The organism is Pseudarthrobacter sp. P1, from assembly GCF_050156935.1.
Classification (GTDB): Bacteria; Actinomycetota; Actinomycetes; order Actinomycetales; family Micrococcaceae; genus Specibacter.
The window spans coordinates 860,802-967,944 of the sequence record NZ_CP189584.1; the positions used below are offsets into that span (position 1 = coordinate 860,802).

The window sequence follows — 107,143 nt, forward strand, 5'->3', positions numbered from 1 at the left end:
GATGCGCGACCTTCCGCCGGAGCTGGCGTACGACGGCGAGGACTAGCCCGGGGTTTTCATCAGGGTTGGGCTGAGGGGTGTGTTTAAGACACGAAAAGGTGCTCTGACAAGGGAAAATAGGGGTGTCTACGCCGTTATTTCCGTGTCTTGAAGGAGCACCTTTTCGATGCATCAGCCTACCAAGGTCTTCCCGTCCCTCCCGGTCACTTTCACCGGCCAGTCGCTGGTCTCCCATGCCGGGGGACGGATCCTGACCTCATTCATCGACGCCCTCGGGTTCCGGGACCTGTGCGAGGACCGGCTCGGGCAGTTCGTCCCCGCGATGGCCTCACACCGGCCCGGGAGGCTGCTCGGGTCGCTGGCGGTGATGCTCGCCGCCGGCGGCGAGCACGCCTCGGACCTGGACATCCTGCGCGCCCAGCCCGGCGTGTTCGGCAACGTGCCCTCGAACGCAACAGTCTCCCGGTTCTTCGAACGCACCGTGAAGAACCCGGACGTCTTCGATTACGGCTTTTCGACCCTGGCCAAGGAACTGCGGACCCGGGCATGGGAAGCCGCAGGAGACCGCAGCCCGGCGGTGAAGGCGACGGCCGCGGACCCGCTGCTCATCGACCTCGACGCCACCTTGGTGACCTCGCACTCGGACAAGGAACAGGCCACCGGAAACTACAAGGGCGGGTTCGGATTCGCCCCGTTCACCGCCAGCCTCGATTACGGTGCCGGCAGCGGCACCGGGGAGGAACTCGCGGTACTGTTGCGTCACGGCGGGGCCACGGCGAACAACGCCGAGGACCACATCCGCATCTTCGAGGCCGCCATCGCCGTCCTGCCCGACTCCCTCTACGGTGGGACCGGGGAACTGGACGGGGAGAAGATCCTGGTCCGCACCGACAGCGCCGGCGCGTCCCGGAAGTTCCTCTGGTACCTGCATTCGCGGGGCGTGCAGTTCTCCGCCTCGTACCCGGTGCCGGTCGGCAAGGCCCACATGATCGACTGGATCAACGACAAGAAATACTGGCAACCGGCCCTGGACCAGGACGGGGTCGAACGCGATGACGCCTGGGTCATCAACGCCACGCAGGTGATCCCGCTCGATGACTACCCGCCGGGGACGAAGATCTTCCTGCGCGCCGAACCGCTGCACCCCGGCGCGACACCGACCCTGCTCGACATCGACGGTCACCGTGTGACAGCGTTTCTGACGAACTCCCCGCGCTGGCACGGACCTTTTCTGGATGCCCGGCACCGGGCCCGCGGCCGGGCCGAGAACCGCATCAAAACCCTAAAGAACACCGGGCTCGGAAAGCTCCCCTTCTTCGATTTCGCTGCCAACCAGGCCTGGGCCAACCTCGCGGTCCTGGCCGCGAACCTGGTCTCCTGGCTCCAGCTCACCGCCCTGCCCGACGGCCACAAAGCACGGGGCTGGGACATCAAACGCTGGCGCTACCGGCTCTTCGCCACCGCCGGGAAAATCATCACCCGCGCCCGCCGGAACCACCTGCTGCTGCCCGCCGCCGCGCCGGAGCAACCCCTGATCAGCGCCCTGCTCGAAGCCATTGAACGGATCGCCGCAGCCGCGAACCGCCCCGCGGTCCTCCTGCGGGCCTGACACCGCAACCCCCCGTCAACCAACGAGCAGGAAAGAAGAACACCAACGGGAACAGTGGAAGCCCGCGCACAGCCCGGCGCCCCCGGGTCCATCAGCCACACCCGAAATCCGATTCAGCCCGCCGGGACGGCAAAACCCGCACCCAACGCCCCGACCGCCGTCCGATGAAAAATCCGGGCTAGTGGTCATTTTCGTTAGTTCGTCGGGGGTCAGGCGGCCTGCCAGATGGTGTCCTGTTCGTGCCTGGCCAGGCGCTTCAGGTAATCGTTGAGGTCGTCGCGGGTGTATTTCCAGTCGAAGGGTTCGGCGGTGGCGTTGTAGCGGTCCTGGAAGGCCAGCAGGCGCTCCTCAAGCTCGTCCAGGGTCGCGAAATCACCGCCGGTGATGGCCTTGCGCCCGACGATGGAAAAGTAGATCTCGACCTGGTTCAGCCACGAGGCATGCACGGGCAGGTGCACCAGGACCGCGGTCGGCCAGGCGGTGCGCATGCGTTCGATCGAGGCCTGGCCGTTGTGGGAGGCGCCGTTGTCGACCACCCAGAACACCCGTTTCGCGGAGGCATAGGGTTCGGTCGTCATGACCTTCCCGGCGAGTTCCGTGAAGGGGGCGATGCCGGTGGTGGGGGCGGTGGTGCCGATGACCCGGGCGCGGTGGACGTCGTAGGCTGCAAAGTAGGCAAGGGTCCCGCCGCGGCGGTATTCGAATTCGACCCGCCGGGTGCGTCCCGGGCCCGGGGCCAGACCGGGGTGGATCCGATGCAGGGCCTGCAGCTGGGATTTCTCGTCGGCGCTGATGGCGTACTCATCCGGGCCCAGAGGTTCCGCCTCCCAGATGCGGGCGTAGAGGTCCAGGACCCGGGCGGCCTTGGGTTCGAACTCCGGGTCGCGGGGGAAGATCCAGGACCGGTGCTGCCAGGGTTTGATCGCGTCCCCGGCTAGCCATCGGGCCACCGTGGCCGGGCTGATCGATCCAACCAGGCGCTCGGCGACGGCCTGGGCGGCCAACTCGGTGGCGGACCAGCGTGTCAGGGGCAGGTCCTTCTTCTCCGGAGGCGTGCAGGCCATGGCCTTGATCTGCGCGGCCTGGACCGGGGTGAACGTTGGCGGGCGCCCCGACCGGTGCAGGTCGGCCAGGGCCTTCAGGCCGCCGGCCGCGTAGCGCCGGCGCCACTTGCGCACCGTGTCCACGTGGATGCGCAGGTCCGCTGCGATCACCGCATTGGGCTCGCCCCGGGCCGCGGCCAGCACGATCCGTGCCCGCACCACGTCCCGGAAGGCCAGCCGTTCCGAGCGGGCCCGGGCAGCCAGAACACTCTCCTCCGCCGGGGTCAGGACCACTGCAAACGGGCTTTGAACTCTCATGCCTTCCGTTGTACTCCTGCCGGGATGCCTGGGGCACAATGGAGCCCATGGCACGGATCCCGGACTCCACGAAGACCTCGCTCCACCAGCACCTGAGCGCTAGGGCCGCCGAACGCTGGCCGCAGATCGAACGGATCGAGGTGCGTTTCCGGGCCGGCTTCGCCTACGTCGACGCGCTCCTGTCCGGCGGGGAGGTCCTGCCCCTGTGCCGGCTGCGCTACGCCGGCTACGCCAACGCCTGGGGCTTCGCCATCTACCGCGCCAGCCACGACGACTACCAGGACAACTATCTGCCCACCGGCCTGGCCGGCGGCTCCGCCGAGGATGCACTGGACACAGCCTGCGGCCTCTACCTCAACGATCCCACCGCCTGGAACCTCGAACCCCCGACGAACTAAAGAAAATGCCCACTAGGTCCGCCGTCCGCGGTGGGCGGTCCGGGAGGGTCCAATAGTGCAGGGAAATTCGTGCTAATTGGTCCCGGCCGCGTGGTGCTAAGTTCGCTGGTATACGAACGATTCGCCTCGGGAGGAACCATGACCAAGCACGTAGCCAACGTCACCGAATGCGCCGTCCACAACTGCTCGTTCAACCACCACGACGAATGCGGCGCCTACGCCATCACGGTGGGCGGCAGCGCCGACCATGCCAGCTGCAGCACATTCATCGACACCTCGGCCTCCGGCGGGCTGACCAAGGTGCTGGCGCATGTGGGTGCCTGCCAGCGCAGCGAGTGCACGCACAACAACCACCTGATGTGCGATGCCCACAATGTGCATGTCGGACCTGGCGCGGAAGCGGCGGACTGCCTCACCTACGAGGCGCGCTAAAGCATTCCGCCACTCCGCTGGGCGGCATCTAGACTGTTCGGATGACCGTCAGCGACGCACAGCTCCAGGACCAGGTGGCCGCCATTGTGGAGGCAGACACGCTTCCATCCATTGTCCAGGCGGGCCACCCGGTCCTGCGTGGGCAGTCCGTTGAATACAGCGGGCAGCTCGGCAGCGCCCAGCTCGACGCCTTGATCGAGGTCATGCGGAAGGTCATGCATGCCGCCCCCGGCGTCGGGTTGGCAGCGCCCCAGCTCGGCATTGGCCTCCAGCTGGCGGTGCTGGAGGACCTGTACGACGTCACCGAGTCCGTCGCGGCCGCCCGCTCGCGGGAGCCGCTGGAGTTCCTTGCCATCCTCAATCCCCGCTACAGCCCCCTGGGCAGCGGCACGGCCTCGTTCTACGAAGGCTGCCTGTCCATGTCCGGCTGGCAGGCAGTGGTGGAGCGCCCGGCCAGCGTGCGGCTGGCCTACACGGATCCGGCCGGCACCGCCGTCGGCGCGGAGTTTTCCGGCTGGCAGGCCCGGATCGTGCAGCATGAAACCGACCATCTGGGCGGCACACTCTACATCGACAAGGCAAATACGCGCTCCCTGGCGGACAACGCGGAATACGCCGCCCGCTGGGCCCAGCCCGGCATCGGACTGGCCCAGGAGGGGCTGCGCTTCTAGTCCCCGGCGGCTCCCGCCGCACGCACGCTCGCGCCGGGGCCCTCGCCACCGTGGGCCCCCGCCGGGGCCGGGTTGGCAGCCGTCGGCAGGTGCCGCGCCCACCAATCCAGGATCGCCTCGAACCGCTGCTTGCGGTGGTGCGGCGTGCCGGTGCGCGAGAGCTCATGGTTTTCGCCCAGGAAAACCAGCATCGCGGTGGGGACCCCCTGCATTTTCAGCGCGGTGTAGTAGCGCTGTGCCTGCTCCAACGGGCAGCGCAGGTCGTTTTCCGAGTGGACCACCAGTGTCGGGGTGCGCACCGAACCAACCTGCGCCATCGGGCTCTGCGCCGCCACCGCGGCGGGATCGGTGCCGGTGTAGCCGGCGGAGAAGAACCAGCCGATGTCGCTCGAGCCCACGAACGAGGCCGGATCCAGGTAGCCACGCTCCACAATGGCAGCAGTAAACCGGTGGTCCTGGGAGATGGTCCACGCCGAAAGGTAGCCGCCGTAGGATCCTCCTTGGATGCCGACCCTGTCGGCATCCAGAGTGGGCGTGGACGCCAGCGCACCCTCCAGGAAGGCCAGCACATCCGCCATGTCCACGGTGCCCATGGCCTCCTTGATGGCCCGTCCATGGTCAAAGCCGTAGCCGGCGGATCCGCGCGGATTGCACATCAGCACCGCATAGCCGGCCGAGGCGTACACCTGCGCCTCGTCAAAGAGTCCCCAGCCGTACTGGCTGAACGGCCCGCCATGGATGGTGAGCAGCACGGGGTGCGGACCCTCCCCTTCAGGCAGCAGCATCCAGCCGTGGACGGGGTGGCCGTCCGCGCCGTCGTACACCGCCTCCATCAGCCCCAGCACACCGGCCTCGGCACGGAACCCGGCCGAAAAATCACTCACGCGGGCCAGCGCGCCGTCCCGGTCCACCACGCCGGCGTCACCGGCGGTGGACGAGTCGACAAAGCTCGCCACGACGGCGTCGCCGGCCACACCCGCACCTGTCACCACCCGCTCGCCGGCCAGCAGCGTTTCCACGCGGCCATCGGCAGCCACACGCACCAGGTGCGCGGCGCCGCGGCTGCGCACCAGGCCAATGACGGCGTCGGGGCCCCAGGGCAGCAGGTTGGCCGGGGTGTCGCCAAAGTCCAGCTCTGCCGCCTCCGTGAGCCGCCGCGCCTCGCCGGCCACTCCATCGAGGCCATACGGGGCCACGTACACGCCCTCATGGGCCGCCACGAAATCGGTGCCGCTCTCCCCCAGCTCAGCCGCCAGGAAGAACAGCCAACGCCCATCGTTGGAGACCACCGCGGCATGGGCGGACAACCGGGACATGCCGGTGGACCGGCTCAGCTGCACCAGATCCTTGCCCGCCAGGTCGATCGAGTAGATGTCCGAACGCAGGTCCCCATCCGCACCGCTGTGCAGGCTGGCGCTGAACACCAGCCGGCCGCCGTCGGGGGTAAACACCGGCCCCACGTGGTCGGCCGGGGCCGACGTCAGGACCCGTGCCTCGGGAACCGTGGCAGGGGCAGGGCCGGCGGCCTTGGCCCGGCCCACGGGGGCAATGGCGGGTTCCGCATCAACGGACGGGACATCGAGCACAAACAACTGCTGCGGCTGGTCGGCCGTGTAGCCAAGGCCGTTGGCGCGGGACTTGAAGGCATCCACCAGCCGGGCATCCTCGGCGCCGGGTCCGACGCCGTCGAGCGTCCCGTAGCGGCCGGGGGCCGGGACCCGCGCAGCTAGCGCAATGCGCAGCGAATCCGGGGACCAGGCAAAGGAGTCCACCCCCAGCGGCTGGTCGGTGATGACGGTGGGCTCTCCCCCGGCGGCATCCACAATGCACAGCTGCGCACGGCCGGCCGGCTCGGACCGCAGGAAGGCCAGCACCCGGCCGTCCGGCGAGAAGCGCGGGGCGGTGTCCCGGAAGCCGCGGGTGATGCGGCGCGGCGGCGCGCTGCCATCGAGGGGAACGGACCACAGTTGGCCCACATAGGCATCGGCGGCAAAGTCGGCGCGGGTGGCGGAGACGACGGCGCGGCTGGCATCGGGGTGCACGGTGGGAGCGGATACGGACGTCAACAGGGGCAAGTGTTCAACCTTCACCCGTGCGAGCCTAATGCCGCACGGCGCCCGGAACGCGAACCGCCGCGGCCCGGCGCGTTCGCGGGCAGTCCCCGGCGCGGCAGGTGCGGGGCGGGTGGCGAACTAGGATGGGGGGATGGATTCCGCCGCGGTTGCCGCCCTCATCTGCCCCGTCTGCGCCGACGAATTTGTGCAGCCAGCCCCGGAAGGCACGGCGCTGGTGTGCGCCGCCGGACACAGCTTCGACCGTGCCAGGCAGGGCTACGTGAACCTGCTCAGCGGGTCCGGCACCCACTTCCTACCGGACACCGCCGACATGGTGGCCGCCCGGGACGCGTTCCTCGGCGCGGGCCACTACGACGTCCTGGCCGCGGAACTGGCGCAGACGGTGCTGGACGGGCTGGCACCGGAACCCGCCGGCCGCGAACCCCTGGTCGTGGACGCGGGCACCGGCACCGGCCACTACCTGCATGGCCTCCACCGCGCTGCCGCCGAGCGCGCGATCCCGCTGCATTCGGTGGGCCTGGACATCTCGAAATTTGCGCTGCGCCGGGCCGCCCGGGCCAATCCCGGGACGGCCAACCTGGTCTGGGACCTCTGGAAACCGCTGCCGTTGGCCGCCGGCTGCGCCGACGCCGTCGTGGTGGTCTTTGCCCCGCGCAACGCCGCCGAGTTTGCCCGCGTGCTGCGCCCGGGCGGGCGGGTGGTGGTGGTAACCCCGGCGCCCGGGCACCTGGCCGAGATCGCCGCCGCGACCGGGATGCTGGGCGTCCAGCCGGACAAGGAGGAAGCGCTCACCGCGGCCCTGTCCGGCTGGTTCGCCCCGGAGGGAACCCGCACTGTCGGCTACACCCTGGGCCTGGCCCGGGCCGAGGTGGCCGCCGTGGCCCTGATGGGCCCCGCCGGGCACCATCTGGACGCCGCGGAACTCCAGGCCCGGGTGGCCGGCCTGCCGGAGACCAGCAATGTCACGGCGGCCTTCCGGATCAGCGAGTTCAGGCTGCTTCCGCGGCAGGAGTGGGCACCGGCATAGGCTCCACGGCATTGGCCCGCTTGCCGTGCAGGTCCACCTTGAGCCAGCGCAGCGTCAGCTGGGTCAGCGGTCCGACGCCGACGGTGAAGACCACCGTGCCCAGTCCCACCTGTCCACCCAGGAGGAAGCCGGCCACCACCACTGTGAGTTCAATGCCGGTGCGGACCATCCAGACCGGGCGGCCGGAGACACGGACCAACCCCGTCATCAGGCCATCGCGTGGGCCCGGTCCCATGCCGGCACCAATGTAGAGGGCCGTGGCGAAGGAGAGCAGCAGGAGGCCCGCGGCGAAGAGCAGGCCTTGGTCCAGCCAGAAATTGGCCTGCGGGATGATGGCCAATCCAAGGTCCGCAAATGGACCTATCAGGAAGGTGTTGGCCAGAGTGCCGAACCCCGGCCGCTGGCGCAGCGGAATCCACAGCAGCAGCACGGCGACGCTGATGACAGTGGTGCACAGGCCAAAGGACAAGCCAGTGGTGTGGGCCACACCCTGGCTGAACACGTCCCAGGGCGAGGCGCCGATGTTGGCGCGGATCATCAATGCGATGGCGATGCCGTAGGCAAAGAGGCCGGTGAGGAGGCGGGTGGTGCGGAGCGCAAGGTTTTGGGAGGTCATGAAATGGGGCATGGATCCAGTTTCACCCAAACTGGACTTCTCAGACAGGTCCAATTCGCCTAAGGTGGCCTTATGACTCCTCTGGTGACAGCCCGGCGCCTGACCCTCGACCTCGGTGAATGGCGGACGTCCGGGCCGGCCTACCGAGCCCTGGCGGACAGGGTGCGGATCCTGCTCATGGACGGGCGCCTGGCCAGCGGCTCCCGCCTTCCGGCCGAGCGCGAGCTCAGCTTGGCCCTGCAGGTCAGCCGGACCACCGTGGCCGCGGCGTATGCCAAACTGCGCGACGACGGCTACCTGCTCAGCATCCGCGGCTCCGGCAGCACGCTGGCACTGCCCGGCGGAGCGCGTGGCAGCCAACCGCTGGAGACCGGGCTACCGCTGGACTTCACCAAGGCCACGGCACCTGCCTACCCCGGGCTGGCGGCCGCCTACCTGCAGGCCGCCGAGGAGCTGCCGCGGTACCTTGGCCACGACGGCTTCGACATGACGGGCCTGCCCGAATTGCGCGAGGCCATTGCCGGGCACTACGAGGCCCGCGGGCTGCGGACGGCACCGGACCAGATCATGGTCACCATCGGTGCGCAGCACGGCCTGAGCCTGCTCACCCAAACGCTCTACTCGGCCGGGGAACGGATCCTGGTGGAGCAGCCCACCTATCCGCATGCGCTGGACACCTTCGCCGCGGCCGGTGCCCGGATGCTGGCACTGCCGGTCAGCGCCGAATCCGGCTGGGACGTGGCGGCCGCACAATTGCAGATCCGCCGATCGGTGCCGAGCATGGCGTACCTGATGCCCGACTTCCACAATCCCACCGGGCTGTCCCTGGACGTGGACGGCCGCGCCCGGCTCAGCGCAGCCGCCCAGCGCGAGGGCACGGTGCTGGTGGCCGACGAGACGACTGCCTGGCTGGACATCGACCGCGGGACGCTCCCGCCGCTGGCCTCCTTTTCCTCCCAGGTGGTGACCCTGGGGTCCCTGGGCAAGCTGGCCTGGGGCGGGCTGCGGATCGGCTGGATCCGGGGCCCGCGCGAGCTGCTGGCCCGGGTCCTGCGGAACCGGCCCGCACTGGACCTCGGCACGCCGATCTTTGAGCAACTGGTGGCGATCAAGTTGATGGCGGACCTGCCGGCACTAACCGCCAGCCGCCGCCGCGGGCTGCGCGAGGGGCGGGACACCCTGGTGGAACTGCTGGCCACGCACATCCCGCAGTGGGATGTCCACGTGCCCGACGGCGGCATGTCGCTGTGGATCAACACCGGCTCGGTCTCCACCTCGGCGCTGGCCCTGGCCGCGCGCGCCGAGGGGCTGGCCATCGTGCCCGGGCCCCGCTTCGGCATGGACGGCGCGTTCGAGCGCTTCCTGCGGATCCCCTTCGCCTACAGTGCCGAGCAATTGTCCCAGGGAGTGCAGATTCTGGCGGAGGCGTCCACCAAGGTCGGCTCCAGTCCGCTGCGCATGCCCCTGCAGGCCGTGATCTGAGGCCGCCGCGGCAATACGTAGTACGCTGAATGTACGTTGAATCACAAGGGGGAAACAATGTACGAATGGTTGGCCACAAACGCCTGGATCCTTTGGCTGGCGGTATTTCTGCTGCTGGCGGTGGTGGAGATGCTCACGCTTGACCTGTACTTCATCCTCATGTCTGCCGGCGCCCTGGCCGCCATCGTCGCCTTCTTCACCGGCGCCCCCTTCTGGCTGCAGATCGTGGTCTTCGCCGTCGTCGCGCTGGCCCTGACCGTCTTTGTCCACCCCATCGCCATCGCCCATCTGCGCAAGGGCCCCCTAGAGCGCCGGACCAACGTTGACCGCCTGATCGGCCACAGCGCCGTCGTCGTCGCCGCGGTGAGCGCCGAGGGCGGACTGATCAAGATCGGCGGGGACACCTGGAGTGCACGCACGCACAGCGGCGGAACGCTCGCCGTGGGCCAGGGCGTTGAAGTGACGGCCATCGATGGTGCGACCGCCATTGTGGTGCTCCCCGGCACCGCGCCTGCCGCCGGTTCCTCCGCCAGCACTGCCGGCCAGTAGCGCCCGGCCCGTCCGGGCCGCTGCAGTCCCACCGGAACGCTGCCTGCGGATCCGGTCCCCACGAATTGACGGGTGGAACGCCACCCGTGCATCCCTTTGACACTAGGAAACGAGGCGAAATATGGGTGACAACGCTGGAGCGGTGGCGCTGACCATCGTGCTGTTGGTCCTGATCATCTTTGTGGTGATTGTGCTGGTGCGGTCCATCCGGATCATCCCGCAGGCGCGGGCCGGAGTGGTGGAACGGCTGGGCAAGTACCAGCGCACGCTCAACCCCGGATTGACGGTGCTGATCCCCTTTGTGGACCGCCTGCTGCCGCTGCTTGACCTGCGCGAACAGGTGGTCTCCTTCCCGCCGCAGCCGGTCATCACCGAGGACAACCTGGTGGTCTCCATCGACACGGTGGTGTACTTCCAGGTCACCGACCCGCGTGCGGCCACCTATGAAATTGCCAACTACATCCAGGCCGTCGAGCAGCTGACCACCACCACACTGCGCAACGTGGTCGGTGGCCTGAACCTGGAGGAGGCACTGACCTCCCGCGACCAGATCAACGGCCAGCTGCGCGGAGTGCTCGATGAGGCCACCGGGCGCTGGGGCATCCGTGTCAGCCGCGTTGAGTTGAAGGCGATCGACCCGCCCCTGTCCATCCAGGACTCGATGGAAAAGCAGATGCGTGCCGAGCGCGACCGCCGTGCGGCGATCCTGACGGCCGAGGGCACCAAGCAGTCCGCGATCCTGACCGCCGAGGGTGAGCGCCAGTCCGCCATCCTCAAGGCCGAGGGTGATGCCAAGGCGGCCATCCTGCGCGCCGACGGCGAGTCCCAGGCCATCCAGAAGGTGTTCGACGCCATCCACAAGGGCAATCCGACGCAAAAGCTGCTGGCCTACCAGTACCTGCAGACGCTGCCCAAGCTGGCCAACGGCACCGCCAACAAGCTGTGGATCATCCCCAGCGAGATTGGCGAGGCGCTGAAGGGCATCGGCTCCGTGCTCGGCGCCGCGTCCCCGGACTCCCCGTTCGGCGGCCTGGATTCCGACGCCGGGACCACCGGCACCCACGCCGGCGCCCCCGCGGCGTCCGCACCCCCAGCACCGGGCGTTCCCCCGGCAATCCCGGGCCTCTGACAAGCGCCGAACCAAGCGTCGAACGGCGGGGCGGCGGACCACCAGGCCCGCCGCCCCGCCGTTGGACGTATAATGGATACTCGCGCCCACGACACGGTTGCCCGGCCCCTTGAGGCCGGACCGGCTGGCCGCGCAAAGAGTTCAGGAACAAGGCGACGCAGACATGCGTTGAACCAATTGACGTTAGAGGGACCGGGGCGGACAAGCGCCGCCGCGGAACCGTCACTGCCGTGCCCGTGCCAACGGGCACCGCATATGAAAGAGGGAGAAGTCATGAGCGATCGCAGCCTTCGGGGCATGCGTCTGGGCGCCCAGAGCATGGAAACCGAATCGGGTGTCGAGCCGGCACCGCGTCAGCGCGTTGAGTACCGTTGCGCAGATGGTGAGCAGGTTTTCGTGACGTTCTCGTCCGAGGCCGACATCCCCCCGGTGTGGGTCTCCAAGACCGGCAAGGAAGCACTGCTGGTCAACGGCGAGAAGCCGGTCGATTCGAACGAGAAGCCGGTGCGCACGCACTGGGACATGCTGCTGGAACGCCGCAGCGTGCCGGAGCTGGAGCAGATCCTGGCCGACCGCCTGACGATCCTGCGCGAACGTCGCGGCCAGGCCGCCAAGGCCTAGTCCCCACCCGCCCTCTGGCCTCGCTTCGCTCGATCAGGGAACCCTGCGGGCGTGGGCCCACCCACCGGAGCACCCATGCGAAAGGGCCCCGGGAACCATCTGGTTCCCGGGGCCCTTTCGTGCGCTGCTACTTCTTCGGGAACTTGGCGCCGAAGAGCTTGTTCCAGCGGGCGGTGAGGCCCCACTTGGTGACGTTGACCATGGCCTCCTGGACGATGTTGCCGCTCATCTTGGAGGCGCCAAACTCGCGCTCCACGAAGGTGATGGGCACCTCGACGATGCGCAGCCCCAGCTGGGCCACCCGCCAGAGCATGTCCACCTGGAAGCCGTAGCCTACGGAGTCCACCTTGGCCAGGTCCAGCGCCTCGAGGGTGCTTCGGCGGAAGGCGCGGTAGCCGCCGGTGATGTCCCTGACGCTCACACCGAGCAGCATGCGGGAGTACACGCTCCCCCCGCGGGAGAGCAGCTTGCGGTGCAGCGGCCAGTTGACCACCTTGCCGCCGGGCACCCAGCGGGAACCCAGGGCAAGGTCGGCGCCCTGTTCGACGGCGTCCAGCAGCATCGGCAGCTGCTCGGGCTGGTGCGACCCATCGGCGTCCATCTCCACCAGGACGTCGTAGCCGGCGTCCAGGCCCCAGGCAAAACCGGCCAGGTAGGCCGCTCCCAGCCCTTCCTTGCCCCTGCGGTGCAGGACGTGGACGTTGGGATCGGAGGCCGCGAATTCATCGGCCAGGGCGCCCGTGCCGTCGGGGCTGTTGTCATCGGCAATGAGCACGTCGGCGTGGGGCACGGCCGCGCGCAGCCGGGCCAGAGTCTTGGGCAGCGACTCGAGCTCGTTGTAAGTGGGAATGATCGTGAGGACACGCACGGATGGGTGCCTTTCATTGCTTGTGACGTGAAAAAGATCAGTTCACGCGCGGAGTTAGAGCACGGGCAGCGGCGCCGCCACGCAGAGGGCGGCGGGCGCCAAGTGTCCAGTATACGGGGGCATAAAGGGGGCAGGTCCACTCGTCTTCGGGCCACCCGGGGCCGCCGCGGGGGCGGCGCCGGCTGTTTTCTACTGACGTATGGACCTGCCCAAGTGCCAGGGCAGGCATCGCGCGGGCTTTTCCAACGCCGCAGGAGTGCATTCCTGCAACTCCCAAAGTGGCGTTGCAGGGCCGCCGCTGCTGTGCTGGCCGGGCCGGAAGACGATGGGCTCTTCCAATCCGTTGAGATACGATCCTCCCGCCCCGGCCTGCGGCTGTCAACATGCCCTTGACCTGCGGCGATGTCCATCGCCGCAGGTCAAGGGCATGCCGGCCGCCAAGGATTTCGGTGCGGATTTTTTGGCCGTTACCCCGCAGCAGCCTCGGCCAGGGCAAACCCGTCGGTGGCGAAGAGCTCGCGGCCGCGGTGCACGGTGGCCAGGGTGCGCGGATCCGAGCCGGTGTCCAAGGCCGGGAGCAGCGGCGTCCGGGCCCGCGGATCCGTGCTCCAGGACTGCACCCGTTCGTCGGCCACCTGCACCATGAGCTCCTCCACCTCCCAGATGGCGTAGCTCGCCGGAGCGCCCGGGACCAGCTGCCCCATCAACGGATTGCCTTCACGGGCGGCCCGCCAGCCGGCCCTGGTGTGGCCGATGAAGGCGGCGCGGGCCGAAATGCGCTGGTCGCTGCGGTGGTGCATCAGGGCCGCCCGCACGCTGGCCCAGGGGTTCAGCGGCGTGACGGGCGAATCGGAGCCCAAGCACACCGGCACACCGGCGGAGAAGTACGCGGCGATGGGGTTCAGCGTGGCGCCCCGGGCGGCACCCAGGCGCCGCTCGTAGAGGCCGTCCGGGCCGCCCCAGAGGGCGTCAAACACCGGCTGGACGGAGACGGTGACCGAATGGGCCGCCAGGGCGGCAATGGCCGCGGCATCGGCCATTTCGGCGTGCTCAAACCGGTGGCCGGCCGCGCGGACCTTGTCCAGGCCAACCCTGGCCGCGGCGCGCTCGAGGCCCTGGACGGCGATGTCCATGGCGCCGTCGCCGATCAGGTGGAAGCCGGCCTGCAGGCCCAGCTCCGAGGCGGCGGCCAGGTGGTCGGCGACGGCGTCCACGTCCAGGTAGCTGGACCCGTGCGTGCCCGGGGCATCGGCATAGGGCTCGCGCAGCAGGGCCGACCGCGAGCCGATCGAGCCGTCAATGTTCAGGTCGCCGGCCAGGCCAAGGACAGGGGTGCCCAGCGCCGCCAGCACCCCGCGCGCCTCCTCGGCGCTGCGGACGGCCTGCCCCCAGTAGGGCAGCACCTCCACCGCCGCGCCGGAGCCGGCGGCGCCGGAGCCGGCGGCGCCGGAGAGGGCGGCCAATGATGCCAGATCCTCCGCGGAGCCCACATGCGGGGCGGCCATCTCGGCCACGGCCACGTAGCCGGCCGCAGCGGCGGCGTCCAAGGCGCGGCGCTGGACGCGGGTGCGCTCGGCCGGCTCCAGCCGGCGCGATTCGGCCCGGGCTCCGTGGTGGGCCTCGCGGACCACCAGTCCCTCCCCCAGCCAGCCATCCAGCTCCGCGAGCCCACAGTGCCCGGCCAGGGCCGCGGAGACCACTGCGGAGTGCACGTCGACACGCGAGAGGTAGACCATCCTTCCGGGAGCGGCGCGCTCGAGCTCGGCCAGGGTGGGCGGGCGCCCCTCGGGCCAGTTGTTTTCATCCCAGCCATGGCCCAGCACGATGCCGGGGGCCGCCGCGGCGGCCGCCGCGACCAGGTCCAGCGCGAGCCCCAATGTCGCGGCCACGCCCAGATCCACCGAGCCTAGGGCCAGGCCGGTCTCGGTGACGTGCACATGGGAGTCGACAAAGCCGGGGGTGACCAGCGCACCGGCCAGGTCCACCACCTGCATGCGGGCATCGGCCAGCGACGTGGCCGCGTGCTCGCCGCCCACCCACGCGACGGTGTCCCCGTCCACCAGCATCGCGGTGGCCAGGGGGTCGGCCGCACTGTAGACGGAGCCGTTGCGGTACAGGGTCAATGGCATGGGGGGTCCTTTCACACAAACAAAAAATTCGTCGGCGCCCGCCAGCGGGCGGTGGCGCTACTCGGCCACGGAGGAGTACGCCACCACGCCGCGGCGGACGGCGTCGATGCTGCGCACGCAGGTCCGGCCAAAGCCGGCGGGCATGCCGGGCACCTTGGCCAGCTGGTCCAGCAGATCGATGACCTGCTTGGCCCAGCGGACAAAGTCGCCGGCGGCCAGGTCCGTGCCGTCCAGCACCTCCTGCAGGGGCTTGCCGCGGGCCCACTTGTACATGGGCCAGACCAGGCCGAGCTCCGGCTCCCCGGTGAGGGGCAGCTTGTGTGCCTCCTCGACGTCCTGGAGCACCGACCATTGGCGCACGACGGTGTCCACCGCGGATTCGAGCGAGATGCTGGGCATCCGGGGGCGCACGCCGCGCTCCTCGCGCTTGGCCTGGTAGACCAGCATGGAGGCAAGGCAGGCCAGCTCGGCTTCATCAAGGTCGTCGAAGGCGCCCTCGCGCAGGCACAGCGAGACCAGCAGGTCCTTTTCGCCGTAGACCCGGCGCAGTCGTTCGCCGTCGGCGCTGGGCTTCGGGTTTCCGCTGGCGTCCGTTTCCACATAGCCGAACGCCGAGAGGACATCGCACACGCGGTCAAAGGTTTTGGCAATGGTGTTGGTGCGGCCCTGGATCTGCCGCAGCAGGACGTCCGTTTCGCGGCGCAGCTTCCACCAGCGCTCGGACCAGCGGGCATGGCTTTCCCGGTCGCTGCAGCCGTGGCACGGGTGCGCGCTGAGCTGGCGGCGGATGGCGGCAATGGCCTCTTCCTGCTCCGCGGCGGTGTGGCGCAGCGCAAAGCCAGTGTTCCGGGCGGTGCCGGCACGCCGGGGGGTCTCCGACTGGAGGGCATTCGCCACCGAAGAGAGCAGGTCCTTGCGGTCCTTGGCCACCTTGACGTTGAACTGTTTGGGGATGCGCACCTGCACCAGCGCGGACAGTGGACCGTTGAGGTCATGGACGCTCAGCCGGCGCACCTCCTTGTCCACGGTGAGGACCGTGGGCCGCGGCTCGTGGGCAAAGGCATCGGCGGCGACGACGACGGCGTGGCCGGGCGCCCGGCCCAGGGGTACATTCACGACGTCGCCCGGCCGCAGGCTGGCCAGCGAGTCCTCGACGGCGGAGCGGCGGCGGCGGGCGTTGGCGCGCGACGCCTCATCCTCCAGCTCGCCCAGCCGGCGGCGCAGCGCCGAGTACTCGGCAAAATCCCCGAGGTGGCAGGTCATCGACTTTTCGTAGCCGGCCAGGGATTCCTCCCTGGAGCGGACCTGGCGGGCCAGGCCCACCACGGACCGGTCCGCCTGGAACTGCGCGAAGGAAGATTCAAGGATCTGGCGGGAGCGCCCGCGGCCAAACTGGGCCATCAGGTTGATGCTCATGTTGTAGGTGGGGCTGAAGCTGGAGTTCAGCGGGTAGGTCCGACGGGACGCGAGGCCGGCCACGGCGGCCGGGTCCGTTCCCGGCTGCCACAGCACCACGGCGTGGCCCTCGATGTCGATGCCGCGCCGGCCCGCACGGCCCGTCAGCTGGGTGTACTCCCCCGCGGTGATGTCCACATGGGCCTCGCCGTTGAACTTCTCCAGCTTTTCCAGCACCACCGACCGGGCGGGCATGTTGACGCCCAGGGCCAGGGTTTCGGTGGCGAAGACCGCCCGGACCAGGCCGTCGGCAAAGAGCTTCTCCACCACTTCCTTGAAGGTCGGCAGCATGCCGGCGTGGTGGGCGGCCAGGCCCCGCAGCAGGCCATCGCGCCAGCCCCAGTAACCAAGGACTTCGCGGTCGTCGTGCGGCAGGTCGGCGCAGGCCTCGTCCACGCGGCGGGCAATCTCGCTCTGCTCGGCGTCGGTGGTCAGCCACAGCCCTGCATCCGAACACTGCTTCACGGCGGCATCGCAGCCGGCCCGGGAAAAGATGAAGGTGATGGCCGGCAAGAGGCTGGCCCGCTCCAGCGCGGTGATGACCTGGGCGCGGGTGGCCTTGCGGACCACCTGGCGGTCCTGCGGGGCCGGCTCCTGGCGGCCGTTGCGCTTGGACTTGTCCCGGCGGACCGGGCGGCCGCCATGGCCGTAGCGGCCGCGGAAGTTGGAGGTGGACTCGCTGCGGGCCAGCCGCGCCAGCTCCGGGTTGACGTCCCATTCCGTGCCCGTGGCCGGCTCGCCGGGAACGGGCAGCTCGTCAAAGGACGTGCCGCTGGCAAAGAGGTCCACCACATCACGGCCCACCAGGACGTGCTGCCACAGAGGCACCGGGCGGTGTTCGGAGACGATGACGTCCGTGTCGCCGCGGACGGTGTCCAGCCAGGCGCCGAATTCCTCGGCGTTGGAGACGGTGGCGCTCAGCGAGGCCAGCTGGACCTCGCTGGGGAGGTGGATGATCACCTCTTCCCAGACGGCACCGCGGAAGCGGTCCGCCAGGTAGTGGACCTCGTCCATGACCACAAAGGCCAGATCGTCCAGTGCCTCGGAACCGGCGTAGAGCATGTTGCGCAGGACCTCGGTGGTCATCACCACCACCGGCGCATCGGCGTTGATGTTGGTGTCCCCGGTCAGCAGGCCCACGTTCTCGTGGCCGTACTTGAGCGCCAGCTCGGAATACTTCTGGTTGCTCAGGGCCTTGATCGGCGTCGTGTAGAACGCCTTGCGGCCCTTGGCCAGGGCCAGGTAGACGGCGAACTCGCCCACGATGGTCTTTCCGGCACCCGTGGGGGCCGCCACCAGCACGCCCCGCCCGGCCTCCAGCGAGGCGCAGGCGCGTTCCTGGAAGTCATCAAGCTCAAACCCAAAGGATTCCTTGAAGGCACCGTAGCGGGTGCGGGCCTGTGCAGAGCGGGCCTTGGCCTGGCGGTACTTGTCAGACGGTGAGAGGTGTGCTGGCTCGGACATGATCCAAGCCTACGGCAGCTAGAGCTGCTCCAGATCCGTCAACGCAGTGGCCGAGTCGGCCGTGGCGTCGGTCTCGTCCAGGCGCTTGGCGTTGCGCCGGTCGCGGCGCTTGTCGTTGAGCATGCACAGCCCGATGGCGCCGAAGTAGAGCACCAGCAGCGGCGCGGCGAGGAAGAACATGGAGAAGGCATCGGCGCCCGGGGCCGCCATGGCGGAGACCACTGTCACGGCCAGGATGGTGATCCGCCAGGCCTTCAGGAAGGTGCGTCCGCGCACCAGCCCGGCGGCGTTGACGCCGAACAGCACCACGGGAACCAGGAAGGCAATGCCCATGAAGAGCATCAGCTGCATGACGAACTGCATGTAGTCCGTGGCGTGGATGATGTTGGAGCCGCCCGTGGGGGTGAAGGAGGTCAGGGCATGCACAATGTTGGGCATGATGAGCCAGCCCACCCAGATGCCGGCGGCAAAGAGCGGAATGGCCGCGAACATGTACCCCAGCGTGTAGCCGCGTTCCTTCTTGGTCAGGCCGGGGGTTATGAAAGCCCAGAGCTGGTAGATCCAGATCGGGGAGGAAAAAATGGCGCCCAGGAACAGCGAGGCCTGGAGCTTGAGGTCGAACGAGGTGGAAACGCCGTCGAAGTTCAGCGTGGCGACAACGCCGCGGTCCCGGCTAATGGCGGAAATGGGCTCGGCGACGTCGGTGAACAGCTGGTCGTACATGATCCAGCCGACGACGGCGCCGAGCACCAAAGCGATTGCACATTTGAAGAGCCTGTTGCGCAGCTCAATCAGGTGGTCCTTCAGGGCCATCCGGCCCTCAGGGTTGGCTTTGCGGCCTTTCAAAGTGCTCACTGTGCCTAGGCGGGGTTGTTGGTGCCGGTGGAGGTGCCGTCACCGGCACCGGTGGTACCGTCCTGCGGCGGGTTGTTGACGATCTTGCCTTCGACGGGGGCCTCTGCGGGCTTCGCGGCCGGGGCCGGCGTTTCCTTGCCGTCGTTCTTCATTTCCTTGACCTCGGACTTGATGATCCGCATGGACTGGCCCAGGCTGCGGGCCATGCCGGGAAGCTTCGGTGCAGCAAAGAGCAATACGACCACAATGATGATGATCAAGAGCACCCACGGGTTCTCAAACAACTTACCCACAATAAGTCCTTTCCTTTTGGTTCATCCTACGTCCTTAACAGCTGTGATGTCACTCAAGGATTGGAGTTGCCCACGCTCGGTTCTGCGCGCGACACGCCGGAGGCGGCGCGCGAGGATGCGTGCTTCTTTGGCGTTTACGTAATCATCCTTCATTTGTTCGGGCGACGCAAAAACCGCCCAACCAGGTGTCGGCGCGCCGCCGAGACTGGCTTCGCCAGCGTCTTCAGCGCGCCGGACTGCCGCTAATTCGCCGGACTTCGCCCGCTGGTAGGCGCCCAGGCGCGCACCGGCGTCCTCAAAGGCATCCAGGGTGCGCATGGCGCTGCGCCAGAGCCAGAAGCCCAGCGCCGCCACATAGACCAGCGAGAGCGCCAACAGCGCAATCCAAATGACGATCCAGGTCCACCAAGGCATTTGGACAGTCTAGCCCGGATTTTTCATCGGACGGCGGTCGGGGCGTTGGGTGCGGGTTTTGCCGTCCCGGCGGGCTGAATCGGATTTCGGGTGTGGCTGATGGACCCGGGGGCGCCGGGCTGTGCGCGGGCTTCCACTGTTCCCGTTGGTGTTCTTCTTTCCTGCTCGTTGGTTGACGGGGGGTTGCGGTGTCAGGCCCGCAGGAGGACCGCGGGGCGGTTCGCGGCTGCGGCGATCCGTTCAATGGCTTCGAGCAGGGCGCTGATCAGGGGTTGCTCCGGCGCGGCGGCGGGCAGCAGCAGGTGGTTCCGGCGGGCGCGGGTGATGATTTTCCCGGCGGTGGCGAAGAGCCGGTAGCGCCAGCGTTTGATGTCCCAGCCCCGTGCTTTGTGGCCGTCGGGCAGGGCGGTGAGCTGGAGCCAGGAGACCAGGTTCGCGGCCAGGACCGCGAGGTTGGCCCAGGCCTGGTTGGCAGCGAAATCGAAGAAGGGGAGCTTTCCGAGCCCGGTGTTCTTTAGGGTTTTGATGCGGTTCTCGGCCCGGCCGCGGGCCCGGTGCCGGGCATCCAGAAAAGGTCCGTGCCAGCGCGGGGAGTTCGTCAGAAACGCTGTCACACGGTGACCGTCGATGTCGAGCAGGGTCGGTGTCGCGCCGGGGTGCAGCGGTTCGGCGCGCAGGAAGATCTTCGTCCCCGGCGGGTAGTCATCGAGCGGGATCACCTGCGTGGCGTTGATGACCCAGGCGTCATCGCGTTCGACCCCGTCCTGGTCCAGGGCCGGTTGCCAGTATTTCTTGTCGTTGATCCAGTCGATCATGTGGGCCTTGCCGACCGGCACCGGGTACGAGGCGGAGAACTGCACGCCCCGCGAATGCAGGTACCAGAGGAACTTCCGGGACGCGCCGGCGCTGTCGGTGCGGACCAGGATCTTCTCCCCGTCCAGTTCCCCGGTCCCACCGTAGAGGGAGTCGGGCAGGACGGCGATGGCGGCCTCGAAGATGCGGATGTGGTCCTCGGCGTTGTTCGCCGTGGCCCCGCCGTGACGCAACAGTACCGCGAGTTCCTCCCCGGTGCCGCTGCCGGCACCGTAATCGAGGCTGGCGGTGAACGGGGCGAATCCGAACCCGCCCTTGTAGTTTCCGGTGGCCTGTTCCTTGTCCGAGTGCGAGGTCACCAAGGTGGCGTCGAGGTCGATGAGCAGCGGGTCCGCGGCCGTCGCCTTCACCGCCGGGCTGCGGTCTCCTGCGGCTTCCCATGCCCGGGTCCGCAGTTCCTTGGCCAGGGTCGAAAAGCCGTAATCGAAGACGTCCGGGTTCTTCACGGTGCGTTCGAAGAACCGGGAGACTGTTGCGTTCGAGGGCACGTTGCCGAACACGCCGGGCTGGGCGCGCAGGATGTCCAGGTCCGAGGCGTGCTCGCCGCCGGCGGCGAGCATCACCGCCAGCGACCCGAGCAGCCTCCCGGGCCGGTGTGAGGCCATCGCGGGGACGAACTGCCCGAGCCGGTCCTCGCACAGGTCCCGGAACCCGAGGGCGTCGATGAATGAGGTCAGGATCCGTCCCCCGGCATGGGAGACCAGCGACTGGCCGGTGAAAGTGACCGGGAGGGACGGGAAGACCTTGGTAGGCTGATGCATCGAAAAGGTGCTCCTTCAAGACACGGAAATAACGGCGTAGACACCCCTATTTTCCCTTGTCAGAGCACCTTTTCGTGTCTTAAACACACCCCTCAGCCCAACCCTGATGAAAACCCCGGGCTAGCGGCCAGTCCGGGAATCCCGGTTCGGTTCCCCGGCATAGTTGGCCAGGGCCTCCCGGAGCCAAGCCGCCACGGCCTCGGCGACATGCGGTGGCGAGGCCACGCGGCCGGCGCCGCCGAGCTTGGCCATCAGGGTGGCCACCACCTGCGGCTTCGCGGTGCGGATGCGCACCGCGGTGCCGCCGCCGGGCAGCGCCGCCACGGCCTCGGCGGCATAGGCGTCCGCCACCCAGCCGGCCGAGGCATCCAGGACGAGGACCACCTCGGCATCCTCGTCCCGTGGGGTGAAGAGCGTGGAGGGCACCGCGGAATCAAAGACCAGTCCGCGGTCCGGCGCCGGCTCCGCCAGGGCCTGGATCGATTTGATGTTGCTGAGCCGGAAGATCCGCTTGCCGTTGGCCCGCTGGCACCAGGCCTGGACATACCAGCGCGAGTCCACGGAGAACACCCGCAGCGGTTCGATCACCCGCTGTGTGGTCTCATCGCGCAGGGGCACCAGATAGGTGATGTCGGCGCAGCCGCGGGTGCGCACCAACTCCTGCAGGGTGGCAATCGTGTCCAGATCAGCATCCGCGGTGATCCGGGCCTCGACGGCGTCGGCCAGCCAGCCCTGGTCCCCGGCGATGGCACGGACATCGGCCAGCACCCGCTCCAGCGCAGCGCCGCCGTCGGCATTGGGCAGGGCCCGCAGTGACTCCAGCCCCACCAGCATCGCGCAGGCCTCCTCCTGCGTCAGGCGCAGCGGCTTGTCCAGCTTCTGCACGTCCCGGATGAAGACCACGTCCTCCTCCCAGCCGACGTCGATCAGGTCGCCATGGTAGCCGCCGGGCAGGCCGCAGACCGAGAGCTGGTCCAGGTCCTTTTGCAGCTCCGCCCGGCTGATGCCGAACTCGCCGGCGGCCTCGTCCTTGTCGATGCCGGGGTTCTGCACCAGGAACGGCACCAGATCCAGCAGCCGGCGAAGCCGGTCCTCCGTGCTGGGCCGGCCGTTCTTGGCGCGGGGCTTGCGGGAAAAGTCCACCTCGGCGGGGCCTTCCAGGGCGGCACCGGCGGCCGCGTGGAGGCGCGAGAGCACGGCGTCGTGCAGGGCCGCAGGCCCGACGACGACGGCCCCGGGACCCAGCGTGGCCAGATCGCCGGCCATCAGTTCGGGCTCGCGGTACGGAATCTCCAGCCGGTCCCAGCCGCCGCGGGCGGCGGGTGCCGAGGTGGTGGCATCCTCGCGCAGCAGCGCGGCGGTGCCGGCCCGCACCTCCACCACGGCCGTGTATTCCTGGCCCGTGCCCAGCGTGTCCAGCACGGTGGCGATGTCGAAGTCCGCGGGGCGCTCGAAGGTGGCGGCGGTGTTGATGGAGACCTCGCTGGTGATCCGGGAGAGCCGGAACAGGCGGGGTTCGCCGGAGGGGACGTCCAATCCGCTGAGGTACCACTGGCCGTATTTGTTGCCCAGGCCCCAGGGCTGGACGCTGCGCACGGTGCTCGTGTCCTGCTGCGAACGGCGGTAGCTGAAGGTGACGGGGTGGCTGTCGCGCAGCGCATCCCAGAGGCCATCGAAGGACGGGTCCTCGGTGCGGATGCGCGACTGGACGGCCCCGCCGTCGTTCATCGACTCGCGGCCGGTGACGTTTTCCAGCTTCCGCAGCGCGCGCATGGCCGCCGAGCCGAGCGTGGCCTGCTCCCAGACCTGGGCGGCCAGGCCCAGGACGGCGAGGGAGGCATCGTCCAGGCGGATTTCCGGCAGCCGGTATTCCTCCGGGGCGATCCGGTAGGTCCAGGTGTTGGGATCGTCGGCCGTGTGGATCTGCCGGGCCTGCATCGGGATGCCCAGTTTCTTGAGGTTGATCTTGTCCCTGTCGAACATGCGCTCGAAGGCCTCGTCGGAGGCCTGGGGATCGTAGCCGCGGATGTTGGCGCGGAGAAAGCCCTTGTCGTGGCCGTCACGGCTGCCCAGCAGCGCAATGACCAGGTTCAGGAGCCGTTCGATGGTGTCGATTTTCTTAGCTGGCACGACGCCAGCGTACTACCGGCACACCGGCAGCCGCGGATCGGCACGGGTAAGACATGAGGCCTTTCGCCACCGGGCGCTTAACGGCGGTGGCCCCGCGCGTTCGCAAACGTACGGGGCCACCGGGCAAGGGAGAGTGCTCCGCTTAGCCGCGCACACCCACGAGGTCGACAACGAAGATCAGGGCCTCGTTGGGGCCAATGGCTCCGCCGGCGCCGCGCGAACCGTAGGCCAGCTCGGAGGGGATCTCCAGGCGGCGGCGGCCGCCGACCTTCATGCCCAGCAGGCCTTGGTCCCAGCCCTGGATGACCTGGCCGACGCCCACGCGGAAGTCCAGCGGTGCGCCGCGGCCCCACGATGAGTCGAACTCCTCGCCGGTGGAGAAGGCCACGCCCACGTAATGCGTGGACACGGTACTGCCGGCGACGGCCTCGGTGCCCGTTCCCTCGATGAGGTCCTCAATCACCAGTTCGGTGGGGACCGCGTGGTCCGGGAAGTCGATTTCCGGCTTCTGGCGGTCGTACTCGCGTGCTCCGAAAGACATGATGCTCCTTATGGAATAGGAAATGGGAGGCGTTAAGAGTCTACTTCTTGGAGACAATATCGACGACGAAAACAAGAGTACCCGTGGGGCCTCCCTTACTCGCATCGTCACCGTAGCCCAACGACGACGGAATAACCATCAAGAGCTTGGAACCCACCTTTTGTCCGGTGAGTCCCTTTGTCCAACCTTCGATGACGCCCGTCAGCTTGAACTCAAGAGGTGTGCCCTTGTCGTAGCTGGAATCAAATTTGGTGCTGTTGGACCACTGCCATCCGGTATAGAGGGCGTTGATGGAATCGCTTTCGGTCAGGACGTCGCCGGATCCTTCACTGAGGACCTTGACTACCAGGTCCTTGGGGGCATCCGTCGAAGGAATCGTGATGCTGGGGATGCCCTTGTCATCAAATGCGACGGCCGGCAACTTGCCGTCCTTGTCTAGCTTGTCGGTCTCATCTTTGGAGAGCAGCTTGGGGGCATCGGTGGCGGACTGGATCAGGAAGACGCTCAGCATGCCCGGCTCGGCCGCCTGGCTGGGGGCAGTGGTGCTGCCAGCGGTGGGGGCGGCCGTGCTGCCGTCCGTCGGGGTGGCGCTCGGCGACGGCGTGGCGGCCGGCGTGGCCGGGGCACCCGGGGTGGCGTAGCCGATGAGGGAGCCCACCTTGGCACCGACGAAGCTGCCGTAGACCAGCGGGTAGGAGGTCTTGAACGTGTCGTCAAAGACCACCGTCTGGCCGGCAGCAGCGGTGAAGTTCTCACCCAGGGTGGTGCCGTCCACGGCGTTGAAGCCGATCTGGCGCAGCACCACCGACTGGCCGGCCTTGACGACGTCGCCCTTGCCCTCGTTGAGCACCTTGATGGACTCGGCCTCGATGGCCAGCGGCTTGTCGAATGTGACGGTCGGAGCCTTGCCCTCGCCCTCATCCTTGACCTTGACGGAGTTGAAGGTTTCGGCGTGGGTGGCGGGCAGGCTGGCAGACGACGACGCGTCCGACGAGGAGCCCGTGCTGCAGGCGGTGAGCAACAGCAGCGCGGGGAGGACGATGGCAAGAATGCGGCGCACAGAGACACTTTCGTTGGCAGGATGGGGCGGCCGGGGCGCAACGAAGGCGCACAGGGGCACTTCCAGTCTATCCATGGATGCTGGACATTCCCTGTCCGCGACCCTCCGCAGCCAACCACTCAGTCGATCGAAGCGATCAGGGCATCCACCCGTTCATCCACATTCGCGAACGGATCCTTGCACAGGATGGTCTGGTGCGAGCGGTCGTTGAGCTTCAGATGCACCCAGTCCACCGTGTAGTCCCGGCCGGCCTCCTGGGCGCGCCGGACAAAGTCGCCACGCAGCTTGGCCCGGGTGGTCTGCGGCGGCGTGTCGACGGCGGCCTTGACGTCCACATCGGTGCTGACGCGCGCCGTCGAGCCGCGCAGCTGCAGCAGGTTGAAGAGGCCGCGGGAGGGCGAAATGTCATGGTAGGTCAGATCCAGCTGGGCAATCCGCGGGCTGGAAATGTCCAGTCCGTTCCGTGCGGCGTAGCCGTCCAGCAGCTTTTTCTTGATGGCCCAATCAATCTCCGTGTCGATGCCGGAGATGTCCTGGGCCTCAATGGCGTCAAGGGTCCGCTCCCACAGGTCCAGGATCCGCGGCACCAAATCATGGTGGGCGCCGTTGGCGGCCACAAACGCCGTGGCCTTGGCCAGGTATTCGCGCTGGATCTCCAGCGCCGTCACCGTGCGGCCGTTGGCCATCTTCACCTGGACGCGCCCAGTGAGGTCGTGGGAGATCTCCCGGATGCTGCGGATGGGGTTTTCCATCCGCATGTCCCGCATGATGGTGCCCGCCTCCACCATCCGCAGGATCAGGTCGACGGTGCCGACTTTGAGCATGGAGGTGGTCTCGGACATGTTCGAGTCGCCCACGATGACATGCAGGCGCCGGTAGTACTCCGCGTCCGCGTGGGGTTCGTCCCGGGTGTTGATGATGGGACGCGAGCGGGTGGTGGCGGAGGAGACGCCCTCCCAGATGTGGTCTGCGCGCTGCGAGAACGCGTAGCCGGCCCCCTGCGCGGCGGGCAGCACCTTGCCCGCACCGGCAATCATCTGCCGGGTGACCAGGAAGGGGATCAGGATCTCCGCCAGGCGGGTGAACTCCCCGCGCCGCGGGATCAGGTAGTTCTCATGGCTGCCGTAGGAGTTGCCGGCGGAATCGGTGTTGTTCTTGAACAGGTACACCCGGCCCTCGTAGCCCTCCTGGTGCAGCCGCGTCTCGGCCTCCTGCACCAGGTCGTTGAGGATCAGCTCGCCGGCCCGGTCGTGGGCAATGAGCTGGGCGATGCCGTCGCATTCGGCCGTGGCATACTCCGGGTGCGATCCGACGTCGAGGTAGAGCCGCGAGCCGTTGGTGAGGAAGACATTGGAGGACCGGCCCCAGCTGACCACCTTGCGGAAGAGGTAGCGGGCCACCTCTTCCGGGGAGAGCGGGCGCGAGCCGGGGCTGGAGTAGGCGATGCCGAACTCCGTCTCGATGCCAAAGATTCTGCGGTCCATGGTCAGGCCTCGTTCCCGGCGGCCAAAATGGCGTCCACCTCGGTGTCGGTGATCCGGCGGAAGGCGCGGGCAATCCCCCGGTTGGTTTCCGAATTGCGTTCCAGCAGGGCCACCTCCAGCTTGGCCGCACCCAGCAGGGCCTCGCCGTTGCGGCCGGCGGCCAGTGCCGTGACGGCCAGGCGCAGCGACCGGGCCAGGCTGGTGCCGGCCACCCAGCCCGCGGCCACGGCATCCTGGACGGCCTCGGCGGCGCCGCCCATCGCGATGAATCCCGTCTCGTCGGCAATGGAGCCGTCGAAGGTCAGCCGGTAGATGTGGTCGCCGGCCTGGACGGGGGCAACCTCCGCCACCGCAAGCTCCACCTCGAAGGGCTTCTGCTCCGCGGTGAAGACGGCACCCAGGCTTTGGGCGTAGACGCTGGCCAGGCCGCGCGCCGTGACGTCCTCGCGGTCGTAGGAGTATCCCCGAACATCGGCGTAGCGGACCCCGGCCTGGCGCAGGCTCTCAAACTCGTTGTACTTGCCGACCGCCGCAAAGGCGATCTTGTCGTAGATCTCGCCGATTTTGTGCAGCGACGGCGAGGCGTTTTCCGCCACCAGCGCGATGCCCTCGGCACAGCTGATGACCACCACGGAGCGGCCGCGCGCAATGCCCTTGCGGGCAAAGTCGGCGCGGTCCTTCATGACCTGCTCGGGTGAAACGTAGAACTGCTGCGTCATCTCACGCCTCCCGTGCCAGGGCGGCGCGTGCGGCCACCACCGATTCGACGACGGCGGCCAGCTCGCGTTCGCTGACCTTCCGCGCCCCCGTGCGCGTCACCGTGTAGACGATGGGCCACAACTGGCGCACCATGTCCGGCCCGCCCGTGGCGGAATCGTCGTCGGAGGCGTCAAAGAGCGATTCCACGGCCACGGAGATGGCCGCACTTTCGGTGAGGTTGGGCTTCCACAGCTTTTTCATGGCGCCGCGGGCGAACACGGAGCCGGAGCCCACGCTGTGGTGCTCCACCTCCTCGTAGCGCCCGCCGGTGACGTCGTAGGAGAACAACCGGCCCACCGAGCGGGACGTGTCGAAGCCGGCAAAGAGGGGCACCACGGCCAGCCCCTGCAGGGCCATGGCCAGATTGGAGCGCACCATGGCGCCCAACCGGTTGGCCTTGCCGTCCAGGCTGAGCAGCGTGCCCTCGATCTTCTCGTAGTGCTCCAGCTCCACCTGGAACAGCCGCGTGATGTCCAGCGCGATGCCGGCGGTCCCGGCAATGCCCAGCACGGAGAACTGGTCCGCCGGGAACACCTTTTCGATGTGCCGGCTGGCAATCATCGTGCCCATGGTGGCGCGCCTGTCCCCCGCCATCAGCACGCCGCCGGCAAAGGTGACGGCCACGATGGTGGTGGCGTGCGGAACCTCGGGCCGCGCACCCGCAGGCAGCACGCCCTCCGGCAGCGACCGGCCATACGGCAGCAGGTCAGGACGCTGCTGGGCCAGGTGTTCGGTGAACGAGGAGGTGGCGGCGGCGGCAACGTCCGCCAGGGTCGAGGAGTGCCTGCGCTCTCCCATGGCCGGATCCTACTGTCCGCCCTTTTGGACGAACCCTCGGACAAATTCCTCGGCGTTGGATTCAAGCACGCCGTCGATCTCGTCCAACAGGTCGTCCAGGCCGGACGTGGCCGCCTGGGCCTGCCCGCTGGGGGTGGCGGGGGCCGGAGCCGCCGGCTCGGAAGCCTCGGTCTCCTCGCCCCGCTGGGGTGCGTTCTGTTGCTCTTGCGAGGCCATGGTGATTCCTTTCCAACGAGCCGCTTGTTTGGCGGCTAGCTCCATCCTGCCATGAGCGTACTCCTTCACCGGCCTTTGAGCGCGGGCAAATCCAGCAGTTCGGCCAGGAAGGATTCCGCGTCGGGGTGGCTGGCAAAAAGGCGGCCGGTCAGGGCCTCGGTTCCGCGCAGCGGCTCCCGGGTGGGCACGCGCTGGAGCCGGCGTGCACCGGGCAGTTCGAAGATCACCGAATCCCAGCTGGCCCCGACAATGCTCGCACCATAGCGCTGGATGCATTGGCCGCGGAAATAGGCCCGGGTGTCCGACGGCGGCTGCCGCACGGCCGCGGCGATGTCGGCCTCGGAGACCAGGCGCTCCATCCGGCCGCGGGCCAGCAACCGGTGGTACAGCCCCTTTTCGGGCCGGACATCGCTCCACTGCAGATCGATCAGGCCCAGCCGCGGATCGTTCCACGCCAGCGAATCCCGCTCCCGGTACTGCTCCAGCAGCCCCAGCTTGGCGGCCCACTCCACCTGTCCTGCCACCGTCTCCGGCCCCCGGGCCAGCCCGGTGAGAACCTCGGCCCAGCGGGCCAGGACGGTGCCCGTGTGGCCATCGCTCGACGCCGGGTGGCCGGCCCCGGTGGCCTCGGCGCGCCGGGCGGCGGCCTCGTAATACATCCACTGGATGTCCAGGGCCGTGGCGCGGCGCCCGTCCGCCAGCCGGTAGCTGTGCGCCAGCGCGGTGTCGTGGCTGACGCTGCGCAACGCCTCCACCGGCGAATGCACCTCCAGCACCGGTGCCTCGCCGTTTTCGATCAGGTCCAGCACCAGCGCCGTCGTGCCGAACTTCAGATAGGTGGAGACCTGGCCGAAGTTCGCATCGCCGATGATCACGTGCAGCCGGCGGTACTTCTCGGCCGTGGCGTGCGGCTCGTCGCGGGTGTTGATGATGGGGCGGCGGATGGTGGTCTCCAGTCCCACCTCGGCCTCGAAGAAGTCGGCCCGCTGGCTCAGCTGGAACCCGGGCTGCGACCCGTCCTGGCCCCGGCCCACGCGGCCGGCCCCGCAGATGAGCTGGCGCGTCACGAAGAACGGCGTCAGTCCCCGCACGATGGCGGAAAACGGCACCGAGCGCGGCATCAGGTAGTTCTCGTGGCTGCCGTAGGAGACGGCCTTGTTGTCCGTGTTGTTCTTGTACAGGTTCACGGCCGGCAGCACCGGGCTGGCGGCAATGCTGCGCACCGCGGCCAGCGCCACCAGGTCCCCCGCCGCATCCCAGCGCAGCGCGTCCAGCGGATTGGTGACCTCCGGGCTGGAATACTCCGGGTGGGCGTGGTCCACATAGAGGCGCGCGCCGTTGCCCAGCACCATGTTCATCATCAGCGGCCCACTGCCGCCGTCGTCGTCGAGCTCCCCGCCCTCCAGCGCCACCTGCGCGGCCGTCAGCTCCGGCGGCACATCCGTCAGCTGGGAGGGGTGCGCGGAGGCACGCGGCACCGTCCAGCCGCGTGCATCGGCCAGCGGATCCTCGTCCGTGTAGTCCCAGCGGGCCTCGCTGCCGCCGGCGGCCCGGTCCCCGCTGACCAGCGCGTAGGCGTGCACCACCTGGGTGGAGAGCCAGGTGGCGTTGGTGCCCGGGGCCGTGGGCGCGTGGATCCCGTATTCGGTCTCCGAGCCCATGACCCGGATGGCACTCACAGGTACTGGCCCGTGTTGGGCATGGTCTCCAGCGTCTTGCCAGGTTCCTGGCCGGCCTTGCCCTGGACGATGGTTCGGATGTAGGTGATCCGCTCGCCCTTCTTGCCGGAAATCCGCGCCCAGTCGTCCGGGTTGGTGGTGTTGGGCATGTCCTCGTGCTCGCGGAACTCGTCCACCACGGCACGGAGCAGGTGGTCGATCCGGATGCCCTTCTCCCCCAGCGTCAGCAGGTCCTTGATGGCGTACTTCTTGGCCCGGTCCACCACGTTCTGGATCACGGCGCCGGAGTTGAAGTCCTTGAAGTAGAGCATCTCGGTGTCACCGTTGGCGTAGGTGACCTCCAGGTACTCGTTGGACTTCTCGGTAGAGTACATCGCCTCCACCGTGCGCTGGATCATGGCCGCCACCGTGGCGTTGGCGTCGCCACCATTGGCGGCGATGTCGTCGGCGTGGAAGGGCAGATCGATGGTGATGTACTTGGCGAAGATGTCGGCCGCGGCCTCGGCGTCCGGGCGCTGGATCTTGACCTTCACGTCCAGCCGGCCCGGGCGCAGGATGGCCGGGTCGATCATGTCCTCGCGGTTGGAGGCGCCGATGACGATGACGTTGTCCAGCCGCTCCACGCCGTCGATCTCGCTCAGCAGCTGGGGCACGATGGTGGTTTCCACATCGGAGGAAATGCCTGTGCCGCGGGTGCGGAAGAGCGAGTCCATCTCGTCGAAGAAGACAACGACGGCGCTGCCGTCCGCGGCCTTCTCGCGGGCGCGGGAGAAGATCAGCCGGATCTGGCGCTCCGTCTCGCCCACATACTTGTCCAGCAGCTCCGGACCCTTGATGTTCAGGAAGTAGCTCTTCTGGTCGCGCACGCCGGAGCGCTCCGCGGCCCGGGCGGCCAGCGAGTTCGCCACGGCCTTGGCAATGAGCGTCTTGCCGCAACCGGGCGGGCCGTAGAGCAGGATGCCCTTGGGTGGCTTGAGCCCGTGCTCGCGGTACAGGTCCGGGTGCAGGAAGGGAAGCTCGACGGCGTCGCGGATCTGCTCGATCTGCGGGCCCAGGCCGCCAATGTCCGCGTAGGAAATGTCCGGGACTTCCTCCAGGATCAGGTTCTCCACCTCGGAGCGCGGGATCTTCTCCAGCGCATAGCCCGTGCGGGCGTCCAGGCTGAGGGCATCGCCCACGCGCAGCCGCTGCGACTGCAGCGAACCGGAGAGCCGGACCACCTTTTCCTCATCCGCGCGGCCCGTGACCAGAGCCCGGTCCGAGCCCAGCAGCTCCTTGATGGTCACCAGCTCGCCCACGCGTTCAAAGCCCAGCGCCGCCACCACTGTCAGGGACTCGTTGAGCAGCACCTCCTGGCCCACGCTGAGCTGGCGTATGTTCACCAGCGGGCTCAAGCCGACGCGCATCTTGCGGCCGGAATTGAACACATCAACGCTCTCCTCCGTGGCGGCCACACCCGTGGCACTCGCGGTGGGATGCTTGCGCGGGTTGATCTGCACCAGCGTGCCGAAGCTGAACGGGGCCTGGCCCTCGTTCTCCAGCGCCGTGCGCAGCTTCAGGATCTCCGTCTTGGCCGTCTCCAGCATGGTCACCAGCCGCGAGTTGTTGCTGGTGGCGGCGGCAAGCTGCCGGTCCAGGTTGCGAAGTTTGTCCCGCAGCACGTTCAACGCGCGCTCCGTGGCAGCCTGCTGGGCCGGTCCGGCAGGGTAGCCGATGCTCTCTTCGGGACCGGTGTTTGTCGGTTCGCTCATGGTGCTGGTGTCCTTCCGGGAGGGGCCGCTGGTTTAGACCCTAGTCCTCTTTATCAGCTTCAACGCTTTCCTGGCCACGGGTGTTTCGTTGCGTGCGCTTGGTCTGCACCGTGGAGGCGGCGTCGCGGGCGGCGCGGCGCAGCTTGCGGTCGGAGACCGCACGCTCCCCCACGGCCTCCGGCGTCCAGGCGTTGAGGTCTTCCTCGGTGAACTCCGCCTTGACCTTCTTCTTCAGGTTCAAACCCTTCACGCCGTCGGCCAACCGGCGTGTGACCATCAGGAAGCCGGTGTGTGCCACCATGCGGTGGTCCGGGCGCACGGCCAGGCCCTCCAGATGCCAGCCGCGGACCATGGATTCCCAGGCGTCGGGCTCGGTGAAGCGGCCGTCGGCGCGGATGGCCTCGGCGGTGCGGGAGAGCTGGGTGACGGTGGCAACGTAGTTGATCCACACGCCGCCCGGTGCCAGCACCGTGGCCACGGCCTCGATGCACTCCCACGGAGCCAGCATGTCCAGGACCACGCGATCAACGCTGCCGGGGGCCTCCTGGGCCACCACTTCGTCCTGGAAATCGCCGAGCGAGATCTTCCAGGCCGGGTGCGGGCCACCAAAGATGGTTTCCACGTTGCCGCGGGCAATGTCGGCAAACTCTTCCCGACGCTCGAAGGAGTGCAGGTAGCCGCCGTCGCCCACGGCGCGCAGCAGCGAGATGGACAGGGCGCCGGACCCGACCCCGGCCTCCACCACGCGGGCGCCGGGGTAGATGTCCGCCATCGTGACAATCTGGCCGGCATCCTTCGGGTAGACCACTGCCGCACCGCGGGGCATGGAGAGGACGAAGTCGCTCAGCAGCGGGCGCAGGGCCTGGTAGATCTGGCCGACGTTGCTCTCCACCATGGAACCCTCGGGCTTGCCAATGAGCTCGTCGTGGTTCAGGAAGCCCTTGTGGGTGTGGTAGGCCGTCCCCGGGGTCAGCGTGATGGTGTTCATGCGGCCGCGCTCATCCGTCAGCTGGACGCGTTCGCCGGCGCGGAACGGACCCCGGCGCACTGCGGCACCATGGGGTTCCGCCCCCTGCGCGGGCGAGGGGGTGGGAGTGTTCTGGCTCATAACTGTTGGGTCCATTCCTAGCGAAGGTGCAATGCGGGCCGGCCGCGCTGGCCGGAAAACGTGGGGTGCCCGGCGGAGGCCGGGACGGTCGGTGCGGGGCTGCTCAACGCGGGCCGCGGGGATCGGGTTTGCCGGTGATGGCTGCCACCACCACCTCCTGGCTCAGGACCCCCGTGACCTGGCCGGCCAGGTCAATGACCACATATTCGCCGCCGCCCAGCTGGGCAAGATACTGTACCAGTTCGTTGCCCGCCGCGCTCTGCGGCACATAGGCGCCGGGGGCCAGGGTGCGGCCCACGGCCGTGGCCACAGTGGTGGTTGCCGCCGCGGGCGGGACGCTGGCCAAGACGTGCTCATCCACCACCGCCGTCGGGCGCCCCTCGGGGCTGCACAGCACCAGGGCGGCACCGGGGTGGCTGGCACGCGCATTCCACAGCATGGCCACAGTGGAGGACTGCGGCAGGCCAATGGCCGGGGAGGCCAGCGCACCGGCACTGATGCCCGGCAGGCGCAGCCGCAAGCGGGCGTTCGTGATGGCCTGGCTGGCGCCCAGCCACAGGAAACCGGCGATCAGGATCGTGACGACGAGGGTGCTGGTGGAGGGCTGGCCGCCCTGCAGCAACGGGATGGCCACCACCGCGAGCACCAGCAGCACGACGACGGCGCGGCCGGCCCAGCCGGCGGCCACTGTGCCCTTTTCCTGGCTGCCCGTGGCCTTCCAGACGATGGTTTCCACCAGGCGGCCGCCGTCGAGCGGCAGTCCGGGCAGCACGTTGAAGGCACCGATCAGCAGGTTCGCCCAGACAAAGATGTTCAGCAGCGTCAGCAGCACCGCCGGCCACAGCGACGTGGGTGCCGGCGCCGGCATCAGCAACAGCCAGCCGGCACCGGCCAGCACAAAGTTGGCCACCGGCCCGGCGAAGGCGACCACCAGGGAACGGCCCGGTGTCGCGGTGAAGCTTTCAAACTGTGTGTGCCCGCCCCACAGGTTCAGCACAATCTTGCTGGTGGGCCAGTGGTACATCTTGGCCGCCAGGGCATGGGCGAGCTCGTGCACCAGCACGGAGAACAGCAGCAGCAACGCATAGGCGAAGGCCACCACATAGGACCAGGCGCCCAAGCCGCGGAAGCCGCTGCCCAGCTGCGGTCCAAAAACCGCCACCGTGATGGCCGCGATGAGGAACCAGGAATACGCGAGCACAATGGGGATGCCGGCAATCCTGCCCAGCGGGATCCCCTCGCGGCGCCGGCGTGCACCGCCCTTTGCATCGCTCACGCGCGCGCACCCTGCGGGCTGCGTGCCGCATGGCGGGCCAATTCGGCGCGCAGGTCCGCCGTCGTCCGGCCGGAGAGCGTGGGCCAGGTTGCCCGGCCCGGCGCCTCGCCCAGCGGGATGACATGCGGGATGGCGATGGTGGCCACGCCGGCGGCCATGGCGCTGGCAACACCGGGGACGGAGTCCTCCAGGGCCACGCAGTCCAGCACGCCCAGGCCGGGGTCGCTCCGCCGGAGACGTTCGACGGCGGCCAGGTACGGCTCCGGATGCGGCTTGCCGTTGGCCACCATGTCGCCGGTGACCATGAATTCAAAGTAGGGGTGGGGCAGGGCGTTGACGATCTCGGCCGCCAGCGGTCCCTCGCTCATGGTGACCAGGGCGCAGCGGACCTTGTTCTGCCACAGATCGTGCAGCAGCCCCTGGGCGCCGGGGCGCCACGGCACCTCCACGCGCACGCGCTCGATCACGCGGCCGGCCAGAAAGTCGACAATGCCGCGGATCGGCAGATCCACGCCGGCCTTCTGGAGGATGGCTGCGGAGGTCTCCAGCGCCTGGCCCACCAGGCCCATGGCCTGCTCGTGGGTCCAGGTCCCGCCGTGCGATTCCACCAACTCGGTCTCCGCGGCGATCCAGTACGGCTCGGTGTCCACCAGCGTGCCGTCCATGTCCCACAGGGCGGCCTTCAAGGTGCCGGGCGCATCCGTCCCGGCGGCGCCGTCGTCGTCCGTTTCGGCCGGCGAACCGTCCAACACGGCGGTGGCCGCACTGGGGGCGGTCTGGTCCTGGGGCGCGTCGGCACAATGCATAGGCCCAGTCTACGTGGCCCGGCTGGGCCATTCTCCACCTGCTGCGGCGCCCCGAAGGGCCCATTGCCGCGCTTGCGGAGGTTCAAGCCACGCCGGAGCCACAGAGGATATCCGCGTGGGTCCACTCGTCGTAGGGTGGAGAGGTGATGAGCAACGATCCAGCTGAGCAGAGCCCGGCACCACGGCTGATTGAGCCAGTGGCCGGACACGCACGCGCCACCGTCATGCTGGCCGCCTTCGAGGGCTGGAACGACGCCGGCGAGGCTGCCAGCGACGCCCTGAAGTACCTGCACCGGCTGTGGGACGCCAAGAAGCTGGCCACCATCGACCCCGACGAGTACTACGACTTCCAGTTCACCCGGCCCTCGGTGCGGCGCACCGCCGACGGCGGACGCCGGATCAAATGGCCCGCCACCAAGATCGCCAAGGCTTCCATCCCCGGCACGGCCATCGATGTCATCTTTGTGCACGGCATCGAACCGTCCTACAAATGGCGCGCCTACACGGCCGAGCTCCTGGCCCACGCCGCGGCATTGAATGTGAACTATGTCGTGCTCGTGGGGGCGCTGCTGGCCGACGTCCCGCACAGCCGGCCCATCCCCGTCACCACCACCAGCGAGGACGACGAAGTTCGCGAACGGCTGAATCTGGAAGCATCCCAGTACGAGGGGCCGATCGGCATCGTTGGGGTGCTCGGCGAATTGGCCATGCTGGCCGGCCTGCCCACCGTCTCGCTCTGGGCGGCGGTGCCGCACTATGTCGCGCAGGCGCCCTCGCCCAAGGCCCAGCTGGCACTGCTGCACCAGATCGAGGACCTGTTCCAGGTGCCGCTGAACACGGACGAGCTGGCCGAGGACGCCCAGGCGTGGGAACGCGGCGTGGACGAACTTGCCACCGAGGATGCCGAAATCGGCGCGTACGTCCACCAACTGGAGGAGGCCAAGGACACCGCAGACCTGCCCGAGGCAACCGGCGAGTCCATCGCCCGCGAGTTCGAGCGCTACCTCAAGCGCCGGGGTAAGGACCTCCCCTAGCTGCACCGATAGGCCACGGACCGTCTGGTGATCGACCCAGACCGGCCGCGGTGGTCGAGGCTGCCGAAACCCGGCGCGCTGGTCGAGCGAAGCCGAGACCCGGCGCGGCGCTGCGGTCGAACTCCCGGACCGGTGATCGACCGAGGCCGCCCGCGGCCGCGCGGAGATCCGGCCGCTCCCTCGGCTCGCACGCCCGCCGCGGGTCCCTCGCGGCCGTGGGCCCAGACCGGCCGCAGCCGGGTCGAGGCCCAGATGCCCCAAACGGCGGCGCCCAAACCCCGCTGGTCGAGCCTGTCGAGACCCGGTGCGCCGGCAGTAGGCTGTGCCGCATGGACAATCGTGGACGGCCCGGACGGTTCGGGGCGTGGCTAGTGCGCGCCGTCGTTCCCGCGGCGGCCCTGGCGCTGGTGGTGCTCGGCATCGGGATCACGCTGGTGTCCGGGCGGCAGGCCGGCTTCGGCTGGTTTGCCTATGCGCCCCTGCCGGACGAGGTGATCTTGCCGGGCGGTCTGGTGTTCCTCTCCGGGCCGGCCCAGCTGGGGCCGGCCGTGGCGGGCCTCGGGCTGGTGGTGCTGGCGTTTTGGTCCGGCTACCGGACGGCCCGCCGGCGGTGGTTTCCTGCACAGGGGGTGCCGGGGACGACCTTGTCCCCTTTTAATCGAAACCATGTTCGACCCATGTCCAGTTCACTAGAATTAGTGCATGGGCATCACGGCGTTTTCCCCCGCCCGGGAGGGGCAGGCACCGGGCGGGCATCTGCGCCGGATCATCACACTTGCCCACGCCGCGGCCGCGCAGACCTCCGGCGAAGCCAATGCGTCCGGCACCGATGGCGCCAAGCCCGGTGCCGGCTGCGGGCCGGACCCGCTCGCCCTGGCCGCCCTGCCCGATTTGGAGCTGGCCGTCCTGGCCGGCCAGCTGGAAACCCTCTCCCGGCACCTGGACGCGCTCAAGGTCCGCTGCGCCGGCGAGCTCGCCGTCCGCACCCTCGCCGGCCGGTACCGGGACACCGGGGCCGCGACCCCGGTGGCAATGCTCCGGGACGCCCTGGCCATCTCCGGGGCCGAGGCGGCCAGGCGGCTCGCCCTGGCCGCGGCGTTCCTGCCCGCCGTCGATCCGATCAGCCAAACCGTGGCCCCGCCGAAGCAGCCGGTGCTGGCCGCCGCGTTCCTGGCCGGGAACTGTTCGCTGGAGAACGCGCTGGTGGCTTCCCGGGCCGTGGCCGAGGCCTCCCGCCTGGCCGCCGGCGGACGGATCGGCGCCGCGGAGGTGGACGCGGTCGAGGCGTCGCTGGCCACCACCGCCGCCACGGAGTCCCCGGACTTCCTGGCCCGGGGCGCCCGGCGCATCCTGGCCCACCTGGACCCGGACGGGCAGGAACCCACCGAGGCCGAACTGCTGGCCAAGGAGGGCATCCACTTCGGGGCGCCGCGGCGCGGCATGGTCCGTTTCGACGGGCACCTGACCCAGCTGTCGTATGAGGAGCTGATGGCCGTGATGGGCACCGGCACCAACCCGCGCGGCACCGCCGGGATCCTGGCCGGCGGAGCCTTCGACGCCGTGGCCGTGCCCGGGCAGGGCGCGCCGCCGGCCTGGGCCACCGGCACCGGTGCCGCATCCGCAGCCTCTGCCGCCGGGGACGATGGCGCCGGAGGCCCGCCACAGGGCGCCTCGGACGCTTCGGACGGCATGGCCGGGGCCGGAACCGGGCCCGGCGGCGGGGACGGCAGCGGCCGGAGCCACCGGCGCGGACGGGTTCCGTGGGGAGGGGACCCCCGGTGCTGGCGATGCGGACGGGGATGCCGAGGCTGTGCTGGAATCCGCCGACCCGGCCGGCGTCGACCCGCACGTGGCCCGGAAACTGCTGGCCGGGCAGCGGCCCCGGCCCCAGCTGCTGCTGCACGCCCTGCTGGACTGCGTCCGCCTCGCCACCCGCACCGGCACCCTGGCCGACAACGGGGGCCTGCGCCCGCACCGACACCCTCCCGGACAACGGGGGCCTGCGCCCGCAACTGTTCATCACCGTGACCCTGGCCGAGCTCGCCGCCGGTCCCGGCAGCGCCGCCGTCCCGCACAGCGGCCCGATCCCGGCCGCCGCGATCCGCACGGCGGCCTGCGACGCCGGGATCATCCCGGCCGTGCTCGGCGCGGAGGGCGAGATCCTGGACGTGGGCCGGTCCCAGCGCCTCGTCCCGCCCCACATCCGCAGGGCGCTGCTCATCCGGGACCGGGGCTGCGCGTTCCCGGGCTGCGACCGGCCCCCGCAGTGGACCGACGCGCACCACATCGTCTAGCGGTCCCAAGGCGGGGACACCTCGGTGGAGAACTGCGTGCTGCTGTGTTCCTACCACCACCACCTCATCCACCACACCGGCTGGGAGGTCGAGTCCGTGCACGGCATCCCCTGGTTCACCCCGCCCCCATCCATCGACCCGCTCCGCCGGCCCCTGCGCAACGGGTACCACCACGCCGGGGAACCGCCGGGATGACGGACACCGCCGCCCCCGGGTGCGGGAGGCCCCGGCGTCGCCCGGCCACCGGGCCCTACCGGCCGGCCAGGGGCCGCCCGCAGCCCGATCTCCCCACGGCCGCGCGCGGCCTTGGGCCTCCGGCCGCGAGGGCCCAGCGGCGAGCTGGCGGGCCGGGTGAGCGGCCGGGGACGATCACCAGACATCGCGGTTCGACCGTGCAACTGCAGCACCCGGGGCTCGGCAGGCGGGGGCCTGGCCGGGCCAGCGCGGCACCAGATCTCCGTGCGGCTGAGGGCGGCCTGGGCCCACGGCCGCGAGGAGTCCGTGGCGAGCTTGCGAACGGTGGGAGCGGCTGGGGACGATCACCGGGAGCGGGTACGCCGAAACCCCCATACGGCCGCGAGGACGAATGAGGGTTCCTTGGTATTGGCATGCATGGCAGTTGGGCAAGCCCGCCCTCCAACCATCGGTCCAACGGACCTGCTGGTCGGCCGCGGAGTTGTTAGAGGACGACGCCCAGCAGCGACTCCACCAAGTCGGCAAAAATGGCGGCATCAAAGACCGACGGCATGGCACTCTCCGGGGTGGCATCCAGCCACGCATCGATGGCGGCCAGGGCGCGCGGTGCATCGAGATCGCTGGCCAGGGCGTTGCGGACCTCAACGAGGACCGTCTTGGCCGATCCCGTGGGCAAGGTGGGCATGCGGTCGCGCCAGCGGGCCAGGCGGGTCTGTGCCTGAACCAGCAGATCATCGGTCCAGAACCAGTCGCTGCGGTAGTGGTTGGCCAGAATCGCGAGCCGGATGGCCGCGGGGTCGACGCCGGCAGCCCGGAGCTTGGACACGAGCACCAGGTTGCCCTTGGACTTGCTCATCTTCTCGCCGTCGAGGCCCACCATGCCGGTGTGCGTGTAGTGCTGCGCCATCTGGACGTTGGCCAGGGCGAACGCGTGTCCGGCACCCATTTCGTGGTGCGGGAAGACCAAGTCGGAGCCACCGCCCTGGACGGTGAAAGGCTCGGGCAGGAAGCGCTGGGCAATGACCGTACACTCGATGTGCCAGCCGGGGCGTCCTGCGCCGAGCGAAGCGCCATCCCACGAGGGTTCGCCCTCGCGGGCCACGCGCCAGAGCAGGGCGTCCAGCGGGTGGCGTTTGCTGGCCCGGTCGGGATCGCCGCCGCGCTCGGCAAAGACCGGTCGCATTTCCTCTTCGGTCAGGCCGGAAATCTGGCCCAACCACCACGGACCGTCGTAGCCCTTGGTGTGGGCGTCGGACGAGGCGGCTTCGACGCTGAAGTAGATGTCGCCGTCGGGCTCGGAACCGGTGCCGGGAACGGCGTAGGCGAGGCCGGATTCGACCAGCTTCTCAATCTCGGGAACGATCCACTCGATGGCCTCGACGGCTCCGATGTAATGTTCGGGGCCCAGGACGTTCAGGGCTTCCATGTCCGACTGGAAGAGCTCGGTCTGCTCGAGGGCCAGGGCCCGCCAGTCAACTCCGTCGCGCTCGGCACGTTCCAGCAGGGGGTCGTCGATGTCGGTGACGTTTTGCACATAGCTGACCGTGGCACCGGCGTCGCGCCATGCCCGGTTGAGCAGATCAAAGCCCACGTAGGTGGCCGCGTGCCCCATGTGAGTAGCATCATACGGAGTAATGCCGCAGACATAGAGGCTGGCGTGGTCCTGAACCGGAAGGGGGACCACCTTGCCTGCACTTGTCTCAAACAACTGCAGGGCGGGCATGGCTCCGAGGAGCTCAGGGACGGGGCGGGACTTCCAACTCTTCACGTCCCTAGACTACTGGCCCGCCGAGATGACGTTGAATCCAAGCAGGACGAATAGCAGCAAACCCAGCGCAATCCGGTACCAAACGAAAATCCGGTAGCTCTTGGTGGAGACATACTTCAGGAACCAGCCGATGATCAGGTAGCCGACGCCGAAGGCCACCACTGTCGCCAGCACGGTTTCCCCGATGCCGAAGGGGCCCTGGGCGCCCTCGTGTTTGGCAAAGATCTTGTAGAGCTCATAAAAGCCGCTGCCGAAGACGGCGGGGATGGCCAGCAGGAACGAGTAGCGCGCGGCGGCTTCACGGGTGTAGCCCATCAGCAGGCCGGCGGTGATGGTGCCGCCGGACCGGGAAACACCGGGAATCAGGGCCAGTGCCTGGGCCAGGCCGAAGAAGATGCCGTGCTTGTAGGTCAGCTCGGACAGCTCGCGCTGGTGCTTGCCGACGGCGTCGGCCACGGCCAGGATCAGGCCGAAAACGATCAGCGTGGTGGCCACGAGCCACAGATTGCGCAGGGTGCTTTCGATGGCGTGCTGGAAGAGCACGCCGAGGATCACGATGGGAATGCTGCCCAGGATCACCAGCCAGCCCATCCGGACGTCGGGATCCTGCCGGGAGCCCTTGCCGCGCAGGGATCCAAACCAGGCCGTGATGATGCGCACAATGTCTCGCCAAAAGAAGACGACGACGGCGGTTTCGGTGCCCAATTGGGAAACTGCCGTAAAGGCGGCGCCAGGGTCTGCGCCGCTTGGCAGGAATTTGCCCACAATAAAGAGGTGGGCGCTGGAAGAGATGGGGAGGAATTCGGTCAATCCCTGAATAAGTCCAAGGAATGCAGCTTCAAACCAGTTCACCCACTGAGCCTAAAGCATTGGCTCCAGCGCTTCTGGCGTCATGGGTCCGGAAGCAGCAAAATATTCCACCAGCGGCACGTAAAGTGGAAATATGCAACAACGATTTGTCGGCACCAGTGGATTGCGTGTCTCAGCCCTGGCCCTGGGCACGATGGGGTGGGGTGCCGAAACCGAGCCCGAGACCGCGCGGGGACAATTGGCCGCGTTTGTGGAGGCCGGCGGCACCACGCTGGACACTGCCGTCAGCTATGGCGAGGGCCGCAGCGAGGCCATCCTGGGTTCCATGATCGGCGACGTCGTGGCACGCAGCGAGGTGGTGCTGGTCTCCAAGGCGGGCATCAGCCATCGCCGCGGGCGCCGGATGGTGGACACCTCGCGCCGGGCGATGCTGGCCGGGCTGGATGCCAGCCTGGCCCGGCTGGGCACCGACCACCTTGACCTGTGGCTGGTGAACATCTGGGACGAAAACGTGCCGCTGGATGAAACCTTGAGCGCCCTGGACCTCGCCGTCTCCACCGGTCGCGCCCGCTACGCCGGCGTCTCCAACTACAACGGCTGGCAGCTGGCCCGCGCCGCCACGCTGTCGGACACTGCACTGGTGGCCAACCAGGTGGAATATTCGCTCCTGCACCGTGCGGCGGAGCGGGAAATCATCCCCGCGGCCGAGCACATGGGTTCGGGCCTGCTGTGCTGGGCGCCGCTGGGCCGGGGCGTGTTGACCGGAAAGTACCGGGGCACCATGCCAGCGGATTCGCGCGGAGCCAGTGCCTCCATGGCGTCATATGTCGAGCCCTACCTCAGCGGTCACGCCACGGCTGTCACCGAATCCGTGGCGACAGCGGCCAAGGGGCTTGGCCGCAAGCCCTTGGATGTGGCGCTGAGCTGGCTGCTGGCGCAACACAATGTGGCCGGGGCCGTGGTTGGTCCGCGCACCGAGGAACAGCTGGCGGAGATCCTCGCCGCCACCCTGGAGCCGCTGCCGGAACAGATCTCCGCAGTCCTGGACGAAATCTCGGCGCCCGGCCGCTAGGACCCCAGCCGGGGGCCACCGCCTGGTGGCTGCGGCGAGGCGTCAGTCCTCGATGGGCTCGAAATCTCCGTCTGCGCCGTTGAGGACCGCAAGACCGTCGTCGTCCTCATCCTCGTCCTCCTCATCATCACCTTCATAGATGACCAGGGGCGTGACCTCGTTGTAGCTGTCGAAGAGGACTTCTTCATAAACCTCGAAGGCGTCCACGACGGCCAGGTAGGCATTCTCCACGGCGGGATCATCGTCCCCGCGGCGGGCGGAAGCCGCTACCAGGTGCTCCTCTAGTGCGTTGGTCAGGGACTGCAGCGCGGCACGCGGATCAATGCTCATGCTTAGAAGCTACCAGCGTGCTGCCCAATGCGTAACCCCACGGATCGGTCCGTAATATGCCTGTTCCAAGGGGGCTGGACGGACGGCCAAATCGGTGCACAATGGAGGGCAGTGAAGGAATCAATGGCATCAGCGTCCGGCATCCGGCAACGCGACTACGCACGTCAGTACGAGTACCTCGTACTGACGCTCACCCCTGCCGATTCCCTGCCGCTGGCACACCAGCGGCTGCGCGAACACGCCGAATACGGCAAGTGGGAGCTGGAACGCAGCCTGCTCTACATAGGCGGTGGCCGGCAGTACTGGCTGCGCCGGCGGATCTTCCGCGTGGAGCGGACCGTCTAGGGCCACAGGCCACCACCCGGCCCGCTCCGCCACGCTGCCACCGGCCTGCTCCAACCCGGAGCGCCGTGGCTACTCGATCGGTCCGAGCCAGGCGTTGGCGATGGTGCCGTGCGCCGACTCGCCGTCGGAGGGGTGGAAGATGCCCGCCAGCACATCCCGGTACAAGCGGCCGAGCTCGTTCCCGGCAAAGTAGCTGCCGCCACCCGAGCACCGGATGGCCAGATCCACCACCTCGCGGGCTGTCTCGGTGGCGCGGACCTTCAGCCCCACCAGTTTGGGGAACCACAGGGGCCCGTGGTCGACCAGCGCGTCCACGTCGCGGCCGATCGCCTCCAGCTGCGGGTAGAGACCGTCCATGGCCATGGCGGCGTCGGCCACCTTCCACCGGATGTCCGGATCCTGCGCGTACGTCTTGCCCTCGTACTTCTTGGACGTGCGGCGCTTGGCGTTGGCTACGGCCAGCTCCACGGCCCGCTCGCCGATGCCCGTGTAGACGGCGGCCAGCAGCGTCTCAAAGCAGGCAAAGATGGCAAAGATCAGCGGGTCGGCGTTGGGGCCCACCGGCAGGGTGCGGAACACCTTGTCCGCCGGGACAACTGCCCCCTCCAACACCGTGGTGCAGGACTGGCTGGCCCGCATGCCCACGGTGTTCCAGTCGTCCTTGATGCGGTAGTCGGGGGTGTCGCGGGTGATGAACCCGTGGATGAGCCGCGGCTCCTCCCCCGTGCTGTCCTTGCCAAAGATCCCCAGCCGGGTCCACGCCGGGCTCAGGCTGGTGAAGATTTTGGTGCCGGTGAAGGCGTACGATCCGTCGCCCTGCGGGGCGGCCTCGGTGAAGGAGTCGAAGAGGACCTGGTCGTTGCCGGCCTCGGAGTTGCCGAAGGCGAAGACCTCCCCGGCTACGGCCTCCGTGAGGACGTAGTGCAGCGAATCATCGCCGCGCTCGGCCAGGACATGTGCGACGCCGGTCCAGACCAGGTGCATGTTGATCGCCAGGGCGGTGGCCGGGGCGGCCGTGGCCAGCCGGCGCTGGGCGGCGGCGACCTCTTGGAGCCCAAACCCGGCACCGCCGTCGTCGACCGGGGTAAAGAGGCCAAGGTACCCCTGGGCCTTCAACTCCGCCAGGTCCTCGTGGAAGAACTCGTTGCGCTCGTCGTAGCCGGCGGCGCGCCCGCGGAAGCGCTCGAGCAGCTCGTCGGGCAGGATGTCCGTGATGGTGCGTGCTGTCACTGCCGGCTCCTAGTAGTTGCTGAGCAGGCGGTCCAGCACGCGGCTGCCGAACTTCAGCGACTCCACGGGAACGCGCTCGTCCACGCCGTGGAACATGCCGGTGAAGTCCAGTTCCGGCGGCAGCTGCAGCGGGGCGAAGCCGTAGCCGGTGATGCCCAGCCGGCTGAGCGACTTGTTGTCGGTGCCGCCGGAGAGCGTGTACGGCAGGACGGCGGCGCCCGGATCCTCGGAGTGCAGGGCATCGATCATGGAATCGACCAGGTTGCCGGAGAATGGCGTCTCCAGCGATACATCGTTGTGGATGGTGCTGACGTCGACGCCGGCACCGGCGAGGTCGCGGATGATTTCCAGCACCTGCTCGTGCTGCCCTGGCAGGGTGCGGACATCGATATAGGCCTCGGCCTCGGCCGGGATCACATTGGCCTTGTAGCCGCCCTTGAGGAAGGTGGGGTTGGAGGTGTTCTGCAGCGTGGCGCCGACAAAGCGGGCCACAGTGCCCAGCTGGTCCAGCAGGGTCTGCGGGTTGGACTCGTCAAACTCGACGCCGGTGAGCTCGGAGACGCCCTCGAGGAACTGGCGGGTGGTGGCCGTGTATTCGATGGGCCACTGGTGCTCGCCGATGCGGGTGACGGCGCGGGCCAGCCGGGTGACGGCGTTGTCCGTGTTGATCTGCGAGCCGTGGCCCGCGCGGCCGTGGGCCGTCAGCCGGAGCCAGGCGATGCCCTTTTCGGCCGTTTGGAGCAGGTAGGCACGCTTGCCGCCGATCTCCGCGGAGAAACCGCCCACCTCGGAGATCGACTCGGTGGCACCGGCGAAGAGTTCAGGCTTGTTGTCCACGGTCCAGGAGGCACCGTACTGGCCGCCGGCCTCCTCGTCGGCAAACATGGCGAAGATGATGTCGCGCTTGGGCTTGCGTCCCTCGCGGGCCATGCCGCGCAGCACGGAAAGGATCATGGCGTCCATGTCCTTCATGTCCACCGCGCCGCGGCCCCAGATCAGCCCGTCCTTCTCCTCGGCGCCGAAGGGGTCCACGCTCCACTCATGCTTCAGTGCGGGAACGACGTCGAGGTGGCCATGGACCACCAGCGCACCAAGTGAGGAATCCTCGCCCTCCATCCGGGCCACCACATTCGCCCGACCCGGGGCCGACTCGAACAAAGTGGCCTCCAGGCCCACCTCTTCGATCAGCGCCGCCGTGTACTCCGCCGCTTTGCGCTCCCCCGGCCCCTGGTTGTCACCGAAATTGGTGGTGTCGATGCGGATGAGGTCCTGGCAAATACGGACAACTTCGTCTTCGGGCCGGAGGGATTCCACGGGTGCTCCTTCATCAATTCTGCGGTGTCTGATCAGCCTACATCGCGGCGAAACAGGCCCCTGGTTTCCTCGATTGGTGTTTGCCGCAAAAGTCGTGCTAGAGTCTTTCTCGCTGCTTCGGCCGCTAGAGAAACAAACCGAAAGGTGAGCTTCTCGGTGTTCGAATGCCCACCTGCGCGGGTGGCGGAATGGCAGACGCGCTAGCTTGAGGTGCTAGTCCTGGAAACGGGGTGGGGGTTCAAGTCCCCCTCCGCGCACAAGATGACCCCCTAGAATTCAAGGATTCTAGGGGGTCTTTCTGTTTCCCGTTGACAGGGACCCGATTTCCGTTGACACGCTATTCCCGAAAGTGGATCGTTAAGGCCCATGGCATCACTTCGCGTCCTCACCCGCACCGACGAAACCCAAGCATTCAAGGTCCTCTGGCGGGATTCAGACACAGGCAAGCAGACGTCAAAGACGTTCGACGACCCTGGCACCGCGGACATGTTCCTGGACTTCCTGAACGCCAACGGCCAATCGCTCGCGCTGGCCGACCGGGCCATCAGCATGATGCGCTCCAAGGCGCCCACGGTGAAAGCAGCGATCGCGCGCCACATTGAAACTCTGGGCGGCGTCGAGTCCGGAACCCTACACCGCTACCGGCAGCTCGCACGCAACCACATCAACCCGAAGCTTGGCCCCTATCCGGTGGACAAGTTAACGCGGGAGGACGTGCTGGCCTGGTTCAACGCCATGACCCTGTCGGCCAAGTCCAAGAAGAACATCCACGCCCTGTTGTCATCAGCACTGGAATCGGCCATCGCGGACCGGCACATCGTCGAGAACCCCGCCAAGGGCATCAGGGACAGCAAGTCGGCCGCCGCGATCAAGACGCGCGACCCCGTATTCCTCTCTCCGGCAGAGTTTGAGGCGCTCACCGGCGCGTTCGACAGCCGGTACGTGACGCTGCTGAAGTTGCTGGCCGGCTCGGGGCTGCGCTTCAGCGAAGCCACCGCCCTGCGGAAGCGGGACGTCAAGCGAAAAGAGGACCGCTACAGCCTGTCGGTCACGAGGGCTTGGAAGAAGACAGATCAGGGCATCGCAATCGGGGGGCCCAAGTCGCCGAAGTCCATTCGCACCGTCGCACTGTCCAAGACACTCACCGATCCGATCAACGCAGAGCTGGCCGGCCTCAAGCCTGACGACCTGGTCTTCACGCTCCCCGAGGGCGGGCGCCTTCCCAACAACCGCTTTCATGAGAATTACTGGGATGAGGTGGTGGACCGGCTGGTCGCGGAGGGCAAGTTGCACGACGCGCCCACCCCCCACGACCTGCGCCACACGCACGCGAGCTGGCTGATTGCGGCCGGCGTCCCGCTGCCGGTCATCCAGGCGCGACTCGGCCACGAGAACATCACCACGACAGTGGGAACGTATGGGCATCTGCAGAATGATGCGGACTCGCTGGCGGCCGACGCGCTCGACTAGCGGATTTCGTAGCCCACGAGCAAGCGCATCGTCAGCCATTCGTCGGGATCCAATGCCGAAATGTAGGCAATGACATCGACTGGTGTCACCCACAGCTCACTGGCAATGCCGTTGATTGTTCCGTGCGCGCGTGCGGCGTGCATGAACGGCCGCGGCGCAATGAGGCGGGTCGCCGCCCATTTGTTGACCCGATCGCACCCGTCCGGACACTGGCTTGCATAGTATCGATGCCCCTCCAGGTGCATCGATGCCGACCTGCGCCTGACAAAGTCGGGCGGGTTGGTCTGGGTGATTTCTGGTAGGCCCCCCTGGGCGCTCATGTGGTGCAACTCTCATACCCTTTTCTTGTCCGTTCGCCGTGCTGGTGAACGTTTTCAAGGGTATCCATGGCCAGTGACGCTCCCACGGCAATGTTGGCCAAGGTTGGACAGGGTTCCCTACTCCCTAGTCGCTGTACAGCTGGTTCTTGTAGGTGCGGAACCGGTACGAAATCTCCGCCAGTAGCTCCTCGTCGGTCAGTTGCGAGGCCCGCCGTACCGGCACCGTTTCGGCTTCCTCGGCCGCCAGGTCGGACCAGGTCGACTCGTGGGCGTTGCGGAGCATTTCGGACATCGTGACGGATTCGATGGGGACGTGTTCCCGGTCGTTCCACATGTCTTGCATGGAACCTGGGCGCCATCCAAGGGCAGACTCGATTTTGGCCCGGTTTACGTCCGTCGCCCAGCGAGTGCCGTCCTCCATTGTGCGGAGTGTCTTGACGTCCATCCCGGCGATTTTCGCGAGTCGAAGTTGGGGCATCCCCTTTTCCAGCCTGGCCTCTAGTATCAGATGCCCAATGGCCTTCTGCATGTCTGTATCTTTCACAGTTTCATCTTCCATGCCACACGAGGGAACATCAACCACGCCACCCTATCCAAGGGCAAGCAATCGTGGGGAAACAGGCCTTGTAATTTACCTCTCAAATGCCAGATTTTGACTAGTATCGGCACTAATTCCACTGCCTTCCACACACTTGGCTTGCATTGTTCCCTTGAGTTCCCTAAGCTTGGAGCATGACAACGCCAACACGCACCAAGACAAGGGAAGTGCGCAACAACTACCCCAACCATGATTGGGAAGAATTCGGCTCCGCACTCCGCGAGGCACGAACCAGCCGCGACATCACCCAGGCCGAACTCGCCACCGCTATCGGCTTCCGTTCCCACTGCTCCATCTCCAACATTGAGTCCGGCGTCAAGCCGATGACCAACGGCAAGCTCAACAAAGCCGCAAAGTTCCTTGGCGTACTGCCGTCTGAGATTCGCCCCGAAAACTCCCCCACTCCCCGTAGTTCCAAGGCAACCCGGCCATGACACTGAAAACGGCAGCCGAAGCAGCCCAACAGCTCGGCCACATCACAGCCCACACCATCATGGGCATGGCCAAACGCCACGAGATCAGCTACGTACGCGGGCCCCGCGGCAAAGTCCTGCTCACGGATGACCAGATCGCTGGCATTGTCGAGCACCTCACGCAGCAGCCCCGGACGGTAGAAGTGACCGAGTCGCAGCCAATGGGCATCGACTCGCTGACCTCAGCACGGTCCCAATCCCTCAGCAAACGGGCCGGACGATGAATCCCGACAGTGAACTCTTCATGGCCATCCGTGAAGCCATCAACGACGCCGACGGCGCCGCAGGCTCACCAGACGATCTGCTGACACTGCAAGCCCGGGCAGCCATCCGGGCAATGAAAGAACTCTGCTACTTCAAGGCCGCCGGCACGGAGTACGCAATGCGCCGGGACGGCGTCACCGAAGAGCATGGCTTCAACACGGAAGAGCAGGCCAGACAGTGGGTTGGCCAGCAGGCCATCCCCGAGGATTACGAAATCCACCATCGTCTGGTCGGGCCCTGGTCGGCAACCGTGGCCACCAAGTAGCACCACACCCCCTATGTTTCCCGCCGTCATTGGCCGGGTCTATTTGTCGCGCCTTGCGAGGGCCGCGCACGCCTTTTGACAACTTCATAGCACTACCGGGCCGGTTCGTTACTGCGTGACGGCGACTGAATCAGTAGCACCAGCCCACCACCCTTGGCGATTTACCCGCACGACGGGGCGCCAGTACCCGCCCCAGGGCGGAGGTCAACCCAAGGAGCCCTGCACCGGCCAGCCGGTCACCCGCACTCGTGATGCGGCAGGGCACTCCCCCACCAGAAAGGATCTATCTCATGAATGAGATAACACGGGCGGTCCGCCCGCACCATGCCCGGCAGGGATTCCCCAGCACAACGGAGGACACGATGAAACTCGCCACCAACCCCACGCTCGTGGAACGCTCAACGGACGGCGCGCTGCGCGTCTCATCCCTGGCCCTCGCGGAAGGCGCCGGCGTTGAACACCGCGCAGTCCTGCAGCTGATCACCAACAACATCGACGACCTTGAGCAGTTCGGAGGGGTCGCATTTGAAATGCGACCCTTTGCCACCGCCGGAGGGACGCAGACTCAGCGCATCGCCTTGCTGAATGAGCAGCAAGCCACGTTGATCATGACCTATCTGCGGAACACCGAGAAGGTGAAGGCGTTCAAGCTCGCACTTGTGAAGGCGTTCTTCGAGATGGCCAAGCGGCTGGCCGCGCCGGCTATGGACCTCACCAGCTTGGCTGGCATTGATGCGATCTTGAACGCTGGCAAGGCCGCACTCAACCGGGCCATTGAGGCCGAGCAGCGAGCCGAGAAGTCGGAGGCGCGTGTGGACCTGATCGAGGGCGGCAAGGGATTCGCTGTACGCGAGTTCCACAAACACTACTTCTCCACAACCCCCGAGAAAGAGTTCAACGAGTTCCTGTATCACCGGAAGTTGCTGATCGACCAGCGCGGGGCGCGGGGCCGTGATGCCAAGGGCAAGTTGAAGAACGGCAAGGCGCACCGCCACCCCGCCGCGGCCGGCAAGCGGTTCTTCTTCCTGGACCCGTACATCGATCCGGACACCGGAGATCGGCACTATTCCACGAAGGTTCGCCCTGGCGCACCGGAGACCGAGCTTGTCGAATACTTGACGACCAACGGCTTCGAGTCGAACAACAACCGATTTACCACGAACATCAAGGAGCTTTCAGCATGAGCCGCGAACGTCTTTACCGCGTCCAGATCACCGAGTACCCCGAGGCTGCATGGGGCCGATACAAGCTCCCGAACGGGGAACTGTCTGACCTGTACTTGCGCACCAGCTGGCAGCCGGCGGGCTGGGAGAGCATGGAGAACGCGAGGGACCGCGACGGGAACCCGCGTGAGTTCTGGTGGCCGTCCACGTCCCGGACTTACGCTTCCCGATCCGCAGCTGTTGAGCGTGCGGCGCTGATCGAGTCATACGGGGCAACGGCTGTTGTGCTGGAAACGGAGACCGCCTGGATTCCCCTGGCTGAGGCGAACGCGTTGCGGAAGCGCCGCCGTGTCAATGCGCGTATCGCCACGTTGCAGGCCGAGATCGAGAAGCTGGCCGCGGCGTGAGCGTCCTGGACATCTCGGCCGGTCCCTTCGCCGCGCATGGCGTGGCCGCGTGAGTGCTGATATGGCGTTGCTGCATGCGGAGCGGGCGCGGGTGGCTGTTGTGATCGGGGATTTGGAGGCGCAGATGCACGAGGGCGACGCGTCCGTGATCGAGGCGCTGGAGGCCGAGCTGCAGGCCCACGACGACAGGATGGCCGTCCTCGGCTTCGCCATCAAAACCCTGACTGACCCGGAATGGAGGACCCGATGAGCAACTACAATCCAGAGAGTGAGCGAAAAGGTGAGCGAGCAGGAAGCCGCACGAGTCTTGGCCGATCTGAAGCGGAAGCAGGACGCACTGGACACGGCGTTGCGCGTCCGCAATGCGGCCATCGTGGAGGCCATGCAGCTCAAGGGAGTCTCCCGTCAGGAGATGGCCACCATGACAGGCCTGTCGGTGCCGCGCCTGTATCAAATCAGAGACGGCCGCAACTAGGAACTAGAGCAAGTGGACTTATAGTTTCCTACTTGCACTTAGCTATAGTTTCCTATAGTCTTTTACTCGTAAGGCACCTTAAAAAGGTGAGGGTCCCGGATTGCAGTCCAGGACCCTCGAAAGCCACCACAACCAGTTCAAAGGACATGTGATGACCGCTACCCAGCTTACCCATTTTCCGGATCGTCTGGACTCGTGCAGTGACCTGCGCCCGTCCGCGACCGAGGCAGCCAATATCCTGGCCGCCCATTTGCCCCGCGTTGTTGCTGACTCCCCCGCCGGGGATGACCTCGGCCAGGCGCGGCGCGAACTCTCCGCCGCAACACACCGGGACCTGAACAAGGACCGGTTCGAGGCGGCAGCCGAGTACGGCGAATTCCTCCGGAACTCCCGCGACGGCGAGCACTGGGGATTCCGTGGCCCGGCCGAAGCGGTCGACCACTACGAGGACATGCTCCGCGCCGCGATCCTCACCCTCGTTGACGCCCTCCCTGACCGTGACGCGCTGTGAGCGCCGTCTTCCTGATCGTCGTTGTCGCGGCGATCATCCTGGGCTGCTTCATCCCCGCAGCGATCCGGCATGACCGGAAGAACCACTAACCCACCCCCTTTGGAAGGACCTGCACCATGAGCACCATGATTACCCGCGCCGAGATCAACAACTTCCAGCGCCTCTCCCACGCCGCCATCGAACCGACAGGCAACCTGATCATCCTGGCCGGCATGAACGGCGCCGGGAAGACCAGCACGCTGGACGCCATCGAGTCCGTGCTGTGTGGCCACAACGGCCGGAACATCAAGCGGCCCATCAAGGACGGCCACGGGAAGGCCAGCATCGAGACGACGCTGGCCGATGGCAAGGTCATCACCCGCAAGTACACCCCGTCCGGCACGACGATGGTCGCGAAGAACGCTGACGGGTCCAAGCTGTCCCAGGCGGAGCTGAACGGCATGATCAGCAGCCTCGGCATCGATGCCTCGACGTTCGCGACCAGCGGTGAGAAGGAGCAGCTCAAGACGCTGCTCTCCGTCGTGGAGTTGCCGTTCGTTCCGGCAGAGCTGGACGCGGAACGTGCCTCGGTCTTTGCTGAGCGCCGTGACGTGAACCGGTATGTGGCCCAGCTGGACGCCCAGCTGAAAGCCTTCCTGCCCATGGCCACTGACCTGCCGGACGAAGAAGTCAGTTTGTCTGAGCTTCTGGAAGTACTGCGGGCTGCCGAAGCCACCCAGCAACGCTGCTCTGACGCACGATCACGGTTGTGGAATGCGGAATCACGGGTGAACTCCATCCGGGCCGAACTCGCAGAAGCTGAATCCGAGCTGGCCGGCGCCATGGCGGCTGCCAAGGAATGGGAGCTGGCCACCATCCCCGACACCGACTCGATCAAGCATCAGATCGACACTGCAGAGGTCACCAACTCACAGATCCGTGTGAGTCGCGAGAAGAAGGCCGTCGCCAAGAATCTGGAAGTCACCCAGCGGGAAGCGAACGAGCTGACCGCGAGGCTCGCCGAGATTGACCAGCGCAAGGCTGCCGGTTTGGCTGTCGCTGAGATGCCGATCGATGGCCTGTCCTTCGACGATGAGGGCGTGCTGTACCAGGGCGTGCCGTTCTCCCGGGCGTCAGGGGCCGAGCAGATCATCGTCTCCGCGGCCATGATCATCGCCACCGATCCGGAACTGCGCACCATGGTGATCCGCAACGGCAACGTCCTGGACGCAAACAGTCTGCAGATCCTGCAGGACATGGGCGAGGCCAACGATTTCCAGATCTTCATCGAGTGGGTCACGGAGTCCACGGATCACGAGTACGTGTTCGTGGATGGCGAGTTGGCATCATGAGCCACGAGTTGGAGCGCCTGGACGCGAAGGTGCAGGGCCGGCCTCCCCGACACCGTGCCGACCCCGTCGACTTCGAACCCACCGATGCGCAGCTCGCCGGCCAGGGCATCTACACCGAACCGACCGACCCGCACGACTCCCCCAGCTACGAAAGGAACCAGCCATGAAAGCCATGATCAAGACCGGCGCCCGGCCAACAGCACCGAAGCCGGTAGTCGCCAAGACCACCATCGCCACCGGATCCGCCATCATGAAGCCCGCGCCCAAGGCCACCGCGAAGGGCCTGACGTTCACGCACTCTGGCCACCGCTACCGGCTCGACGGGCTCCCTGTCACCGGCGTCACCACACTCATCGGCGAAGGCGTCCCCAAGGGTGCACTGATCCCGTGGGCGGCCGAGATGGCAGGCCAGTGGGCCCTCGATCACGTCGAGCAGCTGCAGGTCATGCCCGCCGACGAGGCCCTGCGGGAGATGAAGTTCGCGTGGCGCAAGCACCGCGACGACGCCGGCACCACCGGAACAGCGGTGCACAAGCTCGCCGAGCAGCTGTCCAGGACAGGTGTGGTTGAAGCTGACGACGACTTGGCCGGATACGTCGAAGGCTTCGCGCAGTTCCTGGAGGACTGGCAGATCACCGCCGTCCTGCTCGAGCGGCCCTGCGGGAACCGGACCCACCACTATGCGGGCACGTTCGACATGTATGCCACGTCCCCGCTGCTCATGACGGCCGAAGAGATCGCCGCCGGCTGGGTGGTGCAGATCGACTTGAAGACGTCCAAGGGCGTCTACGGGGAGACGGCGTTGCAGTTGGCCGCGTACTCGAAGGCTGAGTTCTACCTTGACGAGGACGGCCAGGAACAGCCCATGCCGAAGGTCATCAAGACGTTCGTCGCCCACGTAACCCCGATGGACCGCGACGATGCGCATGCCCGCTACGGCGACCGCCCCCTGGGCACGAGCCTTTACCCGATGGCCACCAGCCCGGCTGAGATTGACGAGCACTTCGGATGGTTCCTCGCCGCGGCATTCACGGCCAAGGCAAAGAAGCTCCGCGAGGCGCTCGCCCTCGAACCACTGGCCCTGCCTGCGGCGGTGGCCGCATGAGCGCCCCGTTCCAGTACGTGGACCATGAGAAAGGGCAAGGCGTGGAGCTCTACTACGAAGACGAGTGCATCGCGCTCAACACGTGGGACCGAAAGCGCGGCCCTGGAGACCACGAGATCATGCTCAACCCGCGAGCCGTTGAGCTTCTTATCCAATCCCTGACCGAGATGCAGGCATCCATCCGAACCCGATACCAGAAAGCAATCGAATCATGAGCGAAGTAGCCCTCACCCAAACCGCCGGCCCACTGGCCCCGGCGCCGTCCATCAACCGCCCCGCCTTGAACGCGACCGCCACGACCATCTCCCTGCTGGAGTGGGCGCAGGAGTTGGACGCCGCGCACCGTCTCGGCACCGCCCTGTGCGGCACGGAGTTTGTTCCGGCGTCGTTCCGGGGAAAGCCAGAAGCGGCAGCAGCGGCGATCCTCGCGGGCAAGTCCCTCGGCCTGGACCCGATGAACGCCCTGTCGAACATCTTCGTCGTGCAGGGCCGTCCGGCCATGTACGCCCGCACCATGGTCGCCCTTGTGCTGGCTGCAGGGCACGACATCCGCCGCACCGCAGCGACTCCCGATTCCGTCACTGTCATGGGCCGCCGCAAGGGCCAGCAGGAATGGCAGGAATTCACCTGGACCATCGACCGTGCACGCACGGCCGGGTATCTGGGCAACAAGAAATACTCGACCGACCCGACCGCCATGCTCACGGCCAAGGCACAGGCTGAGGCATGCCGCACCATCGCCCCCGACGTGCTGACCGGTATCGCCGCCACGAGCGTGGAGGAAGTTGAACTGGATGACCTTGGCGAGGTGCCCTCCACAGCGCCCGCCGCCACCGAGGCTCCGAAGGCGAAGCGGACGATCACTCGCCGTCAGGCACCGTCACCGGCCCTGCCCGCCGTCGTAGTGGACGCTCCAGCCCCCGAGCCCGAGCCCGCTGGGCCCGCGCCGGAGCCGGGGTGCAGCCGTGCCCAGCAGACCGCCCTTGGCGAGGCAATGAGGGCCGCCGGTCACACCACCAAGGAGCAGATGCTCCACCTTGCCAGCGAGTGGGCCGGGCGCGAGATCGCCTCATCCTCGGAGCTGAACGTCACCGAGGCGGCGCAGCTCACGCAGGAAATCACCGACGCCCTCAACGCGGCCGCCGCCGACCAGGCAACCGGGGAACTCCCGGACGCCGAGTACGACCCCACCCTTGACCCCGCATGGGGCACCACAGAAGCGAGCGTCTAACCCATGGGTGATGTCACCGTAGTCGGCAACGTCGGCGAACCGCAGCTGAAATTCACACCCTCCGGCAAGCCCGTGCTCGAGTTCTCCCTGGCCGAGAACCACTCGAAGAAGAACCAGCAGGGTGGGTGGGACGAAGACGGCACGACCTGGCGGCGCGTGGCCATCTGGGACAAGAAAGCCGAGGCGCTGGCTGAGGTCCTGCGCAAGGGCGACCGCGTCATTGCGACCGGTCAGGAGCGCATCCGGGAATGGGATGCCAAGGACGGGTCCAAGGGCCAGTCATTGGAGCTGAGCGCCCGAGACGTCGGCATCATCCCCCGCGCCCCGCAGGCCGCGCAGGGCGGCGGGTATGCGCCCGCCGCGGCAAGTACCGGCGCATGGACGCCTGACGCGGGCGCCGGCGGCTGGGGTGCCCAGTCTGACGGTCCAGCTTTCTAGATCTTCTCCCTGCGGTGGGTGCCAGCTCAAGAGCTGGCACCCACCACTGAAAGGACCACCACCATGTTTTGCACCCACTGCCACCGGCCCATGCGCCCGGCCCGGATCCGCGCAGCTGACGCGCCGGGCACCGTGACCCTGCACAACCAGGCCGCCTGCGCCGGCTGCCACCGCCGCAACGCCCGCCTCGCCGGGATGGGCAACACCCCTGAGCGAGAGGCCTCCGCCGAAGCCCGACACATGCACAACCTACGCTCCACGGCCCACTACATCACCAACCGCCGCCGACGCGGCATCCCCAGACAAGGAACCCGAACAGCATGAGCCTGCCAACAATCAGAGTGTCCATCGATTGCGGCGCCTGCTACGCCCCGGTGGAGCACGACGGCGACCAGTACGTCTGCTTCGACTGCGGCCTTTGCTGGGCGACCGATGATGTCTTCGATGACAGCCCAGCCGCGTTCCTCGATGAAGACGCCACACCCTGCGGCGAACCTTCCGGCGACAGGAAGCACGTGGACGTACAGCCCTTCCGCACCATCAACGGCGTGGTGAAGGAATGGCGCGAATGGACCCACGTCTACACCGCATGCAACCTCCCAGCCGGACACACCTCCACGCACGAGTTCCCCCTGACCACCACACATCGAGACCTGGAGGCCACAGCGTGAAGCCCATTGCCCTGACCCCGCCGCGGCAGCGTCTGGTCATCCCGCGCCGGCCGACCACGGAACCCACCTGCGACTCCTGCGGAATGCCACTGCGCGCCACTGCTGAATGTGCGGGTTGCTCGGAATGAGCACCTACCAGTACGGGCGGTCGCGCACAGAACAGGCAGCCTCGCTGGACCGGCAACTGCGCTCGGCCGCCCTGCTGGAAAAGACCGCCCACGAAACAGCGGCCAAAATCCTCGCAGACGCCGACACCGCAGCCCGGGCCCTGATCGCCGCGGCCATCGCCCAGGCCGACCGGATCCGTGCCGCCACAGACAAGAAAACCTCCCGGGCCCTGATTGCCGCCGAGCACGAAGCCAACCGGATCCGGGAACGCGCCTACCTTGAGGGCCGGGCCCGCGCCGACGCCCAACGCATCGAGCATGACCGACACCTTGCCGCGACGCAGCGCCGCGAAGCCCTGGCCACCGGCCGGCATTAACCACACGGAAAGGACCGCCCCGAACGGAGCGTGGCGCCGAAACCCTGCGTCCCACCAACATTCCACCGCCGACCTAGCTTTGGGACACAGCGCCCCGTCAATGGATCACCCAAGGTTTGGGGCCTGCCACCCAGCAACCCCCAACACATAAGGACAGACCCCCTTTGAACACGCACCACCAGCCGCCCGCCACGCTGGCCAACATCCCGCCCCTAGCCCACATCCAGGACGAGATCATCCAAGCCCTCACCAAAGCGCGGCAGGACCTCCAGCAGGCACGCAGCAACACCGGATCCAGAGTGGCCATCGCCATCGCCATGGAAGAACGGATCGCCACCGCCCGCCTGGCACGCGACTACGGCATGACCCACGCCCGCATCGCCGAACCCCTCGCCATGACCGGCCCCGGCGTCCGCATCATGCTCAAACGCGCCAACACCACCCACCGCAACGCAATGGAGGAGGGCAGCGAAGATGGCCCGCATTAGGAACTTGAAACCAGACTTTTGGACCGACGAAAAACTGGTCGAACTGGAAGTCTGGGAGCGCCTTCTGTTCATCGGCCTGTGGAACTTCGCAGACGACCAGGGGTACATGCCGTACTCGCCTAAACGGATCAAGATGCAGGTCTTCCCCGCGGACTCTCTAGATGTCTCTAGAGGACTACAGAGCCTTATATCCATCGGTGCGCTAACTCTGTACGACTCAGAGAGTGGTCAGGTACTCCACGTCACCAACTGGTCCAAGCACCAGAAGGTCTCCAACCCGTCCAGGTCAAAATACGACGAAATGGACCTCACTCTGGCCGACACCGAACCAGAAAAACCCCGGAAACACGCGGAATTTACCCCCGAAATTCCAGAGCCCTACGCAAACCCTCCCGAATCCTCTAGAGGACTACATAAGGAAAGGGAAGGGGAAAAGGAAGTGGAAAGGGAAAGGGAAGGGGAAAGGGGTTCTCTGGTCGCCTTACGTAACTACAGTCACCAAGCAAACAACGAAATTTCGCCACGCGAAAAAATCAACACCGGCTCGCGCATCGTCAACGAATTCCTCGCCACCATCCCCGACGTGAAATTCCCCGCCAAAATCCGCAACGAACTCACCGCCCACACCACAGCCAGCATCAAAGACGGAATCCACCCCACCCACATCACCCGCGGACTCCAACTATGGAACGACGCCGGCTACCCCGCCAGCACACTCCCCAACTCCATCGTCCAAGCCCAACGCGAAGCCAACGGAGCCCCCACACCCGGCACCCCACGCCCACGCCGAGCCACCGGAACCGAACGCGCCATCGCCGCCCTCGCCATCGACACCAGCAGCATCGGAGAACACCCATGACACCCGACCAGACCAAACAACTCCTCGCCAAAGCCGCACTCATCGACAACCGCAACATCGACCTCGAAACCATCAGGGCCTGGCACGAAATCATCGGCCACCTCGACTACCCCACCGCACTCACCGCACTCACCATCCACCGCCAAGAATCAGCCGACTACCTCCAACCAGCCCACATCATCACCAACATCCGCCGCGCCCGCGACCACCAAGAAACCCAAACCAACCGCCACCGCGCCATCAACCCCACCCCGCCCGCACCCCGCAGCAAAATGCCCGCCTGGTTCCGCGACGCCGTAACAAACTTCGGCCGTGAAGAGCGAACACAAGACACGCGAACGATTGGCGCCGAGGGTGCCTAACCGGTCAGTCACGGGGCAGGCGGTGGGCGCGGTGGTGAAGGGCGCTGTGCGTCATCGGTGGGCGCGGGTCCGGATGCGACAGGCCACAGGCAACCCAGAATCGGGGCATTGACGCCCGGAAACGGTTCATTCGGGTACTGGGGCCACCCAAACAATTACAGGCGCTTAGAACGCCGCACAGCACGACGACGAAAACTTGAGAGGAACCACCCATGAAGCGTGAATGCCAGTGCAAGGAGGCCCGGCACGTCCACGGGACCAAGACGATGTATGTGGTCGATCGGTGCCGGTGCGTACCGTGTCGGGAGGAGGCTCGCCGGGCCGAATTTGAACGCCGCCGTGCCATCGCCTACGGCCGCTACGACACTGGCCGGGTCGATGCTGATCCTGTCCGGGCGCATGTCCGGTACCTGATGGCCAATGGGATTTCTTGGAAGGCCGTGGCCAAGGCGGCGGGCTTGTCGACCTCGACCGTGTGTGCGCTGCTGTATGGCCGGTACGAGCGTGGCCACGCACCCTACCCGCGAGTGGCAGCCAAGACGGCTGCCGCGATACTCGCCGTCAAACCCACCCTGGACAACATGGCGGAGGGTGCCTTGGTGGATCCGGCCGGTTCGATGCGCCGCCTGCAGGCTTTGGTGGCCCTTGGGTGGTCACAGGCGCGGCTCGCGCAACGGTTGGGCGTCACGAGTTCGAACTCCACGCACCTGTTCACGGGGTCCCGGCAGGTCACGGCACGCACGGCCAGGGCCGTCCGGGCACTGTATGACGAACTCTGGAACCAGCCGCAGGAGCCTGTGGAATGGCGGGCGAAGATTGCTGCGTCCCGGGCCCGGCGCAAAGCGGCGCAGCTCGGCTGGTTGCCGCCGATGGCGTGGGATGACGAGACCATCGATGACCCGGCCACGGCCCCTATGGCGGCTGCTGTCCCAATCCATGAGCTGGCCCGGGTTGAGGACGTCGAACACCTGGTTGCAACCGGTGCGGATTGGGGCGAGATCATCGGCCGGCTTGGGACCACCCGCGTGGCGTTGGAACGGTATCTGCACCGTCAAGGCCGTGGGGACCTGGTTACCCGGGCGAAGACCATGGCCGACCGGCGGGCCTACTCCCGCGCGTCCTGACCAAGGCACGCACAACACGCACTCACCCCCCCCCCCCCCGAAAGGACACCCCCCCCATGACCATGATCATGGCCTGCCAGCTGGATTTGCTGGACCTGCTTCACCCGGAGCCGGCACCGCCCGCCCTGGCGCCCGCTACAGTGACGCCGTTGCTGTGTCCGGGGTGCGGGGAGGCGTCGCCGGACGCTTGGTCGGCCCGCAACGATCACTGGATCCACCCGGCCGACACCCGCGACTTTGGCCGCCCCGTGTGCATCCGGATGAACCTCACCCGCGGCCACGTCCTGTACTGGCTCAAATGCCTCTCCGGAGAGTACGTGGCACCGGACAAGAAATGCTGCCACGGCGCCATGAAACACCACAAAGGCAGGGTCACCCGCGCCTACGAACTTGAGCACCTCCGCGAAGACCTGGCCAAAGCCCAAGCGGCATGGCCTGACATGGCCTGGCTCCGACCCCTCCTCGACAAGCATGGTGTCACGCTCGAAGAAGCTGGACTGGATGACGACGGATGGGGTGCCAGCTGCCACCGCAAAGGGTGCGACTGGGTCACACGAGAGGCGGGGTACGCATCCCGGCCCGCGGCCATGGACGCGCTGCATGCCCACGAAAGGGAGGCACACAGTGCCTGAGTTGCCGGAGTCTGTCCGTCGCCTCATGGGCGTGCCGGCGGGTCATGATCTGCCGCCGTTCTGGGATGGTGTGCCGGTGACCTGGCGCGGGTGGCAGACCATCGAGACCACCCTTGGCCTGCATCTGCCGTTGGAGCAGGTCGCGTGCGCCCAGTGCGGCGGCCTCGGCGGCCGGTCCTTGATCAACACTGGCACGCGGCCAGCGACCGGACCGCGCGAAGGATGGCCCAACCCCGCCCGCGACATTCACGCGTTCCGCTGCCCCCACTGCGGCCACGACGCCGTCTGGGACATGGCCACCAACCAGCACTGGGACCTCGACCCCGACGACTACGGCGACACTGGATCCACCGAACAGAAAGACACCCTCTTCTGATGACCACCAAGACGCGCAAGCTGGGCCGGCCCAAAACCTACGGCATGGAACTCTCCGGCTTCCCGGAGGACCGCAACCCGGACTACACCACCCGCGAAGACTGCAAGATTCCAATGCTGTTCAAAGGTGGCTCCGGCCCCATCGTGGCCCTCCTCGACAACGGCAAGGGCGACCAGATCAAGCTCCACAAGCGCGGCTACCCGTGGCCCATGCTCAGCAAAAAGACCGAACTCAAGCTTGTCGGATTACCGCGCTACGAAGCCGAGCAAGCCAAACGTGACCTCGTCCGGGCCGCCCTGATGGCCGCACTGGCGCAACTGGACGAGATCGAATCACGCCTCTTCTGATCCCCCACAACATGGCCACGGCCCGGCTGGATGAGCCCATGACAACAACGAACACAGCCCCCACCCACCCTCCACTGTCGTTCACGGTGGAGGGCACCCCCGGCCCGCAGGGGTCCAAGAATGCGTTTGCGGTGAAGAAGGGCGGCCGATATACGGGCCGGGTCGCGGTGGTGGAGTCCAGTGCGAAGGTCGGGCCGTGGCGGGAGCAGGTCGCTTGGGCGGCGAGGCAGTGCCACCAGGGCACGATTACGGGGCCGGTGAGTGTGGCGATCGTGTTCTACCTGCCCCGCCCGCGCGGCCATTACGGGACGGGCCGGAATGCTGGATCGTTGCGGGCGTCGGCGCCTGCGTTGCCGGCGGTGAAGCCGGACGCGGACAAACTCGCCCGGTCGACGCTGGATGCGTTGACGACGGCGCGGGTGTACACCGATGATGCGGTGGTGGTGGATTTGGCGGTGAAGAAACGTTACGCGGATGGGCGCCCGCCGGGGGCCGCTATCGAGGTTGTGGCGGTCGATGTAACGAACACGCCAGAACCGATAATGGGGCAAATTGAACCATAAACGGGTTACACTGGTGGAACAAGAAACCCCGCGATGCGTCAACACCCGGGGCCACGGCAACCAAGAACAAAGGATTGATTGCAATCAAAACACTAACACCGGCCCAGCCCGCAGCCACCCCCGTCACCACCGGCATCGACACCGCAAAAGCATGGACATTTGTCGGCCGCACCAAAGCCCGGCTGAGCGCCGAAATCACCGCCCTCGACCACCTCGCCAAAGAATCCGGCTACCTCTACGCCCACACCGCCATCGCCACCCAACTGGAAAAAGTCGAAGCCGCGGCCACTGAATACCAGGACGCCGCCTGGCAATACCACGCACTCCGCGTCAACGAAGCCCAGTCATGACCGCCCACGAACTCGCGGCGACCCGCACCGCCCTCGCCATTGCGAGGGCCCGGTACGCGCATCTCGCCCAATGGCCGGCCAGCATCAACCCCCTCCACGGCTACGACCTGCGCATCTCAGCCGAACAAATCCAGTTGCTCGAAGCGATTGTCAACACCGAAACCACCACCCACCACACCTCGAAGGACCACTCATGAGCATCATCGAATCCCGCCCGTGTGGCTGCGGATGCGGTTCTGAGGCACCCGCAGCCAAGCGCACAAACGCACGCCTGGGCCACACCAAAGGCATCCCGCTCCGATTCGTCAGCGGACACAACAAGCGTGGAACAACCAACCTGAACCGGTACGTGGTGGCCCCCAACGGATGCTGGAACTGGACAGGTCCACTCAACGAAAAGGGATACGGCAAAGTCCAGATTGACGGTCACAGCACGCCAGCCCACCGGGCTATCTGGGAAGCATCCCACTGGACGCTTGACCCGAAGATCCACGTTGACCACAAATGCTTGAACACGCAGTGCGTCAACCCGGCCCACATGCGAATCGCCACTGCGTTGGAGAACAACGAGTCGAAGCGCGTGCCGTTGAAAGTGGATCGGGAAACGGCGCGTCTGATCAAGATGGCCGAAGGTACGCACGCTGCCATTGCTGCCCGGTTCGGCATCAGCCGTCAGTACGTCGCGGGCATCAAGCACGGGACGCGCCGTGCCTCCGCCCTCGAACTGCTCGACGCAATGATTGATCCGGCCCAGTCATGACCGCCCACGAACTCGCGGCCGCACGGGCCGTGCACTACGAGGGCAACTGGTACCCGGTCCTGTCCGTGACCGACCAGCATGTGGTGGTGCGGGGCCCGGCCAGCCTCAGCCTCCACATCCCCCACACGAAAATCACGGCCTGGAACGGCTGGCCCACCGAGGACCCGTCATGAGGCTCTGGGCATGGCTCGCCAACCTCATCGCCACCGACCCGAACCCCCAATATTCGCGCCTCGACCGCATGGACGGGCTACCCGACAGGAGACACACATGAGCACGCAGAGAGACGAACTGGCCGAGCTGCTGGCTGACACTGAGTACCCCGACATGTCGCCCGCATGGGAGGATCGCGCAGACCGCAGCCCCGTGAAGTACTTCTCCCGGAAGACCGCCGACGCACTGATTGCTGCTGGCTACACCCGGCCCCGCTTCATCGCTCCTGACACTGCCGGGGCCGAGTTGGAGGCGTTGGCAGTGGGCAGTGTCGTTCTTGCTCACTGGGAAGATGGTTCGCAGCCTGATTACTGGACAATGCGCTGCGTAGAAGGCGTGGCATCATCAGCCGGATTTGGTGTGGCCAGCGGAAAGAACTGGACCGGCATGGCGGGCTGGGGCGCAACACTCACCCTCCTGCACGGCGGCGGTGCAGCATGAGCGCGCTGGATCAGATCCGGGCACGCGCATTGGATTGCCGTACCTACAATTTCGGGATGCGCGCAGCTGACAAGCTCGCTCACGACGACGCGTTCCGACTCCTCGCCGCCGTGGACGCCGTCACTGCACTACACCAGCCGTTTGATGCCGTCATGTACACCGGGAGACACCAGCGCATGGTGCAAGTCTGCACCGGATGCGGGACGGACGACGGCAACTGGAACCGCTACCCCTGCCCGACAATCACCGCCATCACCACAGCCTTGGAAGGAACCAAATGAGCGAGAACAACCGCCGCACCAAGCGCCGCTACGCGCACGAGCTCTACCCGCACCCGGACGAATGGGAGGTCCGCAACATCGGCGTTGAAGTGCCATACCTGTACGCCCGCGCCATCGGCATGGACGTCCGTGGAACCGGCTGGTTCAACGCCGAACCGAAAGAATCCGTCACCCGCACGAACCACATGCTGGATGCCCAGCAGATCGCACTCATGGCCGACGCCATGTTCCAAGGCCTCACCGGGCAGGAAGCATGGGCGTGGACCAGTGAGCACATGAGCGATGACGGGGAACTCGTCTACGAACGCACAGTCCACTACGGCGTCAACCCTGACTTGATCAAGCCCTACCCGTGCGGGCCCACCCCCGACCACCACGACCATCACGAGCCCATCGAAGGCTCCACATGGCTCACCGTCACCAGAGCCCCCGGCGCTGAAGATGACTGCACCGAATGCACCGAATGTACCCACACAGAGGCCGCCAAATGAGCACCCCCAGCAAGTACCGCAAGAAGCCCGTAGTCATCGAAGCCATGCAGCTGAACCTGTTCAACTCGGATGCCATCGAAGGGTTCGTTGGCGGAGATCTTGGACTCCACCCGGAAGGTGGCATCATCATCGCCACCTTGGAAGGACCCATGAGGGCCCGTATCGGAGACTTCATCATCAAGGGCGTGGCTGGCGAGTTTTATCCGTGCCGAAGCGACATCTTCGCGGCAACCTACGAGGAGGTGGCCGAGTGAGCACCGACCCGCTCCGCCAAGCACTCGAAGAACTCTGTCACCGCTGGGAGACTGTCCCGGCACTGCGCAAGGGCACAGCCGCCACTGACCTCCGCGTCATCCTTGCCGCGAACCCTGCCCCGGACACTTCCGCCGAATGGGGTGTGCGCCGCGACGCAGACAGTGCCGTCTATTCACGCGAACGAGCAGAGCAGATCATCGAAATTCAGCGCAAGCGGAAGCTCCACAGCGTGCTGATTCGCCGCGAAGTTTGCCCATGGGAGGTTGCGCTGTGAGTATCCAGGAGGAGCGTGTGGAGGCCGCTGTCAAGGCGTGGGACCACCATTGGGGCGACCGGTACGGGGACGACGCAGTGGACGAGATGGGCGAGGAAGTGACAGATGCCCTCACCGCGTCGGACGCCCTCTTGACCTCGGACGCCGCCGTGGAACGGGTGGCACGGGCACTGTGCGCCTCCGAGGGTGGAAGGCCCTTCGATTTCAGCCCCTTCCAAGACGTGTTCACGTGTCAAGCCCGCGCCGCCATTGACGCACTGCTGGGCGGTGGGGAATGAGCGCCAAGGTCAGGCCGAACCCCTCGGGTGGCTGGGTTGGGTTCTGCGTCAAGTGCAACGAATCCGTCTCCGGGCACACAAGTTTTGTGGACCTCTGGGCCGACGTACACAACGATGACAACCTCAAGGAGGCCCCGAATGTCTGACCTGACCAAGGCACTGACCGAGGCGCTTAGTGCGCATCTGATAGAACAAGTCACCGGACACTACCGCAGAGGTGGCAAGTGGAAAATCCTGTGTACGTGTGGATGCACCACGAAGTTCAAGGGCGACCCTCAAGGTGACGAAGCGGCTCACGCCGCCCACCTCGCAACCACCCTCGCCCCGGTCATTGCCGAAGCCCAAGCCGTTGCACTGGAAGAAGCGGCGGACGCGTGGCCCATGGCATGGCCCCTTGCCGGACATGACTGGCTCCGTGACCGGGCCGCCAAGACCAGGGAGGCAGGGGAATGAGGGTCTGGCTGTACGTCAAGGCGTTCAACCTCGTGGCACGGTTGGCGCCGGCCGATGTGCGGGCCGTCCATAACGAAGTCTTCGACCGCGGCCTGAAAGCCTACGCAGAGGCCCGCCGCGCCACGGTTGAGCTACGCGCAGACCTCAGGGAACAGCCATGACCGAGCCGTTGGTGCTCACCGTGTACCCGCTGGACCCGTCGTTCCCGGCAGGCTACAAACTGCCACGAGACACGCGAATCACGTACCGGGCCGCGAACAAGGCAGCACGGGAGAAGCGCTTCACGGATGCCGAGTTGGCTGCGGAGTCTTGGCGGGCGGAAGCTGACTGGCGCAACGCCTACAGGTACGCGCCAATACCCGGGACCGGTACATGGTCACCGTCCATCTACGCGGCCGACGACAGGAACAACACCATGCGCCGTTTCGCCACCAAACCAGACTACGACCAGGAGGAACCGTGACGATCCCACCACGGCGTGCCCTGTACCTCATCGACCAAGAACGAGAACAGCAGGACGATGGGGCTCGCACACCAGCACCAACCAAGCCCGAACACCCCGCCTGGGCCGGCAACATCGCTCAGCAACGACGACCACGAAGGAACCGATGAGCCGCAGCCAGCGAGCCAGAACGCCGGAGAACTTTCCGCGCATGCAGTACCGGGCCAGGAAACGCCACGCCCGACAAGCTGCTGGGCAGGTGGCCAGTGCCCTGCCGGCCTTCGCCGCCCTGGTCAGCCGCGCCATGGATCGTGTCACCCAGCTCTTCATCGACGTGGGCGAAGCACTCAGCAAGGCCCTCCAGCCCTGGCGCACCCAGTATGATTATGCCCTTGCGGGGCCGGTGTCCCGTGGCTGATCGGTCGTCGCGGGCCGGGTACGCTACGACGACCGATGATTTGGAGTGGTTGCTGCGTCTGGGGTTGCCGGTGGAGGTGGTTGCGGCCCGGATGGGGCGCAGTGTTGAGGCCGTGGTGAAGATGATCGAGGGGAACCAGGCGTGATGGATAGGTTTTTTGGTGGCCCGTTGGATGGGCATGAGCAGGCGCCGCTCGTGGCGATGGATCCGGGCACGATCCTCAGGGTTGATGGGGAGTCTGGGGCGCGGTATCGGCGGCAGCCGGTGTTGGACGAGGCCGGTGTGGTGGCGTGGGAGCTTGAAGCACCCGCAGCCTTGGCGGGGCCGGTGGTGACCGTGTCGGCGCGGGCGCTGCAGGGGGAGAAGCATGTGACGTTGGAGCAGCTGGCGAACTTGGTCGACGCGGCCCGGAAGTCTGGCATGCCCGGCACCTCGCCCGTGGCCGGCCTGGTGACGTTTCGTGGGATGGTCAAGGAAATCACCATTCGTAACCCATAAACGGCGCGTTGTGAACCAATAACGGATCATTCCTGTTAGGCTTGAACAGTCAAGAAAGCACAGGAACGACAGGGGCCGCCAGCATGAAACGTGTCTGTACAGCATGTTCCCGCCGCGCTGGCGAACTCATCAACCCCGACTGCCCCATCTGCGACGGCAACGGATACCTGCAACTCCACCCGGCAGCCTTGACCATCTATGACCCGGTGACGGTGTCCCTCGCCGTAGACGTAGCCCTTGAAGCGGTCGCCCGGGACATCGACGCCGGGTCAACCCTCACCGACCCCCAAGCCGAGCTCCTCGCGGCACGCATGATCGACCTCGAAACCGCCGGCCTCATCCGCCGCAACCCGACACCAGCCGCCCAACATGGCCCAGGCAACGTCCGCACCCTCCGCCGCCGCCAATGCGCCGGCCAAGCCACCCTCGCCGAAGTCGCCACGCCCACACAGCTGGCCCTGGACCTGGACCCGGCCCCGCACGATGACGCGCTCATCCACGCCGCCCCGTTCAACTATGCCGAAGACGACCGGCCCATGATGCGCGGCCTGCCCGTGCTCTCCGCCAACGGGCACCCATCATCCCTCGCCCGGATCACGGACCCCGTAGACCAGCTCACCGGCACCCGCACCCGCCACCGCGACGGCACCAAACACGCCCGCCAAGCCCAAATCCTCGTCGCAGCCATCCCCACCACTCTCCGCAAAAAGAACAGGAAAACCGCATGACCCAGATACCCACCATCGGCCGGACAGTCCACTACCAGTCGTACGGCACACCCGGTGGAGAGCACCTGCCGGAGCCGCGTGCCGCGATCATCACGGCCGTGCATTCCCCCGACGACGTTGCCCTGGCAGTCCTGAACCCCACCGGGCTGTTCTTCTCCCTCGACGTGCCGTTCTCGGAGTCTCCGAAGGCGGGGCACTGGAACTGGCCACCCCGCGCCGAGGACGCCAAAAGCGGCACCGTCGTCTCCATCCCCGCGAGCATGCTGTGAGGCTTGTCTGGCTGGCCGTCGGCTACGCCCTGGTCATCGTTGGCGGCGGGGCCATTGGCGAATGGTATTGGGGTGGCGCCGGTGCCGGTCGTGATACGGGCGACTTGTTCGCGGCCGTGATCATGGCTTCCGTTGGGTTCGCTCTGATCACGCCACGGCGCCGCAAGGCCTGACCCGGTCCGCACCCACTGGACTGCCGCTGCGGACTTCACGCAACAGTTGACTCTCTAAACGTTTACTCTATATACTGTTATTGTCAGGCGGGGACGCCCGCACATTGATAACAGAATAGAGGTTGGGCCTATGGCCAATAAGGAACTGAAGAAGCTCTTCAAAGAACTCGAAGCGCAAGAGTTCAGAATCGAAGAAATCAAGAGCGGATGGCAGGTATACCCGCCAAACACAACCCTTGATCCCATCACGATTCACGGAACACCCTCCGACCACCGATCATGGAAAAACATGATGGCAAGGCTGGTCAGGGCAGGCTTCATCAGGTAAGACCCTGAAGCTTGGGGGAAGTTATTCTTAGCGACAAGAAACTTCCCCCAAGCTATCACGGCCAACCTCGACACACCACGAAACAGAGGGAGCGAACAGTGATCACGGAAGGAACAACCAGCCTGACCGACTGGTACATCGACATCACGTTCCGTACGACAAACACAACAACCAAAGAAACCGGCTTCGACGTCAGCGAAGCCCTCAAGGACTACTTCCCCAGCGTCTCCATCGGAAGCGCAGGAGGAAGTATCTCCCTGACCATCCCCGCCAAGAACGCCATTGAGGCCGTTGCGAAACTGCCGGCCGTACTGGCACGGGCAGAATCAACGCTGGGAGAAATGGAAGTCACTGCAGTAGAAGCCCGCTCGGAAGCCGAGTTCGACAAATGGCTGGCAAAACCCGCCATCCCGGACCTCGTCGGCTTGAAGGAAATAGCCGAAATCCTTCACGTGTCACCCCAGCGGGCCAACGTCCTGGTCAAACAGGACGGCTTCCCGGCCCCCGTCCTGTCCCTGGCTGCTGGCCAGTTCCGGACCCGTGCATCCGTCGAGTCCTGGGCCTCCAAGTGGGAGCGGAAGCCCGGCCGTAGGCCCGGGGCCATCGCAACCGCCACACCCTAGGGGCAAAGAGATGGCCGCCACCCTGCACAGGGTGGTGGCCATTCGCCATTTGTAGCCGTCCCACCCCCGGGGCGGCGGCCGAGCCATGATCAGCCCATGAGCCGCCGCCCGAACAACTCCATCACCAGCGCCACCACCCTCACGGCGCAAGAACGCGACACCGCAGCCCTACGCCGGCGCACCGACGACCCCGACGTGTCCTGGCAGCAAATCGCCGACGAATTCGACTACGCGTCCCGCGGCGCCGCCTGCAAACAAGTCATGGGGCTGCACCGTCGCAACCAAAAAGAAGCGTCCGACGAGTTCCGGGCCGCCTGGGATGACCAATTCAACCTCGCCCTCGACGAAATCAAGACCATCATCAACGGCGCCTACCCGATCCCGGACTACATCGACCCCGACGACGAAGACGACGCCATTGCCCGCATCGTCGACGCCGTCAAGCGCGACGGGAAACTGAAGCTCGAAGCCATTGACCGGCTCGTGAAAGTCAACGACCGGCTCGCGAAAATGCACGGCTTCGATCAGCCGACGAAGATCGAGGCGACCGGGCCGGCATTCACCGTACTCGTCGACCCTGACATGCTGCCCGATGGAACCACCGTAACCAGTGACCGCGACTAAGGCCTGGTCCTACCCCTACAAACCCACCGCCCGGCAACGCCAAGCCCACAAATCAGGGGCCGACGAAACACTCTTCGGTGGCGCCGCCGGCGGTGGCAAGTCCGAGTTCCTCCTCGGCTCCCTCGTCACCATGTGCCTGCTCGTCCCCGGCGTGCAGGTCGTCGCGTTCCGCCGCACCTTCCCAGACCTGAAACGGTCCCTGATCCTGAAACTCATGCCCCGCCTGCCCAAACAGGTCGCACGGTACAACTCGCAGGACCACGCCTGGAACTTCGCCAACGGCTCCCGCCTGGAAATGGCGTACCTGAAGAACGAGAACGACATCTACAACTACCAGGGCGCCGAGTACGGCCTGGTAGCCTTCGACGAACTCACCCAGTTCACTGAACCCCAGTACAAATACCTGCTCTCCCGTGCCCGGGCCGGCGGCAAAGTCCTAGACCGTATGCGCGAGCTGGGCCTCAGCCCTGCCGTCATTGCCACAGCCAACCCCGGCGGCATCGGCCACGGCTGGGTGAAGGCCCGGTTCATCGACCCCGCCCCGCCCATGATCCTCTTCCAGGCGCCACCAACACCGGAGGAACCGGACCCGCTCACCCGGAAGTACATTCCGTCGCTCATGACGGACAACCCCTATCTTGACCAAGACCAGTACCGGCGCATGCTCCAAGCGATGGATCCGGTTCTGCGCCAAGCATTGCTGGAAGGCAACTGGGACATCCTCGATGGTGTCAGGTTCTCCCAGTGGCGGGCCAACATCCACGTCATCAAACCCGAGGACCTTCCCCTGCACATGCTCGGTGACGTCCGCTGCGTGGGTGTCGACTACGGCTTCTCCGCACCGTTCGCGGCCGTGTGGATGGCCCGTCTCGCCGACGGGCTCATTGTCATCTACCGGGAGGCGTACGCGACCGAGCTGACCGCGACCCAGCAAGCGCAGCTGATCCTCGCTTCCGAAGCGCCGGGGGAACGCGATGCCGGCCACCACATTCCCGTCGTCATGGACCCGGCCATGTGGCGCCGCAACGACTCCACCGCGCACAAATCCCTCGACAAGGATGCGCCCCCGGTCGGCTCCCCGGCGCACGACTACCAAAAAGTGTTGGGCCAGCGCCCGGTCCGGGGCATGAACAACCGCATCTTCGGCGCCAGTCTCTTTGATGAGAAGCTCGCTGTCCAAGGCGACGGGCTGCCCCGCCTGCTGGTCTATGACACGTGCCGGGACTTAATCCGCACCTTCCCCTCCCTCCCCCGCGCGAAAGGCAACCCTGACGACGTGAACACCCACGCCGAGGACCACATCTACGACGCCGGCCGCTACGCCCTCGCGCACCTTGCCGGGAAGCGTGGCACCGGCGACACGGTCGATGAAATCACCACGACCTCGGCGCCAACACTGACCGGGGCCCTGTCCCCTGGGGGTTTCTGATGCGCCACTTCACCATCGCCGCCCGCACCAACGACAAGCGCGTGGTGATCGCCGTGCACGTCTACGAGACCCGGGAGCAGATGCTCACCGCCGCACAAGCATTCAACGGCGACGTGCTCAGCCCGACTACGGAAGGCGTCACCCAGGCGTTCCACGACTACTGGCAGCCCCAAGCCGTCATCCGCTACTGCTACCCACACCTGCACACCCACGTGCTCCTGCACGAGCTCGTCCACGCCGCACAGGTCGCCTACCGGTGGACGTCGCCGACGATCGGGAAGCCGGCCACGGAGCATTTCACCCATTACAACGAGGACTTCGCGCACCTCGTCAGCGACCTCCACACCGCCCTGCACGTGCAGTTGGCCCGCCGGTTCACCATCACCTGACCGGCCCCGTCCCCCACCCCGGCACGCGGGCCGGGCATGGTGCGGGTATGGCCACAGCGAAACCGAACACCAGCGAGACCGGGCAGCCCGGCGGAATCATCGCCTCCGACAAGGGCTTCGTCACGGAGTCCCTGGAACAAAACGACGCCCTGAAATTCCCGGCCAGCATTCCCATCTTCGACCGGATGCGTTCCACCGACGGGCACGTCAGCTCCACCCTGCGCGCCATGTCGATGCCGATCCAGTCCGCGAACTGGGACCTGAACACCGAAGGCGTGCGCCCCGAGGTGGAAACCCTCGTCCGGACCGAACTGGGCCTGTCCAAAGACGGCCAGAAACGGCAGCGCCGCCGCCGCCAAGGCATCGTGCTGGCCGAGCACATCCGCGACATCCTCGGCAGCGTCCTATGGGCCGGATTCGCCCCATTCGAACAGGTCTATGAGGTCGCCCCACCACTGGCGGAACAGGCAGACCTCGGGCTAAGCACGATCGTGCACCTGCGCAAGCTCGCCCCGCGCCTGCCCCAGACCGTGACGAGCATCGGCGTCGGCGCCGACGGCGGACTGGACCACATCATCCAAACCGGTGTCGATGCGTCCACGGATGTGAAGATCCCGGTGGCGAACCTCGTCTTCTACGTCCTGGAGAAGGAAGGCGCGGACTGGTCGGGCCGGTCCATGCTGCGCCAGTCTTACAAGAACTGGAAAATCAAGGACACCATGATCACCTTGGATGCGCAGATCGCTGAGCGCAACGGGATGGGCGTCCCCGTCGTCACCTACACCGAGGGACTTCAGGATGTGGCCGCGAAAACGTCCCAAGACCTGCGCGCCGGTGCCACCTCCGGTGTCGCCGTGCCCGTTGGTGTGACGGTGGAAATCAAGGGCGTCACCGGTTCCACCGTCGACCTGCTGCCCAAGATCAAGTACCACGACCAGGAAATCAGCCGCCAAGCCCTGGCCATGTTCCTCGACCTCGGCCAAGACAACGGCGCCCGCTCCCTCGGAGACACGTTCGTGACACTGTTCATTCGCAGCCTGCAGGCCGTCGCCGATCTGATCGCCGAAACCATCACCGAGCACGTCATCCGCGACCTCGTCGAGTTCAACTTCGGCCCCGACGAACCCTACCCCGTCCTCACCCCGGGCGATCTAGCCTCCAACGAGCCGGTCACCCCCGAGACGCTGAAACTCTTGGTCGATGCTGGCCTGGTCAAACCTGACGAGGCGCTGGAGGCGAGGATGCGGGACCGGTACGGGCTGCCGGACGCCCAGGTCCAGGCGGCCGCCAACGGCATGTCGCCAGCCGAGCTCAACGACCGCGTCACCGCGGCCACCGCACTGTTCCGTGCCGGCTACGAACCCGCCGCAGCCCTCGTCGCAGCAGGCTTGGACCCCATCGCCCACTCCGGACTGCTGCCCATCGCCTTGAAGGAACCCGGCGCACCCGCCACCCCGGCCACGGCACCCGCCCAAGCATCAGCAGACGCCCAATTCACCAGGCTCATGGAACGGTACATGAGCCTGCGGAGTACCAACGATGCTTGAACCCGCTGTGCAGAACCTCCTGAGGGCTGCGGAGAAGCACGTCCTCCTGCGGGAGCTGGAGCAGATGGTCATTGATGAGGAGGTAAAGGCTGGCCTGTCCATCCCCGGCGCGATCCGGCCCCTGTTCGCGCACGAGATCGGCGCGCAGGTCCGGTTCGCAGAGCTCGATGATGCCGAGAAGGAAGCCGTCTCCGAGGTGGAGGATGTTTTCACCTGGCTTGACGGCGTCATGGTCGCCTCAATTGTTGGTGCGTTCCGGGCGGGGCGCACGTACACGGTGGAGGCGGCCGCCGACGTGTTCCTGGGCCTGGCAGCGGCCCAGCCACGCCCGGTGCGGCGGGCGGTGAAATCGGCCGTGGGGAAGCTCGCCACGATCTTGGCCCGGGTTCACGCCACAGCCGGGAAAATTGTCCTCGGCGAAGCCGCACGGCAAGGCGTCACTAGCCTCCCCGCCCCGCCCAAGGTCCCGGCGGGCCTGTACCGGGGCGATGCGGCTGCCTCGGTCGCCTACCATTGGCCCCGCCTCACCCACACCACCGCGAAAGAAGTCCTTACTCCCGGCGCCGAGACAATCACCCGCGACACCATCACCCAGGCCGCCGCCAACGTCAGCACCGACGGCGCCACCGACGTCGTCAAGCAAGGCATCCACCACGCCGGCGGCACCGGACGCACCGACACCGCCAACCAGCTGCCCATCGACATTATTTGGGCCAGCGAACTGCTCGACGGTGCTACCTGCGATCTTTGTGGCGAGATTGACGGGCAAGAATACGAGACCGAAGCGGACGCCCTGCTGGACTACCCTCACGGCTACTTCGACAGCTGCCGTGGCGGCGCCCGCTGTCGCGGAACGCTCGTTTACCAGTTCAAGATTGGCTAAAAACGGGCCCATCCCCCACTAGCCTGGACTGTTTGGTCATGGTGCGGGTATGAAACTCGTAACCGTGGAAAACGTGCCGCTAATGAAGGTCGGCACCTGGGATGCGTCCACCGGGACAGCGTCCGTCACCGAGGACGACCTGACCGAAATGGTTGACGCGTTCAACTCCGGTGAGCTGGATCTGCCCGTCATCAAGATCGGACACCTCGACGACCGGTTCGACAACCCCGAATGGGATGGTGAACCCGCCTATGGGCAGGTCGGGAACCTGCACCTGTCCGAGGACGCCCAGACCCTGCTCGGCGACTACATCAACATGCCCGAAGACCTTGCCGGCAAGCTGGCGTCGGCCTATCCGAACCGGTCGGTGGAGTTTTACCGCGGCGTGAAGATGCGCGACGCGGCCGGGAAGGTCGTCAAGACGTTCAAGGTCGTCCTGACCGCCCTGGCGCTGCTGGGCGCCACGGCGCCGGCTGTCATGGGGTTGGGCGATGTGCACGCGGCATTCAGCACCGGTGATGTGGACGAAATGGTTGCCCTGTCCGCGGCACAGTTCGCGTTCCCCGGCGGCCTGACCGGCAACGCACTGAGGGAGGCCCTCGACGGGGCGCTGGTCGCGGCACTGAAAGACGCCCCCGACAGCCCCGAATCGGTGGCCTGGGATGTGTGGGTCATGGACTACGACGACACCCACATCTGGTACCGGGCCGACGGGGTCATCTACCAGCGCGGCTACACCATCGACGGCGGCAGCGCCGTCACCCTCGCCCCCGAAATGACACCCGTCGCCGAGGAACGCACCTTCAAACCTCTCGGCCCGCCCGTCCCGGCAGACACGGCGCCCGTCCCACCTGCCACCGCCGCATCCACCGACGCTGACACAGACAGCACCCCCCGGGGTGAACACGAATTCAAGGAGACAACCACCGTGGATATTCTTGCCAAGCTCCGGGAGCTGTTCGGCCTGCCCGCTGATGCAGACGACCAGGCCGTCTTGGACGCAGCCACCGCCGCGAAGACAGCCGAAGACGCCGCAGCAGCGGCCGGCACCAACGCCTCCGGCACCGAACCGACCGACTCCGTGAAGGTGTCCGCCCTCGCGTTCTCCAACCTGCAGGAAAGCGTGCAGAACCTCTCCGCCCGCAACAAGGTCCTTGAGGACGCCGCCATCGACAAGCGCCGGGACGAGATCATCGCCACCGCGTTCTCCGAGGGCCGCCTCACCGGCCCCGAAACCGCGTCCTGGCGTACCGCCCTCGACTCGTCCGAGGAAACCACCGTCGCCCTCCTCGCGGCCCGCACACCGGTCTTCAACACCATCGAGATCGGCCACTCGGCCAACCTGTCCGGCGACCAGGCCACCGCCCATGCCCAGGCCATCGAGGCCGAGGAAAACCGTCTCTTCGGAATCAGCTAAGGAACCCGCCATGCCCAAGAACACTGCCATCCCCTACTTCGCCGCCGGGCCCTTCACCGGCACCCCCACCGTCGATGTCACCGGGAAGCGCTTCGTGAAGTACGCCACCGGCGGCAAGGGCGGCGCCCCGAAGATCGCCAAGGCCACCGCGAAACTGGCCATCGCGGGCGTCGCCGCCCACGACCAGACCGCCGGTGTGCCGGTCACGGTCGAGACCGACGGTGTTGTCCCCGTGACCGCCGGTGAAGCCATTGCTGCCGGCGACCAGATCGCCGCCGGCACGGACGGTGTGGCCATGAAGGTCACCACCGGTGACGTCGTGGTCGGTGTGGCTGTTGCCGACGCCGCGATCAACACTGACGCTCCCATCCGGCTGTCCGTCTAACCCGGCCCCTGAAACCCCCGAGAGACTGAGAGAAACATAGTGGGAAATTACCCAGCTGGAAACGTGGCCATCAACGTCGCCGACTTCCTGAACAACCCCTCCCGCGTCGAGCGCGTCATCCGCGACCTGACGAAGGACAAGACCATCGCCGACTATGGCTTCGCGCAGGGCGATGCCAAGGGCGGTGCCGTTGTCTACTCCGAGCTGCTCGGCCTGCCCGAAGACGGCGCCCGCGACGTGGAAGTCATCGCCCCTGGAGCGAACTTCCCCGGCGTGGACCTGCCCGAAGAAGAGGAAAAGGCCGACAAGGTCGCCAAGTACGGTGGCGACACGTGGATGACCTTCGAGGCGCGCCGTCGAAATGAGACCGACACGCTCGACAAGCGCATCAAGTACCTGACGAACCTGATCATCAAGCGCGTCAACAAGGTCTGCGTCAATGCCCTGGTCGGCAACGCCAACATCAACAAGGTCACCTCCTCCGGTGGCTGGGATGATCCTGATGTGGATGCGCTGGCGGATATTTTCCTGGGCAAGGCCAAGATCGACGACGCGGAGATGGGATATTCGGCGAACCTGGTCCTGATCAACCCGATGGACGCGCAGAAGTACCTGCTCGGTGTCAAGTCGATCCGTGAGCAGCTGCCGCGCGAATCGAAGGACCTGAACCCGGTGCTGTCCGGTGACCTGTCGGGCCTGTGCGGGGTTGAGTGGATCAAGTCGGCCGCTGTCGCCCAGGGCAAGCTGTACGTCCTGGATCGTGGCCAGGCCGGCTCCGTCCGTGATGAGGAGGGCGGTGTGAAGACCAACGTGTACGACGAGCCGAAGAACCAGCGCGTGTACATTCAGGGCTGGCGTTCCATTGTCCCGATCATCACGGACCCGAAGGCCGTGACTGAGATCTCCGGCTTCGACGCCTAGGATCATGGCCGTCAAGCGTGGCGGGGCACCCGTGGTACCCGCTCCACTGGCTGATGCTGGTGGGGCGGGTGCCGCCGCATCCCCCGCAGAAGATGTTCTTCCCCTGACCGGTGTGGCCGAGAGTGAGGCCAACGCCGACGGGCTGCAGGGCGACAGCAGCACCGTGGACCTACTCACGGAGGTTATGGGCGCCGTGGCCGGCAGCGAGCACACCAGGCCGATAGTGGACCGGCTGGCCGCTTTGGCCGCACTGACCGGTGCGCCCGAACCACTTCCCGAAACCTCCGCGCCCGTGGTTGAGGTCGTGGCCAACGGCATCGGCGTCCACTGGCCCGACGGCGACCAGCCGCTGGTGGCTGGCGTGGTGGCGTTCAGCGTGTTCCAAGCACGGGTGGGCGGTCGCACCATGCAGGCCTACCAGGGCCAAACCGTTCACGCCACCGAGGCTGTCATTGCCCGCGGTGTACGGCTCGGCGCACTGGGCAGGACGGCCTAACCCATGGCTGATTCCCAGCCGCTGACGTGGGGTGTCACCGTGGCCGACGTGGCCGCGCTGGCACCCCACATCGGGACCACCAACACCCAGACACCCGCCGACCCGGCCTTCGGGGCTGGGAAGAAGATCACCGAGGCGGACATCCTCAAATGGATCGTCCAGGTCTCGGCCGAAGTCGACCTGCGCCTGCGCGCCCGCTCCGCCCTCACTGGTGACGACGCACAGTCCCGGATCGGAGCCGCCGCGGCCACCGTGGTAACCAACGGTGCCGGCTCCTACTTCGTCGCCGCGGCGTTCCCGATGAAGGCCGGGATCAACGACCAGGCGTCCTACTCGGCCGAGCTGTGGAACCGGTACCAGTCCGGGCTTGCCGCGCTCGAAACCGTCCTGCACGAGTGGGTGGACGAGGCCGCGGCCGCCCCGGCACCGGTGGGCGCGGGCACCATTGTCGCCGCGTTCCCCGCGGCCCGGTTCACCGACGACATGGTGTGGTGAGCCCATGGCACAACTGACCATCAACACCCCCGGAGCGGACGCATTCGTGCTGGTCCTAGACCGGTTCCGGCAACAGCTCGCCAACGCTTCCCCGGCGTTCGAGGCGATGGCCGACCACCAAGCCCTGATCAACAAGAAACAGTTCTTCAGCCACGGCGCCTACGGCTCCGGCGGGTGGGCGCCCCTCTCCCCCGCCTATGCGACGTGGAAGGCACACCATTTTCCTGGCCGCGGCGTCCTCGAACGCACCGGGGACCTGCGCGAATCCCTCACGGACCGCCCCTTCGGCATCGACGAAATCACCGACACGAAAATGGTCATCGGCACCGGCGTCGACTACGCCCCCTACCACCAGAACGGGACCAAGAACATGCCCGCCCGGCCCCTCTTCGGAAAAACCACCAAGGAGGACACGAAAGTGTTCGCGAAGATCCTGCACTCATGGATCGTCAAAGGGGAGGCGAGGATCTGATGCTCGGCCACGAAGGCGTCATCCGTGCCCTGTGGGGGCGGGTATGCGCCGACTACCCGCCCATGATCGCCGCCCTGTCCGAAAGCCTCGGCCTGGGCCCGGACGGGATCCCAACCCCGGCGGTGGAGGACATCCACGCCAACGACGTCGACGTCGTAGCGATCGGCCACTACCCGGCGGTCATGATCGTCCAAGACGGGACGGGCATCAACCAGTCCACCCGGCAGACCGGGGCCAACGGGGCATACGACGAGTACAGGTTCCGGTACCGGGTCAAACTGATGATCTACAACACCGGTACCGACTACGGGCCCACGGAGCTGCTGCGCAAGCGGCTGCTCCTGGCCCTGCGCATGACCCTGCTCTCCCGCAAGATCCTCCACGACGACGGCTCCGAGTCCGCCGTGGTGGACTCGACCTACCTGCGCGAGTCCTTCAGCGAACTCGCGTCCGACGGGACAGGGCAGCTGCTCGCCGGCGCGTATCTGGAGATTGAAATCGCCACGACGGAACGCCTCACCGGGCACATCAGCCAAGACCCCACCGAGCTGGCCCCCGTCGTGCACCCGGCACTGGGCTGACCGGGGCAGGTTGACCGACACCATGCCCGTCCCACACGCCCCCACGGTCCCCGGCCATGGTGCGGGTATGAGCGAGAAGCGAAGGGTCCACAATCCCGGCCCGCATGAGGTTGTTTTCACCCGGGCCGGAAACGTGCTGCCCGGGTTCACCAGCGCCCTGGCAGACCCGGAGGACCCGGTGACCGCCCGGCTCCTCGTCAGCGGGGCCCTGATCCTCCCGGACCTCCCGCCAGCACCGGCACCGGACGAACCCCCATCGGCACCGGTCCGGACCCGCAAACCCACCAAGACCACCGACGCACCTGAGAGCGGAGCATAACCATGGCCAATATTGGCGTCGAAGTAACCACCGGGCTGCGGTCCGGGCCCTCCAACACCGGGGCGCCCACCGGGCTGCTCCACATTGGCGGCCTGACCGAACGCGGCCCGGCCACCACGTCCCTGTCCGTGGCCTCCCTGGCCCAGTACGAGGCCCGGTACGGGGCCCGCACCGCCTACGCAACGACCATGTACGACACGGCACGGCTGTTCTTCGAAGAAGGCGGCTCCCAGCTCGTCGTCTCCCGCGCCGTCGGCCCCGCCGCGACCAAGGGATTCCTGGTGCTCAAGGACTCCCTGGCCGTGGACACGGCGAAACTGGAGGCCGTGAACCCCGGCGCCTACTCCACCGGGCTGAGCGTCACCGTCACCTCCGACGCCGGGGATATGTTCAGCGTGACTGTCCTTGACGGCAGCAGCCCGGTCGCCGTGTTCCGCAACCTGGAATCCGTGGCGGAACTCGTCTCGGCCTCGACCGCGAACACGTCCATCAAGGTCACCGACCTGGGCTCGGCTTCCGCAGGCCCTGCCGCGAACCCCGTCGCGCTCACCGCAACCGCACTGTCCGCCGGCACGGACGACCGTGCCGGCGTCAACGCAGCCGCGGTCATCACGGCCCTGGCCACCGCTGAGGAGGCCGCTGCCGGCGGCGCCGTGGCCGCGCCCGGTTTCAGTGCAGACATCATCGGCACCGCACTCCTGGCCCATGCCGCAGGGGCCAACAAGGCTGCCCTATTGGCCACCTCCGCAACCTCGACGACGGATGAGGCACTTGTGGAGGCGGCCGCCCTGAATGCCGACGTGAACGGATCCTACGGGGCCCTTTTCTACCCGCACCTGATCATCCCGGACGGCTCCGGCACCCGCACCATCAGCCCCGAAGGCTACATCGGCGCCGTGCGCGCCCGCGCGTTCAAGGAGACCGGGTTCTGGCAGGTCCCCGCCGGCGACCGGGCCCGCACCCAGTGGGTCATCGGCACCGTCACCCCCGTGAACGTCGAGAAGAACAACGCCCTCTCCGAAGGTCTCGTCAACGGGATCGTCACCACCAACGGGCGGGTGCGCCTGTACAACTGGACCTCGCTGGCGGCCGACCGTGACAACCTGGCACTGCTCTCGGCCCGGGACGTGCTGAACAACCTGACCGTGCAGGTCAAGGCCGCCCTGGAACCGTACGTGTTCGCGACCCTGGACGGGCGCGGCTGGCTGCTGAGCCATGTTGAGTCCGCTATCGAATCGGTTCTGGCACCGGTGGCCACCGCGGGCGGCTTCTACCCGCGCACCGACGACGGCGAAGAGATCGACCCCGGCTACTTGGTCCGGGTCGACACCACCAACAACACCCTCGACACGGGCGCCTTGAACACGGTCATCGCCGACATCAGCGTGCGCCTGTCCCCGACCGCGGCCCTGATCAAGGTCGAAATCGTCAAGGTCGCCCTCGCGGCAGCCCTCTAAGAAAGGTTTGAACCATGATCTCCACCAAGAGCGAATTTCTGGTCACTGTCGCCGGCATCCCGGGCACGTGGCGGACCTTCTCCGGCGGCGGGTCCACCGCCTCCTACAACCGCGACTACACCGGCGGATCCAAAACCGCCCGGTTCCTGACCGGCAAGCCAGAATTTGAGGACATTGCCCTGGTCCGCACCTACGACCCCGTCGTGGACCAGCCCTGGATCAACAAGCTGCGCAAGGTGGTGGGCCGGCACAACACCACGGTGACGAAGCAGCCCACCGACGCGGACTTCACCAAGGTTGGCAAGCCGATCACGTTTCCGGGCTGCCGGCTGATCGGGTTGAAGGAGCCGGACACGGACGCCGCGTCCGCTGATGCGTCCGAGGTGACGCTGACGTTCGCGAATAACGGCCCGGCCTAACAGCTTCCCCGCCACGGTTTGATTGGCTCAACCGTGGCGGGGAAAACCCCGTGTGGGGCGGTGTGACCTCTCGTTCGGCCTGCCTAAAGCGCCAACACGTCACCCGTCCCACACCCATCCCCGGGGCGTGGCGATTCTGTGGGTACGCCCCGGCACACGGCCAGCGGCATCCCCGAGCCAATGAGGACCACCATGACTGACACCATCTTCGGAACCCCCGCCGCCAGCGACTCCAGCCCGGCCATCGTGCACCATGCCACCCCCGCCTCTGAGGCCAAGCCGGTCCGCCTGTCGCTGCTGGACGAGCTCGCCGCCGAAGCGGGCAAGGAAATCACCGAAACCGTCCGCTACGCCATCGACAACCGGCCCGGCTGGTCCGCCGAATTCACCACCACCATCGAATCCACCGACTTCAAGCGGTACCAGAAGAACGCCCAGGGCAAGAAGAAGAATGCCGTCGACGCTGACCCCATCATTTTCTCCGGCCAGCCGCTCGTGGAGCGCAATACCGGCATCTTCAAGAACGACGAGGCCGTCTTGGACGGTGACGGCGACAACCTGGTCTTCGGTTCCATCGAGTTCCGGGCCATGTTCCCGGCGTCCACGTCCGCCGTGGACGCGGCCCGACTGTTCATCGGTGACGGGAAGCTGATCGCCATGGGCAACGCCCTCTACACGCAGGCCGGGTACGGGGAAGAGGCCACCCAGCTGGACCCTACCAACGCCTAGCGGCATGGCTGGAGAACGACCCCCGGTTCCGGGACGCCGTGACCATCGCCCACGAGCTCCGCATGGACCCGGTGGCCGTGCTCCACGAAACGGACCCCACCCATAAAGCTGTCCGACTGGCCGCCACCAATGTCCTGCTCAAGCGCCGGGCCAAAGAAAACGCCAACCAGGACCGCAAGTAACCACTGAACCAGCAACAGAAGGAGGGGCGGGGTGTCCACCAACGAAAGCGTAGTCCTCACCGCAGAACTACGCGACGAGGCCACCGCGCCCCTCACCGCGCTGGAACGCCGCGTCATCGACACCACCCGGACCGTCCAGCAGGGCGCCCAGGCCCAGGCCCGGGCCACCGTCACGGCACAAACCCAGATCATGCAGTCCCTGGACAACTCGGGCAATGTGATGACCCGGACGCAGCGCATCATGCAGCAGGGCGGCAGCGCATCGGCGGAGGCCTTCACCGCTGCGGGCCGCCGGATCTCCGGATCCGCCACCGGGGTCGGCCGGGACATGGCCGCCATGGCGACGGCGGCAGGGACGGCCTCCGGGCGGACCTCCGCCGCCGTCGCCGCGGCCGCCGGCCGGATCCGGGACGAGCGGGGCCGGTTCATGTCCGCCGGGCGGGACGCAGGCGAGGCGGCCGGTGAAGGCGTCTCGGAGGGCATGACCACCAAAATGTCCGGCCTCTCCGGGAAGCTCAAGGGCCTGTTCGGCGGGGTGATCGCCGCTCTGGGCATCCGGGAGCTCGCCTCCCGCGCCAACGAGGCCGTCAACGCGTTCTCCGAGCTGGAGGACTCGACCGCCGCGGCCGGGGTCGTGTTCGGCGACTCGATGGGCTCCATTATTGCCCAGTCGAAAACGGCGGGCGCGACACTGGGCCTGTCCGAACAGCAGGTGATCAACGCCGCGAACACGTACGGCACCTACGGCAAGGCCGCAGGGTTGTCCGGGGCGGGGCTGGCGCAATTCTCCACCGGCCTGACCGGCCTGGCCGGTGACATGGCCTCCTTCAAGGGCACCACTGTTGAGCAGAGCATCGAGGCGATCGGGGCGGCCCTCCGCGGCGAAACGGAACCAATCCGCGCCTATGGTGTGATGATCGACGACGTCGCCATGCGTGACGAAGCGCTCCGGCAGGGGCTGATCGCGACCACCAAGGATGCCCTGACCCCGCAGCAGAAGATCCTTGCCGTGCAGGCGCTGATCTACAAGCAGACCGCCGACGCGCAAGGCGACTTCGCGCGCACCTCAGACTCCACCGCCAACGTCGCCAAGACCCTGGCTGCCGAATCGGAAAACCTGTCCGCGAAAATCGGCACGTTCCTCGCCCCGGCATTCACCGCTGCCCGGCTCAAGGCCCTCTCCGCTGTGTCCGGGATTTCCGGCTTCCTGGACAAGGTCTCGGCCGCGCAGGCAGTCCTTGCCAGTGGTGGAACGAACAACGACATCGGCAAGGCCCTCGGCTTGTCTGGCCCGGCCCTGAAAATCTTTGATGAAGGCCTCGGGTCGATCCGCGCGTTCTTCGCCGCTGTCAAAGACGGCGGCGAAGAAATCACGTCGTCTGGCATCGCGGGCACGTTCGAAGGGCTAGGCGTGGCTCTGCGCAACACCTTGGACGCGGGCGCGAAAGTCGCCCAGTGGCTCTGGGACATGCGTGCCCCCATCGGCATCATTGCCGGGCTGATCATCACGGCCCTGATCCCGCACTGGGTCGCCCTCGGCATCGAAGCACTCAAAAGTGCCGCACAGCAGGTCACTGCTTGGGCCATGACCCGAGCCGCCGCGCAGAAGGCCGCGTTCGCGCACTCGATCGCTGTGACGGCCATGGTCGCCGGCTGGGTGCTGATGGGTGCCCAGGCCACGATTCAGGCCGTCAAGATCGCCGCAGCCTGGGTGATCGCGATGGGCCCGATCGCTTGGCTCATCGCCCTGATTGTGCTGGCCGTCGCCGCACTCGTCGCCGGGTTCGTCTGGGCCTACAACAACGTCGAATGGTTCCGGGACGGGGTCGACGCAGCCCTGAAATGGATCGGTGAGGCCGCCCGCAACGTCGCCGACTGGATCGTCGGCGCCTGGAATAACGTCGTGTCGTTCTGGCAGACGAACGTCATGCCCGGCCTGGCCGCACTCGGCGATTTCTTCGGCACAGTGTTCACCGAGATTGGTCATTGGTTCCGGGATTTCATCGGATTTTTCGTTGACGGCTGGGGCATGCTGGTTGATTTTTACAACGGCGTGCTGTTTCCGATCATCGACGCCGTGGGCAAGGTCTTTGCGGCCGTGTTCGACTGGGTCAGCCGGCTGGTCTGGAACTTTGCCACCATCGTGGTGGCCATTTTCCTGAAAATTGTGGACCTGTGGAACGGCGTCCTGTTGCCTGCCCTCCAAAATCTGGGCAAATGGTTCTCCGACATCTTCACCTGGATTTACGACACCATCATCAAGCCCTACATCGACCTGTGGGTCGGCGCCTTCCACATGGTCGTCGATTTCTGGAACGGCGTGCTCATGCCCGCCCTCCAGGCCGTGGGGGACTTCATCAACACGGTGATGACGTGGATTTACGCGACGGTCATCAAACCGGTGGTGGATCTCGTGGTGGGCGCCTTCCAGGGGCTCGTGGACTGGTGGAATAACACCCTGCTCCCTGCCTTGCAGGCCGTGGGCGACTTCATCGGCTCCGTCATTTCCTGGATCTACGACACCATCATCAAGCCCTACATCGACCTGTGGGTCGGCGCCTTCCAAGGGCTCGTGGACTGGTGGAATAACACCCTGCAACCGGTGATTGATGCGGTGGGCAAATGGTTCTCCGACGTCATCGGCGGCGCCATCGACGGGGTCAAAGGCTACATCGACGGGCTGGTCACGAACTTCCAGACCTTCATGTCCTTCGTGCAGGACAAGCTCCAACCCGTCATCGACGGAATCCGGGCAGCCTTCCAGCTGGTGGCCGACGTCATCGGGGACGTGCTGGGCAAAATCGGCGAATTCGCCAACAACCCGTTGGGCGGCATCCAGGACTGGCTCGGCATCAAAAAGGACGGCAACGGCCAAGGCGTCATGCCCGGGGCCAGCGGCGGTGCCAGCGGCGGTGCCGTGTTCTCCGGCGGCGGCATCCTCCCCGGCTACGCGCCCGGCAAAGACACCATCCCCGCCCTGCTCTCCAAGGGTGAGGGGGTGGCCGTGCCCGAACTGGTGCGCGCCATCGGCCCGGCAAACTTCATGGCCCTGAACCACCTGTACTCCGGTGGGCGCACCCCCGGCGCCGGGCCAGCCCGCGCCACCATCTCCGCCCTCGTCGGCCCGTCCCCCGTGATCCATGCGGCGGGTGGCGCCGTCACCCCCGGACTGGGCGTGTACAGCAGCGGCAGCGGTGGCGACTCCTACAGCACGAACAGCTCACACACCACCCAAGTGACCATCTCCGAAGGCGCAGTCCAAGTCATCGTCGAGGCACGCGACGGCGAGCTCACCCCCGCCGGCCGGGACGACCTGAAAGACGCCATCATCGAAGTTTTCGAAGAGATCAACAGGAAGAGCTACTGATGGTTGTGAAAGTCATCGTCCCAGCCCTGCGGACCGGCAAGGCCATGGTTGTGGTCAACACTCGCGGCGGCAAATGCGTGCTCAATTCCACCCCGCCCGCGTTCTCCTACTCGGAAAACCCCGAATTCGGGGAACTGCCCCGCGAGGGGTTGAAGACGTTGACCCGGATGACCGCGCCCGGGCTGCGCACCCTCTCATTCGCCCAAGTCGTTGCCTCCGATGACTGGGCCCAGCCGCTCGACGGGGCGCTGGCCTGGTTGCGGCGCACCAATGCTGCCGGCGACCGGGTTCGCTTCACCGGCGGATCCACCGAGTTTGAGGACGCGTGCTGGTGGCACATCCGCGACCTGCAGATCGAGGTCACACAGCGGGCCGAAAACAACCAGCCCTCGCGTGCGACCGTGTCGTGGCAGCTTAAGGAGGCCGTCGATGTGACGGCGAACCTGGCCAAAGCCCGGCCCGTTCCGAAGGCGCCGGTGGCGCAGCCTGCGAAGGCGCCCGTGCTGCGCACCCACCAGGTGGTCTCCGGCGACACGCTGTGGGGCATTGCCGCCCGGTATTTGGGCAATGGGGTGCGGTGGCCGGAAATTTTCCAGCTGAACGCCGGCATTATTGGCAACCCGAACCTGATCTTTCCCGGCCAAGTTTTTCAGATTCCGGGATAGGGCCATGGCAACCACCTTGGAAGGTTCCCGGCTGCTGGGCGTGAAGGTCATCGGCGAGAGCCTGAGCGCCGATCTGGTCGAATCGTGTGCGGCGGCGTCGTTGTCGGCGTCCACGTCGCAGGTCACAGAGCTCGCGTTCTCGTTCAACGACGACCCGGACCTGCGGGTTTTCCGGTCCGGGATGCTCTCCCAGGGCGCGACGGTCACCTATGGGGGCTGGGTCGGTACGGTTCAGGACGTGGGCGTGCGGCCCGGCCCGCTCGGCCCGGTCATGGAAGTCAAGGCCCCGTCGAAGTATGTCACCGCGTTGCGGGCCCAGACGGGCGCCGCGAACTGGGGCACCGCGGACGTGTCCGCGTGGGTGGGCGACCGGGCCACCGAGGCGGGCATGGACACCATCATCCAACCCGGCCTCGGGAGCAAATTGATTGTCCGGGCCAAGCCCGACGGGCAAACGTCCGACTCCACCTGGGATGTGATTACGGCCCTCGCCACGGAGGTCGGCTGTTGGGTGTTCGAATACGGGTCCATTCTGGTGTTTGCCAAGCCGTCGTGGCTGGTCCAGCGGCCCGGGCAACGGTACTGGTCGCTGGTGTGGAGCAGCTGGGACAACTACAGTGCCGGGCTGGCGGGCATGCCCGTCTACAGCAATCGTGGCAGTTCGGCGCCGCGGGAAACCATCACGTTCCGGCTGGTCTCTGCCGATGCTGACACGATCCGGCCCGGGGACCCCGTCATTCTCTCCGGCACCGGTGCGGGGCCCATGCGCGGCACGTGGATTGCCACGGCGGTCGGGTTTCCGCTGCACCGTGCCGGCGAGGTGAGGGTCGATTGTGTTCGTCCGCTGGATCCGGCACCGCAGCCTAAGGACACCCCCGCCCCCGCCGCGTCGGCGGGCAGTGCCGCTGCATCTGGTGGCGCGCCGGCGGGGTTGGCGGCGGCTGTGGACAGGTACGTCAACACGGTGAACGGGCAAACGGTCGACATCGACGGCGCCAACGGCGGCCAGTGCGTCGATTTGGTCGCGCACTACACGCTCCAGGCCATCGGTGGCGGCAATGTCTTCGGCAACGGCAAGGACTGGTACACCAGCCCCACGGCCCTGGCCTCGTACACGCAGATCAGTGCCTCCGCGCCCGCGCAGAAGGGCGACGTCGCCTGTTGGGGGCCAGCGTGGGGTGGCGGGTACGGGCATGTGGCCATCGTGCTCGAAGATTTGGGCGGCAGCCTCAAAACCCTGTCGCAGAATCCCGGCCCGGCCCACATCATGACGCTGGGCAAGGACGGGCTGCAAGGCTACTTGCGACCCACGACGTGGAGGTGACGGCGTGAGTGCATGGGCCGACGGGATACTGGCCAGGGTGCTGCCGCTAGCTGTCAGCGTCTACGAGACGGGCCGGCAACGCGACATGGACCCGGCGGCCGGGCAGAGGCCGGTGCTGCACGTTGCTGAGGCGGTCGGAATCGCGTGCGCCGCCCACGGCATCTACCTGCCCTTGACCGATACGGCACTGGCTGCCGTCGCAGCCCGGGACGGGGCACCGGCGGCAGCGCCGTGGGGGCGTGGCGCCATCGTCGTCTTGGCTGATGGCCGGGTGGGCCTGACCGCGGGCCGCGGCGCCGTCATCGAATCCGCTGGGGAATCCCTGGCGATCATCCGCACCCCCGAGCCCGGCCGCTACGTGGCGGCCTGGCAGATTCCCGGGGCCCAATACTGGAAGGCAGAACCGTGAGTGCATTGCAGGACATGATGCGTAGCAGCAACCGCACCCCACAAGGCGGGTCGAACCAGGTGCCGGCGCTCTGGCGCGGAACCGTCACCCTCGTGCAGGACGGGCGCGCCTGGGTGCTCATCCCGCGCCTGCTTGGCAATGCCGAGGCCGGGCCGCTGCCGTGTGTGGGCCCGGCCCCCTCAGTGGGGGCGTCGGTGATCATCGGCGCCATCGAGGGCCGCTTGGATGATCTGATCGTGTTGGCCGCCACCTAGCCCCTCCCCCACACCGGTGCCTGTACGGGCGATGGTGCGGGTATGGCTGTTGAAACGACCCCGCGGCTCGGGCTGAAAAAGTATACGGACGGTAGCGACGAACACCCTGACCGGGCCTCGTTCAACGCCGGGCAGGACATTCTCGAGCAGTTCGTGGCGATCGCGCAGAAGGGCGACCTTGTTGCCCGACCGGGCGCGGGTATCGCGAACCGGTTCTTCTACGACACCACGGGTAAGCGCCTGTACTTTGACGACGGCGCCGCATGGGTTGATCTGAACCCCAACGGCGGCGGCGGACCGGGTTCGGCCGTGGTGGTTGCTGGTACGGCGGTCGAGGGCGTCTCTGTGCGGGCGGCCCGCGCCGACCACACCCACAATCTGGCCCTCGCCACGCAGACAGTCGCCGGAGCCCTCTCGGTAGCAGATAAGAAGAAGCTCGACGAGGCATCGGCGGCCGCCACACCATTGACGCTGGTCAGGCTTGATGCCGCGGGCCGGGCCCAGGTTGCTGCCCCGGCCGTTGCGGCGGACATCGCCCCTAAGTCCTATGTGGACGGCCAAGTAGGCACTCGCGCCCTGTCGACCCACGCCCATGATGCCGGGGATGTGACGACGGGCGTGCTGGCCGCAGCCCGGCTCCCAGCAGCCACCCAAACAGCCGCCGGCGCCCTGTCCGCGGTGGACAAGAAGAAGCTCGACGCGGCCAGTTCAACACCGACGGCCAATACGCTCGTCATGCTGGATGCGAACGGGCGCACTCAGATCGCCGCCCCGTCAGCGGCAGCGGACGCCGCCAACAAGTCCTACGTGGACGGGCAGGTTGGCACCCGCGCCTTGGCTGACCACAATCATGACGGGTCCGACCTGACCTCGGGTACCGTCCCGGCAGCCCGGCTCCCTGCAGCCACCGGGTCCGTGCAGGGGGCCATGAGCCCAGCCGACAAGGCGAAACTGGACGCGGCAACCGCACTGAACACGGGGAGTACGGTAGTCATGCGCACTTCGGGCGGCGATACGGCGTTCCGCCGGGTCACGGCCGTGGACCAGCCCAGCGCCGTTGACCATCTGACCCGCAAAGACTACGTGGACACCCAGGTGGCGACCAAGGCGGACGCCGACCATACGCATGCGGCTGCCGACACCACCACGGGAACCTTCGCCCCAGCCCGGCTCCCCGCCGCCACGCAGACAGCGGCCGGCGCCCTCTCGGCAGTCGATAAGAAAAAGCTCGACTCCGCGTCGTCCTCGTCGGCGCCGTCCACACTCATGATGACGGACACCAACGGACGCTTCCAAGCCGCGGCCCCCTCCGGCGGCTCCGACGTCGCCAACAAGACCTACGTCGACGCCCAGGTGGCGAAACTTCCCACGGCGATGGCGCGCGGCGTCATCACCACAGGGCAGATCAGTGCCGGCGGCGGGACCGGGCCGAAAAGCATCACCTTCCCGGCCGGCCGGTTCACCACGGCTCCTGATGTCCTGCTCAGCTCCAACAACTCCCGCGTGAGCTGCTCCTACGCCTCTGTCACCACGACTGGCGCCACACTGACCGGGTCCAACTGGACCACTGTCGCCTCCCCCGCCGACACCGAAATCACGTGGGTGGCCGTCCAGTGGTAGCCCAACACACCAACCCAGAACAGGAGCGCCCTTGTGAGCGATGAAGTGATCATTGCCCTGATCTCCACCGTCGGCGCGATCATGCTGGCCGTTCTGGGCATGCTCGGGAAGCAGACCTTCGACACGGGCCGGATGAAAAAGGACATTTCGGCCACAAAGGTGGACATGGCCGCCACAAAGGTCGACGCGTCCGAAGCCCACCGGCTATCGAAGAAGACCGAGAACAGCATCAACAACCGCCCCACCAGTGTTTCGGACCGGCTGGACGACGTCATGACCGCCGTGGAAGCCGTCGCCACAACCCAGGAATCCCATGGCAAGAAGCTCGACGAGCAGGCCCGCACCTTGGTCGAGCAGGCCCGCATCCTTGGCGAGCACCGCAAGGACATCCAAGGCATCCGGGAGGACAACTTGGCCACCCGCAAAGACCTGGGGCTGCTGCATGGCGAGGACCGGGCACTGCGCGCCCAGATCGCCGAGCAGGCCCAGGAAACGGCCCGACTCCGGACCGACTTCAACACCTACCCAACCCCTGAAAGGAGCAACCGATGAGCTATGACAAAGCGGCCATGGCACGCTTCGCCGACTATGCGATAGCGAACTGCAACGGCAGGCTGGTCGACCTGGCCGGCCGAACGTTGAACGTTGACGGCCGCTACGGCTACCAGTGCATGGATCTGTGGATCTGGATCCGCTACCGACTCGGATTCACCGACAACCTGCCCACCCCGGATGCCGCCAGCGTCTGGGAACTCAACTCCCAGCCGGGCCTCAACCTGTGGAACTACTGGGACGCGATCACCCCGGACCAGTCCACCTACCCGGGCGACATCGGCATCATGAACAGGGCCTTCTTCGGCAACGGTGTCGGCCACATCTTCATGATCGTCGCCGACCTGGGCGCCAACATCCGGGTGCTGGAACTCAACGGGCTCGGCGACGGGTTTGAGGACACCAGCGGCGGCCAGCACGGATCCCCGGCCCGCATCCACGACTGGCCCAAAACCTACCTCTACGGCTACCTGCGATGGATCGGACCCGCTCCGACCATCAGTGGCCAATCCAACGCAATCGACCCCATCCAGGAGGATGACATGACCCCCGAAGACCGCGCCAAGCTCGAGACCACCCTCGGCAAGGTCCAGACCATCATCGGCATGCTCGACAACATTGCCGGCGCCGTCAACGAGACGCCGGGCAAGACGCTCGCGAAGGCAGTACCGCGTGCCGGCGGGACGGGGGACACGTCCCTGGGCCTGTTCCTCTCCTACGCTGATGCTGACCGGGCGGCCACCGTCTCCAGCATCAAGACCGCCCTCGCGGCCCTGCCTGCGAAGGACATTGCCTCCGCGATCCCCTCCGGGATTGCCCAGCAGGTTGCCGACGAACTCGCCAAAAGGATGGCATCCTGATGGATCAGCTCGCACTCGTCATCACTGCCCTGCTGACTGTGGCCTCGCCGCTGGCCATTGCCTGGGTGAAGGACCCGTCCTGGTCGAAGGTGGCCAAGGTGGCTGTGCCGGTCGTCGTCTCGGTCGTCATCGGTCTCGGCTACGCGATCTCCACCGGGGCATTCCAAACCGGGGCGGACACGCTCGGGGTAATCCTCGGCGTTTACGGCGCCCAGCAGCTGGCCTACACCACGATCATGCGATGGTGGGCGACGGTACTTGAACAGCGCGGCCAGCAGCCGGCAGCCGATGATGAGCCGGAGCATCGCGCCGTCGAGGAAACCCTGCCCAAGGCCAACTAGCGCCCCTTCCCCCACTGTCAGCCATGCCCCCACCACACTGGGGGCATGGCTGACGGCGTAATATCGTTTCCTTTCCGGGTCGACCGGCAAGGCCATATTGCTGTGGCCGGACACGGGACCGACCGTGAGATAGACGAAGCCATCGCCGTCCTCACCCTCACCCTGCTGGGCGAACGCCCCATGACCCCGGCCTTCGGCATCCCCGACCCCGCCTTCTCCGGACTGCACCCGGGCGATGTGCAGGTGGCATTGGACGAGCACGGGCCGGCCGGGGTGACCATCACCTCGATCGCGCAAGAACCCCTCAATGATTTGCAGGCCGTGGCGGCGATCCGGTGGCAACGATCCGACGACACGATGGAGACCAACCAGCGATGACCGACCAGCCCATTGACGCGCCAGAATACGAGAATCTCCGGCTGCTCCGCTACGGTACCGAACCGGACCTGGTCGCCGCCGCCGTGACCTATGCGCAGGCTGCGCTCCCGCAGTGGCAGCCACGCGCCGGGAACACGGAGATGGTGTTGCTGGAGTCCATGGCCCTGATTCTGGGCGTGAACGTGCTCGCCGTGCAGATGCTCCCAGGGCAGGTTGTCGAACAGCTCATGACACTGTACGGGGTGGCCCGGGACCAGGGCAGCCCGGCCAAGGGCAGGGTCCGGTTCACCGTGACCAACGGCAACCCGATCCAGACGATCCCGGCCGGCACCCGCCTGCGCTACACGCTGGAAACCACCGGCGAAACAGTGGACTTCCTCACGACGGAACCCCTGCAACTGATCACCTCCGAAACGTTGGTGGGCGAGGTGAATATCGTTGCCGCAGTACCGGGTGTCCAAGCCAACGGCCTGCCATCCGGCATGACCGTTGACGTCGTGGGCGTCCTGCCGTTCATCGAAACCGTGGTCCTGGCCACGGCGGTTTCCCAGGGCACTGGTGTCGAGTCCGATGTGAGTTTCCACTCCCGGGCGGCGGCCCTGCTGTCGCGGCTGACGACGACCCTGGTGTTGCCGGAGCACTTCCAGTACGCGGCCATCGCTGACCCCGTGGTGGGGCGTGCCCGGGTGCTGAACTTGTTCGATCCTGCCAGCCCGGAGGCGACTGCTCCCGGGCATGTCACCGTCGCCGTCACCGACGCTGCCGGGGATCCGCTGGAAGCGCCGGCGTCGACGGCCCTCGCCGCCGCGCTCAAGGCCCAGGCGTTGGCGTCCTTGCAGGTCCATGTGATCGACCCGGCCTACACCACCGTGGACGCCGCAGTGACAGTGCGGGCCGCTGCGGGGTTTACAGCGGTACAGGTCCAGGCATCCGTAACCGCTGCCCTGACCGCATGGCTGGACCCCACCCGGTGGGACTGGGCGCCGGTGGTGGGCCAGTACGCGATGGTGGCCAAGATCGCTGCGGCCCCGGGCGTGGCCGAAGTAACCACAGCCCCGGCCAACATCCCTTTGCCCGGGGCGGCTCCGCTGCCGCGTCCGGGCACGTTCACCGTGACCGTGCTCTAAACAATTCTTGACAGATCGAAAGGACCATCATGGCAATTCAGCTAAGACGCGGCACCGTCGCGGAATGGGCGCTCTATGACCCGGTACTCCAGATGGGCGAACCCGGATTCGCCACAGACACCCGTGAGCTGAAGATCGGGGACGGCGTCAGCAAGTGGGAGTCCCTGGAACCGGTCCAGCTGGACGCAGCACTTGTCACTGCTGTGGTGGGTGCAGAAGTTTCCGCACAGATTGACCCAAAGATCTCCCTGGCAGAGGAGGCCCGGGCCGGCGCCCAAGCGGCGCAGGCTGCGGCCGAGGCCGTGCCCACCACGAATGACGGCATCACGGCGGGTCTCATCGGCACCCCCGCCAGCGCCACGGCCGCGGCGCTTAATGCCACTTATGGCCTATCCCTCAGTGTCAAGGAGAAAGGCGCTGTAGGCAACGGAATTACTGATGATACCGCCGCAATCCAGTCAGCCATTAACTCCGTCTCCGCCTTAGGAGGCGGTGAGGTATGGTTCCCGGCTGGAACCTACAAGACAACATCAACACTAAACGTGACAAGCAGCGGAGTTACTCTTGCCGGCTCTAAGGGGACTGTTGTCCAGCCCGCCTTGCCCGTAGGTGGCACGGGCATCCGGGCGTATGGCACCAAGCAGGTAGCCACAACCGCCGTGACAGCCAAGGCAGCAGCAGGGGAAAGAACCCTCACCGTGGCAGGAGTGCTGGCAGTCGGGAACGTCCTTGTGGTGCGGTCCGCCACGGAATCGTTCAACAATGATCGCGACGTCTACAAGAAAGGTGAGATGGCAGTAGTGGCCAGCGTAAGCGGATCAACTGTCACGCTGGAAACCCCACTCCGAGACAGTTACGACCCTGCCCTAGGAGACTTAAGCGTAGACGTACTGACCATGATCAAGGACTTTACAATCCGCGACCTCACCATCAGGATGGGCGGAACAGGGCTGGCTCAGATTGGAGTTGAAGGCAAGTATGTCCGAGGTCTACGCTATGAGGGGATGCGCGTATTCAAGGCCGCACGTCAAGGCATTACCGCTGATACCTGCCTTGACGTTGCAGTTATCGGTACGCACTCCGAGGGAGCGGATGAGCCAGGTATGGCTTATGGGATCATGCTGGGTGGATGCTCTAACGTCACCATCACCGGAAACACGGGCCGTCGCAATAGGCACAGTATCGAAGTGACAGCCAACAGCCCACAGCCAATGTCGAGGGATATTACCATCACAGGAAATGCGGTAACAGCTGACCTGTCAGCGGGGATCTCCACCCATGGGGGCACTGAAAACGTATTAATCGCCAATAACGCCGTGTCTATGTGTGGCGGCGGTATCGTCTCTCGTGGCGCTTATACAACCGTCAGTGACAACACTGTGGTTACCGCGCCGAACGGGTCCAGTGAGAGCTATATAATTCCTCTAATGTTCGGGGATGACGGCGCTCATCCGTGGGGCAGCGGCCGAGCCGGGGACCACCTAATTGTCTCCAATAACAGGTTGATCTATGTCTCAGGTGGCGACCCTGCTCCTATTCCGGCGCTAAAAGTAACTGCACCGCTGATCAACTCGGTAATCGAGGGGAACGTGCTCTCCGGTTTCACTGCACACGGCATCCATCTTCAGGGGAATTGGAACGACGGTATACAGATAACGGGCAATCTGTTCGAGGGCGCCGGGCAGCCTCCCGGAGTTGCCGGGAGGTACGGCATCCTTATTGCACCTCGGACACCATCTGCAACGTCCTGGACAAAGAGTTTGACGGTGCAGGGAAACCAGTTCCTCGCCCTGTCCTATGGCGCGATGCAGATTATCAGCTCGACCGCCTCAGCGGCACCTTCAAACGGAATCCGCTTCCTGAATAACTATGTTGAGTCTCCGACGTACGGAGTTGTCCTGGCAACGGGTGGATCCTTCGCTGACGTGGCTTTTATGGGAAACATCTTCGCCACGGCACTGTCGGATACGGCGATGCTGGCAGTATTCGGAACACTGAACAACGCGGTCGTAAAGCTCAATAACTCTTTGGGCGGGGCAGCACCGGCAAACACATGGGCCGCTCGGCAAACGTTCGCAGCGTCTCCGGCGCTTGCGAACAATATTCCACTAGTTGGCCTGGATACGTCTGGCAACTCGTCGGAACTTGTCCAGCTGTCTTCTGCCGGCGTGATGTACTTCGGCCCATCTGGGCCGCTGCCAACTGTCTTCCGGACGGGCAGCGGCGGTACCTTGAGGTTGCGTTCAGGGAGCGCGGACTCCATCGTTGTCGGCACCAACACGGTGGGCTTCTATGGGGCTTCTCCGGTTGCCAAGCAAACGGGAGTTGCAGTTACCCCCGAAGCAATCCACGCCGCTCTCGTCTCCCTTGGGCTAATTGCGGCTTAGCGACAAGAAAGCTTAACGCCAGCCGACTGCATTTCGAGCTCTAAGTAGTTAGCCAGCGACTTGGAGAACGTGGCTGTCATATGGTTACTGTCCCTGTAGACCAGCACGTTCCCCAGTACAGACTGGCAGTCTCCGGATCGGCAGAAGTACTTAGTCATGTCTAGGAAATGGACTTGGTTGAGTCCTTCTGCCGCTTCTTTCTGGGGTTCATCCTTTAGTGCTTTGCTTTGAGGAAAACTGCAATCAGCGTCCGATTTGGTATCCACGCAGGAGGGCGGATCTGACACGCCACCGAACGACGGCCGCGGAGTGTCGGCTAGCGCAACGATCGGAATCGTTGAGGACGACCACCGTTCGCGTAAGCCGTCGACGGCCGATTGGTAGGTCGTCTCCCCGGAATCGGCCTGGTACTTTGCGGTAGACACCGAAGAGGTAACGATCAGGTCGTAGTCGCCAGACAGGATCGTCCTTGAGACTTCAGCGTTCCAAGGGGCGCAGCTGCGCTGGAACGACGTCGCCTCGGTAAAGGCGCAACTTGACTTGAGATAAGTAGTAACGGACCACCCGCGCTTCTCGGCGAGCCCCTCAAGAGCGCCCAACCATTGCCCTGCATGCGAGTCTCCGACTAGGGCGACCTTGTAGGCGTCGGGCGATTGGGAGCCGAACGTGCAGGTCATGGCTTCGGCGCGGGTCGCTCGCTGCTGGCAGCCCGCTCCTGCCACGTCCGTGGATGCGATGACTGGGTCCGGGTAGAGAATCCCACCTGAGGCGCAGTCTTCACCGGAGGCCAGAACATCGGCCCCAAAACACTGTGGAGGGTTGGACGAAAACTCGTCCAACTGAATGTTGGCAGCTTCTGAACGGTTCTGGCTGATGAACATGGTCACTCCGCCGAGAATGCCGACGGAAACCATAGCTGCAGCGATGCCCACTAAGATGCGTCCATTGTAGCGGCGGGCCTTGCAGCGGTTTCCCTTCTCGACCCGGAAACGATCCTCCACAAAGATCTTAGTGAGCCAGGCCAGCGCGACGCTGACCAGGACGATACCGGCGGCCAGCGTCATTGACAGCCCAGACCCCTTTCCGCCCACGATGATGGGTCCGAGCACTATCAAGGGCCAGTGCCATAGGTAGACGGAGTACGAGATGTCGCCAAGGAACTGGACGGGGCGAAACTTGAAGATCGCAGAGGGACCCCAAATCGTTCCCGGAGCGCCACCCCAGATGACGGCCGCCGTAGCGAGAACGGGAAGCAACGCGGTGTAGCCCGGGAAGGGCGTCGCGCCGGCGTATGTCACGGCTGCCAGCGCGATGCCCGCGAGCCCGGCCCAGCTGAGCGCTGAGCGTATCCATGCGGGTCCGCCGCTGGTGCGCTGGAGTGCGAGGGCAAGGAGCGCGCCGACACCGAACTCCCACACGCGAGTGGGAGTGATGAAGTATGCGTCCGCAGCGCTACTCCAAGTAGCCCAGACGGAGTATGCGAATGATGCGGCGGTGACCGTGGCGATGCTTGTGATCAGGACCTTGCGAGCGGACCAGCCGTAGTGCTTTGCAATGGTGATAACGCCGAGGATGAGCAGCGGCCAAACGGCGTAGAACTGCTCTTCTACTGAGAGGGACCAGAAGTGCTGGACGGGACTAGCGCCCGAGTCTGCTGCCAGGTAGTCCACCGAGTTCGCTGCCAAGGTCCAGTTCTGCACATAGAAAGCGCTGCTGACAAGCTGCACGCCCACCGACCCCCATGACGTCTGCGGAACAACCGCCAGCGTGAGGATTGCAACAAAGAGAAGTACTAGTAGGGACGCCGGCAGCAGCCGCTTCGCCCTGCGGACGTAGAAATCACGCAAGCGAAGCCGCGGGGTCGCGGACATACCTCTGACTAGGTGGTCGCTGATCAAGTAGCCCGAGATGACGAAGAAGACGTCCACGCCTACGAACCCACCGGTCAGTTTCTGCGGCGCCAAATGGTAGACAACCACGAGAGCCACAGCCAAGGCCCGGAGAGCCTGTATTTCCGGCCGAAAAGCGTGATGCTTTTGCTTCCGGGCGCGACCAGTCGAAGGCAGTGTTGTAGTCAAAAAATCCCCCAGTGAGTAGTTGCCCTAATTCTACCCGGGGACCAGAGCTACATAAATCCGGTTAAGTGCCCCTGGATGAGCCCCGCCCTCTTTGGAGGGTGGGGCTCATTTGGCGTAGGGTGGGGGCTTCCCCAAAAACGACGGCGGCCCGCCCAGTCCTGGCAGACTGAACGGGCCTTTGCCGTCACCATCGCTGACTAAAGCATCATGGAGACGACGTGAACCAGAATACCCTCATTGGCCTGCCCAATATCCGCCTGACCAGCACCTGTGACCTGGTAGCAGCCGGATTCCTGGCACGCTACAGCGGCAAGACGCGCGAGTCCTACCAGGTCAGCCTGAGAATCCTGTGGCAGTGGTGCAACAGCGTCGGGCTGGAAGTCCTTGACGCAAAGCGCCCGCACCTCGAGTTGTTCCTGCGCTACCTTGAGGAAGGCCGGGGCAACCAACCGGTCACCGTGGCCCACCACGCCTCCATCGTGAAGTGCTTCTACCGGTTCGCGGAGATCGACGGCTATATGGAGAAGGACCCGGCCGCGCACCTGCGCGTGCCGCGCGTCTACATCGACGAGTCCAAAACCCTGGGCTTGGAGCGGGCCGAGCTGGGCGCCCTGATCCAGACCGCCCGCGCCTCCCACCCCACGGACGGGGCACTGGTGGCTTTGCTGGGCATGATGGGGCTGCGCGTCTCGGAAGCGTGCGCGGTGCAGGTCGAGGACTACCAGCTGATCGAACGCGGGCACAGGGTGTTGAAGATGGTGGGCAAGGGCGGGAAGCCGGCCACGATGCCGATCCCTGTCCAGGTGCTGCGGATGCTTGACGCGGCCGCCGGCGACCGCGCCAGCGGCCCGCTGCTGCTGCGCCAGTCCAACGGGCAGGCCATGAACCGCAAGGCCGCTGCGCTGGCCATCACCCGGCTGTGCAAGAAGGCTGGCATCACCCAGAAGATCACCCCGCACGGGCTCCGGCACTCCTATGTCACGGCATGCCTGGACGCGGGGGTGCCGCTGCGGGATGTGCAGATCGCCGCCCGCCACTCCGACCCCCGCATCACCGCACGGTACGACCGGGCCCGCCACAACCACGACCGGCACGCGAACCACACGCTCGCCGCGTTCCTCGCCGGCGCGGCGTAACCAATAGAACGCCCCACCATCGAAAAAGTGGGGCCTTCTGTGATCTCTCCTGGCGGACGTGCTGCAGGCGCCAGCCTTCGGGCACCCGGGCGTGGAGGGCGGCCAGTCCGCCGTCGTAGTCGGCTGCCTCGGCTTCGATGTCTTGTGCCTCGTCAGTGCCTTCTCCTAGTGTCGGCCCGTGCAAACCGCCCAAGCCGTCCCCACCACCTGCGGCTGGGCGTGGCACCCTCATGGGAAGACAGAAAGTGTGGGCAATGATCACCATCTCCTCGACCTTGGACGCCGGCAGCCCCAAGCGGCCATCAGCGCTTCACGACGGCGGCGACCCCAGCGACCCCTATGGCGCCCTGGATGGCGGGTCGGTCTATCAACCCCACGCATGGACCGGCCAATGGTGGGATTCCCTCCCCCACGCCTACAAGGAAGCCGACCAAAGCGTCAATCCCGAACTGGGCGGCTACCCCATGCTCCGGTTCATGGACGGGCCCGGCCGCATCGCCGGGGAAATCGCAGACATCACCAACGGCATGTACGCCGGCGCCTACACCGATCCTGAGACCGCCCCGGATTCGATGCTGCGCTGGCTGGCCATGATGCTCGGCGTCCCGCCCCGCCAACGGCAAGTCCCGTTGCCGCAGCTGCGCACCCAACTCCAAGTCCTCACGAGCGCTGGCCGGCCCGCCGCCGGCACCCGGGCCATGCTGCAGGAAATCACCAAGACCTTCCTGACCGACGGCGGGCAGTGCCTGGTGGAGCCGTCCAGCACCCGGCCCCATGTCCTGATCCTGTACGTGCGCGCTTACGAAGTGCCAGACGGGGACCTGGCAGCCCTGGCCAGCCGTGTGCAAGATTCCGGCTACGTGCCTGCCGGGCATGTGGTGGAAGCGAAACCGGTCATCACGACCTGGGACGCATGGGAAGACACCGCCGGTGTCACATGGGACCTGAAAGAGGCGAACATTCCCACCTGGAACAGGTCCGACTCCGCCGGCGTCATCCTCGAATAGCCCCGGCGGGTCTGACCGGCGCGGCTACTGCAGGCTGTGCAGCTCTTTGGCCCTGGCAAGCCGGGTGGCGATCCTTTGGCGTGCCTGGTTGGGCCGAAACCTGTCGGGCGGCCAGTGGGCCAGCCAAACCTCCAGCACGGCAACCTCCGCGGCATAATTCCTGATCCGCCGGTGGACGACGGCCGTGCGTTCAAACCAGTAGGGGTCCGGCTCCCGGGTGTCGTACTGGGTGAGGCTGGCAGCGGCGGCCCGGAGGTCTGCCATGATGTCCAGCGCCTCCGGGTAGCGCTTGGCACGGGTCAGGTCATCGACGGGCAGCAGCCACCGTTCCATGTCCCACCCGGCCACTACGCGACGGGACCACATTTCCTCACTGTTGGCCACCATGATGAGCCTGTCCACCTCACTGCCCGGGATGGAGGTGACGACTTCGCCGTCGAGCTCGACGGAAATGTCCTCCCACCCTTTGTCGGGCAGGTTGGGTGAGGACATGCGCCAGCCCGTCATGGGGTCTTGGCATCTTTGAGGCGCCGGAGGACTTCCTGGGTCAGCTGGTTGTCGGTTGCGTCCCGCAGCGCGCCGGGACCGATTTCTGTGGCCAGCTCGGCGGTGGTGATGAACCCGGCGGCGACGAGCGCCGGCAGGATCGGGGCCCGGTAGGCCCGGCAGATGTCGACAACGGTCTGCACCTTCAGGTCGCTCTCACCGGACAGTTGCCGGTTGAGCGTGTTCGGCGCGATGTCGGCGGCCTGGGCGACCGCGCGATTGCTGTGGCCGTGCGTGATGGCGTCCAAGTGCTCACGAAAAGTATCTATCATTGGTACAGCTTGTGCCAATAACGGGTCAGGCGCAAGGCCGGAGGCGACCAATCTGCACCTGCACCATAAGACCCCGCCCCCTCCCGGTGGTGAGGTCTTGCTTCACCTCTCCTGGCGAATGAACAGTAGCCGCCACCCCTCGGGCACTTGGGCTCTCAGCGCTTCCGGCGCGCCCTCATAGCCGCCACCCTCGGCCGCGATATCCCTGCCTCGTCAGCCTCTACATTCCTGATAGTTCCCATGATCTTCACGCACCAAGCTTAGGCCGGGCCCTATGCTGGTGCCGTGCAGATGAAATGGGGGCCGATACCCGGGCCGATCGGGGTACACCCGGAGTGGGAACTCATGTACCGGGCCGGCGTGCCCGTGGCACGGATTGCTGCCCTCTGCCATGCTGCACGGGCAACGGTTGCCCTTCACCTCAGGAACCAATGCGCCAATGACCCCACACTGCGGACCGAACACCTTGGGAACCTCAAACTTGGCCCGCCGCGGCCGCCGCGACCGACGCCGGTATGGCGGGCCCGCCGGGCCCAGCTTTTCGCCTTCATATCCGCGCACGGCCGACAGCCGCGACGCACCGACGCCGGGGACTTCGAAGACTCCCTGGCCATGTGGCTCATCGACCAGCGCGCCGGGCTCGCCAAAGGATCCCTGACCCGAGAGAAGATCGCCGCCCTGGACGCGGTGGGGAATTGGCGCTTGTCCGCACGGTCCGCAGCGGACGCCCGGCGCTGGCAGCAGCGCCTGGCAGAACTCGCCGCGTTCATCCACGCGTCTGGGCGCTGGCCGAGGTGGCGCGGGTACACGTCCGAGCACGAGCGCATCCTGGGCGTATGGCTGCACGCCCAGCGGCAGCAGCACCGCCGCAGCAAACTCGGCTCCGCCCAAGTCGCCAGCCTCGACGCCTCGGCACCGCACTGGGCAGACAACCACCGCTACACGCCATAGTGTCGGCGGCCGACCGCATCATGGTGGAATGGAAGAACCGATGCCCGTTTTCTGGCACCGCGCCAAGATCGAGCACCTCATAGAGAACCCGCCCAGCACGCCCGTTACCGTCCTCTCCGGTGATGCCAGGATCCTCGCCAAAGTCCGGGCCACCTACGGCCGGGTCGTCGCATACACGCCCACGCACGGCCTCTACGAATGGGCTGACGGCGGCGGTGAACTCAGGGCACTGTGGGAAGAAGCCAAGCAGATCCGGCGCGTGACGGCGCAGGAATGGAAAGGCCGGCCGCTACCGGACTGACGCATCAGGCCCATGATGGGAAACGGGGGCAGATGCCATGGGAAAACGGGGGCCAAAGTCGTTGACACTGTCAACGGCCAGGGCCTAATGAGAACCTTGAGTCGCACACAGTCCCCTGTAAACTCAACACCTAGCACTCGTCAGCCGACGAGAAATAGGCGTTGGAGGTGGTTCAAGTCCCCCTCCGCGCACAAATGAAGCCCTTCGGACATTGAAAGATGTCCGGAGGGCTTTTTTGTGCCCTCCCGAGGGCTGGGCCGGTGCCGCACTCCCGGCCGCGATGTCGGTGGCTTCGGCTACTGTGGCCGGGTGAACATACTTCCCGAATGGGTCCAGTGGATCCAGGCGCTGGCACCGGCCGCCGCGTCCGTGGCCGCACTGGTTGCCGGCTCCCTCGGCTGGGCCACCTATTCCCAGCGCCGGACGGCGGACAGGCGGGACCAGTGGTGGAAGCGGGCCCAATGGGCCATCGATGCGTCCATGGATGCCGATGACAACGAGCGCCAGGTCATCGGGGCGGCCATTTTGGTGCATCTGGCCGAGAGTGACCTCTGCATGCCCGATGACAGGGATCTGCTCCTGCAGGTATTGGTCGCGGCGCGGGATGCTGTGCTGGACACCGAAGAGCCAAACGGGGAAACTGGGAGTGAAGGAGGTGGCGATGATGGCAAACCATCTGAAGACGAAGCCGAAGCCGGATGACACCAACGGCGCGGACCACGAGCGCGGCTACGAGGTGGCACTCCCGTCCAAGGGCGTCACGGTCACTGTCTCCACCCAGGCCAAGGCGCGTGCCCTGCGCGAGATCGAAAAGGGCATCGCGGCGTTGAGCAAGCCCGCCATCCGGTAGGCGCGGCCCGGAGAATTGCGTGTGGCCCGGACAGCTGTCCGGGCCACACGGCGTTTAACGCCCGGTGTTCAGAGCCCCCGCGGCTAAAGGCCCAGGTCCGAGGGATCCGTGTTGGCGCCGCACACGACGACGACGGTTCGCGAGTCGGGTGCGGGCACGTACGCGCCGCTGAGCACGGCCGCCAGGGCCGCGGCCCCGCCGGGTTCCGCCACAATGCGCAGCTCGCGCCAGAGGAACTGGCGCGCCGCCACAATGTCCTCCGGCGCCACCAGCACCGAGGTTGCCCGGGCATTGACGGCCGCGGCGAATCCGCCGTTGCCAATCCGCCGAGCGCCAAGGGAATCCGCGGCAATGCCCGAAACCTCCACATCCACGGGCTCCCCCGCCGCCAGCGCGGAGTGCAGCGTGGGGCAGCCCACGGGTTCGACGGCGATGATGCCGGCGCGCCCGGCCCACCAGGAGGCGATGCCGCCCATGAGCCCGCCGCCGCCCACTGCCACCACGATGGTGTCCGCATCCGGCACCTGGGACTCGATCTCGCGCCCCAGGGTGCCCTGTCCGGTCAGCGTGGCCAGGCCGTCGTAGGCGTGGATCTGGAATCCCCCGGTCTCGGCGGCGCGGGCCACACTGGCCTGGTGCGCCTCGGCAAAACTTGAACCCACCAGAGTGACGGTCGCCCCGCGGCTGCGGATGCCGTTGACCTTGACCTGTGGCGCAGTTTCAGGCACAAAGATCTCCGTCGGGATGCCCAGGGCCGCCCCCACGTGGGCCACGGCCAGGCCGTGGTTGCCGCCGGAGGCCGCGATAAGCAGTTCCGGACGCTCGGACGCGGACAGCACCGAGTTAAAGGCCCCACGCGGCTTGAAGGAACCCGTGTGCTGGAGTTGTTCCAGCTTCAGCGTGACGGTCCGGCCCGGGGCGTATTCGACGTCGACGACGGGTGTGCGGCGCACGCGGCCACCGATCAGCGCGGCGGCCGCCTCGATGGCCGCCCGGTCGGGAAACAGAGCGCCGGGGGCCGGAGCGCCGGCGGCTCCGGCACTGGTCCGGGCCGGGCTCATGCGCCGGCCTCCATGGTGCCCGTCCCGGCCGTGCCCGTCCCGGCCGTGCCCGTCCCGGCCGTGCCCGTCCCGGCCGTGCCCGTCCCGGCCGTGCCCGTCCCGGCCGTGCCTGTCCCGGCCGTGCCCGTCCCGGTTGCGTCTGTCGCCGCCAGCCCGATTTCAACGGCCGCGCCCGTGACGCGGATGCCGCCCTCGGACGGGATGTCCACCAAAATCTCCGACGGACGCCCCACGTACTGCCCCTGGTGCACCACCACGCGGCCTGGCACCTCGACGGCCTCCAAATGCCGCAGGTAGGCGCCCAGCGACGCCGCGGCGGAACCGGTGGCCGGATCCTCGCGCACGCCGCCGGGCGGGAACGGGTTCCGGACCTCGAAGCTGGATGCTCCAGTGCGGAAAACCACGTCCACCGTGGCCTGCCACCCCTGCCCGGCCATCAGCTCCGCGAGGGCCTCGTAGTTGTAGTCCAGGTTGGCCAGAATGCCGGCAGCGGCCACCGGCACGATGGGGTGCCAGTTGCCCGCAAAGGCCTGCAGCAGCGGCAGCAGCGGGTCCAGGTCCGATTCCTGCAGGTTCAGGGCCGCCAGCAGAGCCGTCCGCACAGGCGCGTCGACGCCGCGGACCTGCGGCTGGACGGAGGTCAGGGTGGCCGTGAAACCGGCGCCTGCCGCCTCGGTGTCCACGGCGATCTCGCCCACCGGCGTGCTGAAAATGTAGGCACCCACCCCTTGCCGTTGAGCCAGCGCCACGCCCGTCGCAATGGTGGCATGCCCGCAGAACGGCACCTCGGCCGCGGGGGCAAAGAAGCGCAGTTGTGCGCGGCCCGGCGCCAGGGCACTAAGGAAAGCCGTCTCGGAATAGCCCAGCTCGGCAGCAATCTCCTGCATCCGGGCGTCGTGCAGTCCATCGGCGGGGAGCACCACACCGGCGGGGTTTCCGCCGGCCGGATCTGAGCTGAATGCGGTGTAGCGAAGTATCTCCATGGCTTTAGGCTAGCCGCCACTGTGCTCCTCCACACCCAAGGTGGCATGGCCAACAATGCTAGGGTGGACCGATGTGGCAGCGGTTGGGTGAGCCAAGGGATGTCGCCCCCGTCTCCTTCCGGACGGTGGTATCGCGGAGTAGTGTTTTAGCGTCTGGGGATTCGTGTTCGACCGGCCGTGGTTGCGACAGGCTCGCACTGCGTGCCACCGGTGGTCGAACCTGACGAGCGGAGAACTGATCATGGATGGGTTCGGAGGGATGAACCACTTTGAACTGCCGGAGTCCCTGCGGCGGCTCTTTGAGGGTGGCTGGGAATCGCCACGGCTCCGGGTGGAGGAATACAAGGACGGCCAGACGGCGGTTGTCAGGGTCGAGCTGCCGGGCATTGATCCGGACCGGGACGCCGATGTGTCAATCAGCAACGGCATCCTGACCATCAAGGCCGAACGGCGCGAGGATACGGAACGCAAGGGGACGAGCGGTTACCGCTCCGAGTTCCGCTATGGCTCCCTGTCCCGGAGCATTCCCCTGCCGCACGGCATCCGGGAAAACGAAATCAAGGCCTCCTACAAGGACGGTGTCCTGGAGATCCGGATTCCGGTCGCGTCGGAAGGCGAAGCCGCATCGTCAAAGGTTCGGATCGACCGGGACTGACACTGACGGAGTCCTTGTCCAAAAGCTGCAGTAGGCCCTGCCATGGAGGAGCTGCCCCGCCGCGGCTGATGGCTCCCGCTGCGGTGGGTCCATCGACCCGATGTGCAAATGTGCCTAGGTGCGTGTGCCAGTAGTGGTTTTGGATAGTTTTTAAATCGCCGGGAGATTTACCGGGCTGGCGGTGGTGGCGCTGGGAGGATTGGGGGTATGGATGCTGCTTCTTCCCCCGATCCTTCTGTCCCTGAGCTGCAGCCGGAGGAGGGCTTGTTCGACGAGGCGCTTGTGGAGCGCGTCGAGCTGGTCGTTGATGATGTGGTGGATACCCGGGGCGGGGTGAATAAGCGGTTCAAGCCCTTTGAACCGGATGCGGTGATGCTGGTCCCGCCGTCCCTGGACGAGTGGCTGTCGGAGGGTCATTTGGCCCGGTTCATTGCCGAACTCGTCGACCATGAACTGGACCTGACTCGTTTCTATGCCGCCCATGCCAAGGCCAAGGGCCAGCCGCCCTATGATCCTCGCCTGATGTTGCGGATCGTGCTCTACGGGTACTGCGTCGGGGTGCGCTCCTCGCGTGAGGTCGAGCGGGCTTGCACGGACGTTGTCGCGTTCCGGTGGCTGGCAGCCCAGCAGGGACCGGACTTCCGCTCGATCGCCCGCTTCCGCGAACGGCACTTGGCCGCCCTGGCGAACGTGTTCCTCCAGGCGTTGGAGCTGTGCCAGGCCGCTGGCATGGTCTCCCTGGGCAAGGTCGCACTGGACGGGACGAAGGTGCGGTCGAACGCGTCCCGGCACAAGGCCATGTCCTACGCCCGGCTCACCGGCAAGCAAAAGGTCCTGGCGGAGGAAATCAGCGCCCTGATGGAAGAGGCGAAGACTGTCGACGCGAACGAGGATGCCCGCTTCGGGCCGGGTAAGCGCGGGGACGAACTTCCCGCGGAGCTCGCAAACCGGCAGCGGCGGGCTGCGGCGATGGCCCTCGCCCGGGCCTCGATCAAAAAGGAAGCAGCCGACAAGGCCCGCCAGCTGGCTGAGGAAAAGGCCCGCAAACGCGGCGATGACGATGATGACATCACCGCCGCCGGGGACAGGGCCGCCGCGGAGGCGGAGCCGAAACCCACCGCGCAACGGAACTTCACCGACCCGGACGCGCGGATCATGAAGACCGCGGACGGTTCCTACCATTACAGCTACACCGGACAGGCTGTCGTGGATTCCGACCACCAGGTCATCGTCGCCACCGAGCTGAACAATGTTGCCGTCGACGTCCAGCAACTCGAGCCCATGATCAAGCGCACCATGGACACCGCCGGGGCCATGCCCAAGAACTGGAGCGCCGATGCCGGGTACTGCTCGGCCGCCAACCTCGAACACGTCAAAGACGTTCAAGCGCAGCATGCGACGGAGTTCTTCATCTCCACCCGCCGCATGAAACACGCCTCCCCGGTGCCCGAATCACCGCGGGGCCGGATCCCGGCCAACGCCACCCCGGCCGAACGCATGGCCCGGAAGCTGAAAACCAAGAAGGGCAAGAAGATTTACGCCCGGCGCAAGGCCATCATCGAGCCGGTCTTCGGGCAGATCAAGACCCGCCAGGGCAAGCACCTACTGCTGCGCGGGATGGAAAAAGCCGCCCGGGAGTGGGAACTGCTCGCCGGCTGCCACAACCTGCTCAAACTCCACACCTACCGCACCAACCAGGCCATCTGAGAGGGGAAGGACCCAGCAAAGCGGCCACCACGGCCCCGGCAAGGGCGCCGCCACATACCGCCAGGACCGGCAGAAGGCGCCGAACCGGCTCCACCGGCCCGACCGCCCCCAAACCGGTACGGACCCGGCTTGGAACTGACGAATTCCGTCACAACACGACGCCGCACCTCAAACCACTACTGGCACACGCACCTAGTGGGACGGGCACTGCACCATGGCTCGCGCATGCTGCCCGTTGGAATGCGCCAAGAACCGCACAGGAATCCCGTGCGGCCTTCGGGCGTGCGCTAGGCGCCGATGTGGGGGAAGGGCCAGGCTAGGCGTTCCTGTGGCCCGACATCGAGCGCGTGATGAACATGATCACGGCGATGACCGCGAGCACAATGCCAACCCAGAGCAGGAACTGCAGGGACTGGAAGAAACCGCCGGTGAGCAGCAGCACAACGGCCACGATGGCAACAATGGTAAGCAGTGGGGACATGACAGACAGCTTTCTACTGGATGAGGGAATACCCCATCATTGCCATCATATCCCCAAATGGGACCCGCGGTATGTTATAAGCACCCGTTTCGGCCGTCCTGGCGGCCCGCTCCTGAACGGTCGCCGGCGGATCCCCCACCGTCCCGCTGCTTCCGTTCGGAGCCTCAGGTGCTAGACGCCTGAGAACTCGGCCTCCCCCACTTCCCGGCTCCCCTGGCGGGCGGTGGCGCGGGACCCATCTTTGGTGCCACCGTGGCCGCCACCAAGGAGTTCTTCGTAGAATCCCACGTGCTCGGCAACCATCCGCTCGGCGCTGAACTGCGCTTCCGCCGCCCGCCGGCACGCTCCCCGGTCCAAGGCAGCGGCCGCCAACAACGCTTCCGCCAGTCCGTGCAGGCCGCCGCGCAGGTAGCCGGTGAGGCCGTCCTGGACTATTTCCGGTGCCGAACCGCGGGGCGTCGAGACCACCGGGGTTCCGGTGGCGAGGGCCTCGATCATGACCATGCCGAATGGTTCCGGCCATTGGATGGGATTCAGCAGGGCCACGGCCCCACCCAGCAGGGCGTACTTGTCCGCAGTGTTCAGCTCGCCAAGGTATTCGATCTGCGGGCCCAGAAGCGGCTTGATCACCGCGGAAAAGTACTCATGCTCCTCGGGGGCGTACATTTTCGCGGCGATGCGGAGCGGCATCTGGGCCAGCAGGGCGGCCTGGATGGCCTGGAGCAAGCCCTTGCTGGGATGCATCCGGCCCAGAAAGCAGGCATAGCCGCCG

Annotated in this window: 136 protein-coding genes and 1 tRNA gene (2 of these 137 only partly in view); 101 read left to right on the forward strand and 36 right to left on the reverse strand. The window is 66.5% G+C overall.

Annotated features, from left to right (window positions below; translation table 11 throughout):
* Both ACQCSX_RS03920 and ACQCSX_RS03925 read left to right on the forward strand, forming a co-directional pair.
* Positions 1 to 46, forward strand: the 3' end of a protein-coding gene (locus tag ACQCSX_RS03920) for an MFS transporter (RefSeq protein WP_427017771.1). 1,232 nt of this gene lie to the left of the window's left edge; 46 of the gene's 1,278 nt are visible here — the last part of the coding sequence; its start codon lies beyond the left edge, outside the window; the stop codon is at positions 44 to 46.
* A gap of 120 nt (positions 47 to 166) precedes the next feature.
* Positions 167 to 1,609, forward strand: a complete 1,443-nt coding sequence (locus ACQCSX_RS03925) for an IS1380 family transposase (protein ID WP_427015697.1) — start codon at positions 167 to 169, stop codon at positions 1,607 to 1,609.
* 209 nt (positions 1,610 to 1,818) lie between these two features.
* On the opposite strand, the gene ACQCSX_RS03930 is transcribed toward ACQCSX_RS03925, so the two are convergent.
* The gene (locus ACQCSX_RS03930; protein WP_427017772.1) at positions 1,819 to 2,970 is read right to left on the reverse strand and encodes an IS630 family transposase; all 1,152 of its coding nucleotides are present in this window, start codon (positions 2,968 to 2,970) and stop codon (positions 1,819 to 1,821) included.
* Positions 2,971 to 3,017: 47 nt separating this feature from the next.
* Between ACQCSX_RS03930 and ACQCSX_RS03935 the strand changes: the two genes are divergently transcribed.
* The 3 genes from ACQCSX_RS03935 to ACQCSX_RS03945 all read left to right on the forward strand — a co-directional run bounded on the left by ACQCSX_RS03935 (position 3,018) and on the right by ACQCSX_RS03945 (position 4,471).
* Entirely contained in the window at positions 3,018 to 3,368 is a 351-nt protein-coding gene (locus ACQCSX_RS03935; protein WP_427017773.1) for a hypothetical protein, read from the forward strand.
* A 138-nt stretch (positions 3,369 to 3,506) separates the two neighbouring features.
* Positions 3,507 to 3,800, forward strand: a complete 294-nt coding sequence (locus ACQCSX_RS03940) for a DUF1540 domain-containing protein (protein WP_427017774.1) — start codon at positions 3,507 to 3,509, stop codon at positions 3,798 to 3,800.
* 41 nt (positions 3,801 to 3,841) lie between these two features.
* Entirely contained in the window at positions 3,842 to 4,471 is a 630-nt protein-coding gene (locus ACQCSX_RS03945; RefSeq protein WP_427017775.1) for a peptide deformylase, read from the forward strand.
* Here the strand turns inward: ACQCSX_RS03945 and ACQCSX_RS03950 are convergent.
* A complete protein-coding gene (locus ACQCSX_RS03950) occupies positions 4,468 to 6,561 on the reverse strand; it encodes a S9 family peptidase (protein WP_427017776.1) in 2,094 nt (697 codons plus the stop codon). The genes ACQCSX_RS03945 and ACQCSX_RS03950 overlap by 4 nt on opposite strands.
* 115 nt (positions 6,562 to 6,676) lie before the next feature.
* On the opposite strand from ACQCSX_RS03950, the gene ACQCSX_RS03955 reads away from it, so the two are divergent.
* A complete protein-coding gene (locus ACQCSX_RS03955; protein WP_427017777.1) occupies positions 6,677 to 7,573 on the forward strand; it encodes a putative RNA methyltransferase in 897 nt (298 codons plus the stop codon).
* Here the strand turns inward: ACQCSX_RS03955 and ACQCSX_RS03960 are convergent.
* Entirely contained in the window at positions 7,536 to 8,201 is a 666-nt protein-coding gene (locus tag ACQCSX_RS03960) for a YczE/YyaS/YitT family protein (RefSeq protein WP_427017778.1), read from the reverse strand. The two genes, ACQCSX_RS03955 and ACQCSX_RS03960, sit on opposite strands and share 38 nt — an antisense overlap.
* Positions 8,202 to 8,261: 60 nt before the next feature.
* Here ACQCSX_RS03960 and ACQCSX_RS03965 point away from each other — a divergent pair, with 60 nt between their 5' ends.
* The 4 genes from ACQCSX_RS03965 to ACQCSX_RS03980 all read left to right on the forward strand — a co-directional run bounded on the left by ACQCSX_RS03965 (position 8,262) and on the right by ACQCSX_RS03980 (position 11,970).
* Entirely contained in the window at positions 8,262 to 9,671 is a 1,410-nt protein-coding gene (locus tag ACQCSX_RS03965) for a PLP-dependent aminotransferase family protein (protein ID WP_427017779.1), read from the forward strand.
* A 57-nt stretch (positions 9,672 to 9,728) separates the two neighbouring features.
* Positions 9,729 to 10,220: an NfeD family protein gene (locus tag ACQCSX_RS03970; protein WP_427017780.1), complete on the forward strand. Its 492-nt coding sequence runs from the start codon at positions 9,729 to 9,731 to the stop codon at positions 10,218 to 10,220.
* A gap of 121 nt (positions 10,221 to 10,341) precedes the next feature.
* Complete coding sequence (locus ACQCSX_RS03975; protein WP_427017781.1) at positions 10,342 to 11,349, forward strand: SPFH domain-containing protein; 1,008 nt, start codon at positions 10,342 to 10,344, stop codon at positions 11,347 to 11,349.
* 273 nt (positions 11,350 to 11,622) lie between these two features.
* The gene (locus ACQCSX_RS03980; RefSeq protein ID WP_427017782.1) at positions 11,623 to 11,970 is read left to right on the forward strand and encodes an RNA polymerase-binding protein RbpA; all 348 of its coding nucleotides are present in this window, start codon (positions 11,623 to 11,625) and stop codon (positions 11,968 to 11,970) included.
* Between the two features lie 127 nt (positions 11,971 to 12,097).
* Here the strand turns inward: ACQCSX_RS03980 and ACQCSX_RS03985 are convergent, their stop codons facing one another.
* The 19 genes from ACQCSX_RS03985 to ACQCSX_RS04075 form a co-directional block, all read right to left on the reverse strand.
* Positions 12,098 to 12,838 (reverse strand): polyprenol monophosphomannose synthase, encoded by a 741-nt coding sequence (locus ACQCSX_RS03985; RefSeq protein WP_427017783.1) that lies wholly within the window; start codon positions 12,836 to 12,838, stop codon positions 12,098 to 12,100.
* Between the two features lie 467 nt (positions 12,839 to 13,305).
* Entirely contained in the window at positions 13,306 to 14,967 is a 1,662-nt protein-coding gene (locus ACQCSX_RS03990) for an amidohydrolase (RefSeq protein ID WP_427017784.1), read from the reverse strand.
* Between the two features lie 57 nt (positions 14,968 to 15,024).
* The gene (locus ACQCSX_RS03995) at positions 15,025 to 17,886 is read right to left on the reverse strand and encodes a DEAD/DEAH box helicase (protein ID WP_427017785.1); all 2,862 of its coding nucleotides are present in this window, start codon (positions 17,884 to 17,886) and stop codon (positions 15,025 to 15,027) included.
* A gap of 18 nt (positions 17,887 to 17,904) precedes the next feature.
* Complete coding sequence (gene tatC / locus ACQCSX_RS04000) at positions 17,905 to 18,699, reverse strand: twin-arginine translocase subunit TatC (protein ID WP_427018963.1); 795 nt, start codon at positions 18,697 to 18,699, stop codon at positions 17,905 to 17,907.
* Positions 18,700 to 18,746: 47 nt separating this feature from the next.
* The gene (gene tatA / locus ACQCSX_RS04005) at positions 18,747 to 19,034 is read right to left on the reverse strand and encodes a Sec-independent protein translocase subunit TatA (protein WP_427017786.1); all 288 of its coding nucleotides are present in this window, start codon (positions 19,032 to 19,034) and stop codon (positions 18,747 to 18,749) included.
* A 21-nt stretch (positions 19,035 to 19,055) separates the two neighbouring features.
* Complete coding sequence (locus ACQCSX_RS04010) at positions 19,056 to 19,448, reverse strand: hypothetical protein (RefSeq protein ID WP_427017787.1); 393 nt, start codon at positions 19,446 to 19,448, stop codon at positions 19,056 to 19,058.
* A gap of 191 nt (positions 19,449 to 19,639) precedes the next feature.
* Positions 19,640 to 21,082, reverse strand: coding sequence for an IS1380 family transposase (locus tag ACQCSX_RS04015; RefSeq protein WP_427015697.1), 1,443 nt, complete (start codon positions 21,080 to 21,082; stop codon positions 19,640 to 19,642).
* Between the two features lie 120 nt (positions 21,083 to 21,202).
* Positions 21,203 to 23,212: a helix-turn-helix transcriptional regulator gene (locus ACQCSX_RS04020; RefSeq protein WP_427017788.1), complete on the reverse strand. Its 2,010-nt coding sequence runs from the start codon at positions 23,210 to 23,212 to the stop codon at positions 21,203 to 21,205.
* Between the two features lie 142 nt (positions 23,213 to 23,354).
* Positions 23,355 to 23,753: an FKBP-type peptidyl-prolyl cis-trans isomerase gene (locus ACQCSX_RS04025; protein ID WP_427017789.1), complete on the reverse strand. Its 399-nt coding sequence runs from the start codon at positions 23,751 to 23,753 to the stop codon at positions 23,355 to 23,357.
* Between the two features lie 40 nt (positions 23,754 to 23,793).
* Positions 23,794 to 24,813: an FKBP-type peptidyl-prolyl cis-trans isomerase gene (locus tag ACQCSX_RS04030; RefSeq protein ID WP_427017790.1), complete on the reverse strand. Its 1,020-nt coding sequence runs from the start codon at positions 24,811 to 24,813 to the stop codon at positions 23,794 to 23,796.
* Between the two features lie 119 nt (positions 24,814 to 24,932).
* The gene (gene pafA / locus ACQCSX_RS04035) at positions 24,933 to 26,297 is read right to left on the reverse strand and encodes a Pup--protein ligase (protein WP_427017791.1); all 1,365 of its coding nucleotides are present in this window, start codon (positions 26,295 to 26,297) and stop codon (positions 24,933 to 24,935) included.
* A 2-nt stretch (positions 26,298 to 26,299) separates the two neighbouring features.
* Positions 26,300 to 27,016 carry a proteasome subunit alpha gene (gene prcA, locus ACQCSX_RS04040; protein ID WP_427017792.1) on the reverse strand — a complete coding sequence of 239 codons (717 nt, stop codon included), beginning with the start codon at positions 27,014 to 27,016 and terminating at the stop codon, positions 26,300 to 26,302.
* A gap of 1 nt (position 27,017) precedes the next feature.
* Complete coding sequence (gene prcB, locus ACQCSX_RS04045; RefSeq protein WP_427017793.1) at positions 27,018 to 27,854, reverse strand: proteasome subunit beta; 837 nt, start codon at positions 27,852 to 27,854, stop codon at positions 27,018 to 27,020.
* A gap of 9 nt (positions 27,855 to 27,863) precedes the next feature.
* Complete coding sequence (locus ACQCSX_RS04050) at positions 27,864 to 28,070, reverse strand: ubiquitin-like protein Pup (protein ID WP_427017794.1); 207 nt, start codon at positions 28,068 to 28,070, stop codon at positions 27,864 to 27,866.
* Between the two features lie 65 nt (positions 28,071 to 28,135).
* The gene (gene dop / locus ACQCSX_RS04055; protein ID WP_427018964.1) at positions 28,136 to 29,731 is read right to left on the reverse strand and encodes a depupylase/deamidase Dop; all 1,596 of its coding nucleotides are present in this window, start codon (positions 29,729 to 29,731) and stop codon (positions 28,136 to 28,138) included.
* Between the two features lie 14 nt (positions 29,732 to 29,745).
* A complete protein-coding gene (gene arc, locus ACQCSX_RS04060; RefSeq protein WP_427017795.1) occupies positions 29,746 to 31,500 on the reverse strand; it encodes a proteasome ATPase in 1,755 nt (584 codons plus the stop codon).
* A 40-nt stretch (positions 31,501 to 31,540) separates the two neighbouring features.
* Positions 31,541 to 32,608, reverse strand: coding sequence for a tRNA (adenine-N1)-methyltransferase (locus ACQCSX_RS04065; RefSeq protein WP_427017796.1), 1,068 nt, complete (start codon positions 32,606 to 32,608; stop codon positions 31,541 to 31,543).
* A gap of 103 nt (positions 32,609 to 32,711) precedes the next feature.
* Positions 32,712 to 33,884 (reverse strand): site-2 protease family protein, encoded by a 1,173-nt coding sequence (locus ACQCSX_RS04070; protein ID WP_427017797.1) that lies wholly within the window; start codon positions 33,882 to 33,884, stop codon positions 32,712 to 32,714.
* Positions 33,881 to 34,690 (reverse strand): HAD family hydrolase, encoded by an 810-nt coding sequence (locus ACQCSX_RS04075; RefSeq protein ID WP_427017798.1) that lies wholly within the window; start codon positions 34,688 to 34,690, stop codon positions 33,881 to 33,883. The genes ACQCSX_RS04070 and ACQCSX_RS04075 overlap by 4 nt, the downstream gene beginning before the upstream one ends.
* Positions 34,691 to 34,836: 146 nt before the next feature.
* Between ACQCSX_RS04075 and ACQCSX_RS04080 the strand changes: the two genes are divergently transcribed.
* The 4 genes from ACQCSX_RS04080 (at position 34,837) to ACQCSX_RS04095 (ending at position 38,213) form a co-directional block, all read left to right on the forward strand.
* Positions 34,837 to 35,724 (forward strand): PAC2 family protein, encoded by an 888-nt coding sequence (locus ACQCSX_RS04080; RefSeq protein ID WP_427017799.1) that lies wholly within the window; start codon positions 34,837 to 34,839, stop codon positions 35,722 to 35,724.
* Between the two features lie 702 nt (positions 35,725 to 36,426).
* Complete coding sequence (locus ACQCSX_RS04085) at positions 36,427 to 37,752, forward strand: DUF222 domain-containing protein (protein WP_427017800.1); 1,326 nt, start codon at positions 36,427 to 36,429, stop codon at positions 37,750 to 37,752.
* Positions 37,749 to 38,018: an HNH endonuclease signature motif containing protein gene (locus ACQCSX_RS04090; protein WP_427017801.1), complete on the forward strand. Its 270-nt coding sequence runs from the start codon at positions 37,749 to 37,751 to the stop codon at positions 38,016 to 38,018. Before ACQCSX_RS04085 ends, ACQCSX_RS04090 begins: the two co-directional genes overlap by 4 nt.
* Positions 38,019 to 38,042: 24 nt before the next feature.
* Positions 38,043 to 38,213 carry a hypothetical protein gene (locus ACQCSX_RS04095; RefSeq protein WP_427017802.1) on the forward strand — a complete coding sequence of 57 codons (171 nt, stop codon included), beginning with the start codon at positions 38,043 to 38,045 and terminating at the stop codon, positions 38,211 to 38,213.
* A 484-nt stretch (positions 38,214 to 38,697) separates the two neighbouring features.
* Here ACQCSX_RS04095 and mshC read toward each other — a convergent pair whose 3' ends face one another.
* On the reverse strand, positions 38,698 to 39,981 hold the full coding sequence (mshC, locus tag ACQCSX_RS04100; RefSeq protein WP_427017803.1) for a cysteine--1-D-myo-inosityl 2-amino-2-deoxy-alpha-D-glucopyranoside ligase: 1,284 nt from the start codon (positions 39,979 to 39,981) through the stop codon (positions 38,698 to 38,700).
* Between the two features lie 9 nt (positions 39,982 to 39,990).
* Positions 39,991 to 40,833: an undecaprenyl-diphosphate phosphatase gene (locus ACQCSX_RS04105; protein ID WP_427017804.1), complete on the reverse strand. Its 843-nt coding sequence runs from the start codon at positions 40,831 to 40,833 to the stop codon at positions 39,991 to 39,993.
* 91 nt (positions 40,834 to 40,924) lie between these two features.
* Between ACQCSX_RS04105 and ACQCSX_RS04110 the strand changes: the two genes are divergently transcribed.
* Positions 40,925 to 41,863: an aldo/keto reductase gene (locus ACQCSX_RS04110; RefSeq protein WP_427017805.1), complete on the forward strand. Its 939-nt coding sequence runs from the start codon at positions 40,925 to 40,927 to the stop codon at positions 41,861 to 41,863.
* A 42-nt stretch (positions 41,864 to 41,905) separates the two neighbouring features.
* On the opposite strand, the gene ACQCSX_RS04115 is transcribed toward ACQCSX_RS04110, so the two are convergent.
* Positions 41,906 to 42,193, reverse strand: a complete 288-nt coding sequence (locus tag ACQCSX_RS04115) for a hypothetical protein (protein ID WP_427017806.1) — start codon at positions 42,191 to 42,193, stop codon at positions 41,906 to 41,908.
* Positions 42,194 to 42,316: 123 nt separating this feature from the next.
* On the opposite strand from ACQCSX_RS04115, the gene ACQCSX_RS04120 reads away from it, so the two are divergent.
* Positions 42,317 to 42,538, forward strand: coding sequence for a DUF5703 family protein (locus ACQCSX_RS04120; RefSeq protein WP_427018965.1), 222 nt, complete (start codon positions 42,317 to 42,319; stop codon positions 42,536 to 42,538).
* A 69-nt stretch (positions 42,539 to 42,607) separates the two neighbouring features.
* Here the strand turns inward: ACQCSX_RS04120 and ACQCSX_RS04125 are convergent, their stop codons facing one another.
* Both ACQCSX_RS04125 and ACQCSX_RS04130 read right to left on the reverse strand, forming a co-directional pair.
* Positions 42,608 to 43,768 carry an acyl-CoA dehydrogenase family protein gene (locus tag ACQCSX_RS04125; protein ID WP_427017807.1) on the reverse strand — a complete coding sequence of 387 codons (1,161 nt, stop codon included), beginning with the start codon at positions 43,766 to 43,768 and terminating at the stop codon, positions 42,608 to 42,610.
* A gap of 9 nt (positions 43,769 to 43,777) precedes the next feature.
* The gene (locus ACQCSX_RS04130; protein WP_427017808.1) at positions 43,778 to 45,082 is read right to left on the reverse strand and encodes a M20/M25/M40 family metallo-hydrolase; all 1,305 of its coding nucleotides are present in this window, start codon (positions 45,080 to 45,082) and stop codon (positions 43,778 to 43,780) included.
* 174 nt (positions 45,083 to 45,256) lie between these two features.
* On the opposite strand from ACQCSX_RS04130, the gene ACQCSX_RS04135 reads away from it, so the two are divergent.
* A tRNA-Leu gene (locus ACQCSX_RS04135) sits at positions 45,257 to 45,339 on the forward strand.
* 109 nt (positions 45,340 to 45,448) lie between these two features.
* Positions 45,449 to 46,552, forward strand: coding sequence for a tyrosine-type recombinase/integrase (locus tag ACQCSX_RS04140; protein ID WP_427017809.1), 1,104 nt, complete (start codon positions 45,449 to 45,451; stop codon positions 46,550 to 46,552).
* Here the strand turns inward: ACQCSX_RS04140 and ACQCSX_RS04145 are convergent.
* Together ACQCSX_RS04145 and ACQCSX_RS04150 are read right to left on the reverse strand one after the other, a co-directional pair.
* Complete coding sequence (locus ACQCSX_RS04145) at positions 46,549 to 46,872, reverse strand: hypothetical protein (protein WP_427017810.1); 324 nt, start codon at positions 46,870 to 46,872, stop codon at positions 46,549 to 46,551. The genes ACQCSX_RS04140 and ACQCSX_RS04145 overlap by 4 nt on opposite strands.
* Positions 46,873 to 46,996: 124 nt before the next feature.
* The gene (locus tag ACQCSX_RS04150) at positions 46,997 to 47,401 is read right to left on the reverse strand and encodes a helix-turn-helix domain-containing protein (RefSeq protein WP_427017811.1); all 405 of its coding nucleotides are present in this window, start codon (positions 47,399 to 47,401) and stop codon (positions 46,997 to 46,999) included.
* Positions 47,402 to 47,604: 203 nt separating this feature from the next.
* Here ACQCSX_RS04150 and ACQCSX_RS04155 point away from each other — a divergent pair, with 203 nt between their 5' ends.
* The 75 genes from ACQCSX_RS04155 to ACQCSX_RS04525 all read left to right on the forward strand — a co-directional run bounded on the left by ACQCSX_RS04155 (position 47,605) and on the right by ACQCSX_RS04525 (position 94,343).
* A complete protein-coding gene (locus ACQCSX_RS04155; RefSeq protein WP_427017812.1) occupies positions 47,605 to 47,904 on the forward strand; it encodes a helix-turn-helix domain-containing protein in 300 nt (99 codons plus the stop codon).
* Positions 47,901 to 48,167, forward strand: coding sequence for a hypothetical protein (locus ACQCSX_RS04160; RefSeq protein WP_427017813.1), 267 nt, complete (start codon positions 47,901 to 47,903; stop codon positions 48,165 to 48,167). The genes ACQCSX_RS04155 and ACQCSX_RS04160 overlap by 4 nt, the downstream gene beginning before the upstream one ends.
* Positions 48,164 to 48,472: a hypothetical protein gene (locus ACQCSX_RS04165; protein WP_427017814.1), complete on the forward strand. Its 309-nt coding sequence runs from the start codon at positions 48,164 to 48,166 to the stop codon at positions 48,470 to 48,472. The genes ACQCSX_RS04160 and ACQCSX_RS04165 overlap by 4 nt, the downstream gene beginning before the upstream one ends.
* A 362-nt stretch (positions 48,473 to 48,834) precedes the next feature.
* A complete protein-coding gene (locus tag ACQCSX_RS04170; RefSeq protein WP_427017815.1) occupies positions 48,835 to 49,656 on the forward strand; it encodes a Rha family transcriptional regulator in 822 nt (273 codons plus the stop codon).
* Positions 49,653 to 50,042 (forward strand): hypothetical protein, encoded by a 390-nt coding sequence (locus tag ACQCSX_RS04175; protein WP_427017816.1) that lies wholly within the window; start codon positions 49,653 to 49,655, stop codon positions 50,040 to 50,042. Before ACQCSX_RS04170 ends, ACQCSX_RS04175 begins: the two co-directional genes overlap by 4 nt.
* A gap of 49 nt (positions 50,043 to 50,091) precedes the next feature.
* The gene (locus tag ACQCSX_RS04180) at positions 50,092 to 50,292 is read left to right on the forward strand and encodes a hypothetical protein (RefSeq protein ID WP_427017817.1); all 201 of its coding nucleotides are present in this window, start codon (positions 50,092 to 50,094) and stop codon (positions 50,290 to 50,292) included.
* A gap of 18 nt (positions 50,293 to 50,310) precedes the next feature.
* Positions 50,311 to 50,517: a hypothetical protein gene (locus tag ACQCSX_RS04185; protein WP_427017818.1), complete on the forward strand. Its 207-nt coding sequence runs from the start codon at positions 50,311 to 50,313 to the stop codon at positions 50,515 to 50,517.
* Between the two features lie 151 nt (positions 50,518 to 50,668).
* Positions 50,669 to 51,028, forward strand: a complete 360-nt coding sequence (locus ACQCSX_RS04190; protein WP_427017819.1) for a hypothetical protein — start codon at positions 50,669 to 50,671, stop codon at positions 51,026 to 51,028.
* Positions 51,029 to 51,144: 116 nt separating this feature from the next.
* The gene (locus ACQCSX_RS04195; RefSeq protein WP_427017820.1) at positions 51,145 to 52,359 is read left to right on the forward strand and encodes an AAA family ATPase; all 1,215 of its coding nucleotides are present in this window, start codon (positions 51,145 to 51,147) and stop codon (positions 52,357 to 52,359) included.
* Entirely contained in the window at positions 52,356 to 52,526 is a 171-nt protein-coding gene (locus tag ACQCSX_RS04200) for a hypothetical protein (protein WP_427017821.1), read from the forward strand. The genes ACQCSX_RS04195 and ACQCSX_RS04200 overlap by 4 nt, the downstream gene beginning before the upstream one ends.
* On the forward strand, positions 52,523 to 53,464 hold the full coding sequence (locus ACQCSX_RS04205; RefSeq protein ID WP_427017822.1) for a hypothetical protein: 942 nt from the start codon (positions 52,523 to 52,525) through the stop codon (positions 53,462 to 53,464). Before ACQCSX_RS04200 ends, ACQCSX_RS04205 begins: the two co-directional genes overlap by 4 nt.
* Positions 53,461 to 53,679: a hypothetical protein gene (locus tag ACQCSX_RS04210; protein WP_427017823.1), complete on the forward strand. Its 219-nt coding sequence runs from the start codon at positions 53,461 to 53,463 to the stop codon at positions 53,677 to 53,679. The genes ACQCSX_RS04205 and ACQCSX_RS04210 overlap by 4 nt, the downstream gene beginning before the upstream one ends.
* Positions 53,676 to 54,695 (forward strand): hypothetical protein, encoded by a 1,020-nt coding sequence (locus tag ACQCSX_RS04215; protein ID WP_427017824.1) that lies wholly within the window; start codon positions 53,676 to 53,678, stop codon positions 54,693 to 54,695. Before ACQCSX_RS04210 ends, ACQCSX_RS04215 begins: the two co-directional genes overlap by 4 nt.
* A 3-nt stretch (positions 54,696 to 54,698) precedes the next feature.
* Positions 54,699 to 55,133 (forward strand): single-stranded DNA-binding protein, encoded by a 435-nt coding sequence (locus ACQCSX_RS04220; protein ID WP_427017825.1) that lies wholly within the window; start codon positions 54,699 to 54,701, stop codon positions 55,131 to 55,133.
* Positions 55,134 to 55,196: 63 nt separating this feature from the next.
* Positions 55,197 to 55,457 (forward strand): hypothetical protein, encoded by a 261-nt coding sequence (locus ACQCSX_RS04225; RefSeq protein WP_427017826.1) that lies wholly within the window; start codon positions 55,197 to 55,199, stop codon positions 55,455 to 55,457.
* The gene (locus ACQCSX_RS04230; protein WP_427017827.1) at positions 55,454 to 55,804 is read left to right on the forward strand and encodes a hypothetical protein; all 351 of its coding nucleotides are present in this window, start codon (positions 55,454 to 55,456) and stop codon (positions 55,802 to 55,804) included. The genes ACQCSX_RS04225 and ACQCSX_RS04230 overlap by 4 nt, the downstream gene beginning before the upstream one ends.
* A gap of 124 nt (positions 55,805 to 55,928) precedes the next feature.
* Positions 55,929 to 56,288, forward strand: a complete 360-nt coding sequence (locus ACQCSX_RS04235) for a hypothetical protein (protein WP_427017828.1) — start codon at positions 55,929 to 55,931, stop codon at positions 56,286 to 56,288.
* 164 nt (positions 56,289 to 56,452) lie between these two features.
* Positions 56,453 to 56,776 carry a hypothetical protein gene (locus tag ACQCSX_RS04240; RefSeq protein ID WP_427017829.1) on the forward strand — a complete coding sequence of 108 codons (324 nt, stop codon included), beginning with the start codon at positions 56,453 to 56,455 and terminating at the stop codon, positions 56,774 to 56,776.
* Positions 56,763 to 57,635 (forward strand): hypothetical protein, encoded by an 873-nt coding sequence (locus ACQCSX_RS04245; RefSeq protein WP_427017830.1) that lies wholly within the window; start codon positions 56,763 to 56,765, stop codon positions 57,633 to 57,635. The genes ACQCSX_RS04240 and ACQCSX_RS04245 overlap by 14 nt, the downstream gene beginning before the upstream one ends.
* Positions 57,632 to 57,997, forward strand: coding sequence for a hypothetical protein (locus tag ACQCSX_RS04250; RefSeq protein ID WP_427017831.1), 366 nt, complete (start codon positions 57,632 to 57,634; stop codon positions 57,995 to 57,997). Before ACQCSX_RS04245 ends, ACQCSX_RS04250 begins: the two co-directional genes overlap by 4 nt.
* A 458-nt stretch (positions 57,998 to 58,455) precedes the next feature.
* Positions 58,456 to 59,121, forward strand: coding sequence for a hypothetical protein (locus ACQCSX_RS04255; protein ID WP_427017832.1), 666 nt, complete (start codon positions 58,456 to 58,458; stop codon positions 59,119 to 59,121).
* 56 nt (positions 59,122 to 59,177) lie between these two features.
* Entirely contained in the window at positions 59,178 to 59,753 is a 576-nt protein-coding gene (locus tag ACQCSX_RS04260) for a hypothetical protein (protein WP_427017833.1), read from the forward strand.
* The gene (locus ACQCSX_RS04265) at positions 59,746 to 60,129 is read left to right on the forward strand and encodes a hypothetical protein (RefSeq protein WP_427017834.1); all 384 of its coding nucleotides are present in this window, start codon (positions 59,746 to 59,748) and stop codon (positions 60,127 to 60,129) included. The genes ACQCSX_RS04260 and ACQCSX_RS04265 overlap by 8 nt, the downstream gene beginning before the upstream one ends.
* Positions 60,129 to 60,476 (forward strand): hypothetical protein, encoded by a 348-nt coding sequence (locus ACQCSX_RS04270; RefSeq protein ID WP_427017835.1) that lies wholly within the window; start codon positions 60,129 to 60,131, stop codon positions 60,474 to 60,476. The genes ACQCSX_RS04265 and ACQCSX_RS04270 overlap by 1 nt, the downstream gene beginning before the upstream one ends.
* Positions 60,477 to 60,514: 38 nt before the next feature.
* Positions 60,515 to 61,039, forward strand: coding sequence for a RusA family crossover junction endodeoxyribonuclease (locus ACQCSX_RS04275; protein WP_427017836.1), 525 nt, complete (start codon positions 60,515 to 60,517; stop codon positions 61,037 to 61,039).
* Between the two features lie 74 nt (positions 61,040 to 61,113).
* Positions 61,114 to 61,389 carry a hypothetical protein gene (locus ACQCSX_RS04280; protein WP_427017837.1) on the forward strand — a complete coding sequence of 92 codons (276 nt, stop codon included), beginning with the start codon at positions 61,114 to 61,116 and terminating at the stop codon, positions 61,387 to 61,389.
* Positions 61,386 to 61,586: a hypothetical protein gene (locus ACQCSX_RS04285; RefSeq protein WP_427017838.1), complete on the forward strand. Its 201-nt coding sequence runs from the start codon at positions 61,386 to 61,388 to the stop codon at positions 61,584 to 61,586. The genes ACQCSX_RS04280 and ACQCSX_RS04285 overlap by 4 nt, the downstream gene beginning before the upstream one ends.
* Positions 61,583 to 62,149: an HNH endonuclease signature motif containing protein gene (locus tag ACQCSX_RS04290; protein ID WP_427017839.1), complete on the forward strand. Its 567-nt coding sequence runs from the start codon at positions 61,583 to 61,585 to the stop codon at positions 62,147 to 62,149. The genes ACQCSX_RS04285 and ACQCSX_RS04290 overlap by 4 nt, the downstream gene beginning before the upstream one ends.
* Positions 62,146 to 62,322 carry a hypothetical protein gene (locus tag ACQCSX_RS04295; protein ID WP_427017840.1) on the forward strand — a complete coding sequence of 59 codons (177 nt, stop codon included), beginning with the start codon at positions 62,146 to 62,148 and terminating at the stop codon, positions 62,320 to 62,322. The genes ACQCSX_RS04290 and ACQCSX_RS04295 overlap by 4 nt, the downstream gene beginning before the upstream one ends.
* 97 nt (positions 62,323 to 62,419) lie before the next feature.
* A complete protein-coding gene (locus ACQCSX_RS04300; protein ID WP_427017841.1) occupies positions 62,420 to 62,803 on the forward strand; it encodes a hypothetical protein in 384 nt (127 codons plus the stop codon).
* Positions 62,800 to 63,084, forward strand: a complete 285-nt coding sequence (locus tag ACQCSX_RS04305; protein ID WP_427017842.1) for a hypothetical protein — start codon at positions 62,800 to 62,802, stop codon at positions 63,082 to 63,084. Before ACQCSX_RS04300 ends, ACQCSX_RS04305 begins: the two co-directional genes overlap by 4 nt.
* On the forward strand, positions 63,081 to 63,575 hold the full coding sequence (locus tag ACQCSX_RS04310; protein ID WP_427017843.1) for a hypothetical protein: 495 nt from the start codon (positions 63,081 to 63,083) through the stop codon (positions 63,573 to 63,575). Before ACQCSX_RS04305 ends, ACQCSX_RS04310 begins: the two co-directional genes overlap by 4 nt.
* Entirely contained in the window at positions 63,572 to 63,829 is a 258-nt protein-coding gene (locus tag ACQCSX_RS04315) for a hypothetical protein (protein WP_427017844.1), read from the forward strand. Before ACQCSX_RS04310 ends, ACQCSX_RS04315 begins: the two co-directional genes overlap by 4 nt.
* The gene (locus tag ACQCSX_RS04320; RefSeq protein WP_427017845.1) at positions 63,826 to 64,104 is read left to right on the forward strand and encodes a hypothetical protein; all 279 of its coding nucleotides are present in this window, start codon (positions 63,826 to 63,828) and stop codon (positions 64,102 to 64,104) included. The genes ACQCSX_RS04315 and ACQCSX_RS04320 overlap by 4 nt, the downstream gene beginning before the upstream one ends.
* The gene (locus tag ACQCSX_RS04325) at positions 64,101 to 64,382 is read left to right on the forward strand and encodes a hypothetical protein (RefSeq protein ID WP_427017846.1); all 282 of its coding nucleotides are present in this window, start codon (positions 64,101 to 64,103) and stop codon (positions 64,380 to 64,382) included. The genes ACQCSX_RS04320 and ACQCSX_RS04325 overlap by 4 nt, the downstream gene beginning before the upstream one ends.
* Positions 64,383 to 64,520: 138 nt before the next feature.
* The gene (locus ACQCSX_RS04330; RefSeq protein ID WP_427017847.1) at positions 64,521 to 64,835 is read left to right on the forward strand and encodes a hypothetical protein; all 315 of its coding nucleotides are present in this window, start codon (positions 64,521 to 64,523) and stop codon (positions 64,833 to 64,835) included.
* Positions 64,832 to 64,996: a hypothetical protein gene (locus ACQCSX_RS04335; protein WP_427017848.1), complete on the forward strand. Its 165-nt coding sequence runs from the start codon at positions 64,832 to 64,834 to the stop codon at positions 64,994 to 64,996. Before ACQCSX_RS04330 ends, ACQCSX_RS04335 begins: the two co-directional genes overlap by 4 nt.
* Positions 64,993 to 65,298 carry a hypothetical protein gene (locus ACQCSX_RS04340; RefSeq protein WP_427017849.1) on the forward strand — a complete coding sequence of 102 codons (306 nt, stop codon included), beginning with the start codon at positions 64,993 to 64,995 and terminating at the stop codon, positions 65,296 to 65,298. The genes ACQCSX_RS04335 and ACQCSX_RS04340 overlap by 4 nt, the downstream gene beginning before the upstream one ends.
* A gap of 145 nt (positions 65,299 to 65,443) precedes the next feature.
* Entirely contained in the window at positions 65,444 to 65,695 is a 252-nt protein-coding gene (locus tag ACQCSX_RS04345) for a hypothetical protein (protein ID WP_427017850.1), read from the forward strand.
* Entirely contained in the window at positions 65,688 to 65,840 is a 153-nt protein-coding gene (locus tag ACQCSX_RS04350; RefSeq protein ID WP_427017851.1) for a hypothetical protein, read from the forward strand. Before ACQCSX_RS04345 ends, ACQCSX_RS04350 begins: the two co-directional genes overlap by 8 nt.
* Positions 65,841 to 65,890: 50 nt before the next feature.
* Positions 65,891 to 66,193 (forward strand): hypothetical protein, encoded by a 303-nt coding sequence (locus tag ACQCSX_RS04355; RefSeq protein WP_427017852.1) that lies wholly within the window; start codon positions 65,891 to 65,893, stop codon positions 66,191 to 66,193.
* Between the two features lie 83 nt (positions 66,194 to 66,276).
* Positions 66,277 to 66,921, forward strand: coding sequence for a hypothetical protein (locus ACQCSX_RS04360; RefSeq protein WP_427017853.1), 645 nt, complete (start codon positions 66,277 to 66,279; stop codon positions 66,919 to 66,921).
* Positions 66,918 to 67,190 (forward strand): hypothetical protein, encoded by a 273-nt coding sequence (locus ACQCSX_RS04365; RefSeq protein WP_427017854.1) that lies wholly within the window; start codon positions 66,918 to 66,920, stop codon positions 67,188 to 67,190. Before ACQCSX_RS04360 ends, ACQCSX_RS04365 begins: the two co-directional genes overlap by 4 nt.
* Positions 67,187 to 67,363 carry a hypothetical protein gene (locus tag ACQCSX_RS04370; protein WP_427017855.1) on the forward strand — a complete coding sequence of 59 codons (177 nt, stop codon included), beginning with the start codon at positions 67,187 to 67,189 and terminating at the stop codon, positions 67,361 to 67,363. The genes ACQCSX_RS04365 and ACQCSX_RS04370 overlap by 4 nt, the downstream gene beginning before the upstream one ends.
* A 130-nt stretch (positions 67,364 to 67,493) precedes the next feature.
* Positions 67,494 to 67,691 carry a hypothetical protein gene (locus tag ACQCSX_RS04375; protein WP_427017856.1) on the forward strand — a complete coding sequence of 66 codons (198 nt, stop codon included), beginning with the start codon at positions 67,494 to 67,496 and terminating at the stop codon, positions 67,689 to 67,691.
* A 98-nt stretch (positions 67,692 to 67,789) separates the two neighbouring features.
* Complete coding sequence (locus tag ACQCSX_RS04380) at positions 67,790 to 68,314, forward strand: hypothetical protein (RefSeq protein ID WP_427017857.1); 525 nt, start codon at positions 67,790 to 67,792, stop codon at positions 68,312 to 68,314.
* A gap of 96 nt (positions 68,315 to 68,410) precedes the next feature.
* A complete protein-coding gene (locus tag ACQCSX_RS04385; protein WP_427017858.1) occupies positions 68,411 to 68,938 on the forward strand; it encodes a hypothetical protein in 528 nt (175 codons plus the stop codon).
* Positions 68,925 to 70,367 (forward strand): terminase large subunit domain-containing protein, encoded by a 1,443-nt coding sequence (locus tag ACQCSX_RS04390; protein ID WP_427017859.1) that lies wholly within the window; start codon positions 68,925 to 68,927, stop codon positions 70,365 to 70,367. The genes ACQCSX_RS04385 and ACQCSX_RS04390 overlap by 14 nt, the downstream gene beginning before the upstream one ends.
* Complete coding sequence (locus ACQCSX_RS04395) at positions 70,367 to 70,756, forward strand: hypothetical protein (RefSeq protein ID WP_427017860.1); 390 nt, start codon at positions 70,367 to 70,369, stop codon at positions 70,754 to 70,756. Before ACQCSX_RS04390 ends, ACQCSX_RS04395 begins: the two co-directional genes overlap by 1 nt.
* Positions 70,757 to 70,803: 47 nt before the next feature.
* Positions 70,804 to 72,303: a phage portal protein family protein gene (locus ACQCSX_RS04400; protein WP_427017861.1), complete on the forward strand. Its 1,500-nt coding sequence runs from the start codon at positions 70,804 to 70,806 to the stop codon at positions 72,301 to 72,303.
* Positions 72,296 to 73,186 carry a hypothetical protein gene (locus ACQCSX_RS04405; RefSeq protein WP_427017862.1) on the forward strand — a complete coding sequence of 297 codons (891 nt, stop codon included), beginning with the start codon at positions 72,296 to 72,298 and terminating at the stop codon, positions 73,184 to 73,186. The genes ACQCSX_RS04400 and ACQCSX_RS04405 overlap by 8 nt, the downstream gene beginning before the upstream one ends.
* 49 nt (positions 73,187 to 73,235) lie before the next feature.
* On the forward strand, positions 73,236 to 74,603 hold the full coding sequence (locus tag ACQCSX_RS04410; RefSeq protein WP_427017863.1) for a phage protease: 1,368 nt from the start codon (positions 73,236 to 73,238) through the stop codon (positions 74,601 to 74,603).
* A 10-nt stretch (positions 74,604 to 74,613) separates the two neighbouring features.
* Positions 74,614 to 74,988, forward strand: a complete 375-nt coding sequence (locus ACQCSX_RS04415; RefSeq protein ID WP_427017864.1) for a capsid cement protein — start codon at positions 74,614 to 74,616, stop codon at positions 74,986 to 74,988.
* A 63-nt stretch (positions 74,989 to 75,051) separates the two neighbouring features.
* A complete protein-coding gene (locus tag ACQCSX_RS04420; RefSeq protein ID WP_427017865.1) occupies positions 75,052 to 75,909 on the forward strand; it encodes a major capsid protein in 858 nt (285 codons plus the stop codon).
* Positions 75,910 to 76,021: 112 nt separating this feature from the next.
* On the forward strand, positions 76,022 to 76,405 hold the full coding sequence (locus tag ACQCSX_RS04425; RefSeq protein ID WP_427017866.1) for a hypothetical protein: 384 nt from the start codon (positions 76,022 to 76,024) through the stop codon (positions 76,403 to 76,405).
* A 3-nt stretch (positions 76,406 to 76,408) separates the two neighbouring features.
* Positions 76,409 to 76,900: a hypothetical protein gene (locus tag ACQCSX_RS04430; protein ID WP_427017867.1), complete on the forward strand. Its 492-nt coding sequence runs from the start codon at positions 76,409 to 76,411 to the stop codon at positions 76,898 to 76,900.
* Positions 76,901 to 76,904: 4 nt separating this feature from the next.
* Positions 76,905 to 77,372, forward strand: a complete 468-nt coding sequence (locus ACQCSX_RS04435; protein ID WP_427017868.1) for a phage virion morphogenesis protein — start codon at positions 76,905 to 76,907, stop codon at positions 77,370 to 77,372.
* Positions 77,372 to 77,953 (forward strand): hypothetical protein, encoded by a 582-nt coding sequence (locus ACQCSX_RS04440; protein ID WP_427017869.1) that lies wholly within the window; start codon positions 77,372 to 77,374, stop codon positions 77,951 to 77,953. The genes ACQCSX_RS04435 and ACQCSX_RS04440 overlap by 1 nt, the downstream gene beginning before the upstream one ends.
* A gap of 67 nt (positions 77,954 to 78,020) precedes the next feature.
* Entirely contained in the window at positions 78,021 to 78,272 is a 252-nt protein-coding gene (locus ACQCSX_RS04445; protein WP_427017870.1) for a hypothetical protein, read from the forward strand.
* A gap of 2 nt (positions 78,273 to 78,274) precedes the next feature.
* Complete coding sequence (locus ACQCSX_RS04450; protein WP_427017871.1) at positions 78,275 to 79,729, forward strand: hypothetical protein; 1,455 nt, start codon at positions 78,275 to 78,277, stop codon at positions 79,727 to 79,729.
* 14 nt (positions 79,730 to 79,743) lie between these two features.
* Positions 79,744 to 80,148, forward strand: a complete 405-nt coding sequence (locus ACQCSX_RS04455; RefSeq protein ID WP_427017872.1) for a hypothetical protein — start codon at positions 79,744 to 79,746, stop codon at positions 80,146 to 80,148.
* A 192-nt stretch (positions 80,149 to 80,340) separates the two neighbouring features.
* Complete coding sequence (locus tag ACQCSX_RS04460) at positions 80,341 to 80,877, forward strand: hypothetical protein (protein ID WP_427017873.1); 537 nt, start codon at positions 80,341 to 80,343, stop codon at positions 80,875 to 80,877.
* Positions 80,878 to 80,915: 38 nt separating this feature from the next.
* Positions 80,916 to 81,059 carry a hypothetical protein gene (locus tag ACQCSX_RS04465; RefSeq protein ID WP_427017874.1) on the forward strand — a complete coding sequence of 48 codons (144 nt, stop codon included), beginning with the start codon at positions 80,916 to 80,918 and terminating at the stop codon, positions 81,057 to 81,059.
* A gap of 31 nt (positions 81,060 to 81,090) precedes the next feature.
* Positions 81,091 to 84,426 carry a phage tail protein gene (locus ACQCSX_RS04470; RefSeq protein ID WP_427017875.1) on the forward strand — a complete coding sequence of 1,112 codons (3,336 nt, stop codon included), beginning with the start codon at positions 81,091 to 81,093 and terminating at the stop codon, positions 84,424 to 84,426.
* 5 nt (positions 84,427 to 84,431) lie between these two features.
* On the forward strand, positions 84,432 to 85,091 hold the full coding sequence (locus ACQCSX_RS04475) for a LysM peptidoglycan-binding domain-containing protein (RefSeq protein ID WP_427017876.1): 660 nt from the start codon (positions 84,432 to 84,434) through the stop codon (positions 85,089 to 85,091).
* Positions 85,092 to 85,095: 4 nt separating this feature from the next.
* A complete protein-coding gene (locus tag ACQCSX_RS04480) occupies positions 85,096 to 86,415 on the forward strand; it encodes a CHAP domain-containing protein (protein ID WP_427017877.1) in 1,320 nt (439 codons plus the stop codon).
* A gap of 4 nt (positions 86,416 to 86,419) precedes the next feature.
* A complete protein-coding gene (locus tag ACQCSX_RS04485; RefSeq protein WP_427017878.1) occupies positions 86,420 to 86,824 on the forward strand; it encodes a hypothetical protein in 405 nt (134 codons plus the stop codon).
* Positions 86,821 to 87,078, forward strand: a complete 258-nt coding sequence (locus tag ACQCSX_RS04490; protein WP_427017879.1) for a hypothetical protein — start codon at positions 86,821 to 86,823, stop codon at positions 87,076 to 87,078. The genes ACQCSX_RS04485 and ACQCSX_RS04490 overlap by 4 nt, the downstream gene beginning before the upstream one ends.
* 42 nt (positions 87,079 to 87,120) lie before the next feature.
* A complete protein-coding gene (locus tag ACQCSX_RS04495; protein ID WP_427017880.1) occupies positions 87,121 to 88,698 on the forward strand; it encodes a hypothetical protein in 1,578 nt (525 codons plus the stop codon).
* A 33-nt stretch (positions 88,699 to 88,731) separates the two neighbouring features.
* Positions 88,732 to 89,250, forward strand: a complete 519-nt coding sequence (locus ACQCSX_RS04500; protein WP_427017881.1) for a hypothetical protein — start codon at positions 88,732 to 88,734, stop codon at positions 89,248 to 89,250.
* On the forward strand, positions 89,247 to 90,110 hold the full coding sequence (locus tag ACQCSX_RS04505; RefSeq protein ID WP_427017882.1) for a hypothetical protein: 864 nt from the start codon (positions 89,247 to 89,249) through the stop codon (positions 90,108 to 90,110). Before ACQCSX_RS04500 ends, ACQCSX_RS04505 begins: the two co-directional genes overlap by 4 nt.
* Positions 90,110 to 90,451, forward strand: a complete 342-nt coding sequence (locus ACQCSX_RS04510) for a hypothetical protein (protein ID WP_427017883.1) — start codon at positions 90,110 to 90,112, stop codon at positions 90,449 to 90,451. Before ACQCSX_RS04505 ends, ACQCSX_RS04510 begins: the two co-directional genes overlap by 1 nt.
* Positions 90,452 to 90,496: 45 nt before the next feature.
* On the forward strand, positions 90,497 to 90,829 hold the full coding sequence (locus ACQCSX_RS04515) for a hypothetical protein (protein ID WP_427017884.1): 333 nt from the start codon (positions 90,497 to 90,499) through the stop codon (positions 90,827 to 90,829).
* Positions 90,826 to 91,956: a baseplate J/gp47 family protein gene (locus tag ACQCSX_RS04520; protein ID WP_427017885.1), complete on the forward strand. Its 1,131-nt coding sequence runs from the start codon at positions 90,826 to 90,828 to the stop codon at positions 91,954 to 91,956. Before ACQCSX_RS04515 ends, ACQCSX_RS04520 begins: the two co-directional genes overlap by 4 nt.
* A gap of 29 nt (positions 91,957 to 91,985) precedes the next feature.
* On the forward strand, positions 91,986 to 94,343 hold the full coding sequence (locus ACQCSX_RS04525; protein ID WP_427017886.1) for a right-handed parallel beta-helix repeat-containing protein: 2,358 nt from the start codon (positions 91,986 to 91,988) through the stop codon (positions 94,341 to 94,343).
* On the opposite strand, the gene ACQCSX_RS04530 is transcribed toward ACQCSX_RS04525, so the two are convergent.
* The gene (locus tag ACQCSX_RS04530) at positions 94,340 to 96,421 is read right to left on the reverse strand and encodes an acyltransferase family protein (protein ID WP_427017887.1); all 2,082 of its coding nucleotides are present in this window, start codon (positions 96,419 to 96,421) and stop codon (positions 94,340 to 94,342) included. The genes ACQCSX_RS04525 and ACQCSX_RS04530 overlap by 4 nt on opposite strands.
* Before the next feature lie 218 nt (positions 96,422 to 96,639).
* On the opposite strand from ACQCSX_RS04530, the gene ACQCSX_RS04535 reads away from it, so the two are divergent.
* On the forward strand, positions 96,640 to 97,557 hold the full coding sequence (locus tag ACQCSX_RS04535; RefSeq protein WP_427017888.1) for a tyrosine-type recombinase/integrase: 918 nt from the start codon (positions 96,640 to 96,642) through the stop codon (positions 97,555 to 97,557).
* 254 nt (positions 97,558 to 97,811) lie between these two features.
* Positions 97,812 to 98,564: a hypothetical protein gene (locus tag ACQCSX_RS04540; RefSeq protein WP_427017889.1), complete on the forward strand. Its 753-nt coding sequence runs from the start codon at positions 97,812 to 97,814 to the stop codon at positions 98,562 to 98,564.
* Between the two features lie 24 nt (positions 98,565 to 98,588).
* Here the strand turns inward: ACQCSX_RS04540 and ACQCSX_RS04545 are convergent, their stop codons facing one another.
* Complete coding sequence (locus ACQCSX_RS04545) at positions 98,589 to 99,056, reverse strand: hypothetical protein (protein WP_427017890.1); 468 nt, start codon at positions 99,054 to 99,056, stop codon at positions 98,589 to 98,591.
* A gap of 11 nt (positions 99,057 to 99,067) precedes the next feature.
* Complete coding sequence (locus ACQCSX_RS04550; protein WP_427017891.1) at positions 99,068 to 99,358, reverse strand: hypothetical protein; 291 nt, start codon at positions 99,356 to 99,358, stop codon at positions 99,068 to 99,070.
* A gap of 636 nt (positions 99,359 to 99,994) precedes the next feature.
* Here ACQCSX_RS04550 and ACQCSX_RS04555 point away from each other — a divergent pair.
* The 4 genes from ACQCSX_RS04555 to ACQCSX_RS04570 all read left to right on the forward strand — a co-directional run bounded on the left by ACQCSX_RS04555 (position 99,995) and on the right by ACQCSX_RS04570 (position 101,484).
* Entirely contained in the window at positions 99,995 to 100,333 is a 339-nt protein-coding gene (locus ACQCSX_RS04555; protein WP_427017892.1) for a helicase associated domain-containing protein, read from the forward strand.
* A gap of 28 nt (positions 100,334 to 100,361) precedes the next feature.
* Positions 100,362 to 100,634: a hypothetical protein gene (locus ACQCSX_RS04560; protein WP_427017893.1), complete on the forward strand. Its 273-nt coding sequence runs from the start codon at positions 100,362 to 100,364 to the stop codon at positions 100,632 to 100,634.
* 309 nt (positions 100,635 to 100,943) lie between these two features.
* Positions 100,944 to 101,336, forward strand: coding sequence for a hypothetical protein (locus ACQCSX_RS04565; RefSeq protein ID WP_427017894.1), 393 nt, complete (start codon positions 100,944 to 100,946; stop codon positions 101,334 to 101,336).
* Positions 101,296 to 101,484 carry a hypothetical protein gene (locus ACQCSX_RS04570; protein ID WP_427017895.1) on the forward strand — a complete coding sequence of 63 codons (189 nt, stop codon included), beginning with the start codon at positions 101,296 to 101,298 and terminating at the stop codon, positions 101,482 to 101,484. Before ACQCSX_RS04565 ends, ACQCSX_RS04570 begins: the two co-directional genes overlap by 41 nt.
* 83 nt (positions 101,485 to 101,567) lie before the next feature.
* On the opposite strand, the gene ACQCSX_RS04575 is transcribed toward ACQCSX_RS04570, so the two are convergent.
* The gene (locus tag ACQCSX_RS04575; protein WP_427017896.1) at positions 101,568 to 102,545 is read right to left on the reverse strand and encodes a threonine/serine dehydratase; all 978 of its coding nucleotides are present in this window, start codon (positions 102,543 to 102,545) and stop codon (positions 101,568 to 101,570) included.
* Complete coding sequence (locus ACQCSX_RS04580) at positions 102,542 to 103,528, reverse strand: PhzF family phenazine biosynthesis protein (protein ID WP_427017897.1); 987 nt, start codon at positions 103,526 to 103,528, stop codon at positions 102,542 to 102,544. The genes ACQCSX_RS04575 and ACQCSX_RS04580 overlap by 4 nt, the downstream gene beginning before the upstream one ends.
* A 259-nt stretch (positions 103,529 to 103,787) precedes the next feature.
* On the opposite strand from ACQCSX_RS04580, the gene ACQCSX_RS04585 reads away from it, so the two are divergent.
* Entirely contained in the window at positions 103,788 to 104,183 is a 396-nt protein-coding gene (locus tag ACQCSX_RS04585) for an Hsp20/alpha crystallin family protein (RefSeq protein WP_427017898.1), read from the forward strand.
* A gap of 333 nt (positions 104,184 to 104,516) precedes the next feature.
* Positions 104,517 to 105,890, forward strand: coding sequence for an IS1182 family transposase (locus ACQCSX_RS04590; RefSeq protein ID WP_427018966.1), 1,374 nt, complete (start codon positions 104,517 to 104,519; stop codon positions 105,888 to 105,890).
* Between the two features lie 316 nt (positions 105,891 to 106,206).
* Here ACQCSX_RS04590 and ACQCSX_RS04595 read toward each other — a convergent pair whose 3' ends face one another.
* Positions 106,207 to 106,371 carry a hypothetical protein gene (locus tag ACQCSX_RS04595; protein ID WP_427017899.1) on the reverse strand — a complete coding sequence of 55 codons (165 nt, stop codon included), beginning with the start codon at positions 106,369 to 106,371 and terminating at the stop codon, positions 106,207 to 106,209.
* A 171-nt stretch (positions 106,372 to 106,542) separates the two neighbouring features.
* A protein-coding gene (locus tag ACQCSX_RS04600) for a glycosyltransferase (RefSeq protein WP_427017900.1) crosses the window boundary here: on the reverse strand, positions 106,543 to 107,143 show its 3' portion. 500 nt of this gene lie beyond the right edge of the window; the window shows 601 of its 1,101 coding nt (coding positions 501-1,101); its start codon lies off the right edge, out of view — the gene reads right to left on this strand; it ends in the stop codon at positions 106,543 to 106,545.

Bases quoted from the DNA above. Each gene is read 5' to 3' on its own strand.
- ACQCSX_RS04340 (WP_427017849.1), top strand. From the start codon at position 64,993: ATGACCGAGCCGTTGGTGCTCACCGTGTACCCGCTGGACCCGTCGTTC.
- ACQCSX_RS03940 (WP_427017774.1), top strand. From the start codon at position 3,507: ATGACCAAGCACGTAGCCAACGTCACCGAATGCGCCGTCCACAACTGC.
- ACQCSX_RS04300 (WP_427017841.1), top strand. From the start codon at position 62,420: ATGAGCACGCAGAGAGACGAACTGGCCGAGCTGCTGGCTGACACTGAG.
- ACQCSX_RS04495 (WP_427017880.1), top strand. From the start codon at position 87,121: ATGGCTGTTGAAACGACCCCGCGGCTCGGGCTGAAAAAGTATACGGAC.
- ACQCSX_RS04445 (WP_427017870.1), top strand. From the start codon at position 78,021: ATGAGCGAGAAGCGAAGGGTCCACAATCCCGGCCCGCATGAGGTTGTT.
- ACQCSX_RS04120 (WP_427018965.1), top strand. From the start codon at position 42,317: ATGGCATCAGCGTCCGGCATCCGGCAACGCGACTACGCACGTCAGTAC.
- ACQCSX_RS04220 (WP_427017825.1), top strand. From the start codon at position 54,699: ATGGGTGATGTCACCGTAGTCGGCAACGTCGGCGAACCGCAGCTGAAA.
- ACQCSX_RS04285 (WP_427017838.1), top strand. From the start codon at position 61,386: ATGACCGCCCACGAACTCGCGGCGACCCGCACCGCCCTCGCCATTGCG.
- dop (WP_427018964.1), bottom strand. From the start codon at position 29,731: ATGGGCTCGGAGACCGAATACGGGATCCACGCGCCCACGGCCCCGGGC.
- pafA (WP_427017791.1), bottom strand. From the start codon at position 26,297: ATGGACCGCAGAATCTTTGGCATCGAGACGGAGTTCGGCATCGCCTAC.
- ACQCSX_RS04305 (WP_427017842.1), top strand. From the start codon at position 62,800: ATGAGCGCGCTGGATCAGATCCGGGCACGCGCATTGGATTGCCGTACC.
- ACQCSX_RS03970 (WP_427017780.1), top strand. From the start codon at position 9,729: ATGTACGAATGGTTGGCCACAAACGCCTGGATCCTTTGGCTGGCGGTA.
- ACQCSX_RS04160 (WP_427017813.1), top strand. From the start codon at position 47,901: ATGACACTGAAAACGGCAGCCGAAGCAGCCCAACAGCTCGGCCACATC.
- ACQCSX_RS04360 (WP_427017853.1), top strand. From the start codon at position 66,277: ATGAAACGTGTCTGTACAGCATGTTCCCGCCGCGCTGGCGAACTCATC.
- ACQCSX_RS04115 (WP_427017806.1), bottom strand. From the start codon at position 42,193: ATGAGCATTGATCCGCGTGCCGCGCTGCAGTCCCTGACCAACGCACTA.
- ACQCSX_RS04065 (WP_427017796.1), bottom strand. From the start codon at position 32,608: ATGAGCCAGAACACTCCCACCCCCTCGCCCGCGCAGGGGGCGGAACCC.
- ACQCSX_RS04545 (WP_427017890.1), bottom strand. From the start codon at position 99,056: ATGTCCTCACCCAACCTGCCCGACAAAGGGTGGGAGGACATTTCCGTC.
- ACQCSX_RS04560 (WP_427017893.1), top strand. From the start codon at position 100,362: ATGGAAGAACCGATGCCCGTTTTCTGGCACCGCGCCAAGATCGAGCAC.
- ACQCSX_RS03965 (WP_427017779.1), top strand. From the start codon at position 8,262: ATGACTCCTCTGGTGACAGCCCGGCGCCTGACCCTCGACCTCGGTGAA.
- ACQCSX_RS04405 (WP_427017862.1), top strand. From the start codon at position 72,296: ATGCTTGAACCCGCTGTGCAGAACCTCCTGAGGGCTGCGGAGAAGCAC.
- ACQCSX_RS03935 (WP_427017773.1), top strand. From the start codon at position 3,018: ATGGCACGGATCCCGGACTCCACGAAGACCTCGCTCCACCAGCACCTG.
- ACQCSX_RS04210 (WP_427017823.1), top strand. From the start codon at position 53,461: ATGAGCGCCCCGTTCCAGTACGTGGACCATGAGAAAGGGCAAGGCGTG.
- ACQCSX_RS04195 (WP_427017820.1), top strand. From the start codon at position 51,145: ATGAGCACCATGATTACCCGCGCCGAGATCAACAACTTCCAGCGCCTC.
- ACQCSX_RS04025 (WP_427017789.1), bottom strand. From the start codon at position 23,753: ATGTCTTTCGGAGCACGCGAGTACGACCGCCAGAAGCCGGAAATCGAC.
- ACQCSX_RS04050 (WP_427017794.1), bottom strand. From the start codon at position 28,070: ATGGCCTCGCAAGAGCAACAGAACGCACCCCAGCGGGGCGAGGAGACC.
- ACQCSX_RS04225 (WP_427017826.1), top strand. From the start codon at position 55,197: ATGTTTTGCACCCACTGCCACCGGCCCATGCGCCCGGCCCGGATCCGC.
- tatC (WP_427018963.1), bottom strand. From the start codon at position 18,699: ATGGCCCTGAAGGACCACCTGATTGAGCTGCGCAACAGGCTCTTCAAA.
- ACQCSX_RS04270 (WP_427017835.1), top strand. From the start codon at position 60,129: ATGACCACCAAGACGCGCAAGCTGGGCCGGCCCAAAACCTACGGCATG.
- ACQCSX_RS04085 (WP_427017800.1), top strand. From the start codon at position 36,427: ATGGGCATCACGGCGTTTTCCCCCGCCCGGGAGGGGCAGGCACCGGGC.
- arc (WP_427017795.1), bottom strand. From the start codon at position 31,500: ATGAGCGAACCGACAAACACCGGTCCCGAAGAGAGCATCGGCTACCCT.
- ACQCSX_RS03960 (WP_427017778.1), bottom strand. From the start codon at position 8,201: ATGCCCCATTTCATGACCTCCCAAAACCTTGCGCTCCGCACCACCCGC.
- ACQCSX_RS04585 (WP_427017898.1), top strand. From the start codon at position 103,788: ATGAACCACTTTGAACTGCCGGAGTCCCTGCGGCGGCTCTTTGAGGGT.
- ACQCSX_RS04580 (WP_427017897.1), bottom strand. From the start codon at position 103,528: ATGGAGATACTTCGCTACACCGCATTCAGCTCAGATCCGGCCGGCGGA.
- ACQCSX_RS04430 (WP_427017867.1), top strand. From the start codon at position 76,409: ATGGCTGATTCCCAGCCGCTGACGTGGGGTGTCACCGTGGCCGACGTG.
- ACQCSX_RS04395 (WP_427017860.1), top strand. From the start codon at position 70,367: ATGCGCCACTTCACCATCGCCGCCCGCACCAACGACAAGCGCGTGGTG.
- ACQCSX_RS03945 (WP_427017775.1), top strand. From the start codon at position 3,842: ATGACCGTCAGCGACGCACAGCTCCAGGACCAGGTGGCCGCCATTGTG.
- ACQCSX_RS04145 (WP_427017810.1), bottom strand. From the start codon at position 46,872: ATGAGCGCCCAGGGGGGCCTACCAGAAATCACCCAGACCAACCCGCCC.
- ACQCSX_RS04315 (WP_427017844.1), top strand. From the start codon at position 63,572: ATGAGCACCCCCAGCAAGTACCGCAAGAAGCCCGTAGTCATCGAAGCC.
- ACQCSX_RS03975 (WP_427017781.1), top strand. From the start codon at position 10,342: ATGGGTGACAACGCTGGAGCGGTGGCGCTGACCATCGTGCTGTTGGTC.
- ACQCSX_RS04205 (WP_427017822.1), top strand. From the start codon at position 52,523: ATGAAAGCCATGATCAAGACCGGCGCCCGGCCAACAGCACCGAAGCCG.
- ACQCSX_RS04480 (WP_427017877.1), top strand. From the start codon at position 85,096: ATGGCAACCACCTTGGAAGGTTCCCGGCTGCTGGGCGTGAAGGTCATC.
- ACQCSX_RS04330 (WP_427017847.1), top strand. From the start codon at position 64,521: ATGTCTGACCTGACCAAGGCACTGACCGAGGCGCTTAGTGCGCATCTG.
- ACQCSX_RS04575 (WP_427017896.1), bottom strand. From the start codon at position 102,545: ATGAGCCCGGCCCGGACCAGTGCCGGAGCCGCCGGCGCTCCGGCCCCC.
- ACQCSX_RS04335 (WP_427017848.1), top strand. From the start codon at position 64,832: ATGAGGGTCTGGCTGTACGTCAAGGCGTTCAACCTCGTGGCACGGTTG.
- ACQCSX_RS04385 (WP_427017858.1), top strand. From the start codon at position 68,411: ATGAGCCGCCGCCCGAACAACTCCATCACCAGCGCCACCACCCTCACG.
- ACQCSX_RS04140 (WP_427017809.1), top strand. From the start codon at position 45,449: ATGGCATCACTTCGCGTCCTCACCCGCACCGACGAAACCCAAGCATTC.
- ACQCSX_RS04435 (WP_427017868.1), top strand. From the start codon at position 76,905: ATGGCACAACTGACCATCAACACCCCCGGAGCGGACGCATTCGTGCTG.
- ACQCSX_RS04310 (WP_427017843.1), top strand. From the start codon at position 63,081: ATGAGCGAGAACAACCGCCGCACCAAGCGCCGCTACGCGCACGAGCTC.
- ACQCSX_RS04200 (WP_427017821.1), top strand. From the start codon at position 52,356: ATGAGCCACGAGTTGGAGCGCCTGGACGCGAAGGTGCAGGGCCGGCCT.
- ACQCSX_RS04295 (WP_427017840.1), top strand. From the start codon at position 62,146: ATGACCGCCCACGAACTCGCGGCCGCACGGGCCGTGCACTACGAGGGC.
- ACQCSX_RS04455 (WP_427017872.1), top strand. From the start codon at position 79,744: ATGATCTCCACCAAGAGCGAATTTCTGGTCACTGTCGCCGGCATCCCG.
- ACQCSX_RS04075 (WP_427017798.1), bottom strand. From the start codon at position 34,690: ATGCATTGTGCCGACGCGCCCCAGGACCAGACCGCCCCCAGTGCGGCC.
- ACQCSX_RS04245 (WP_427017830.1), top strand. From the start codon at position 56,763: ATGGCCCGCATTAGGAACTTGAAACCAGACTTTTGGACCGACGAAAAA.
- ACQCSX_RS04595 (WP_427017899.1), bottom strand. From the start codon at position 106,371: ATGTCCCCACTGCTTACCATTGTTGCCATCGTGGCCGTTGTGCTGCTG.
- prcA (WP_427017792.1), bottom strand. From the start codon at position 27,016: ATGACGCAGCAGTTCTACGTTTCACCCGAGCAGGTCATGAAGGACCGC.
- ACQCSX_RS04440 (WP_427017869.1), top strand. From the start codon at position 77,372: ATGCTCGGCCACGAAGGCGTCATCCGTGCCCTGTGGGGGCGGGTATGC.
- ACQCSX_RS04155 (WP_427017812.1), top strand. From the start codon at position 47,605: ATGACAACGCCAACACGCACCAAGACAAGGGAAGTGCGCAACAACTAC.
- ACQCSX_RS04460 (WP_427017873.1), top strand. From the start codon at position 80,341: ATGACTGACACCATCTTCGGAACCCCCGCCGCCAGCGACTCCAGCCCG.
- ACQCSX_RS04290 (WP_427017839.1), top strand. From the start codon at position 61,583: ATGAGCATCATCGAATCCCGCCCGTGTGGCTGCGGATGCGGTTCTGAG.
- ACQCSX_RS04260 (WP_427017833.1), top strand. From the start codon at position 59,178: ATGACCATGATCATGGCCTGCCAGCTGGATTTGCTGGACCTGCTTCAC.
- ACQCSX_RS03925 (WP_427015697.1), top strand. From the start codon at position 167: ATGCATCAGCCTACCAAGGTCTTCCCGTCCCTCCCGGTCACTTTCACC.
- ACQCSX_RS04230 (WP_427017827.1), top strand. From the start codon at position 55,454: ATGAGCCTGCCAACAATCAGAGTGTCCATCGATTGCGGCGCCTGCTAC.
- ACQCSX_RS04110 (WP_427017805.1), top strand. From the start codon at position 40,925: ATGCAACAACGATTTGTCGGCACCAGTGGATTGCGTGTCTCAGCCCTG.
- ACQCSX_RS04275 (WP_427017836.1), top strand. From the start codon at position 60,515: ATGACAACAACGAACACAGCCCCCACCCACCCTCCACTGTCGTTCACG.
- ACQCSX_RS04540 (WP_427017889.1), top strand. From the start codon at position 97,812: ATGATCACCATCTCCTCGACCTTGGACGCCGGCAGCCCCAAGCGGCCA.
- ACQCSX_RS04170 (WP_427017815.1), top strand. From the start codon at position 48,835: ATGAAACTCGCCACCAACCCCACGCTCGTGGAACGCTCAACGGACGGC.
- ACQCSX_RS04365 (WP_427017854.1), top strand. From the start codon at position 66,918: ATGACCCAGATACCCACCATCGGCCGGACAGTCCACTACCAGTCGTAC.
- ACQCSX_RS04400 (WP_427017861.1), top strand. From the start codon at position 70,804: ATGGCCACAGCGAAACCGAACACCAGCGAGACCGGGCAGCCCGGCGGA.
- ACQCSX_RS04520 (WP_427017885.1), top strand. From the start codon at position 90,826: ATGACCGACCAGCCCATTGACGCGCCAGAATACGAGAATCTCCGGCTG.
- ACQCSX_RS04175 (WP_427017816.1), top strand. From the start codon at position 49,653: ATGAGCCGCGAACGTCTTTACCGCGTCCAGATCACCGAGTACCCCGAG.
- ACQCSX_RS04165 (WP_427017814.1), top strand. From the start codon at position 48,164: ATGAATCCCGACAGTGAACTCTTCATGGCCATCCGTGAAGCCATCAAC.
- ACQCSX_RS04010 (WP_427017787.1), bottom strand. From the start codon at position 19,448: ATGCCTTGGTGGACCTGGATCGTCATTTGGATTGCGCTGTTGGCGCTC.
- prcB (WP_427017793.1), bottom strand. From the start codon at position 27,854: ATGGGAGAGCGCAGGCACTCCTCGACCCTGGCGGACGTTGCCGCCGCC.
- ACQCSX_RS04570 (WP_427017895.1), top strand. From the start codon at position 101,296: ATGATGGCAAACCATCTGAAGACGAAGCCGAAGCCGGATGACACCAAC.
- ACQCSX_RS04410 (WP_427017863.1), top strand. From the start codon at position 73,236: ATGAAACTCGTAACCGTGGAAAACGTGCCGCTAATGAAGGTCGGCACC.
- ACQCSX_RS04235 (WP_427017828.1), top strand. From the start codon at position 55,929: ATGAGCACCTACCAGTACGGGCGGTCGCGCACAGAACAGGCAGCCTCG.
- ACQCSX_RS03990 (WP_427017784.1), bottom strand. From the start codon at position 14,967: ATGCCATTGACCCTGTACCGCAACGGCTCCGTCTACAGTGCGGCCGAC.
- ACQCSX_RS04450 (WP_427017871.1), top strand. From the start codon at position 78,275: ATGGCCAATATTGGCGTCGAAGTAACCACCGGGCTGCGGTCCGGGCCC.
- ACQCSX_RS04215 (WP_427017824.1), top strand. From the start codon at position 53,676: ATGAGCGAAGTAGCCCTCACCCAAACCGCCGGCCCACTGGCCCCGGCG.
- ACQCSX_RS04080 (WP_427017799.1), top strand. From the start codon at position 34,837: ATGAGCAACGATCCAGCTGAGCAGAGCCCGGCACCACGGCTGATTGAG.
- ACQCSX_RS04375 (WP_427017856.1), top strand. From the start codon at position 67,494: ATGGCCAATAAGGAACTGAAGAAGCTCTTCAAAGAACTCGAAGCGCAA.
- ACQCSX_RS04250 (WP_427017831.1), top strand. From the start codon at position 57,632: ATGACACCCGACCAGACCAAACAACTCCTCGCCAAAGCCGCACTCATC.
- ACQCSX_RS04505 (WP_427017882.1), top strand. From the start codon at position 89,247: ATGAGCTATGACAAAGCGGCCATGGCACGCTTCGCCGACTATGCGATA.
- ACQCSX_RS04150 (WP_427017811.1), bottom strand. From the start codon at position 47,401: ATGCAGAAGGCCATTGGGCATCTGATACTAGAGGCCAGGCTGGAAAAG.
- ACQCSX_RS04510 (WP_427017883.1), top strand. From the start codon at position 90,110: ATGGATCAGCTCGCACTCGTCATCACTGCCCTGCTGACTGTGGCCTCG.
- ACQCSX_RS04525 (WP_427017886.1), top strand. From the start codon at position 91,986: ATGGCAATTCAGCTAAGACGCGGCACCGTCGCGGAATGGGCGCTCTAT.
- ACQCSX_RS04015 (WP_427015697.1), bottom strand. From the start codon at position 21,082: ATGCATCAGCCTACCAAGGTCTTCCCGTCCCTCCCGGTCACTTTCACC.
- ACQCSX_RS03955 (WP_427017777.1), top strand. From the start codon at position 6,677: ATGGATTCCGCCGCGGTTGCCGCCCTCATCTGCCCCGTCTGCGCCGAC.
- ACQCSX_RS04190 (WP_427017819.1), top strand. From the start codon at position 50,669: ATGACCGCTACCCAGCTTACCCATTTTCCGGATCGTCTGGACTCGTGC.
- ACQCSX_RS03995 (WP_427017785.1), bottom strand. From the start codon at position 17,886: ATGTCCGAGCCAGCACACCTCTCACCGTCTGACAAGTACCGCCAGGCC.
- ACQCSX_RS04555 (WP_427017892.1), top strand. From the start codon at position 99,995: ATGTGGCTCATCGACCAGCGCGCCGGGCTCGCCAAAGGATCCCTGACC.
- ACQCSX_RS04345 (WP_427017850.1), top strand. From the start codon at position 65,444: ATGAGCCGCAGCCAGCGAGCCAGAACGCCGGAGAACTTTCCGCGCATG.
- ACQCSX_RS04415 (WP_427017864.1), top strand. From the start codon at position 74,614: ATGCCCAAGAACACTGCCATCCCCTACTTCGCCGCCGGGCCCTTCACC.
- ACQCSX_RS04515 (WP_427017884.1), top strand. From the start codon at position 90,497: ATGGCTGACGGCGTAATATCGTTTCCTTTCCGGGTCGACCGGCAAGGC.
- ACQCSX_RS03930 (WP_427017772.1), bottom strand. From the start codon at position 2,970: ATGAGAGTTCAAAGCCCGTTTGCAGTGGTCCTGACCCCGGCGGAGGAG.
- ACQCSX_RS03980 (WP_427017782.1), top strand. From the start codon at position 11,623: ATGAGCGATCGCAGCCTTCGGGGCATGCGTCTGGGCGCCCAGAGCATG.